Source organism: Clostridium beijerinckii, from assembly GCF_036699995.1.
GTDB classification, from domain to species: domain Bacteria; phylum Bacillota; class Clostridia; order Clostridiales; family Clostridiaceae; genus Clostridium; species Clostridium helianthi.
In genome coordinates this window covers 1,564,384-1,679,726 of the sequence record NZ_CP144906.1, presented here as the reverse complement: position 1 = coordinate 1,679,726, position 115,343 = coordinate 1,564,384, and the positions used below count along the sequence as shown (strand labels likewise).

At 29.5% G+C, this 115,343-nt stretch carries 94 protein-coding genes, 1 other RNA gene, 2 riboswitches and 3 other annotated features (2 of these 100 only partly in view); of the genes, 22 read left to right on the top strand and 73 right to left on the bottom strand.

Translation table 11 applies throughout. The annotated features are described in order from the left end of the window. On the top strand, positions 1 to 1,873 hold the 3' portion of the coding sequence (gene nifJ / locus PZA12_RS07775; protein ID WP_103698903.1) for a pyruvate:ferredoxin (flavodoxin) oxidoreductase. The gene continues 1,652 nt to the left of window position 1, outside the view; the window shows 1,873 of its 3,525 coding nt (coding positions 1,653-3,525); its start codon lies beyond the left edge, outside the window; it ends in the stop codon at positions 1,871 to 1,873. A 380-nt stretch (positions 1,874 to 2,253) separates the two neighbouring features. Here the strand turns inward: nifJ and PZA12_RS07770 are convergent, their stop codons facing one another. The 4 genes from PZA12_RS07770 to PZA12_RS07755 form a co-directional block, all read right to left on the bottom strand. Continuing rightward, entirely contained in the window at positions 2,254 to 2,418 is a 165-nt protein-coding gene (locus tag PZA12_RS07770) for a CDIF630_02480 family spore surface protein (protein ID WP_077840327.1), read from the bottom strand. A gap of 244 nt (positions 2,419 to 2,662) precedes the next feature. Next, on the bottom strand, positions 2,663 to 4,495 hold the full coding sequence (locus PZA12_RS07765) for a S8 family peptidase (protein WP_103698902.1): 1,833 nt from the start codon (positions 4,493 to 4,495) through the stop codon (positions 2,663 to 2,665). 226 nt (positions 4,496 to 4,721) lie between these two features. Next, positions 4,722 to 5,936 (bottom strand): N-acetylmuramoyl-L-alanine amidase family protein, encoded by a 1,215-nt coding sequence (locus PZA12_RS07760; RefSeq protein ID WP_103698901.1) that lies wholly within the window; start codon positions 5,934 to 5,936, stop codon positions 4,722 to 4,724. 180 nt (positions 5,937 to 6,116) lie between these two features. Next, positions 6,117 to 7,940 (bottom strand): S8 family peptidase, encoded by a 1,824-nt coding sequence (locus PZA12_RS07755; protein WP_103698900.1) that lies wholly within the window; start codon positions 7,938 to 7,940, stop codon positions 6,117 to 6,119. Positions 7,941 to 8,215: 275 nt separating this feature from the next. Continuing rightward, a riboswitch (cyclic di-AMP (ydaO/yuaA leader) is annotated at positions 8,216 to 8,350 on the top strand. 193 nt (positions 8,351 to 8,543) lie between these two features. Between PZA12_RS07755 and ablB the strand changes: the two genes are divergently transcribed. Further along, a complete protein-coding gene (gene ablB, locus PZA12_RS07750) occupies positions 8,544 to 9,410 on the top strand; it encodes a putative beta-lysine N-acetyltransferase (protein ID WP_078115046.1) in 867 nt (288 codons plus the stop codon). An 81-nt stretch (positions 9,411 to 9,491) separates the two neighbouring features. On the opposite strand, the gene PZA12_RS07745 is transcribed toward ablB, so the two are convergent. From PZA12_RS07745 to PZA12_RS07685, 13 genes are all read right to left on the bottom strand, one after another. Then, complete coding sequence (locus tag PZA12_RS07745) at positions 9,492 to 9,851, bottom strand: C-GCAxxG-C-C family protein (RefSeq protein WP_078115045.1); 360 nt, start codon at positions 9,849 to 9,851, stop codon at positions 9,492 to 9,494. A gap of 73 nt (positions 9,852 to 9,924) precedes the next feature. Next, on the bottom strand, positions 9,925 to 10,245 hold the full coding sequence (locus tag PZA12_RS07740) for a rhodanese-like domain-containing protein (RefSeq protein ID WP_078115044.1): 321 nt from the start codon (positions 10,243 to 10,245) through the stop codon (positions 9,925 to 9,927). Positions 10,246 to 10,284: 39 nt separating this feature from the next. Then, complete coding sequence (locus PZA12_RS07735) at positions 10,285 to 10,977, bottom strand: Crp/Fnr family transcriptional regulator (protein WP_078115043.1); 693 nt, start codon at positions 10,975 to 10,977, stop codon at positions 10,285 to 10,287. Between the two features lie 125 nt (positions 10,978 to 11,102). Further along, entirely contained in the window at positions 11,103 to 13,532 is a 2,430-nt protein-coding gene (locus tag PZA12_RS07730) for a heavy metal translocating P-type ATPase (protein ID WP_078115042.1), read from the bottom strand. Positions 13,533 to 13,554: 22 nt separating this feature from the next. Continuing rightward, positions 13,555 to 13,920 carry an ArsR/SmtB family transcription factor gene (locus tag PZA12_RS07725; RefSeq protein WP_011968780.1) on the bottom strand — a complete coding sequence of 122 codons (366 nt, stop codon included), beginning with the start codon at positions 13,918 to 13,920 and terminating at the stop codon, positions 13,555 to 13,557. A gap of 233 nt (positions 13,921 to 14,153) precedes the next feature. Beyond that, the gene (locus PZA12_RS07720; RefSeq protein ID WP_103698899.1) at positions 14,154 to 14,360 is read right to left on the bottom strand and encodes an alpha/beta-type small acid-soluble spore protein; all 207 of its coding nucleotides are present in this window, start codon (positions 14,358 to 14,360) and stop codon (positions 14,154 to 14,156) included. Between the two features lie 183 nt (positions 14,361 to 14,543). Continuing rightward, a complete protein-coding gene (nhaA, locus tag PZA12_RS07715) occupies positions 14,544 to 15,746 on the bottom strand; it encodes a Na+/H+ antiporter NhaA (RefSeq protein ID WP_078115041.1) in 1,203 nt (400 codons plus the stop codon). A gap of 130 nt (positions 15,747 to 15,876) precedes the next feature. Continuing rightward, positions 15,877 to 15,934 (bottom strand) — a sequence feature (sodium ion sensor (DUF1646 type); this cis-regulatory element may regulate processes involved in with the transportation of sodium ions). Between the two features lie 131 nt (positions 15,935 to 16,065). Then, positions 16,066 to 16,953 carry a DUF1002 domain-containing protein gene (locus PZA12_RS07710; protein WP_077843597.1) on the bottom strand — a complete coding sequence of 296 codons (888 nt, stop codon included), beginning with the start codon at positions 16,951 to 16,953 and terminating at the stop codon, positions 16,066 to 16,068. A gap of 391 nt (positions 16,954 to 17,344) precedes the next feature. Then, positions 17,345 to 19,009, bottom strand: a complete 1,665-nt coding sequence (locus PZA12_RS07705; protein ID WP_078115040.1) for an alpha-glucosidase — start codon at positions 19,007 to 19,009, stop codon at positions 17,345 to 17,347. 34 nt (positions 19,010 to 19,043) lie between these two features. Then, on the bottom strand, positions 19,044 to 21,416 hold the full coding sequence (locus tag PZA12_RS07700; RefSeq protein WP_078115039.1) for a glycoside hydrolase family 31 protein: 2,373 nt from the start codon (positions 21,414 to 21,416) through the stop codon (positions 19,044 to 19,046). 118 nt (positions 21,417 to 21,534) lie between these two features. Further along, on the bottom strand, positions 21,535 to 22,392 hold the full coding sequence (locus tag PZA12_RS07695) for a carbohydrate ABC transporter permease (protein WP_077838808.1): 858 nt from the start codon (positions 22,390 to 22,392) through the stop codon (positions 21,535 to 21,537). Then, positions 22,392 to 23,432, bottom strand: coding sequence for a carbohydrate ABC transporter permease (locus tag PZA12_RS07690; protein ID WP_078115038.1), 1,041 nt, complete (start codon positions 23,430 to 23,432; stop codon positions 22,392 to 22,394). Before PZA12_RS07690 ends, PZA12_RS07695 begins: the two co-directional genes overlap by 1 nt. A 162-nt stretch (positions 23,433 to 23,594) precedes the next feature. Continuing rightward, complete coding sequence (locus PZA12_RS07685; protein ID WP_078115037.1) at positions 23,595 to 24,887, bottom strand: ABC transporter substrate-binding protein; 1,293 nt, start codon at positions 24,885 to 24,887, stop codon at positions 23,595 to 23,597. Positions 24,888 to 25,333: 446 nt separating this feature from the next. Between PZA12_RS07685 and PZA12_RS07680 the strand changes: the two genes are divergently transcribed. Next, positions 25,334 to 26,368: a LacI family DNA-binding transcriptional regulator gene (locus PZA12_RS07680; protein ID WP_077838811.1), complete on the top strand. Its 1,035-nt coding sequence runs from the start codon at positions 25,334 to 25,336 to the stop codon at positions 26,366 to 26,368. A 242-nt stretch (positions 26,369 to 26,610) separates the two neighbouring features. Here PZA12_RS07680 and PZA12_RS07675 read toward each other — a convergent pair whose 3' ends face one another. The 10 genes from PZA12_RS07675 to PZA12_RS07625 all read right to left on the bottom strand — a co-directional run bounded on the left by PZA12_RS07675 (position 26,611) and on the right by PZA12_RS07625 (position 38,974). Continuing rightward, positions 26,611 to 26,967 carry a hypothetical protein gene (locus tag PZA12_RS07675; protein ID WP_078115036.1) on the bottom strand — a complete coding sequence of 119 codons (357 nt, stop codon included), beginning with the start codon at positions 26,965 to 26,967 and terminating at the stop codon, positions 26,611 to 26,613. Positions 26,968 to 27,040: 73 nt separating this feature from the next. After that, positions 27,041 to 28,270, bottom strand: coding sequence for a cell wall-binding repeat-containing protein (locus PZA12_RS07670; RefSeq protein WP_078115035.1), 1,230 nt, complete (start codon positions 28,268 to 28,270; stop codon positions 27,041 to 27,043). A gap of 73 nt (positions 28,271 to 28,343) precedes the next feature. Next, entirely contained in the window at positions 28,344 to 28,496 is a 153-nt protein-coding gene (locus PZA12_RS07665; protein WP_161222755.1) for a hypothetical protein, read from the bottom strand. 26 nt (positions 28,497 to 28,522) lie between these two features. Next, positions 28,523 to 29,779: a S8 family peptidase gene (locus PZA12_RS07660; RefSeq protein ID WP_078115034.1), complete on the bottom strand. Its 1,257-nt coding sequence runs from the start codon at positions 29,777 to 29,779 to the stop codon at positions 28,523 to 28,525. 349 nt (positions 29,780 to 30,128) lie between these two features. Continuing rightward, positions 30,129 to 31,949 (bottom strand): sulfite exporter TauE/SafE family protein, encoded by a 1,821-nt coding sequence (locus PZA12_RS07655; protein WP_078115033.1) that lies wholly within the window; start codon positions 31,947 to 31,949, stop codon positions 30,129 to 30,131. Between the two features lie 1,201 nt (positions 31,950 to 33,150). Then, positions 33,151 to 34,854 carry a hydroxylamine reductase gene (gene hcp, locus PZA12_RS07645; protein ID WP_078115031.1) on the bottom strand — a complete coding sequence of 568 codons (1,704 nt, stop codon included), beginning with the start codon at positions 34,852 to 34,854 and terminating at the stop codon, positions 33,151 to 33,153. Between the two features lie 375 nt (positions 34,855 to 35,229). Next, positions 35,230 to 35,868: an MBL fold metallo-hydrolase gene (locus PZA12_RS07640; protein WP_078115030.1), complete on the bottom strand. Its 639-nt coding sequence runs from the start codon at positions 35,866 to 35,868 to the stop codon at positions 35,230 to 35,232. Positions 35,869 to 35,908: 40 nt separating this feature from the next. Continuing rightward, positions 35,909 to 36,142 carry a DUF2249 domain-containing protein gene (locus PZA12_RS07635; protein ID WP_011968764.1) on the bottom strand — a complete coding sequence of 78 codons (234 nt, stop codon included), beginning with the start codon at positions 36,140 to 36,142 and terminating at the stop codon, positions 35,909 to 35,911. A 350-nt stretch (positions 36,143 to 36,492) separates the two neighbouring features. Continuing rightward, on the bottom strand, positions 36,493 to 37,770 hold the full coding sequence (serS, locus tag PZA12_RS07630; RefSeq protein WP_023974205.1) for a serine--tRNA ligase: 1,278 nt from the start codon (positions 37,768 to 37,770) through the stop codon (positions 36,493 to 36,495). A gap of 66 nt (positions 37,771 to 37,836) precedes the next feature. Further along, positions 37,837 to 38,043: a binding site (T-box leader), on the bottom strand. A 256-nt stretch (positions 38,044 to 38,299) separates the two neighbouring features. Then, positions 38,300 to 38,974, bottom strand: a complete 675-nt coding sequence (locus tag PZA12_RS07625) for a YczE/YyaS/YitT family protein (RefSeq protein WP_078115029.1) — start codon at positions 38,972 to 38,974, stop codon at positions 38,300 to 38,302. A gap of 549 nt (positions 38,975 to 39,523) precedes the next feature. Between PZA12_RS07625 and PZA12_RS07620 the strand changes: the two genes are divergently transcribed. Together PZA12_RS07620 and PZA12_RS07615 are read left to right on the top strand one after the other, a co-directional pair. After that, positions 39,524 to 41,185: a glutamine--tRNA ligase/YqeY domain fusion protein gene (locus PZA12_RS07620; RefSeq protein WP_078115028.1), complete on the top strand. Its 1,662-nt coding sequence runs from the start codon at positions 39,524 to 39,526 to the stop codon at positions 41,183 to 41,185. A 266-nt stretch (positions 41,186 to 41,451) separates the two neighbouring features. Next, a complete protein-coding gene (locus tag PZA12_RS07615) occupies positions 41,452 to 43,215 on the top strand; it encodes a methyl-accepting chemotaxis protein (protein ID WP_078115027.1) in 1,764 nt (587 codons plus the stop codon). Between the two features lie 82 nt (positions 43,216 to 43,297). Here the strand turns inward: PZA12_RS07615 and gltX are convergent, their stop codons facing one another. From gltX to PZA12_RS07600, 3 genes are all read right to left on the bottom strand, one after another. After that, complete coding sequence (gltX, locus tag PZA12_RS07610) at positions 43,298 to 44,959, bottom strand: glutamate--tRNA ligase (RefSeq protein WP_078115026.1); 1,662 nt, start codon at positions 44,957 to 44,959, stop codon at positions 43,298 to 43,300. Between the two features lie 267 nt (positions 44,960 to 45,226). After that, positions 45,227 to 45,868: a lactate utilization protein gene (locus PZA12_RS07605; protein WP_078115025.1), complete on the bottom strand. Its 642-nt coding sequence runs from the start codon at positions 45,866 to 45,868 to the stop codon at positions 45,227 to 45,229. Positions 45,869 to 46,152: 284 nt separating this feature from the next. After that, positions 46,153 to 46,414: a binding site (T-box leader), on the bottom strand. Between the two features lie 126 nt (positions 46,415 to 46,540). Then, positions 46,541 to 47,038: a DUF6803 family protein gene (locus PZA12_RS07600; RefSeq protein WP_103697718.1), complete on the bottom strand. Its 498-nt coding sequence runs from the start codon at positions 47,036 to 47,038 to the stop codon at positions 46,541 to 46,543. 156 nt (positions 47,039 to 47,194) lie between these two features. Here PZA12_RS07600 and PZA12_RS07595 point away from each other — a divergent pair, with 156 nt between their 5' ends. Continuing rightward, the gene (locus tag PZA12_RS07595) at positions 47,195 to 47,773 is read left to right on the top strand and encodes a serine/threonine protein kinase (protein ID WP_077845035.1); all 579 of its coding nucleotides are present in this window, start codon (positions 47,195 to 47,197) and stop codon (positions 47,771 to 47,773) included. Positions 47,774 to 47,874: 101 nt separating this feature from the next. Here the strand turns inward: PZA12_RS07595 and lgt are convergent, their stop codons facing one another. From lgt to PZA12_RS07570, 5 genes are all read right to left on the bottom strand, one after another. Beyond that, complete coding sequence (gene lgt / locus PZA12_RS07590) at positions 47,875 to 48,639, bottom strand: prolipoprotein diacylglyceryl transferase (RefSeq protein WP_103697717.1); 765 nt, start codon at positions 48,637 to 48,639, stop codon at positions 47,875 to 47,877. A 276-nt stretch (positions 48,640 to 48,915) separates the two neighbouring features. After that, on the bottom strand, positions 48,916 to 49,167 hold the full coding sequence (locus PZA12_RS07585) for a TM1266 family iron-only hydrogenase system putative regulator (protein ID WP_011968754.1): 252 nt from the start codon (positions 49,165 to 49,167) through the stop codon (positions 48,916 to 48,918). A gap of 118 nt (positions 49,168 to 49,285) precedes the next feature. After that, positions 49,286 to 50,326 carry a hypothetical protein gene (locus tag PZA12_RS07580; RefSeq protein WP_103697716.1) on the bottom strand — a complete coding sequence of 347 codons (1,041 nt, stop codon included), beginning with the start codon at positions 50,324 to 50,326 and terminating at the stop codon, positions 49,286 to 49,288. Positions 50,327 to 50,340: 14 nt separating this feature from the next. Next, positions 50,341 to 51,375: a phosphodiester glycosidase family protein gene (locus PZA12_RS07575; RefSeq protein WP_011968752.1), complete on the bottom strand. Its 1,035-nt coding sequence runs from the start codon at positions 51,373 to 51,375 to the stop codon at positions 50,341 to 50,343. A 202-nt stretch (positions 51,376 to 51,577) separates the two neighbouring features. After that, positions 51,578 to 52,945, bottom strand: a complete 1,368-nt coding sequence (locus PZA12_RS07570; protein ID WP_077838828.1) for an MATE family efflux transporter — start codon at positions 52,943 to 52,945, stop codon at positions 51,578 to 51,580. 614 nt (positions 52,946 to 53,559) lie between these two features. Between PZA12_RS07570 and PZA12_RS07565 the strand changes: the two genes are divergently transcribed. Beyond that, on the top strand, positions 53,560 to 54,207 hold the full coding sequence (locus tag PZA12_RS07565) for a hypothetical protein (RefSeq protein ID WP_078115022.1): 648 nt from the start codon (positions 53,560 to 53,562) through the stop codon (positions 54,205 to 54,207). 245 nt (positions 54,208 to 54,452) lie between these two features. After that, complete coding sequence (locus PZA12_RS07560; protein ID WP_077845030.1) at positions 54,453 to 55,097, top strand: macro domain-containing protein; 645 nt, start codon at positions 54,453 to 54,455, stop codon at positions 55,095 to 55,097. 103 nt (positions 55,098 to 55,200) lie between these two features. On the opposite strand, the gene PZA12_RS07555 is transcribed toward PZA12_RS07560, so the two are convergent. After that, positions 55,201 to 55,743 carry an NADH peroxidase gene (locus tag PZA12_RS07555; RefSeq protein WP_011968748.1) on the bottom strand — a complete coding sequence of 181 codons (543 nt, stop codon included), beginning with the start codon at positions 55,741 to 55,743 and terminating at the stop codon, positions 55,201 to 55,203. Positions 55,744 to 56,151: 408 nt separating this feature from the next. Here PZA12_RS07555 and PZA12_RS07550 point away from each other — a divergent pair, with 408 nt between their 5' ends. The 3 genes from PZA12_RS07550 (at position 56,152) to PZA12_RS07540 (ending at position 58,330) form a co-directional block, all read left to right on the top strand. Continuing rightward, positions 56,152 to 57,057, top strand: coding sequence for a DUF5685 family protein (locus PZA12_RS07550; RefSeq protein ID WP_103697715.1), 906 nt, complete (start codon positions 56,152 to 56,154; stop codon positions 57,055 to 57,057). Next, entirely contained in the window at positions 57,057 to 57,662 is a 606-nt protein-coding gene (locus PZA12_RS07545; RefSeq protein ID WP_077845028.1) for a J domain-containing protein, read from the top strand. Before PZA12_RS07550 ends, PZA12_RS07545 begins: the two co-directional genes overlap by 1 nt. Before the next feature lie 173 nt (positions 57,663 to 57,835). After that, on the top strand, positions 57,836 to 58,330 hold the full coding sequence (locus tag PZA12_RS07540) for a hypothetical protein (RefSeq protein ID WP_077839769.1): 495 nt from the start codon (positions 57,836 to 57,838) through the stop codon (positions 58,328 to 58,330). 170 nt (positions 58,331 to 58,500) lie between these two features. On the opposite strand, the gene PZA12_RS07535 is transcribed toward PZA12_RS07540, so the two are convergent. Further along, positions 58,501 to 59,523: a pyruvate kinase gene (locus tag PZA12_RS07535; RefSeq protein ID WP_103697714.1), complete on the bottom strand. Its 1,023-nt coding sequence runs from the start codon at positions 59,521 to 59,523 to the stop codon at positions 58,501 to 58,503. 145 nt (positions 59,524 to 59,668) lie between these two features. On the opposite strand from PZA12_RS07535, the gene PZA12_RS07530 reads away from it, so the two are divergent. Both PZA12_RS07530 and PZA12_RS07525 read left to right on the top strand, forming a co-directional pair. Further along, positions 59,669 to 60,151: a DUF4883 family protein gene (locus tag PZA12_RS07530; protein WP_077845025.1), complete on the top strand. Its 483-nt coding sequence runs from the start codon at positions 59,669 to 59,671 to the stop codon at positions 60,149 to 60,151. Positions 60,152 to 60,402: 251 nt separating this feature from the next. Next, positions 60,403 to 61,242 carry a PHP domain-containing protein gene (locus tag PZA12_RS07525; protein ID WP_078115018.1) on the top strand — a complete coding sequence of 280 codons (840 nt, stop codon included), beginning with the start codon at positions 60,403 to 60,405 and terminating at the stop codon, positions 61,240 to 61,242. Positions 61,243 to 61,328: 86 nt separating this feature from the next. Here PZA12_RS07525 and PZA12_RS07520 read toward each other — a convergent pair whose 3' ends face one another. From PZA12_RS07520 to PZA12_RS07490, 7 genes are all read right to left on the bottom strand, one after another. Continuing rightward, positions 61,329 to 62,726 (bottom strand): aminopeptidase, encoded by a 1,398-nt coding sequence (locus PZA12_RS07520; protein WP_078115017.1) that lies wholly within the window; start codon positions 62,724 to 62,726, stop codon positions 61,329 to 61,331. Positions 62,727 to 62,825: 99 nt separating this feature from the next. Further along, positions 62,826 to 63,734, bottom strand: a complete 909-nt coding sequence (hprK, locus tag PZA12_RS07515; RefSeq protein ID WP_011968740.1) for an HPr(Ser) kinase/phosphatase — start codon at positions 63,732 to 63,734, stop codon at positions 62,826 to 62,828. Positions 63,735 to 63,740: 6 nt separating this feature from the next. Next, the gene (locus PZA12_RS07510; protein ID WP_078115016.1) at positions 63,741 to 63,938 is read right to left on the bottom strand and encodes a DUF896 domain-containing protein; all 198 of its coding nucleotides are present in this window, start codon (positions 63,936 to 63,938) and stop codon (positions 63,741 to 63,743) included. A gap of 703 nt (positions 63,939 to 64,641) precedes the next feature. Continuing rightward, a non-coding RNA gene (gene ssrS, locus PZA12_RS07505) (6S RNA) lies at positions 64,642 to 64,835 on the bottom strand. Positions 64,836 to 64,891: 56 nt separating this feature from the next. Beyond that, the gene (locus PZA12_RS07500) at positions 64,892 to 65,290 is read right to left on the bottom strand and encodes a hypothetical protein (protein WP_077305567.1); all 399 of its coding nucleotides are present in this window, start codon (positions 65,288 to 65,290) and stop codon (positions 64,892 to 64,894) included. A gap of 16 nt (positions 65,291 to 65,306) precedes the next feature. Beyond that, the gene (locus PZA12_RS07495) at positions 65,307 to 65,552 is read right to left on the bottom strand and encodes a DUF1292 domain-containing protein (protein ID WP_011968737.1); all 246 of its coding nucleotides are present in this window, start codon (positions 65,550 to 65,552) and stop codon (positions 65,307 to 65,309) included. 271 nt (positions 65,553 to 65,823) lie between these two features. Further along, on the bottom strand, positions 65,824 to 66,372 hold the full coding sequence (locus tag PZA12_RS07490) for an ECF transporter S component (protein ID WP_103697712.1): 549 nt from the start codon (positions 66,370 to 66,372) through the stop codon (positions 65,824 to 65,826). A 248-nt stretch (positions 66,373 to 66,620) separates the two neighbouring features. Between PZA12_RS07490 and PZA12_RS07485 the strand changes: the two genes are divergently transcribed. Then, positions 66,621 to 67,424 (top strand): MBL fold metallo-hydrolase, encoded by an 804-nt coding sequence (locus tag PZA12_RS07485; protein WP_103697711.1) that lies wholly within the window; start codon positions 66,621 to 66,623, stop codon positions 67,422 to 67,424. Positions 67,425 to 67,535: 111 nt separating this feature from the next. On the opposite strand, the gene PZA12_RS07480 is transcribed toward PZA12_RS07485, so the two are convergent. The 12 genes from PZA12_RS07480 to PZA12_RS07425 form a co-directional block, all read right to left on the bottom strand. Further along, complete coding sequence (locus tag PZA12_RS07480) at positions 67,536 to 69,941, bottom strand: homocysteine S-methyltransferase family protein (protein WP_103697710.1); 2,406 nt, start codon at positions 69,939 to 69,941, stop codon at positions 67,536 to 67,538. After that, complete coding sequence (locus tag PZA12_RS07475) at positions 69,931 to 70,614, bottom strand: vitamin B12 dependent-methionine synthase activation domain-containing protein (RefSeq protein ID WP_103697709.1); 684 nt, start codon at positions 70,612 to 70,614, stop codon at positions 69,931 to 69,933. Before PZA12_RS07475 ends, PZA12_RS07480 begins: the two co-directional genes overlap by 11 nt. A 158-nt stretch (positions 70,615 to 70,772) precedes the next feature. Then, positions 70,773 to 70,881: riboswitch (SAM riboswitch) on the bottom strand. Positions 70,882 to 70,983: 102 nt separating this feature from the next. Next, positions 70,984 to 71,934 (bottom strand): MraY family glycosyltransferase, encoded by a 951-nt coding sequence (locus PZA12_RS07470; protein ID WP_017211490.1) that lies wholly within the window; start codon positions 71,932 to 71,934, stop codon positions 70,984 to 70,986. 163 nt (positions 71,935 to 72,097) lie between these two features. Then, positions 72,098 to 73,561: an MFS transporter gene (locus PZA12_RS07465; RefSeq protein ID WP_103697708.1), complete on the bottom strand. Its 1,464-nt coding sequence runs from the start codon at positions 73,559 to 73,561 to the stop codon at positions 72,098 to 72,100. A gap of 63 nt (positions 73,562 to 73,624) precedes the next feature. Then, the gene (locus PZA12_RS07460) at positions 73,625 to 74,008 is read right to left on the bottom strand and encodes a MerR family transcriptional regulator (protein ID WP_017211492.1); all 384 of its coding nucleotides are present in this window, start codon (positions 74,006 to 74,008) and stop codon (positions 73,625 to 73,627) included. Positions 74,009 to 74,473: 465 nt separating this feature from the next. Continuing rightward, positions 74,474 to 75,787: an acyl-CoA thioester hydrolase/BAAT C-terminal domain-containing protein gene (locus tag PZA12_RS07455; RefSeq protein ID WP_103697707.1), complete on the bottom strand. Its 1,314-nt coding sequence runs from the start codon at positions 75,785 to 75,787 to the stop codon at positions 74,474 to 74,476. A gap of 115 nt (positions 75,788 to 75,902) precedes the next feature. Then, positions 75,903 to 76,985, bottom strand: a complete 1,083-nt coding sequence (locus tag PZA12_RS07450) for a cadherin-like beta sandwich domain-containing protein (protein ID WP_103697706.1) — start codon at positions 76,983 to 76,985, stop codon at positions 75,903 to 75,905. A gap of 321 nt (positions 76,986 to 77,306) precedes the next feature. Continuing rightward, complete coding sequence (locus tag PZA12_RS07445) at positions 77,307 to 78,971, bottom strand: B12-binding domain-containing radical SAM protein (protein ID WP_103697705.1); 1,665 nt, start codon at positions 78,969 to 78,971, stop codon at positions 77,307 to 77,309. Beyond that, positions 78,946 to 79,500, bottom strand: coding sequence for a hypothetical protein (locus tag PZA12_RS07440; protein ID WP_103697704.1), 555 nt, complete (start codon positions 79,498 to 79,500; stop codon positions 78,946 to 78,948). The genes PZA12_RS07445 and PZA12_RS07440 overlap by 26 nt, the downstream gene beginning before the upstream one ends. A gap of 155 nt (positions 79,501 to 79,655) precedes the next feature. After that, complete coding sequence (locus tag PZA12_RS07435) at positions 79,656 to 80,960, bottom strand: hypothetical protein (RefSeq protein ID WP_103697703.1); 1,305 nt, start codon at positions 80,958 to 80,960, stop codon at positions 79,656 to 79,658. 249 nt (positions 80,961 to 81,209) lie between these two features. Further along, positions 81,210 to 82,040, bottom strand: coding sequence for a methyl-accepting chemotaxis protein (locus PZA12_RS07430; protein ID WP_103697702.1), 831 nt, complete (start codon positions 82,038 to 82,040; stop codon positions 81,210 to 81,212). 228 nt (positions 82,041 to 82,268) lie between these two features. Next, positions 82,269 to 83,099 carry a methyl-accepting chemotaxis protein gene (locus tag PZA12_RS07425; protein ID WP_103697701.1) on the bottom strand — a complete coding sequence of 277 codons (831 nt, stop codon included), beginning with the start codon at positions 83,097 to 83,099 and terminating at the stop codon, positions 82,269 to 82,271. 187 nt (positions 83,100 to 83,286) lie between these two features. Between PZA12_RS07425 and spoVB the strand changes: the two genes are divergently transcribed. Next, complete coding sequence (spoVB, locus tag PZA12_RS07420) at positions 83,287 to 84,786, top strand: stage V sporulation protein B (protein ID WP_103697700.1); 1,500 nt, start codon at positions 83,287 to 83,289, stop codon at positions 84,784 to 84,786. A gap of 175 nt (positions 84,787 to 84,961) precedes the next feature. On the opposite strand, the gene PZA12_RS07415 is transcribed toward spoVB, so the two are convergent. The 4 genes from PZA12_RS07415 to PZA12_RS07400 form a co-directional block, all read right to left on the bottom strand. Then, entirely contained in the window at positions 84,962 to 86,578 is a 1,617-nt protein-coding gene (locus PZA12_RS07415) for a putative polysaccharide biosynthesis protein (protein WP_077837930.1), read from the bottom strand. Between the two features lie 9 nt (positions 86,579 to 86,587). After that, the gene (locus tag PZA12_RS07410; protein ID WP_103697699.1) at positions 86,588 to 87,562 is read right to left on the bottom strand and encodes an RluA family pseudouridine synthase; all 975 of its coding nucleotides are present in this window, start codon (positions 87,560 to 87,562) and stop codon (positions 86,588 to 86,590) included. A 93-nt stretch (positions 87,563 to 87,655) separates the two neighbouring features. Beyond that, complete coding sequence (locus PZA12_RS07405) at positions 87,656 to 88,837, bottom strand: M20 metallopeptidase family protein (RefSeq protein WP_103697698.1); 1,182 nt, start codon at positions 88,835 to 88,837, stop codon at positions 87,656 to 87,658. A 153-nt stretch (positions 88,838 to 88,990) separates the two neighbouring features. Then, the gene (locus PZA12_RS07400; protein WP_103697697.1) at positions 88,991 to 91,084 is read right to left on the bottom strand and encodes a cell division protein FtsA; all 2,094 of its coding nucleotides are present in this window, start codon (positions 91,082 to 91,084) and stop codon (positions 88,991 to 88,993) included. Between the two features lie 266 nt (positions 91,085 to 91,350). Here PZA12_RS07400 and PZA12_RS07395 point away from each other — a divergent pair, with 266 nt between their 5' ends. Then, positions 91,351 to 91,980, top strand: coding sequence for a hypothetical protein (locus tag PZA12_RS07395; protein WP_103697696.1), 630 nt, complete (start codon positions 91,351 to 91,353; stop codon positions 91,978 to 91,980). Between the two features lie 500 nt (positions 91,981 to 92,480). On the opposite strand, the gene PZA12_RS07390 is transcribed toward PZA12_RS07395, so the two are convergent. Continuing rightward, positions 92,481 to 94,223 carry a solute:sodium symporter family transporter gene (locus PZA12_RS07390; RefSeq protein ID WP_103697695.1) on the bottom strand — a complete coding sequence of 581 codons (1,743 nt, stop codon included), beginning with the start codon at positions 94,221 to 94,223 and terminating at the stop codon, positions 92,481 to 92,483. Between the two features lie 673 nt (positions 94,224 to 94,896). Here PZA12_RS07390 and PZA12_RS07385 point away from each other — a divergent pair. The 3 genes from PZA12_RS07385 (at position 94,897) to PZA12_RS07375 (ending at position 98,851) form a co-directional block, all read left to right on the top strand. Beyond that, positions 94,897 to 96,015, top strand: a complete 1,119-nt coding sequence (locus PZA12_RS07385) for a sensor histidine kinase (protein ID WP_245159991.1) — start codon at positions 94,897 to 94,899, stop codon at positions 96,013 to 96,015. A gap of 59 nt (positions 96,016 to 96,074) precedes the next feature. Next, a complete protein-coding gene (locus tag PZA12_RS07380; protein ID WP_103697694.1) occupies positions 96,075 to 97,700 on the top strand; it encodes a response regulator transcription factor in 1,626 nt (541 codons plus the stop codon). A gap of 155 nt (positions 97,701 to 97,855) precedes the next feature. Continuing rightward, positions 97,856 to 98,851, top strand: coding sequence for an arabinose ABC transporter substrate-binding protein (locus tag PZA12_RS07375; protein ID WP_103697693.1), 996 nt, complete (start codon positions 97,856 to 97,858; stop codon positions 98,849 to 98,851). Between the two features lie 94 nt (positions 98,852 to 98,945). Here the strand turns inward: PZA12_RS07375 and PZA12_RS07370 are convergent, their stop codons facing one another. Then, on the bottom strand, positions 98,946 to 100,961 hold the full coding sequence (locus PZA12_RS07370; RefSeq protein WP_103697692.1) for an ATP-dependent helicase: 2,016 nt from the start codon (positions 100,959 to 100,961) through the stop codon (positions 98,946 to 98,948). Between the two features lie 300 nt (positions 100,962 to 101,261). Between PZA12_RS07370 and PZA12_RS07365 the strand changes: the two genes are divergently transcribed. Beyond that, positions 101,262 to 102,746 (top strand): nicotinate phosphoribosyltransferase, encoded by a 1,485-nt coding sequence (locus tag PZA12_RS07365; RefSeq protein WP_103697691.1) that lies wholly within the window; start codon positions 101,262 to 101,264, stop codon positions 102,744 to 102,746. Positions 102,747 to 102,888: 142 nt separating this feature from the next. On the opposite strand, the gene PZA12_RS07360 is transcribed toward PZA12_RS07365, so the two are convergent. Both PZA12_RS07360 and PZA12_RS07355 read right to left on the bottom strand, forming a co-directional pair. Beyond that, positions 102,889 to 103,125 (bottom strand): hypothetical protein, encoded by a 237-nt coding sequence (locus PZA12_RS07360; protein WP_236895129.1) that lies wholly within the window; start codon positions 103,123 to 103,125, stop codon positions 102,889 to 102,891. A 142-nt stretch (positions 103,126 to 103,267) separates the two neighbouring features. Further along, positions 103,268 to 103,594, bottom strand: a complete 327-nt coding sequence (locus tag PZA12_RS07355) for a hypothetical protein (RefSeq protein ID WP_011968671.1) — start codon at positions 103,592 to 103,594, stop codon at positions 103,268 to 103,270. A 413-nt stretch (positions 103,595 to 104,007) separates the two neighbouring features. On the opposite strand from PZA12_RS07355, the gene PZA12_RS07350 reads away from it, so the two are divergent. Together PZA12_RS07350 and PZA12_RS07345 are read left to right on the top strand one after the other, a co-directional pair. Further along, a complete protein-coding gene (locus PZA12_RS07350) occupies positions 104,008 to 104,415 on the top strand; it encodes a Fur family transcriptional regulator (protein ID WP_103697690.1) in 408 nt (135 codons plus the stop codon). A 137-nt stretch (positions 104,416 to 104,552) separates the two neighbouring features. Then, a complete protein-coding gene (locus PZA12_RS07345) occupies positions 104,553 to 105,476 on the top strand; it encodes a hypothetical protein (protein WP_103697689.1) in 924 nt (307 codons plus the stop codon). A gap of 291 nt (positions 105,477 to 105,767) precedes the next feature. On the opposite strand, the gene PZA12_RS07340 is transcribed toward PZA12_RS07345, so the two are convergent. The 9 genes from PZA12_RS07340 to tig form a co-directional block, all read right to left on the bottom strand. Continuing rightward, positions 105,768 to 106,292 (bottom strand): hypothetical protein, encoded by a 525-nt coding sequence (locus PZA12_RS07340; protein WP_078114952.1) that lies wholly within the window; start codon positions 106,290 to 106,292, stop codon positions 105,768 to 105,770. A 113-nt stretch (positions 106,293 to 106,405) separates the two neighbouring features. Further along, positions 106,406 to 106,654: a hypothetical protein gene (locus tag PZA12_RS07335; RefSeq protein ID WP_077837945.1), complete on the bottom strand. Its 249-nt coding sequence runs from the start codon at positions 106,652 to 106,654 to the stop codon at positions 106,406 to 106,408. A gap of 31 nt (positions 106,655 to 106,685) precedes the next feature. After that, positions 106,686 to 107,156 (bottom strand): hypothetical protein, encoded by a 471-nt coding sequence (locus PZA12_RS07330; RefSeq protein WP_077843493.1) that lies wholly within the window; start codon positions 107,154 to 107,156, stop codon positions 106,686 to 106,688. A gap of 221 nt (positions 107,157 to 107,377) precedes the next feature. After that, positions 107,378 to 107,974, bottom strand: a complete 597-nt coding sequence (gene yihA / locus PZA12_RS07325) for a ribosome biogenesis GTP-binding protein YihA/YsxC (RefSeq protein WP_077843492.1) — start codon at positions 107,972 to 107,974, stop codon at positions 107,378 to 107,380. Then, entirely contained in the window at positions 107,964 to 110,294 is a 2,331-nt protein-coding gene (lon, locus tag PZA12_RS07320; RefSeq protein ID WP_077843491.1) for an endopeptidase La, read from the bottom strand. Before lon ends, yihA begins: the two co-directional genes overlap by 11 nt. A 307-nt stretch (positions 110,295 to 110,601) precedes the next feature. Beyond that, on the bottom strand, positions 110,602 to 112,278 hold the full coding sequence (gene lonB, locus PZA12_RS07315; protein WP_077837949.1) for an ATP-dependent protease LonB: 1,677 nt from the start codon (positions 112,276 to 112,278) through the stop codon (positions 110,602 to 110,604). Positions 112,279 to 112,525: 247 nt separating this feature from the next. Further along, positions 112,526 to 113,815, bottom strand: coding sequence for an ATP-dependent Clp protease ATP-binding subunit ClpX (gene clpX, locus PZA12_RS07310; RefSeq protein ID WP_011968662.1), 1,290 nt, complete (start codon positions 113,813 to 113,815; stop codon positions 112,526 to 112,528). Between the two features lie 42 nt (positions 113,816 to 113,857). Then, entirely contained in the window at positions 113,858 to 114,457 is a 600-nt protein-coding gene (clpP, locus tag PZA12_RS07305; protein WP_077837950.1) for an ATP-dependent Clp endopeptidase proteolytic subunit ClpP, read from the bottom strand. Between the two features lie 155 nt (positions 114,458 to 114,612). Further along, a protein-coding gene (tig, locus tag PZA12_RS07300; RefSeq protein WP_103697688.1) for a trigger factor crosses the window boundary here: on the bottom strand, positions 114,613 to 115,343 show its 3' portion. The gene runs 553 nt beyond the window's last position; only the last 731 of its 1,284 coding nucleotides appear in the window; its start codon lies beyond the right edge, outside the window; its stop codon occupies positions 114,613 to 114,615.

Genomic DNA, 115,343 nt, shown 5'->3' with positions numbered 1-115,343 from the left:
AGGTCTTGGAAATAGAATAAATATGATAATGCAATCTGCATTCTTTAAACTAGCAAATGTTATTCCTGTAGAAGATGCAGTTAAATATTTAAAGGACTCAATTTCCCACTTGTACGGTAAAAAAGGTGATAAAATAGTTAAAATGAATCATGATGCTGTTGATAGAGGAATAGATTCATTAAACGAAATTACTATTCCTGAATCTTGGGCCAATGTTGAAGATAGTGATAAACCTATTAAAGACGAACCAGACTTTGTTAAAAATATTCAACGTCCTCTAGCAAGACATGAAGGTGATGAATTACCTACAAGTGCATTTGTAGGTATGGAAGATGGTACTTTCCCTCTTGGAACTACAGCCTATGAAAAACGTGGTATAGCTGTTAATGTGCCTGAATGGCAGACTGATAAGTGTATACAATGTGGCCAATGTGCATTTATATGTCCTCATGCAACTATTCGTCAATTCTTAGTTGATGAAAATGAAAAGGAAAATGCTCCAAAAGACTTCATTACAAAGAAAGCTGCCGGAAAAGGTCTAGAAAATTACGGATACAGAATACAAGTTGCTCCACTCGACTGTACAGGATGTGGCAACTGTGCCGATGTATGTCCAGCACCTGGTAAAGCACTTATAATGAAACCATCTGAGGAACAAATATTAGAGCAGGCTGAAAACTGGGAATACGCAATGAGACTTACTCCTAAGGAAGATTTAATTGATAGAAATACTCTAAAGGGTAGCCAATTAGTTAGACCTCTTCTAGAATTTAATGGTGCTTGTCCTGGATGTGGAGAAACTCCATATATAAGACTTTTAACACAGCTTTTCGGAGAAAGAATGATAATTGCAAATGCAACAGGATGTTCATCTATCTGGGGTGCAAGTTCTCCTTCCATTGCTTATACTACTAATGCTGAAGGAAGAGGTCCTGCATGGGCAAATTCATTATTTGAAGACAATGCTGAATTTGGATATGGTATTTTCCTTGGCGTTAAACAAATTAGAGAAAAACTTGCAGATTTGATGAATGAAGGTTTAGAATCACCAGACTTTAACGATGATGTTAAAGATGCATTCCGTGAATGGCTTAACAACTTTAACGATGGGGAAGGTTCAAAATCAGCTTCTGCCAGAGTTTTAGAAGTACTAGGCGGAGATGAAATGGGAAATGGGCTTACAAAAGAAATCTTAGAAAGAAAAGATTATCTTGTTAAGAAATCTCACTGGATAATTGGAGGCGACGGCTGGGCTTACGACATTGGTTATGGTGGAGTTGACCAAGTGCTTGCTATGGGTGATGATGTAAACATATTTGTAATGGATACAGAAATCTATTCTAACACTGGAGGTCAGGCTTCAAAATCAACTCAAACTGCTCAAGTTGCTAAATTTGCTGCTGCTGGTAAAAAGACTAGAAAGAAAGATTTAGGACTTATGGCTATGAGTTATGGTTATGTATATGTTGCTCAAATAGCTATGGGCGCTAACATGAATCATGCGCTTAAAGTAATCGCTGAAGCTGAAAAATATCCAGGACCATCAATTATTATCGCTTATGCGCCATGTATAAGCCATGGTATAAAAGTTGGTATGGGAAACAGTATAAAAGAAGAAAAGAAAGCTGTTGAATCTGGATATTGGCATCTATATAGATATAACCCATTACTAAAAGAAGAAGGTAAAAATCCTTTCTTACTAGAATCTAAAGAACCTTCTGCTCCATATAAAGACTTCTTACATGGAGAAATACGTTACTCATCATTAATGAACGTATTCCCAGAGGTAGCCGATAAATTATTTGATGAAGCAGAAAAGAATGCAAAAGAAAGATATGAAACTTATAAGCGCTTAGCAGATATGCAATATTAATAAGAAAAGTTCCAAATAAAATACATGTAAATAGTAACCAAAATAAAAAATCCCCGATTTTCCGGGGATTTTTCTATAGATAATTTGAAAATCAAAAGTTTTATATTCCACTAGAAATAAGAAGCATGTTTTGTGAAGTGTTTCATTGGAATTTTTATGGTTATGATTCTTAAGTGAAATTCCAAATCTAAGATTTGGTTAATTGAACTTACTCAGTGAACGAAGTGAGTCGAGTTTCCTTTGCATTAGCCTAAATATGCTAGTTCAAACTCGCTTTTGATGCTAGCATTTTGGGCACAACTTCTAATCTTAGAATCATCCATAAAAATTCCTTAGAAACCGCAATAAAACATGTTTCTTATTTCGTGATGGATATATACTTACTTTTGATTTGTATCTACATATTCTTTTGCATTTCTAACTTGTACTTCGCTAGGAATGTTCACATTAGATACAGGTTGCGCGTCTTCCATATTAGCCCATGCTGCTGCATCATGCTTTTCTATTGGCATTGCAACAAATTTTTCTTTAAATTTATTTGTCATGTGTAAACCTCCTTTTACTATCCAAAATTATTTTAATAAATTTAGATCAGTAATAGTATTTACTTAAAAGCGAAAAGTATAACTAGAGTTAATTTACAACATGATAATTATTTAATTACATATTGGGTTAAACTCTAAATAAATTTGTAATACAATCTTCTGAAATAATGAAAGTTCTAATATGAGACTTTATTATTATTATTATTATATATAAAGAAAATTTTCTTAATTAAATCCTCATATTTTATATTTCCATATTTGTTTTCGGAAGTCTTATAAATAGATTTCTTACACTATATTCAATACAGTTTTTCTCCATGATGACTTCATCCTTTTCTTTTAAATCTAAGTTCATTCTATAACTTCGGCTAATAATATTAAATGTACCAAGTAAATCAAAAAATCCATATCCTATTTCTCTATTAGGATATCTATATGTCGTGTTACTTCTATCAGCACCCAAAATCAAATATGCTATAACTTTCGCTGAAAACATGGTTTTGTCATTTCCATTAACAACTCCCCACTGTAACAAAAGTGCGCAAGCCCCAGAAATTATTGCCGCAGCCACCGAGCTGCCAGAAACAGTTGTAGTTCCCCCTCCTACTTTTGTAGTTAATACATCCATCCCTAAAGTTGCTAAATCTGGGTTATTTATATCAATATTAACATTTGGACCTTTTCCAGATGCTGCAACCAAAGCATTATCATTTCCATAATAAGCTATTGTGGCTACTCCTCTAGCTGTAGATGGTATTGTTAGTGTAGTAAATGGATCTGCTTGAAGAAATCTTGTATTCTCTGGCAATGTTTTCTGCGGCGGTAGCCAAATGTGATATCTTCCATCAGTTATATAATCTCCTCGTAGCTGCAATGTCCATATTCCAGCCTTTATGCTATCAAAATTTATGGCTATTGCTTCATGGCCTGTAAAATATTCCGGCACATAATATCTCACAGTCATTCGAGTCCTAAAAAACACAAAATTAACATCTTGTACTTCATTTGCCTTTGCTTTGATAAATTTAGATGATTCTCCATTAGGCGAAATTACATTTATAGATGCTCTATTAGGTTTTATTACCCAAATTGTAAATGAAAAATATTTCATTTCCTTTGATATTCTTAATTCGATAGAAACTATATCCCCTGTTTGCTTTATAATTCCAGAAGCATGGCCTTCCGAAGCTCCTTCATTCCCAACACCTGCAACTGTAATTACCCCTCTAAGCCTCCCCAGAGATGATATATACCTCGAAATTAAGTTATTACCATCATGACTACCTTCTGTTGTTCCAACTCCAATATATATGACCATTGGTCTATTAAGGCTTACCGAAGTATTTTTCAAATAATCTATTGCTGATAAAATCTCTGAATCATTATATACTGGTGTATATGGAATACCATTCGCTATGAGCTCTTCCCTGAATTCCATGGACTCATAAAGCTTTACAATCACAAACTCGCATCCAGAAGCTATCCCTTGAACATCAGCATTATACCCCCTTGCTCCAATGATACCGGCCATTTGAGTTCCATGCCCAACTTCATCTCTTGAAGGTACTATTAAATATGGATCCTGTTTATTTCTATAAGCTTTGACTGCATTAGTAATCTCTTCATTATTAAAAGTTTTTCCTATGTAAACTGAAGTATCTTCAGAATCAGGAATAGTTTGATCCCAAAGGCTTATTATTCTTGAAGTATCATCTTCCCTTATAAATTCTTCATTTAAATAATCTATTCCAGTGTCAACCATGCCTATAAGTACACCTCTACCATCTAAGTCCAAGTAAGGATTGATTTTAATTGCATTTATATTATCTACACTTGACGGAGATATATCTTGTAATACGTACTTACTTCTAGGATCTATGTAAAGAATCGATGGCACATCCCTCATCAATCTAACCAAGTCTTCTGGCGAAGCAGATATAACTGCGATAGTATCAGTAATTGCATCTCCACACGCATATGATACTTTGTCCATTTGACCTCTAAAATCTCCTCTATATTGAACTAAATAATTAGGCAGTTCTCCATAATATAAACTACATTTCTTAAAACTAGGCACAGCAAACTCCTTAGTATTACTTATATTTAATAGTATTTAGCTAAAGCATAAATTATTCATTATGAAAATATAAATATGATTAAATGGCCTTACCCTATTTATAAAAATGCGACCCATACCGATATTTATAAATATGGTATGGGTTATAAATTTATTAAAAATATATATATTGTTTATATATACCAATATTTCTAAATAAAACTTTACATTAAGCATTTTGTGAATTCTATTTAATCCAAGCACCATTAGATCCTAATCTATACCCACCAATAGTGGTATTGTATGCCATAGCTCCATTACTATATAAGTAATAATACTTTCCAGACACATCCTTAATCCATCCTGTTTGCATTCTTCCTTCTGAATCCATATAGTACCAATTACCATTAACTAATTGCCAGCCTGCTTTTTTTGCTCCGTCGCTACCTAAATAATACCATGTACCTCCATAGTTTAACCACCCTGTGGCCATGTTTCCATCTGATTGTAAGTAGTAATTACGTATCCAATTATTCTTTACTGGATTACCTATAGAATCGTTGTATTGCCATCTTCCATTGACCTGTACCCATTGATTTGTTTTAATATTCTTAGTTGGCAATGGTGTATCACTGCTATTAGAGTTATTTCCACTTCCGCCTCTATAAATATTCAATGTGTATGTTCTCTTATCATCATCATTTTTAACAGTTATCTTTATATCATTCTTTCCTTTATTTAAAGATACTGTTTTTCTAAATTTATCGCTTTCATCTACAATACTTCCATCTATTTTTACTTCATAATCATCATACTCATCACTATCACAATCTGGCTTTGCAGTTATTTTAATTTCATCAACAGATCCAGAAACATTTACACTGTAATCAGAAGTATTTTTAGAAAAACTCAAATCCCCTTCACTAAGTGAGATGCTCTTCAAATACACATCTTTATTATCATCTTCATCATCACTAGAAGAACTTGCTGTACACTTCACCCTAATAGTGTACTGACTAGAATATGAATCATCACTGTATTTGACCGTTCCTGGATCATCGTTATATGTTCTTATTGTAAGAACTGTTGTTGATCCTTTAGATAATTCAATAGTGCTACCTGTTTTTACACCTTTAATAGAACTTGTTCTTCCTTTAAAGATTCTAACATTACTTGAGTCAGCACCATTTACACTTAGTTTTATTTTACTAGATGAAGTCTTAGCGTAATACGTTTCATTATTTTTCAACTCACCATTATCAACTTCATTTTTACTTTTATAGTCATCCTCACTATAGGTCTTTATTGTGCTTCCACTTGATGTTTTTAATTTAATACTTGATAAATCACCTGTTGACGCATAAGCTATTGTAGTTAAAGTTAAGCTTGTTGCTGGTACAATTGCACTAAAGGCAGTTGCCGCAATTGTTAATGCAACTATTCTTTTAATATTTCTATTCATATTATATCCCCCTAAATTGTTGTATTAGCACCAAACAATGCTGTCCACTATATAATACAATATTAAGTACCATTTATAGTACCTTTTAGTTGGTAAAATAGAATTTTTTTCTTTATATTACATATTTTTTATTTTAATATACAACCTTAAACAAAAGCATTGTTTTTTTAACATTTATATCTATTTAGGAATTCTTATAAATAATGCTTTTACACTATATTCAATATAATTATCCCCCATTTTCCAGTCTGCCCTTGATCTATTTTCTAGACCTAAATCCATTCTATAGCTTCTACTAATTATATTAAAAGTGCCTAGTAAATCGAAAAAACCATATCCAATTTCTCTAGTTGGATATCTATAAGCTAAATTACTCCTATCTGCACCTAGAACTAAATACGCTATGACTTTTGCTGCAAACATAGTTCTATCATTTCCATTGACAATCCCCCATTGCAATAAAAGTGCACAAGCTCCTGCTATTATAGCAGCTGCTACTGAACTGCCAGAAACAGTAGTAGTCTTGCCTCCTATATTGGTTGCTAATATATCTGCACCCAAAGTAGCTATATCTGGGTTTTGTACATATGTATTGACATTAGGACCCTTTCCAGATGCTGCAACCAAAGCATTGTCATTTCCATAATAGGCTGTTGTGACTACACTTCGAGCAGTAGATGGTATTGTCAATGTAGTAAATGGATCTGCTTGAAGAAATCTCGTATTTTCTGGCAATGTTTTTTGTGGCGGTAACCATATATGATACCTACCATCTGTTATATAATCTCCCCTTAGCTGAAAGGTCCATATTCCTGCTTTTATGCTATCAAAGCTAATTGATATGGCTTCATGGCCAGTGAAATGCTCAGGAACATAATATCTTACAGTCATTTGAGTCTTAAAAAATACAAAATTAACATTTTGTATTTCATTCGCCTTAGCTTTAATAAATTTTGATGATTCTCCATTAGGCGAAATCACATTTATAGATGCTCTATTGGGTTTTATCAACCAAATTGTGAAAGAAAAATATTTCATCTCCCTAGGTACTCTCAATTCAATAGAAACCACATCTCCCGTTTGCTTTATGATTCCAGAAGTATGACCTTCTGACGCTCCTTCATTTCCGACACCAGTAACTGTAACAATACCTCTAAGTTTTCCAATAGAAGTTAAATACCTTGAAAGTAGATTATTACCATCATGACTGCCTTCGGTTGTACCTACACCCATATATATAACCATAGGCCTATTCAGTCTTACTGCAACACTTTGTAAATAATATATTGCTGCTAAAACTTCTGAATCATTATATACTGGTGTATAAGGAATACCATTTGCTTGAAGCTCGTTTCTAAAATTGATGGATTCAAAAAGCTTAACAATTACAAATTCGCATCCTGATGCAACACCTTGAACATCAACATTATAACCTCTTGCGCCAATAATACCAGCCATCTGTGTTCCATGTCCCACTTCATCCCTTGATGGGACAATTAGATATGGATCTTGATTATTTCTATAAGCTTTGATTGCATTAGTAATTTCTGCATTGCTAAATGTTCTTCCAATATAAACTGATGTGTCGGTAGAATCTGGTACCGTCTGATCCCAAAGACTTACTATTCTTGAAGTATCATCCTCTCTTATAAATTCTTCATTTAAATATTCTATTCCACTGTAAACCATACCGATAAGCACGCCTCTTCCGTTTAAGTCTAAGTATGGATTAATTTTGATTGCATTGATATTATCTACACTTGATGGCGAGACTTCTTGTAATACGTATCTGCTTCTAGGATTTACATAAAGAATTGATGGAACATCCTTCATTAAACGGTTTAAATCTTCTGGTGCTATAGAAATTACTGCAATTGTATCAGTAATTTTGTCGCCACAGGCATATGATATATTATCAATTTGTCCCTGAAAATCTCCCCTATATTGCACTAAATAATTAGGAAATCCTGCATAATATAAATTGCATTTTTTAAAACTAGGCACATTAAACTCCTTAGTATTGCTATATCTAATAATATTTCCATAAAATATAATTTATTCATTAGTACACATTAATAAAACACAAGAGAATGCATACAAACATATACTAATTAAATTTATTTCACTTTCACAAATAAAGTAAAAGGGAGAATTTATAATATATACTTGATTAATTAATGCTTATATTTGCATAATAATACACATTGACTTATACATATATTGACTCGAATATTTAAAAATGATATGTTTATATATAAGATATTAATAATTACAAAATGATATATGTAACGCTTAATCACTTTGAACGGGAGAACCATTTTTTGGGGTGAATCTTATTACACGATAATAAGTAGGGTTAATTTTCTTCAATCCGAATCCGTCAGCTAATCTCGTAAGCGTAGAAGAGAAGTTTGGGTATGCTTTGATATTTTTATGTATGCCTATAAATATTATTGCTTTACAAGCTATAGAGACTTCTCTATAGCTTATTATTTTTTTATAATTATAAACTTAGGACAAACTTTTGAGGCTGGAAAAATATCTTATGGTTAAGAAACTTTTCCTAACTTCAAATAATACATTATGATAAAAGGAGAAAGCAATTTAATGAGAGCTAGTAGATGTGAATTAAATAATACTTTTTACGCAAAAATAGATCGGACTAAAATATTAGTAGATTTGCCTAACAAGAGAATAAAAATAATTGACTTTAATACTATATCAACGCAAAACTTAAAAAGAATAATTCACTTTGCATCAAAACAACATTTAAGTAAAATTCTTTGTAATTGTGACACAAAATCCTTTGAAACTTTTATTAATGCTGGATTCAATTCCGAAGGGAAGATTAGTGGATATTTTAAAGGTAACGATGCTTTTTGTATGTCATATTTTATTAACAGCGATAGAAAAGTTTGCAGCAATTTTGCAAGAAAAGAACTCTTAATAAAAGAATGTCAGAATGTTAGAAACACATATGCGCATCAAAAAAACAATTTAGGATACCTTATTCGAAACGCAAATAAAAATGATATAAAAGAAATGATAGATTTGTTTTCCACCGTTTTTTTAACTTATCAATCACCTATTTATGATGAAGAATATTTAAAACAAACAATGAATGATAAAGTTCTATACAAAGTTGCCGTATATAATGGAAAAATAATCAGCATAGCCTCAGCAGATATGAATAAAGAAAATTTGAATGCTGAAATAACTGACTGTGCTACTCATCCATCTTATAGAGGAATAGGCATATTATCAAACATCATTTATTCTTTAGAATCAGACTTAAAGGCTAAGGGTTTTCTCTGTTTATATAGTTTATCTAGATCAATAAATCCTAGCATTAACTTTGTTCTAAGTAAACATAATTATAATTTTGCTGGCAGACTAGTAAACAATTGTAATATATGCGGTACCTTTGAAGACATGAACCTTTGGGTAAAAAACATAAATAGTACAAGCTTTTAAATTAATTTTATTATAGTAAAAAATATTATTTATTTGCATGAAGCAAATAAACAATATTTTTTAATCCCCTCTTTTATTATGCTATTTTGCATATTCATTCAAAATATTATAAGCATATTCTATAATCTCATCACAAGTTACACCCTTCTTCTTAAGCTCAATACACTCAAGAGTACCATATTTCTCTTTAACCTTATTTATAATTTCTTTAGTTAATACTCTTGAATTATTTTTTTCTTCACTGCTATTTCTTCCTTTTAATGCACCTACTGCCATTAAAGTTCCAGTGATTGCTCCACATGTACTTCCAATAGTCATACCTCCGCCAAAAGGACTTGCTATTGCAATTGGAATCTCAGATCCTGTATCTTCATTAAATGCTTTAAGTATAGATTCTGCACAATTATAACCTTCTTTATGAAATTCGATAACTTTATTCATGTTATATCCCCTCAATCTAGTAAAATAATTTTTGTTTGCAAACTGGAAATACTAAAACCTACTGTTATGTAATTTATTTTCTTTTGTTTCCTATATATGAGCCCATTCCACCTGCAACATTTATAACCTTGAAACCCTGATTTCTTAGATTGCTGCACGCTCTTGCACTTCTTCCCCCAGATTGGCACATTATATAATATTCTTTGCTTTTATTTAAGTATTTTTCTGGTTCATCTAAAAGTTCTCCCATAGGAATATTTTTTGCACTTTTTATACTTCCACCTTTATACTCATATTCTTCTCTTATATCAATCAATTCAACTTTTCCTATTAAATCATCAATTTCATTTACATTAATAACTCTTCCATCATCTTTTTTTAAAAATTCAAACACTATAACTTCCTCCTAAAATACTTTCCTAATTTCTCATCTCTAATTGTCTTTTAATATTTTATTTAAATCCTTAAGTATGATTATTTTACCTCTTTCTAATTTTATATACCCAAGCTTTTCTAAATTCTTTAGCTTTCTACTTATAACTTCACGAACCGAATCAATTTCAAAAGCCAATTCACTATGAGTCGCATAAATTATTTTGCTTTTCTTGCTTATTAATAATTTTATAAGCCTTGTTTCAAGAGATTCATGAATAATTTCTTCTTTATTCCCTATGATAGTATTAAACTTATTATACAAGTCTTTATATATATATAATAAGAAGACATTATCATTAATAAAATATTTTTTAACCACTTCAAAAGGAATTATACATATCTTAGAATCTTGAATTGCCTTACCTGTTATATTTAGTGATTCCAAATCTGATAAGCAGCTTAAGGCTTCATGACAAAATTCACCTTGGCTTATATTATAAAGATTAGTTTCTTCACCATTCTTATTAATTTTTTGTATTTTTATTACACCTTTTATAACAAATAATATCCCTTTACATGCTTTCTCTGTAGCTTCTACATATTCATCAGCGTATAAAGTTTTAAAATTGGCTTGTTCGTTTATTACTTCATTATTCTTTTTATTAATCTCATATAGCACCGGATATACCTTATATAGAGATTTTATATCTTCCAACCTATTCACACTTGCTATTTCAATCCTATTATTCACTTCATCCCTCCTTTATTGTATTATATTCTTTTTTTCAATAAATTTGTGTGACTTAGTCACATAAGTAAAAACTTTACATTTAAAAAGTGTAGTCATAGCAATATTATGACTACACTAATTTATAATTATATATTATCTACTTTCATAGCTCTCATAGCATTTAAGACTGCAAGTAATGCAACTCCAACATCACCAAATACTGCTTCCCACATAGTTCCCATACCTACAGCTACAAGCGCCAATATTATCAATTTAATACCTAATGCGAAAACTATATTTTGCATTACTATAGTTCTAGTCTTCTTTGCAATCTTTATAGCCGAAGCTATTTTTGATGGCTCATCTGTCATTATAACTACATCGGCAGCTTCAATTGCTGCATCTGAGCCAACACCACCCATTGCTATACCTATATCAGCTCTAGCTAGAACAGGCGCATCATTTATTCCATCTCCAACAAACACTATCTTGCCTTTAGGTGATTTTTCTTTAAACAATAGCTCTAGCTCTTCTACTTTTTGATCTGGTAATAGTTCGGCATGAACTTCATCCAAACCTAATTCCTTGGCAATTTTACTTCCAACAGTTTTATTATCACCTGTAAGCATTACTGTCTTCTTAATACCTATTTCTTTTAAAGCTTTGATAGCCTTTGATGAATCTTCTTTTACTTCATCTGAAATAACAATATAGCCTGCATATTTCTTTTCTATAGCAATATGGACTACAGTTCCTATTTCATCTACTTTGTTATAAGATATATACTCCTTATCCATTAACTTGTAGTTTCCAGCCAATACCTCTTTTCCATCTAGAACAACTTTTACGCCGTGCCCTGATATTTCTTCATACCCTTTTATCTTATCTATGATTATCTCTTTATCATAAGCTCTTAGTATAGAAGTTGCTATTGGATGATTTGAGTAATTTTCTGCATAAGCCGCACAAGCTATGAGTTCATCTTTTGAAATATTATTTTCTGGCCTTATTTCTGTAACTTTAAATATTCCTTTTGTAAGAGTTCCTGTTTTATCAAACACAACTGTTTCAACATTATTTAACGCTTCAAGGTAATTCCCACCTTTAACGAGTATCCCATTCTTTGATGCTCCACCTATTCCTCCAAAAAATCCAAGAGGTATAGATACAACTAATGCACATGGACAAGATACAACTAAGAATGCTAATGCTCTATAGATCCACTGTGAGAATGTTGCTCCCTCAATAACAATCGGTGGTATTACAGCTAGTGCTAAAGCTGCAAAAACAACAGCAGGAGTATAATATCTAGCAAACTTTGTTATAAAATTTTCTGTCGGAGCCTTTTTTCCACTTGCATTTTGAACTAGATCCAATATCTTAGCAACAGTAGAATCTCCAAATTCTTTTTCTACCTTTATTGTTAAAAGTCCATTTTTATTAATCACTCCACTTAAAATACTGTCTCCTACCCCTACTTCTCTAGGAACAGACTCACCTGTCAACGCAGCAGTATCAACCATAGAGTTTCCTTCAATTATTTCACCATCTAATGGCACTTTTTCACCTGGTTTAACTAATATAATATCTCCAAGCTTAACTTCTTCTGGATCTACTTTTTTGAAATCATCATTTATTTTTAAATTAGCAAAATCCGGTCTTATATCCATGAGTGATGTGATGGATTTTCTAGAACGATTAACAGCCATATCTTGAAACATTTCTCCTATTTGGTAGAAAAGCATAACTGCAACCCCTTCTGGATATTCGCCTATTGCAAAAGCACCAATAGTTGCTATAGTCATCAAGAAATTTTCATCAAATACTTGACCTTTAGCTATATTTTTTAGAGCTCTTAAGACCACTTCTCCACCTATAAGAATATAGCTTATTAGATATAATAATAATTCTATATAATTTGAAAATTTAAAAATAGTAGCAGCTCCAAAAATTATAGCACCAATAGCTAATCTTATAATTTCCCCCTTATCATTGTCCTCTTCAACTTTTTCATTTTTGCTCATAGCTCTTTTATCTATTCCATCAATTTCAACAACATTAACATCTGGTTCTATTCTTTTGACAATGCGTTTAATATTATCAATAATGGCATTTTCTTTTGCTGGGTCTTCCATCTCTATAATAAGCTTTGTTGATATAAAGTCCACTAGTGCAGATTTCACACCATCTATATTATTTGATTCCCTTTCGATTTTTGCAGCACAGTTGCCACAGCATAATCCCTCAAGTAGAATTTCTTTTTTTAAAATTTTCTCCGTTACCTTTTCTACAACTTTAACATGAGATTCAATATTAGTTACAATGTTAGTTACTGCTCCTATCAACTCTTCTAATTTATTAGCTTCATTTATTTCTAATATTAAAGTTTTAGTAAGAAAATTTACATTGGCAAAATTAACTCCATCTAATTCATTTATTTTTCGCTCTATTTTAGCTGCACAATTTGCACATCCAAGCCCTTCTAAAATAAATTCTTTCTTTACTTTTTTTATATTATCTTTCTTAGACAATTTTGCATTAACAGGACCACTAGCTATTTTTATATTGCTTGCCATAATGTTTCCCCCAATCTAAAACTTATTTTTTCTCAGATATATGAATCAACCCTTGATCAAAAATGCTTTTAACATGTTCATCATCTAGTGAATAGTAAACTACCTTACCATTCCTTTTATATTTCACTAATCTTGCTTGTTTTAAAACTCTTAACTGATGTGAAATGGCAGATTGAGTCATACCAAGTAACGCTGCTATATCACAAACACACATTTCAGCTTCAAATAATGCACATAGTACTTTTATTCTTGTTGAATCCCCAAGTACTTTAAATAAATCTGCTAAATCATAAAGTGTTTCTTCTTCTGGTATAGATTCCTTAACTTTATTGATTATATCTTCATGAATTATAGTGCAGTTACAAACTTCAATATTATTATTTTCCATACTCTTCACCTCTTCGTTTGAACATATGAATATCTGTTCATACGTTTATTATATTCGACATTACTTTATTTTGTCAATAGAAATGAGAATAATTTTCAGTATTTCCAATAAAAAAAAACAATAAGCTTAATACTTATTGTTAAATTAAGAATTTTGTTTTTAGTTTAAAATTATACAATCAAAATAACAGATGTACTGAGAATAAACTCAGTACATCTGCTTTTATTTATCTTCTATAGTCCTTGTTCATAGCTTTCTATCATTCTTTTTACCATTTCTCCACCAACGCTACCGTTTTGTCTTGAAGAAAGGTTTCCTTTATCCATGCTTTCATAATTGCTTAATCCAACTTCTGAAGCAACCTCTGTTTTTAATCTGTTTAATCCTTGTTTTGCCTCTGGTACTAATGTTCTGTTTGTTCCACTATTGTTTGAAGCCATATGAATCTACCTCCCTTAATTTTTAATTTTGTTTGGCAGTAATATCTTAACCACTATCACAAAATATAACCTATAAAAATCTTAACAGAACTAGTACAGATAGCTTGTATTACAAAACTTTAACTATTCTTCCTTTGTCTTTGTTTCTAGAAAAATAAGTTCTATTTTTTCCTGGAATTTATACTACACTCGTTCTTCATTTTTAAATTTTATTATTTTAAATATTACAGCTCCAAATGTAGCCGATAGAATAGAAGCGATTATAATACTTATTTTAGCCATAGATAAAATACTTTCCTCTGTAAATGACAAGGATGAAACAAAAAGTGACATAGTAAATCCAATTCCGCCAAGTACACTTGCTCCATATAAATGCCTCTTGGTTACTTTAGAAGGCAATTTTGCAAGTTTTAATTTCACTAAAATATAAGAAGCTCCAAAAATACCTATTTGTTTTCCAATAAATAATCCAAAAATTATACCTAGACTTGCTGGGCTTATTATTGCTGTTGATAAACTATTAATATCTATAGTTATGCCTGAATTCGCTAATGCAAATATTGGCATAATTATAAATGAAGATAACGGCGTTAAGAAATGCTCAAATTTATACAAAATTGATGTTCTAAATTCCTCCATGTTTTTTCCGATAGGTAATCCCATTCCAAGTAATACTCCAGCAATTGTCGCGTGTACTCCGGATTTTAAGAAACAAATCCATAACATAATTCCAAAAACAATATAGAACCATTTATTCTTAATATTGAATTTATTAGCCAAGATAATCGCTAAAAAAATAATCAAACCTAGGATTAATGCAATCCATGAAATTTCACTTGTATAAAATATAGCAATTACTATAATAGCTCCCAAATCATCAACTATCGCTAATGCTGTAAGAAAGATTATTATTCCTTTTGGTGCCTTTTTACCAACCAAAGAAAGTATTCCCAATGCAAACGCAATATCTGTAGCCATTGGAATTCCCCATCCTATTATAGTTGGCTGATTATAATTAAATAGCACATAAATTATAGCTGGCACGACCATTCCACCTATAGCTGCTGATACAGGCAATATAGTTTTCTTAAAAGATTTAAGCTCACCAAAGACTATTTCTCTTTTTATCTCCATTCCAACTACCAAAAAAAATATGGCCATCAACCCATCATTAATCCAATGCAAAATTGACATAGATAAAGAAAAATCCTTATACCCAATAGTTATATAAGTATGAATTATATTATTATACATACTAGAAAAATTTGAATTTGCAATTATTATTGCAGTAATTGCACAAAACAGCAAAACTAATCCACTTGAAGACTCATTCTTAAAGAATTGCAAGAATGGATTTAAAATTTTATTTTGAATTTTGTTTTTCATACTTTACTCTCCTTCACATAATTATTTATTCCCAAAAACTTAGCATAAATAAGAGATTAATTTAATCTTTTATATAATTCTTAATTTATTAAAAATCTATACAAAAAAGAGGTGGGAATACTCAAAAAAGAGTTTCCCACCCCAGAAACTAAAATTGCTTGAAAGCAAATTATAAAATTTGCCCAACCGTACAACTTAATATATTCATTTATTTCTTATTAATAATTATATCATATATTACTATATTACTCAAGAATGGCAACTAAAATTCACATTTTCTTACTTTAACTAAATTATACTAAGATAAACTTTTAATCTGTTACTTAGAAAATGCACCTTTAATTGAACTTAAAAAATCAGAGAACATTTTTTCTAACTTATCAAAAAAACCTTGTGCTTCTTTGCTAGTTAGCTTATCTTTTAATTGATTAGTTACATCGTCCATCTGCGCTTTTAAATTATTATAGTTAAGGTCCAATGAATTTATTTTACTCATTACATCTTTAATTTTAGCTATATCATCATCTGATAAATTGCCTTTATAGTCTTTAACAGCCTTATCTACTATCTTATTTAATTCTTCATCTGTCTTCGGTTTTTCCTTTACTACATCTTTTTTTATATCGTTCATTAAATTACTAGCATCATTTTGCCCTATCTTTTCTGCGATATCTCCTGTAGTAACCAATTCTTCATTTGCTGCTTCTTTTTTATTTTCATCAATCTTTTTTCCTGTGCTGCTGTTTTCAAATCCTTTTAGTATTCCTGTAAGCGCAGCAGTTCCTGATACCTTAAATGGTGCAGATGCTTTTACATTGGCATTTTCTACTCCTGCAGTAATTAATGCATTTTTTATCATGCCGTCATTAACCCAAGTAAGATTGTTTGTAGTAACATTTATTCCTCCTTTTTCTGTCGGTTCTACGTAAGAACATGATATTGCTTTATTACCAAGTTGAGCTTCTGTTGCAACTTTACCTAAATATGAATGTTCTTCCTTTGATGTTACCTCTAATACATTAGCATCACTTTTTGTTACCTCAAAATATTTTAACATTTCTGCCTTCTGAGCATCGCTTAAATCAGCTCCTAACGTAACAGATTTAAACGAATCTGCAAACGCCTGTCCTCCTGTTACTGAAGTAAAAAACACACTCAAAGCTAAAGATGAAATAATTGCTTTTGATATAAATGATTTGAATTTCATATTTTCTATTCTCCTTATATATTATGCTATAAATTATGTCCAAAAATTTAATTTCCTTTATTCCCGTTCATTATAGCATAAAAATAATTAAGTTTTATTTATTATTATATTACTTTTATATTAATATTTTAGTATACAATAGATTAATATACTTCATAAATATCACTTAAAAATAAGGTAAAAGGCAGCTACACCATTCTCCTAGTAATTTTATTTTCCTTGTTTAAATTTTTTTCGTGCACATGCATTACATACTTAAATCTTTATAAAGCCAGATATTTATCTTCTAAAATTCTATAATTTCTCGCAAAATAAAGAATTCTCTCCATGTCTTTTGGAAAGAACTCTATTATATTTCTTAAATATTTATATTATAAATATATTTTCTTTACTAAACTTCAAGAATAACTACTTGATATCCTTGCAATATGATTTTATTCTTATCTTTCTTTATTTCTTCACAATTATTGATTAACACTTTAACATATTGTTTACCTAACTCAATAATCTGCTCTTCCTTTTGATAATTTGCAAGTATCATTAATTTTTTAGATTCTCCTTGCCTATAAAAAGCAAATAAGTTATCATATTCCTCTAACGTCGGTACGAATTCTCCATATACTATGGCATCTTTAAATTCTTCTGATTTTCTTAAATTTATGAGTTTCTTATAAAAATTAAATACAGATTCCTCATCTTTAATTTGTGAATTTGCATTAATCACTTTATAATTTTCATTAACTTTAAGCCAAGGCCTGCCAGTTGTAAAACCTGCATTTTCACTTCCATTCCACTGGAACGGTGTTCTCGCATTGTCTCTGCTAAATATATTTATAATTTTTAGTGCTTCTTCATTACTATATCCTTTTTCAATAGCTACATTATATTGATCTATTGTTGCTATATCATCAAACTCCTTTATCGAATTGAATTTATTATTTGTCATTCCAATTTCTTGTCCCTGATAAATAAACGGTATTCCTCTAAGCATAAGTGATATTGCCCCAAGCATTTTCTTACTTCTATCATTCAAGTCTTGTTCAGGAATATATCTACTTACGCCTCTAGGCTCATCATGATTTTCAATAATATTAGCCTTAAAGCCTATTCCACTTGTCTCTAATTGACTGTCAAAAATAGCTTTTCTTAACTCGTTAATTGAAAAAGGTTTATTATCATACCAACCAAATTCACTTTTTCCTAATACCTCCATTTCAAAATCGAAGATAGAAGAGAAATATCCGTCTTCACCTATAAATTTATCAAGTTCCCCTTCTTTTCTATTGAAAACTTCTCCAACTGTAAATGCATCAAACTTTTCGAAGGTTTTCTCTTTTAACTCATTTAACATGTCGCCTACACCTTCTGCTGCTTCTAGCATTCTATCTATGCTGCAAAGTCCATCCTCTCTATCAGCTGGAAAGTCTTGAAATCTCAAATCTTTTTTTATGTTAATAATGGCATCAATCCTAAAACCTGCTAATCCCTTTTCAAGCCACCAATTTACCATCTTAAATACTTCATTTTTCAATTTCGGATTTTCCCAATTTAAGTCAGGCTGCTCTTTTGCAAATAAGTGCAGATAATATTTATTGGTATTAGGTATCTTTTCCCATACGCTTCCACCAAAGTAAGAACGCCAATTACATGGAGGATTATCACCTTTACCTTCACGAATATAAAAATAATCTGCATATTCACCTTCTGGATCACCCAATGCTTTCTTAAACCACTCATGCTTATCTGAACAATGGTTTACTACTAAATCCATTAATATATACATATTTCTTTTTTTTGCTTGGCTTAGAAGTTCATCCATATCCTCCATAGTTCCAAACCTTGGATCAATATTATAATAATCAGATATATCATAACCTTGATCTACTAAAGGAGAACAATAAATTGGTGATAACCAAATTATATCCACTCCCAGATCTTTTAAATAATCAAGCTTACTAATAATCCCCTTTAAATCACCTATTCCATCTCCATTTGAATCACAAAAACTTTTTGGATATATTTGATATGCTACCTTGTCGTGCCACCATTTCTTCATAACGTAAAACCTCCTAAATTACTATTGAATATATTTATCTTGCTGGATTAGCTATAAACGCCTTGCCATTTATAACTTCCACTGTTTCTCCATTTATGACTAAAGCTTTCTTATTTAAATTGTGAACGATAAATTCTATATTTTCATATTTGTCATCATATCTATAATTTATCAAGTCAATTTTTATTTCAACGCTCTCCTTATTAACTACTTTAATTCTATAATTATTAAATTCTCCTAATTCATATTTAAAGCTTTCTCCATCATCAACATAGTGATTATATTCAGTATCAGAATTATCATTAGATAGATAAACTTCTATAGTTAATGAATTAGATTGTTTTTCACCAATATAATTTTGTACTTGCCCTACTGTAATCAATGTTCCTCCTCTAATAAATATCGGACATAGGTCTAACGGAGTTTTTTTAATTATATATTGTCCACCTTTATATTCTTCTTTTGTCCAATAATCTATCCAAGTTTCCCCTTCTGGAAGATATATGCTTCTAGCTTTTAATCCTTGTTCAACAACTGGTGCAACTAAAATATTATCTCCACAAAGGAACTCATCATTAATTTCATAAGTATTTTTATCACTCTGATAATTAAATAAAAGCGGCCTTATAAGTGGTGCTCCACTCTTACTACACTCCCACATCATGTCGTATATATATGGAATTAGCTTATATCGTAATTTTATATACTTCTTATTAACTTCCTCTGTATCTTTATCAAATGCCCAAGGTTCCTGATCTCTTGTTCCCATAGAAGAATGATTTCTAAAAAGTGGAGTAAATGCTCCGACTTGAACCCATCGACTTAATAATTCCCCAGTACAATCGTATCCAAAGCCTCCTACATCAGTCCCACAAAAAGCCATTCCGCTAAGTCCTAGATTCATAAGCATTGGAATCGACATTCTTAAATGCTCCCATGTACTTTGATTATCTCCTGTCCACACAGTTGAGTATTTCTGAGTTCCCGCATAACACGCTCTTGTTACTATAAAAGGTCTCTTTCCAGTTGCTTTTTTAACTCCATCATAAGTAGCTTTAGCCATCATATGGCCATATACATTATGAGCTTCTTTATGATTAACTGTAATTCCATCATTATTAAACATGACATCATCTGGTAACGGTCCTCTAAAGCTTGCAGGTTCATTCATGTCATTCCAGATTCCACTCACACCTGAATCTATCATTATCTTTTGATTTCCTGACCACCAATCTCTAACCTTTGAATTTAAAAAATCAGGATAAACAGCATCTCCTGGCCAAACTTCATTTACATATGTTATATCTGATTTGTCAGTTGCAAAATACCCTTTTCTGAGCCCTTCGTCATAGATCTTATATCCTTTATCAACTTTAACTCCTGGGTCTATTATAGTTACCACTTTAAATCCCATGCTATTTAATTTTTTAATCATTGCTTCTGGATTCTGAAATTTTTCATTATCCCACGTAAATACCCTATAGCCATCCATATAATCTATATCTAAATATAATGTATCGCAAGGTATATCCTTTTCTCTAAGAGTGCTTGCAATTTCCATGAGTCTTTCTTCTGAGTCATAAGACCATCTGCATTGTTGATAACCAAGAGTCCATATTTGTGGTAAAGGCATATTTCCAGTAATTTCAGTATATCCTTTAATAACATTTTTAACTGATGGACCATAAATAAAATAATAATCTAAATTCCCATCAACTGCAGCGAAATAATAATATTCAGAATTATCTTTTCCCATGTCAAAATGAGTCTCAAAATGGTTGTCAAAAAATATTCCAAACGCATTATCTTTGCTCAATCCGATAAAAAACGGAATTGACTTATAAAGCCTATCAAATGTTTCTCCATGGGGCTTTGGATTATCTGTATTCCAATTTACATAATGATATCCTTTCTTATTTAAATGCCCTGTCTTCTCTCCGAAACCATAGAAATACATTTCTTCTTCCATTTTTTTCGAAACATATACCTTGTAATCAGATTCTTCCCTAAGAGAATGCCCCTCTGATTCTGCAAGCATATAATCACCATATCTTCTTTTAAAAGGTTTACTTTCACCTCTATAATCTGCACACAGCAATGTTCCTCTCTTATCATAAATATCTACTTTAAATTCATCATATATCTTACAAATTAATTTTTCTGTGGTTATCTGAATTCCATTTGTTATATTTTCAACCTGAAAATCATAATAATCATCTTTTAAATTTTCAACTGCTTTAGAATTTCTTTCCTCCCTATGTAAAGGCACAAAGAAATTAATTATATACGAATTCAATACTTTTATAAAAACAGCTTTCTCTTGGAATCTAATATTGATTACGTTATTTTCGATTTTATGGCTTAGCATTTTACCAAATTTCATTTTTTCTTCCTGATATTTTCCCATACACTAGTACCTCCATTATTTCAACATTTTCTGAAAATGCTCTTATTCAAAAAACACTTAAGATTTTTATTAATGATATCTTTTACTTCGACTATCTATTATTTTATAAATTTATTACTTATTTAATTGCACCATCTACTATGCCTTTAATTATCTGCTTTTGAGCAAATAAGAATAAGATGATAATTGGTATCATTGCTAAAAATGCAGCTGAAAGAATTAAATCCCATTGCTTTACGTAAGATCCTACAAAAGCACTTACTGCCACTGGAAGAGTTTTTATCTTACCATTTAACCCCAACATTAATGATGGTAATAGATAATCATTCCATATCCAAATTCCATTTAAAATCAAAATTGTCATTTGAACTGGCTTTAGTAGAGGAAAGATAATTCTAAAGAAAGTCCCTTCTGGGCTGCAACCATCAATCCATGCTGCTTCTTCTAATTCCCGTGGAATTCCTTTTATAAAACCATGAAGGATAAAGACAGACATACTTCCACCAAATCCTAGGTAAGCAAATATGACACCTTGATAACTTTGCAGCATTTGAATTCCCAAAAAATTAGATATATTTCTGAATGTAGAAAGTAAAGGGAGCATAACAACTTGGAATGGTATAACCATAGCTGCCACAAGAAGCATAAAAATAAATCCGGACCATTTTTTCTTATTTCGGCAAAGTACCCACGCTGTCATTGATGAAAATAAAGACAACAAAGTCAATGAAACGACTGTAATAAATAATGAACTAAAAAAGGATTTCCAATAATTAAAGCTGTCATTGTGTATAACATTTTTAAAGTTTGTCAACATCTGCCCCCATTTATTAGGAATAGAAAGAGGGCTGATTACAATATCTGCACTTGTTTTAGCTGAATTTAAAATTACTAAGATAAATGGCGAAAGAATTATAAGGGCAAGTATAATTCCAATAACTTCTCCAATCACATTTCTTGTTTTTATCGACTTCATTATACTTCTACCTCCTTCTTCTTACTTATATATACCTGAGTTAGTGATACAACTGCCAATATAATAAAGAATATAACCGCCTTAGTTTGTCCAAGAGCGTATTGGTTTTTACCGATTGCAGTATTATAAATATTAAGAGCTAAAAATTCTGTTGATTGCACTATATCTCCGTTTAGAATTCTACTAGGAGCACCATTAGTTATTGCTAAATTTAAGTCAAACTGTTTAAATGAATTAACCAATGTTAAAAATATACAAACTGTAAAAGTATTAGCAATCATTGGAATCTTAATTTTAAACAATGTAATCCAGCCACTTGCACCATCTACACTAGATGCCTCAAGAATATCCTGAGGAACATTTTGCAATCCTGTGACATAAATCATCATAATATACCCTGCATATTGCCAAGTGCTAACTATTAAAATTGCCATTAATGCTAAATTAGGATTTGTAAGCATAGAGGCGCTACCATTTATCACTACTGTGAATACCTTATTAAAGATAAACTGCCATACATAACCAAGCACAATTCCACCAATTAAATTTGGTATAAAGAAGGCTGCACGATAAAAATTCTTTCCTTTTACTTTTGATGTGCAAAATAATGCTAATGCAAACGCTGCCGAATTTACAAGAATCATATTAACAACTGTAAAAATAAAAGTTACTATAAATGAATATACGTAGTCCTCAGATTTAAACATACTGATATAATTGCCTAATCCAACAAATTCCGTAAATTTAATCCCATTCCAGTTAGTAAAGGAATAAAAAACACCGCATACAAATGGTATTAACACAGTTACAAAAAATGCAAATAGCAATGGAAATAGAAATAAGACATTAATTATCATTCTATGCTTCTTAGTTGGAAAACTATATAAGCCTAAAATTACTAATAAAGCACCTACAATTAACATAGTTCCACGCATCGTGTTTTTACTACCCATAATATCTAGATATAGTGCAAAAGCCATAGCTAAAATGCCAACCAACATTACTCCGATTGAAAGCAATCTTTTTATATTTGTATTCATGCTTTTTCCTCCTAAACTTGAGTGATTATTATAATCATTGTTGTAATTGCCCATACTTTGCGCTTATGCTTTCCCCCCTTTTAATATTTCACATGTACAAAAATGCAATTAATATAGGTTACTCTATTTGTAAGTAACCTATATTAATTTATACTACAGTTATTATTTTGCCATATAATCTGAAACTGCTTTCTTCATTGCTTTTGTAAATCCATCTTTATCTAATTGGCCTTTAGCATATAATTCAAAAACAGGTCCTGTAGAATTCATTGCAATACCATCTTTCATATGTGTCCAATCCCATGCATAAGTTTGATTATTTTTAATATAATTGCTCTCACTCTTTGCTAGAGGTAAGTCTGGTTCAATAGTGCTTGTCTTAAATGGCGAAACCATTCCACTATCTTTTATCAAACATTTTTGGCCTTCTTCTGTAGAGACAAAAGCTTTAAGAAATTCTTTGCACGCATCTATTTTTTTACTATCTTTATAAATTCCCCAATAAGCTGGTGAATCTGCTAAAATACCTGGTGTATCTTTTGTAGTAAATGCTGGTGGCGCAATTCCGCAATCAAACTTCACATCATATGTTGCTAAAGAAGGATCTATCCAATTTCCTTGAGTAATAAAAGCAGTTTTTCCCTTTGCCCATAATGCTAACTGATCATCGTAAGTACCTGATATTAAAACAGTCTTGTCTGCATAATCAAATAATAATTTTACATAGTCAGCAAATTCCCCAAAACGATCATCGTCTAATTGTCCTTTATTCAACATATCAATATACTTTTTATCTTTTCTATCTAGTCCTTCTGATAAATAAGCACCCATAATATGATTACCAGTTGACCAGTACATCTGTCCTGATTCTGCTGCTACTGATGCAACCGCTTGAATACCTAGTTGCTCTTTCATTCCATCAATTTTTTTGAACGCTTCTTTATAAGCATTGATGTTTGTTAAAGTCTTTGGATCAATTCCAGCCTTCTTCAATATATCTGCATTATAAACTAATCCAATACCTTCAATAGCAAATGGAAATCCATACACCTTACCGTCATCACCCTTAAATGCAAAATCAGTATCTTTTACCCATTCTTGATCACTTAAATCTGTTAAATAATCTTTAAATGAAACATACGAATCTGGTCCAAACGCATATATATCTGGCATATTTCCTGCTGCTAAATAATTCTTTAACTGTCCATTAACATCTACTCCACCTCCAAGAGATTCAATATCTACCTCTTGTCCAGTTTTCTCTTGATATTTTTTTGCAAATTCTTTTAGTGGCTTGTCAATTTCAATTTTCGTATTTACGAAGCGAATTGCTTCACTATTCCCAGTTGATGTTTTAGAATCAGAACCAGCTTGACTCGAGCTACTTCCACAGCCTGATAAAGAACCAATTACCATAGTACTTGCAAGTAATGCTGCTAACACTTTTTTCCTCATATCTTTTCACCTCATATACATTTATTTAGATTAATATGATTTATATTTATATTATTATGCCTATCTTCGAGTCATTATGTTTAACGCTAAACTATATCATAAGATTAACATTGTTTCTTTTTTCTGTCAATCGTTTTCATAAGCATTTTTACCTCAATTATCTACATTTTTTATATTTACTATTATATCTAGCTAATTTAATAACTTAAAAATTCTTAGTACTTTTCTTTTGTTTATTCAAGTATTTAATGTCTAGTAAACCTAGTGATTAAACCTACTCTAAATACTTTACTTTTCTTATACTGAAAGGTCATAAAGTATCTTTTCCATACGTTAATTCTTATGATTAATGCATATGGTCTCATTGCAATAATATGTAATATATATTAATATTATCTATATACACTTATCTTCATAATAGTATATCGGTAAACTAGGAGGCAATTATGGTTACACTAAAAGATATCGCAGCTGAAGCTGGTGTCAGTATCATGACAGTATCAAATGTAATAAATGGAAATCATTCAAAAGTATCAAAAAAGACTATAGAAAAAATAGAAAAGATAATACAAAAATATAATTATGTTCCTAATCTAACTGCACGAAGCTTGACAGCTAAATCCTCTAAAATTATAGGAGTTATAGTTCCCATTAAGGGTTCGTTTAATAATTTGTTTAAAGATCCTTATATTAGTGAATTATTTGGCATTATACAAAATGTAGTTCGTGAAAACGGATACTATTTAATGGTCCGCTCAGTTAAGGATGTTTCAGATATATCTGCATTGCTTAAAAATTGGAATATGGATGGTGCTATATTTTTAATGCCTGACTATGACAATCTTATCTATTCAATATTAAAAGAAAATAAACTTCCAATGGTATTTCTAGATAGTTATTCAAAAATTGATAACATAATAAGTGTAGGTATAAATGATTATAAAGGCGGCTACATAGCTACTCGCTATCTTATAAACAATGGACATAGGAAAATTCTATTTGCAGGGCCATGTCATAAAGATGGTGTTCCAATTCCTCAGATTATAAAAAGACTTGAAGGCTATAAAGATGCTTTATTAGAATCTAATATTGAGTTTAATGAAAGTCTCATAGTCGATGTAGAGCCTAACTACGAAGTTGGTATTAATTTAGGCAGGTCTATATGTAATAAAGAATTTGATGTTACTGCTGTATTTACAACGGCTGATATTATGGGAATTGGTATAATTGAAGGTGCTAAATTAAACGGAAAAATTGTTCCTAACGATTTATCAGTTATTGGTTTTGATAATCTTCTACCATCAGTTTATGTTACGCCAAAACTTACTACTATTTCTCAAGATATAGAGTCAAAAGCAACAAAAGCTGTAAATCTACTCATAGAGTATATAGAAAAGGGTTCTGTATCAAACAACAAAATAACTTTAGATGTAGAACTAGTCGAACGTCAATCTGTTGGACAATTATCTAATTTAAAATAACTAACAAACTTAGAAAACATCAAATAGTTCACGTTAAACTATTTATTTAGCTCATTTTTTAAATAAATCTGATGGTTATAATGATTTTTGAAAATATAGAGATTTGTAGAATCATGCATTATGCTTATTAGTACAAATGGCAATTGTTCTTATTAAACAATTGCCTACAAAATATTATAAATACACTTGTTTCTAACAAGATCATATATTTTATCTATCAGGCTTTTTCTTTAAGTATATCTCTAATAAGGATAGTAAGGGTACGGATAATAAGGATAAGGTACTGGCGGAGCTATATAAGGTAACAAAGCTATTTCCGCCAAAGAAGCAAGTGGGAAATTTCTACGTCTGTAACGTCTAAATCTAGGCTTATAACCGTATCTTCCATATTGCCTTTGCTGATTAGAGTTTCCCTCATCCTCTTTCTCTGTTACATCTTCACCAATCAATACTGAAACATTATCTCCATCTACATTTTCAACAATTCCATCAAATGTACTTCCATCTGTCATTATTAAAGTTGCTCGGTAATACATGTATTTTTTGCAATTATCATATAGGTCTCTTAAATCTCTGTAGTTATCTTTTTCTACATCCATTCTTTAAACCATCTCCTTCCAAATATTATTCTATTCAAGAATAAGAAAGATTGTGATAATTTAAAGAATAAAATTATAGTATTTCATCTGCATTAACTTTTCTATAGCCCAAATTCCTCCATTCAAATATATAATCCTTACCATATATAGAATCATGTTTTATATTTTCATTCATCTCTTGCATTCCATTATTCATCGCCATATTTTCTTTACTAAAATTCATAACATCATCTTTCATTGTCCCCGTCATATCTTCCATATTTTCATTATTCATCATGTGCTGATCAATAGAAAGCATTCCTTCAACTATTTTTTGTGCTTTATAACTTATATTTGAAACATCCCCTAATATAAAACCGTGCATAAATGGAGGCCTTGGCATTCCTTTTGGCTGTATAGGTTTAATTAAATTAATATATCTATTTACCACTTCCGGTATTTTATCTTTTTCGATTAAAAGAAGGGGAGTATGTTTTCCCATATGAGCAAGTACTACACTAGCTATAATTTTCATTGGCTCATTAAGCTGTCCAAATGTAAAAGCATGACCTCCTCTATAATTTCGTCCCCATCCAAAATCAGTTTTCGTATCATTATATCTAGAAAAATTTACTGCTATTTCGTAAGGATTTTCACCACCTATTCTGTCTACCTTTTTAACATTATCTAATCCTGATAAATAGTATTCAACATCTTTTGATATTGTTTTAGTTGAACCAATTATATAAATATTAATATCATTCATTTTCTTGATTATATCAATAGTACAATTAGGAATTCTATTTCTTTGTACAAATAGAATAGGATCTCCATGATGTGCAGACCAATACCCCGCAATAATTCCTTCTGAATAATCTTCCCCTGAAATTATAAGAATATTATTAAATTCTTTTCTTATCCTAGGTATTATGCATGCAGTCTCGTAATAATTACGACCTGATATATGCTTTGTTGTATAACCATGATCGTTTAATGCAAAAGATACATTTTTAGAAATATTACCGACTAAAATTACTTGTACTCCATTATACCCCTTAGGCGATAATCTCTCAATTTCTCCTAAGGTTTTTTCATTTAAACTATTACCATCAGTAAACAAAAGTGATGCATTAATTGGAAAATGGACTAAGGATGTTGCTGCAATTCCATCAAAAACTTCATCTTTATTGACTAAAATGACAGCATTGGGTTTCATATTATTAAAACCAATTTTAGATATTTCTATAGAAGTATCTAATTCATCATCAGCACAAATTCTAGTAGTATTTAGTGTAAAAGGACAACTTTTCAAAGCATCATTCATTGATTTTTCTCCTAAAACTTTTTAATATATAGTATGATTACAATTTATATTTTGTCATGAAACAAAAAAGAAGCTAACCATTATATAAATTATTTATTAACTTCTTTAAATATAATTTCCCTATAAAAGATGTAACCCACTCTATTGTTTTAGGATTATTGTCAACTTCTTCATTTCTTTCACAGCACTTTTCATTTTTACCACCCTTAAACATCATAATCATCATTAATACCCTCATTAACTTCATCTATATTACTTTTCTAATTGTTTGACTTTTTTGATAGCATTATAAGCATCTATAAGTCCATATCCTGATTGCTTATCCTTACCTTTAGACATAATATCCTTAGCAGTACTATCTAAAATATCTTCAATCTGACTTTGAGATAGATTTGGATCCTCTGCTTTAACCATAGCTGCTATTCCTGTTGCTACTGGTGCTGCCATACTTGTTCCATCCCACGCCTCGTACCCCCCTGGAACTGTACTTAATATTTCCACTCCTGGCGCTGAAACCTTTATACAATTACCATAATCAGAAAACGATGCCTTTTTATAATTATAACTCATTGCAGCTACTGTAAAAGCTCCGTCTCCAGCTGGACTGATATTATCACTATCTTCATTATCATTACCAGCCGCAGCTACTACAAATGCGGCTTTACTCTTAGCATAACTTATTGCTTCTGCAATTGATTTACTCTTCTCATTAGCTCCAAAACTCAAATTAATTATATCAGCTCCGTTATCTGCAGCATACTTAATCCCCCTAACTATGTCATTTATCTCACCTTCGCCATTGCTATTTAATACTTTTATCGGAATTATTTTTACGTCTAATGTCCCATCAATTCCTGCTATACCAATATTGTCGTTAGCATTTGCAGCTATTATTCCTGATACATGAGTACCATGACCATTGTCATCCATAGTATCAGAATTATTATCTACAAAATTATATCCCTTGCTCTTTAATACTCTATTTTTTAAATCTGGATGAGTATAATCTACTCCTGTATCTAAAACTGCTACTTTAATTCCTCTTTTTTGTTTTATTAGAGGCCATGCTTTATCTGCCTCTGTGTAGCTTATATCCCACTCATACTTATATCCAGGATCATTTACAGCTTTATTAGTATTTTCATTTATCTCTCCTAATTTAAAATCACTTTTTACTGGAGTCTTCTGTATTGGTTTTATTATTTTTATAATTTTAGGCTCATTGATTATTTTAATCCCTTTTATATCACCAATTTCATCTAAAATGTATTGTTTTAGGTCTCTTGGTGACACTAAGTTATGCTTATTATTATTTTTATCGACACTTATTATATCTTTCACACTACTTAGAAGGCTATCTAAATCACCGCTTCTTAGTGCTCTTACAAAATTGCTTACACTATTACTCGTACTATTCATGCCATTATTTTTAGGTAAGTAATCTGAAATAGAAACTAATGTAAATATTGAAGCTGCAATTATTATAAATTTAACTAATTTACTTCTCATAAAAACCTCCTTAAATCATAGTTACTTACTAATATCTTTAATTATGAACAATAATACCTTTTATAAACTTCATTTACCTAATTGTTAAATAATAATACATCATAATTGTGTCGATTTTGTGAAATTCTTTATTTTTTATTGTATATATGTTACAAAAATAATTCTTCATCATAATTCTAAAAATATTGCAAGAATTTTAGCCGTAGTTGTGAATTGTGAAATGTGCACTGTGAATTGAAATATGCATTATCTGCTTATAATAAATATCTTTAATATTTATCTTAGCTAAACGAAAAAAGACTGATATACATTAATTTGCTATATACCAGCCCTAATTCTCATTTATTCTTTATTCATTTATAAGTTTCTTACGAACTTCATCTAAATTTACAGTTTTTAATGAATCTGTAACTTCTATTCCCATTGCAACTACATTGTCTTTAACAATTAGATATGTTCCACTCTTGTCTATATTAAATTCCACATTTACTACATCTTTTCTACCTGTAAAAGTAGTTACCTCATCTCCACTATTTGCATCATATATTATGAAAACTCCATCAGCCTTATCAAAGGAATTAAGGTCTACAGAAAGCTTAGTCTTTATGCCTTTTTGCAGAACTGCTACAAGTGGTTCAAATTCATAACCAGTTCCCTTTATACTTATATTTTGGGTGTCTCCTGAAATATTAGCTTTTTTAATTAACCTATCAGTAGAAACTTTACTTAAATCATCACCATATATACTTGGAGCTTGAGGAGTATTACTTGCTGAAGTCCCTGTACAGCAACTCATACCATTACTAGGAGCCGGAATTGATGAATCTGCTTTCGATGTATCCACTGAATCAAGATTATCTGTAACTTTAATTATCCCTCTTATCATTCCCATCCAACAGCTAAAGTTTATGTCTCCGTCTTTAGGTGTAAATTCTATAACATTTTCTCCAGATTTTAATGTTTTTTGTATGTTAAGTGATGGTACTACTACTGCATTATTACAAGAATTTATTTGGTTCCCTGTAATTATCCACTTAACTGGCATATCTTTCTGTACGTAAAATGCATTAGGAGTATATCCATTATTATCTGCGGTCATTCTAATTACTTGAACTCCATTTTCTATCGTTGCCTTGCCTATGTTGGCCTGCGCGGCTTGAGCTCCACCTCCGGAAAGATTTTGTGCTAGTGTGCTAGCATTAGGAATTCCAACTCCAGCAAGAGCTAATCCCCTATTCCCCATTATTAATCCAAGTACCACTACTAAAATCCCACTAAATTTTAAAAGTTGTTTCGTATATCCCTTGCTTAATAAACCTGATACAGCACCAAATATAAGCATCAAAGGAACTGTTCCGAGTGAAAATAAAAACATTGATATTGATCCATTTATAGCACTTCCAGTACCTAATGCATAAAGCTGCATTGTCTGAAGTGGACCGCATGGCATTAACCCATTTAACATCCCAACTAAAAACGGAGCCTTAGGTTTATTTTTAATTTTGCAAGATGACCATGGCAGCTTAATATTAAGCTTTCTAAATAAAGAAAAGCCTGTCATATTTAATCCCATTATTACCATAAATAATCCTGCAAATATTTGCAATCCAGCTTTTACATTAAGCGATAACGATAAAACAGAACCTAGCGCACCTACAATACCACCTATAATTGTATATGAGGTTACTCTTCCAGCATTGTATAAAATCGAAGGCTTCAAAGATTTAAATTTATTTTCTTTTTCATTTATAATGCTATTTTTAGATAAACTTTGTGTAAGCATTATTCCACCACACATGCCAACACAATGTATAGATGTAAGCATTCCAACAATAAATAACACTACATAAGATGCATTATTCAACTTAGCACTCATATCAAATCCTGCTGTTGAATTGCCAAGAAGTAAGACTGCTGCTGCTATAACTAAAAAGCCTGCAAATTTTAAGCTAACCGAATTTTTTGTACTATAACCTGCCTTATTAATAGCTTCTTTTAATTGTTCCATACTGCAAAGCTTGCTATCATATTCAACAGTTACTTGCTGTGCACTGTAGCTAGCCATAGCATTTAAAACTCCATCAATTTTCATTAAAGCTCTTTCCACTCTATTTTCGCAAGACGTACATGTCATATCATAAACTTTAATATTCTCCCTCTTAATACTCATAATCTCCTCCTAATAAATCGCTGCTTATTATAAACAGTGATGCATTTTAAATCATAACTCAAATTACATATATAGATTATAATATAAAGTTATGAAGATTTTATGAGGATATAAAAAAAGTACAGAAATTCTTCTGCACACTTTTATAAACATATTTGAATAAACTCCATATGCCTCTCTTTCCAAATATGCCTTCAAAACTTCTGTTACACTTTTCTCATCTCCAATTACTAAACTATTATAAATAATTTTCACCCCATATAATTTCTCACTAATATTACATTATCATATACTTAATAAATTAACATAAACTTATGAACTTTATGTGTAAAAAATAATATACCAGTTGATAAATTTATTAAGATAAATTTCCAATATAACTATTAACTTCATAGTATTAGCTAAATAATTAGGGGCATATTAAGATTATAAAGAAGTTAACAGTTAAGCATTAAATATTCAAGAATGAATATGCCTTCTCAATATAGAGTCAAAAGACTTAACTTGAGAAATAAAAATGCAATCCTATAGTTAGAGTTTTCTATTATTGATTAGTTATTGTAGGGTTACGCGAAAATTGCAATTATGTTAGTCTGTTGCAATGAGGTTTGATTGTTATTTTCTTTATTTAAGGACTGTAGATAAACTTATTGTATGATAGGTTTATCTATGGTTTTTTGTCTTTATGAATATTTAAAAAATAATTTATGATAAGATTCTTAGCATAACACTTAACACTATTTAGGCTCTCAAAATTGCTTTAAATATTAAAAGTTCATTTTACGCAGACACTAAGTAGTTTCTCTACTATTTAGTCTTCTCTACTCTCTTACCCCTGATGTTTCCTATAAATATTTATATATTTTCATATTTATATAGAAAAAAATGTTTATAGGAATATATAAACATATATTTATTTTTATATTTTTTCATATTTTTATATAAAACTATTAATCTATAAATATATAAAAATATGAAAATTTCTCTATTAGTGAAAATAGATCGCTCAATATCTGCATAATCCCTAAAAGGATATTAAAAATTAAAATAAATTCTTTTAAAAACATTATAAAAAAAATCCTAGCAGCAATCATGCTACTAGGATTATATACTTTAAATATATTGTAGATTATTAAATAGGGTGTTTTCTTATTTGATCGAACTTATTTTATTTGCCATTGTAATTTACCACAAATTATTTTTATGCTTCCATAAACATCTTCATGTCATCATCTACATTAGTTATTCCACCAATTCCGAAGTTGTCTACTAATACTTTAGCAACATTTGGTGAAAGGAATGCTGGAAGTGTTGGTCCTAAGTGAATGTTTTTAACTCCTAAGTGTAATAATGATAATAATACTATTACAGCTTTTTGTTCATACCAAGCTATGTTGTATGAAATAGGTAATTCATTTACACTCTTTAATCCAAATACTTCTTGAAGTTTAAGTGCTATAACAACTAATGAATATGAATCATTACATTGCCCTGCATCTAATACTCTTGGAATTCCTCCAATATCACCCAAGTTTAACTTGTTATATTTATACTTAGCACAACCTGCTGTTAATATAACTGTATCCATTGGTAACTTTTGTGCGAATTCTGCATAGTAATCTCTTGATTTAGCTCTACCATCACAGCCTGCCATTACAAAGAATCTCTTTATAGCACCAGATTTAACTGCATCTACAACTTTATCAGCTAAAGCTAAAACTTGGTTATGAGCAAATCCACCAACTATTTGTCCTTTTTCTATTTCAGTAGGAGCTTTACATTTTTTAGCCATTTCTATAACTTTTGAGAAGTCCTTTGTTCCGTCAGCTTTAGGTTCAATATGAGGACATCCTGGCATTCCTGTAGCACCTGTTGTAAATAATCTGTTCTTATATGAATTCTTTGGTATAACTATACAGTTTGTAGTCATAAGGATTGGTCCATTGAATTTTTCGAATTCTTCTTTTTGTTTCCACCATGCATTACCATAGTTTCCTGCAAAGTGAGAATACTTCTTAAACTTAGGATAATATTGTCCTGCAAGCATTTCTCCGTGAGTATATACATCTACTCCAGTACCTTCTGTTTGCTCAAGTAACATTTCTAAATCTTTTAAATCATGTCCTGAAATTAATATTCCTGGATTAGTTCTGACTCCGATATCAACAGTTGTTATTTCTGGATGTCCATAACTTTCAGTATTAGCTTTATCAAGTAATGCCATACCGTCTACACCAAATTTACCTGCTTCTAATGCTAATGCTACATAATCATCAACTGTTAATGTATCATCTATTGTAGCAGCTAATGCTTTTGCCATAAATGCATGAACTTCTTCATTATTATATTTTAAGTTCATAGCATGCTTCATGTAAGCAGATAATCCTTTTAATCCATAAGTGATAAGTTCTCTTAAGCTTCTTATATCTTCATTTTCAGTTGCAAGAACTCCAACTTTTTCTGCTTTTTCATCAAATTCTATTGTATTGTCAGCTGTCCAAGTAGCTGCTTCTGGCATAATCATTTCTGTAGTTTGCATTCCGAATATTTTCTTGAAGAAACCACCAGTTACTTTTACTTCTCCAACTTTACCACCAGAGCTAATTACTTTAGCTTTTAATTCTTCTCTTAATTTTAAAGTTTCTTTAACTCTATCTAAAATAGAATCTCTATCAAAATTAGCGTTTGTAATTGTTGTGAATAAGTTTTCTGTTATATATTTATCAACTTTACTATCTTTAACTCCAACTTTTCTTCCTTCATTACTTACTATAGCTAGTCCTTTAGTTGCATACATTAATAAGTCTTGAGCTTTTGCTACATACTCATCCTTACCGCATACCCCTACTTTAGTACAGCCCTTACATCCAGCTGTTTCTTGACATTGATAACAAAACATTGACATATTATGTCCTCCTATTTCCTATTTTTCTTTTTATATAAATAATTAATAATTTCTTGTTAATCTCTCTTAACTTTGACAATTTAGAGTTTACTATATTGCCAGTATCACTTCTGTAACATACGTTACTAAAATAAAATTAATATTTTTTAATTTCTATATTAGCTCTATGCTACAGATATATATTACTAAAATACTCTGCTTAAATCTGTAACAATGGTTACGTAATTTTAAAAATAGGAAGACAAATAATGTGATTTAAATCAGAATTCAAAATATTAAATTATAATATATTATTTCTTATAATATTCAATATTTAATTCAAAACAAAAAGGTTATATTTAAGAACAAATTTCCTTCTTAAATATAACCTTTATTTTAGTTTAGTTTAAGACATGGCCCATGGCCTGTAGCTATAAAGTCAGGCTTTAACTTTTTTAAAGTCTCTTGTAAATCTTCCAGCTTATTATTGTCTGGTATTTGTTCTTGCTTAATGCTGTTTACTTCTGTATTCCAATCAGATTCTTTTACTGTGCCTATTTCTTTTCCCAACGCAAACATCAAATCACTGCTAAAAAATATCCTACGTTTATTTTCTATAACTAATAATCCATCCCAAAGATGCATTTCAGAAGGATAATTTATAAACTCTAACTCATAATTATCAGTATTTAAAGTTTCCTCTGCTTTCTTAGTAATAATTTCTGCTTTTATTCCAAAACCATTTAACTGACGCGCTGTAACTTCAGAGCAAATTGTTTTAGCTTTAGGAAAATGTTCTAATATTAATGATAATCCCCCACATTCATCCGCCTCAAAATGTGAAATAAAAACATACTTTAGCTCTTTACCACTAAGTACATCTTTTAATTCTGGCAGCAAAGCTTCTGCCTGCATAACGTTCCCTGTATGGATTAATAATGGTTCATCCCCTAATAACAAATACTGATGAAATGTAAGGTTAATTGGTTCAACATAGCTATTAAATTGGTATAAATCTTTATTTATAAATGGCATATTATAAAAACAACTCCTTTTCTCTCTTATTGAATGTGCCTTATTTCTTTGTGATACCTATTCTCCATATTTCAGGTCCCTGCTCTAAATATTTCCACTCAAAGTGCTCTGGAAAGTTAACTATAAACTGCTGATAAAGCGGACGAGGATCATGATCATTTATAAGCTCCATTGTTTCACCCTGTTCAAGCTCTTCAAAAGCTTTAAATATAATCTCCTTTTTATGACCTCTTTCATAAATTCTAACATCTATACTAACAGCAAAACTTGACATAATTAATTCCTCCCTTAATATTATTATCTAAACTTCTTCTTAGATGATAATATTATAACCATTGTGCTGAATTTTTAGCGTGATTTATATCACATTGTCAGTAACTTTTGCTTTTATATGTATATATTTCAATTTCTTTAGAATTTCTGTTTTATACTAAAGTAATATTATGTAAACTGTTCTTATAATTCTTAATCACTACTATGTATAATATCTTAATTAACTACCCAAAATATTATTGAAAATATTTAATAATATTTTACTGTATGAAAAAGACAGCAAATTAATGAGCTTAATACCTCTTTAATTTGTTGTCTTTCTAAATTTATATATATCTGATTTATTTTACTCTATTTAATTACTGTCATACCACCCATATATGGTTGCAATGCAACTGGAATATTTACAGATCCATCCTCATTTAAGTTGTTTTCTAAAAATGCAATAAGCATTCTTGGTGGTGCAACTACTGTATTATTCAATGTATGCGCAAAGTACTTACCATCTTTACCATCTACACGGATTTTTAAACGACGAGCTTGTGCATCCCCTAAATTAGAACAGCTTCCTACTTCGAAGTATTTCTTTTGTCTTGGAGACCATGCTTCTACGTCTACTGATTTTACTTTTAAATCTGCTAAATCACCTGAGCAACATTCTAAAGTCCTCACTGGTATATCTAAAGAACGGAATAGATCTACTGTATCTTTCCACATTTTATCATACCAAGTCATGCTGTCTTCTGGCTTACATACAACAACCATTTCTTGCTTTTCAAATTGATGAATTCTGTATACTCCTCTTTCTTCTATACCATGTGCCCCTTTTTCTTTTCTAAAGCAAGGTGAATAACTAGTCAAAGTTTGAGGAAGTGAAGTTTCTGGTAATATTGTATCTATAAATTTACCAATCATAGAATGTTCACTTGTTCCTATTAAGTATAAATCTTCACCTTCAATTTTGTACATCATAGCATCCATTTCAGCAAAACTCATAACTCCAGTTACAACCTGGCTACGAATCATAAAAGGTGGAATACAATATGTAAATCCTCTATTTATCATAAAGTCTCTTGCATAAGAAATCACAGCTGAGTGAAGTCTAGCTATATTTCCCATTAAGTAATAGAAACCATTACCTGCTACTTTTCTAGCACTATCTAAATCAATACCACTTAATTTTTCCATAATATCTGTATGGTATGGAATTTCGAAATCTGGAACAACTGGTTCCCCAAACTTTTCTACTTCTACATTTTCGCTATCATCTTTACCAATTGGAACACTTGGATCTATTATGTTTGGAATAGTCATCATGATAACTTTAACTTTTTCTTCTAGTTCTTTTTCTTTAACGTCTAACTCAGCCATTCTTTCTGAATCGGCATTAACTTTTTTCTTTATTTCCTCGGCTTCTTCTTTTTTACCTTGAGCCATTAATCCACCAATTTGTTTTGATAACTTATTTCTATCAGCTCTTAAAGCTTCTACTTCTTGCTTAACTTTTCTAAGTTCAATATCTAAAGTTAATACTTCATCTACTAACCCCAACTTATTATCTTGAAACTTATTTTTTATGTTTTGTTTAACAATCTCTGGATTTTCTCTTACGAATTTAATGTCTAACATTTTTTTCCCTCCTGATTAAATATATATATTATTATTTCAAAAAATAAAAAAACCATCCCAATATATAATTGGGACGGAATAATCCGCGTTGCCACCCAAATTGCTGGTTAATATTACAACCAGCCCCTCGACACTAGTATTATATAGGTTACTAACCTTTGCATTTATCACGCACAGCTCCAAAAGTGGAAAGATTTAACCTTTCACCGATTCGCACCACCCATCGGCTCTCTGAAGAAATTTATAAATCGTAGTTTTTATCATCGCTGTTTTTTATAACTATTAATTTGTTGCTATGTATATTATATATATATTTATGTTAATTTTCAAGTATATGTTTATATTTAACTTAATAACTAGTTTTGGAATTATATTGACCAGTTATAATATACTATAAATTTCTTATTAAAGTCTACTAAAAAATTAAGGTGAGGAAATTCACATAAAAATCTTCTCACCTTAAATAAATGTTATAAATATATCTTAAAAATTTTGCGATAACATCTAAATTATACTACCATAAAATTTTTCACTTACTTTGAATTACTGTGCATATGGTTATACATTCATTAACAAACTTTAACCCTTCTTTTATATTCCTATGCTTTAGCTCCTTTATATCAAATCCAAATACTTTATAAATTAACTGTACGCAATATCCGATTCCAATGGCAGTGACTAACGTTCCAATTCCGACAAAACCGCCTAGAATCCATCCAATAATTAGCGCTCCCGCTTCTATAAATAGTCGTATTATTCCAATTGGTTTACCTGTACGCTTAACTAATGCAATCATAAGACCATCTCTAGGACCACATCCCATTTCACATCCAATATACAAATAGCTTCCTAAAGCTGTAACAAATAAGCTTCCAATTAACATTATTATGCCTGTATATATGTTATTACAAACTGGAATAATTTTAGAATGTATGATTAAATCTATAAAACATCCAATCACTATCATATTCGCTATAGTTCCCATCCCAACTTTAAGCCCTAAAATACTTGTAATTGCTACTATTATTATTCCAACTATAATGCTTGCCTGTCCAATAGTTAAACTAGTTACATTTGTTAATCCTTGGTGAAATACATCCCATGGACTTAATCCTAGATTTGAATTAAGAGCCAACACAGTTCCTAATGCGCATAATAAAAATCCGAATGTCATTCTAATTATAAGTGCTAATAATTTCTTCATACTTCTCCTTTAATTTTCAAAATTATTTTTGGAATTATAGGCCAAATTACTTGCAATAATTCCATTAACTTAAATAATAGTTTCACGTGTGCAAAGCTGATTATAAGCTAATCTTTTAACTAATAGTCAGTTTACATCAATTCAATAAAATATTCAATTCATTTTTTAATTTAAATCATAATTATTATTGAAATAAATTCACTAAATACTAATACTGAATACTGCTACAATCTCTTTTGTAAGAAACTATCTCAAAACAAAGCAAATCCTAAACAATGTTATTAAAAATGTTAATATTATAATACACGAATTATCCTACGTTTTATTTTCCATAGTAATATGTATAATAATAAAATTAAAACTAAATTTAAGTTTATTAAAGCTCATGTTTAGCAACTTTAGGCAATTTAAATAATTTTATCTTTATTTTTTCTTTATATTAGATTAAAATTATTATTAAGCAAAAATAACAATATAGTTAAGAGGGAATACTACTTCAAGTAAATATTCTTTTCTTAATTTAAATACACTTATAAGTGAGGTAAGACTATGTCAAACGAAATAAATTCTTCTAATTTTATAAGAAATATCGTTGTAGAAGATCTAGAAAGCGGAAAGCATAAAGAGATAATTACTCGTTTTCCACCAGAACCTAACGGTTACTTACATATAGGCCACGCTAAATCAATTCTTTTAAATTTTGGTTTGGCTGATGAGTTTAAAGGAAAAACTCATTTAAGATTTGATGATACTAACCCTGTTAAAGAAGATACAGAATATGTTGAATCAATTAAAGAAGATGTACAATGGCTTGGTGGTCATTGGGATGAACTTTTCTTTGCATCTAACTATTTTGACGAAATGTACAATAGAGCTGTTCTACTAATAAAAAAAGGTGAAGCTTATGTTTGTGACTTAACAGCTGAAGAAGCTAAAGAATATAAAGGTACACTAACTCAGCCTGGTAAAGACAGCCCTTATAGAAATAGATCCGTTGAAGAAAATTTAGATTTATTTGAAAGAATGAAAAATGGTGAATTTGCTGACGGCGAAAAAGTTCTTAGAGCTAAAATAGACATGGCATCACCAAATATAAATATGAGAGATCCTGTTATATATAGAATATCTCATTCTACTCATCACAATACTGGTGATAAATGGTGCATATACCCAATGTACGATTTTGCTCATCCATTAGAAGATGCTATTGAACATGTTACACACTCTATTTGTACTTTAGAGTTTGAAGATCACAGACCACTTTATGACTGGGTAGTAAGAGAATGTGAAATGGAAGCTACTCCAAGACAAATAGAATTTGCAAGATTAAATATGACTAATACTGTTATGAGTAAGAGAAAATTAAAGCAATTAGTTGATGAAAAAGTTGTTGATGGATGGGATGATCCTAGAATGCCTACTATTTCTGGACTTAGAAGAAAAGGATGTACTCCTGATGCGCTAAGAAATTTCTGCAGCGCTATCGGTGTTGCTAAGGCTAATTCTGTTGTTGATTCCCAAATGCTAGATTATTTTATAAGAGAGGATTTACAACTTAAGGCGCCATTGTCTATGGCTGTGCTAAATCCTTTAAAGCTTGTAATAACTAATTATCCTGAAAATGATACAGAAATGCTTTCAATAGAGAATAATGCAAAAGACGAAACTCAAGGTACAAGACTTGTTCCATTCTCTAGGGAACTATATATTGAAAAAGAAGACTTTATGGAAAATCCACCAAAGAAATACTTCAGATTATTTCCTGGTAATGAAGTTAGACTAAAAGGAGCATACTTTGTTAAATGTAATGAAGTGATCAAGGATGAAAATGGTGAGGTAATAGAAATTCATTGTACTTATGATCCAGAAACAAAGAGTGGTTCTGGCTTTACTGGCAGAAAAGTTAAAGGAACAATCCATTGGGTAGATGCGAAAACTTGTCTTCCTGCTGAATTCAGGTTATATGAACCTTTAATTTTAGATGATGCACCAGAAAATGAAGGAAAACACTTCCTAGAACAAATTAATCCAAACTCATTAGAAATATTACAAGGTTTTATTGAACCAACTGCATTTAAAGATGCTAAACCTCAAGATAAATTCCAAATGGTTAGAAATGGTTTCTTTAATGTAGATACTAAATATACAACTGATGATAAATTAGTATTTAATAGAATAGTACCATTAAAATCATCATTTAAATTAAGCTAATAATAAAAATAAATTAAGGCAGATGAATCTTATATATTAGATTTCTCTGCCTTAATTTATTTTTAACCTCCTAATCCAGATAATTTTATATAAAACTATCTGATCAAAATTTTTTATGCCACTTAAAAATTCTTCATCATTTTCATTATAACTAAACCATAAATTCCACCTAATTTTCTATATTTCGCTAAAAGCCAACATTTACTATTAAGTTGATAAATTACATTTCGATAATAGAGTAAGTTTATATATTAGGGGGAATGCAAATGATTACAAAATCTACAAAAAAGACAAAAGGCTTACCTATAAAAACAAAACTTATTTTAGTAATGATCTTATTGCTGAGTACACCTGTACTTGTACTCGGATTAGTAAGTTATTATGTAGCAAGAGCTGAACTTGAAAATAGCGGGAAGGTTTTATTAAAAAATAGCGTAGAAATGACATTACAAGTTATTGATGCAAATCAAAAGCTTGTAGATCAAGGAAAACTATCTCTTGATGACGCTCAAGAAAGAGTTAGAGAATATATGCTTAGCGAAAAACAAGCGGATGGTACAAGAAAAATCAATCAAAATTTAAGCTTAGGTAAAAGTGGTTATTTGTTAGCTTATACTCAAGATGGAGTTGAAGCAGTTCATCCCAGTTTAGAAGGCAAAAGCGTGCTAGATTATAAAGATAAAAAGACTGGTGCACTATTTGTTAAAGATCAAATTAAAGTAGCCAATGATGGCGGAGGTTATCTAACTTATTGGTGGACACTTCCTAATTCAGATAAGATTTCAGACAAAATAACTTATCAAAAGACTGATCCGCATTGGGGATGGGTAGTTTGTGCCGGTACTTATATGAATGATTTTAATATTGGTTCAAATAATATTCTTATTACTACTTTGATTATATTATTGTCAGTAATTATTTTAGGTTCTGCAGTAATTATGATATTTGCAAAACACATATCTGCTCCAATTAGAGAAATTAGTGACGCTGTAGATACTGTAGCTTCAGGTAACTTGAATATTAAAGCCATCAAAATCAGAAACAGAGATGAAATTGGTAATCTAAATAATTCCTTTAATATAATGGTTAGAAATGTTAACGATTTTATAAGTTCAGTTAAAGATTCAATTAATGTTGTTTTTGATTCTTCTAAATTGTTAGATGAAATTGTCGCTGAAAATACAGCTTCTATTAATGAAGTATCAGATTCTGTTGAAGAGATTGCTAAAAGTTCAAATGAACAGGCTAAAGAAACTGAAAACGGAGTTATAAGAGTTAAGAATTTATCAGAGAAAATAGATTTAGTTACAAAACTAACAATAGAAACTAACGATATTGCAATTAAAACAACTAATATTAGCAACAGAGGTTTAGAAGCAATTGATTTACTTTCAAAAAAATCAATCGAAAATAACAAAGCCACTGAAAAAACTAGCGCTATAATAATGGAAGTAGATAAAACTTCTATTGAAATTGGATCTATCACTGAGGCAATAAGTCAGATTTCAGAACAAACAAATTTATTATCTTTAAATGCTGCTATAGAAGCTGCAAGAGCTGGTGAGCAAGGAAAAGGCTTTGCTGTAGTCGCTGAAGAAGTTAGAAAATTAGCTTCTCAATCTTCAATGTCTGCTTCAAAAGTTAAAGAATTAATCAATGGAATCCAAGATAAATCAAAGGCTGCTGTAAAAGCCATTGAAGACGGAAAGCTAATAGCTAAGGAGCAAAATAATTCTGTAATAGACGCTAAGGATATATTTGTTGAAATATTAAAATCTGTAGAAAAGATTACAAACGATATGAAAAACCTAAAAACTTATAGCCTTGAGATGGAAAACGAGAAAAATGAAATAGTTGAGGTTTTAGAGACTCTTTCTGCTTCAACTGAAGAAAGCTCTGCTGCAACTGAACAAATTTCTGCCACAACTGAGCAGCAACTAGCAAGTGTAAATCAAATAGCTAAACATACTCAAGACTTAAATAAACTTGCAGAAAAGCTTAGAGATGCAGTTAATGCATTTCAAGTTTAAATGAATTAAGTTCAAACTTTCCCATAAAATTAAAAAGGCATAGTGTTTGGAGTACGTCCAACCTATACCTTTTGCTTATGGTTTATATATTTAAAAATTTATCAAATCTGTTTCTTGTATTTTCTTCACCTATGATTTGCATTATAGTATAAATGTCAGGTGAATTAGTTCTATGAGTTAGTGCTGCTCTAACTGCTCCTGCAACATCCGAAATCATACCTTTATATTGATCTGGATTTGCCTTAAATTCTTTTCTATTAGCGCAATAGCCAAGTCTAATTCCTATTTCCTTTAAGTCATCAAACCAAGCTTCTTGACTTTCTACATCAAATTTAAATTCTTTCTTGTAAGTTTCTACTATTTCTTTTGCTGCTTCTAATGTAACTCCCTTTGGAAGTTCAATTTGTTCTGCTGATTCCTTATAGAATAGTTCATCAAAGAAATAGAAAATCTTATCTTTTACTTCATCCCATTTTGCAAAATCTTTTCTTGGTTTTGGACCTTCTTTATCTATATTGAAGATTTCCTTTGCCATAGTTTCATTTTCTGTAACTAATTTATACATTTCTGCATCAAATTCCTTAGCCCATGCTGTATAGTAATCATAAACATCAGAAGCCTTCATAGCAGCTATTCTATCTTTTGATACATCGTTTAATTTAACTAAATCAAATAATGCTCCACTCTTACCCATTTTTTCTAAATGGACTTCAAATTCATGATAATCAGCCTTAGGATTTTCAGCTCTCCATTCTTCATAAGTAGAGTTAACTATGTTAAGTAAATATTCTATTACAGTTACCACTGGGAATCCAACTTCTTTGTAGTAAGAAACAGCAGCTTCTGCATCCTTTCTCTTTGAAAGCTTTCTCTTTGATCCACCATCTTGTTTCATTATTGTTGGAATATGAGCATATCTTGGTGCTTCAAAACCTAATACTTCAAATAATTGAACGTGTATAGGAAGTGATGATAACCATTCTTCTCCTCTTATTACATCTGTTGTTCTCATTAAATAATCATCTATAGCGTGAGCAAAGTGATAAGTTGGAAGCCCATCTCCTTTAATAAGTACCACATCTTGATTATTTTCTGGGAATGATATATCTCCCTTAATTAGATCGTGGAACTCAACTCTTGTTTCAGGATTTCCTGGAGATTTTAATCTTATAATATACTTTTCTCCATTTTCAATTCTCTTTATAGCTTCATCTTCAGTTATATTTCTGAATTTTGCATATTCGCCATAGTAACCTGGAGTTATTTTATTAGCTATTTGTCTTTCTCTAAGTTCAGCTAATTCTTCTGGAGTACAGAAATCTGGATAAGCTAAACCTTTTATAAGTAAATCTTTTGCAAAAGTATTATATATTTCAGCCCTTTGACTTTGTCTGTATGGACCATATTCACCTTTAGAAGTTTCTTCTCCTGTCATACCTTCACTAAAATCCATGCCAAAATTATGCATAGTTGCTATCGTATCTTCTATTGCACCTTGAACTTCTCTCTTTTGATCAGTATCTTCTATTCTTAAATAAAAAACACCTTCACTTTGGCTTGCTAATCTTTCATTTATTAATGCAGCAAAAACTCCACCTATATGTTGGAATCCAGTTGGACTTGGTGCATATCTAGTAACTCTTGCACCTTCTTTAAGATTTCTCTTTGGATATTTTTCAATGTAATATTCAGTTGTATGTTCAACATTTCCAAATATTATATCTGCTAATTTTTCAAAACTCATTATTTGTATCTCTCCTTATCATTCTTCCTTACAAGGTATTATTAGCCCCTTGTCATGGCAATTTATATCAAGTGAAACTTGATTCAGGTGGGGTTGTTTGATCCCCATCTGAATCCTAGTTGAACTTATCCAGGAGCGTGCAGCCGTTATCCCCCGCTTAAAGAAGTGTGGGTATTACGGATGCTAGCTATCGGATAAACCACATAATAAATATGTAGAATAAATTCAAATTATTTAATTATCACAATTTAATAACATTACAAGATATTAATATCCTAATTGTTTTCCTACAATTATTACTTTTATCCTACCTTTAACAAATTGTCCTCTTATAATGGTAAAATCATTACATATTCTATTAGGACTTTTACAATCCACACAATACCCTAATTTAGTGCATGGAGTATCCTTCCCTAATCTTTTTGCATCAATCGGAGCAGTATAATTTCTAACTCTTCTTTCTGCTTCTTCTATATCTTTAACAAGCTTATTTGTTCCAGTCACTAAAATAACCTGCTTAGGACCATAAATCATTGGTGCAACTCTACTTCCATTACCATCAATATTGTATAGTTCTCCACTTTCAGTCAAGGCATTGGTACTACACATAAAAGTATCAGCAGAGAAGTTTTGCATATAAATACTTTTCTTTTCTTCGCTTGTAATACCGTCTCTATACTTATCTAAAAATGTATAATTTTCCTCACGAAGAAAGTCTATAACACCTGTTTCAAACAACGTCATAGAATCACCAACCCCTACAACAGAATTTTCATCTATGAGTTGTTTTAAAAGTTCCTTTAATTCATTATCATCATTTACAAAGAAACCATCCATATTACGTTGCCTTAAATTTTTTATAGTTCTATTAATTTGTTCTTCTTTGTACCATGAAATATTAACATCCATATAAATATTCTCCTTTTTAATATAAATAACATTAAGTTAATATTTTCTATCAATAGTGTGGTAATTACAAACTTTTGATTTCTACATATTTGTGAGAATATTATTCATTAATAAAATTACACTAAATTTGATTTTTCAATAAACTGATTTTCATTTCGAGCCATATTAATCATCTATTTTGATAAATAAGTTTATCACATAATAATTAACACTCACGTAACTTAAATCTTTTATTACAATTTTTCCTGGCTTTAAATACAAAAAAGCCTTTCATCCTAAAATATACTTAGGACGAAAGGCTGACTTCCGCGTTACCACCCAAATTGATTAATTTAAACATATTAATTTTAAATACGTTTGATTTAATCCGCTTAATTATCTTTAAGGGAATAACCCCATAAATATACTACGCTTTAAGGCATAGACCTTATGCTTTCTATTTATTACTCCAAAGCTTCCTTCAATAGTTTTAAATTCTAGGATTACACCCTCCCTAGATCTCTTATAATTAAAATTCTATTTACTCTTCTTTTTCATTGCACTTTTCTATATTTATATTTTATATAGTATTTACAAAATACAAATCAATTATACATTTTGAAAATGCTAATGTAAAGACAATTTATCTTATTATAACAAAAAATGCAATTATCTTAACTTACTACACCCTTTTTACATTCCAGGCATTTGCGACATGTTTGACATATTATTTATTATTTCAGGATTAACCATTCCAAATATCATTGCAATATGTGCAACAACTAGAAATCCTCCAATAAGTATAAAATGAATTTTTGCTTTTTCCCTTGATTTTCTATTCTTAAAGATTAACCCTAGTTCCATTAGAGCAATCGGCAAAAGGAAGATAACGCCGCTTAAATAAAAGCCAACTGCCAATACGTCAACCCAAGTATGCCATCCACCAGTATTTGTTAGAGGGATTACAGCATTTACTAATAGGTAAATGAATATTCCTGTAAAATAAATCCCATCAAATATACCAACAACCTTATTTAAAGTTCTTAACCCACCCTTTTGTACATTGTTAAAAATAATGAAAAATTCAGTAATTGTAAGTGTTTCCGCACAGATAACTGGTATTGCCATAAAAATAATTAAATTCCAAGGTTGATTATCTGCTAATAGTGACATGTAATGTGTCATATTCATAATTATTTCCTCCATATAATTTATCTAATTTTCATAATCTATATTACAAAATTAATATGAAGATTTTATGAAGATATCTAGAACAAATTTATAGAAATGTAGAATTCTAAATAGTCTCAGCATATAATATCTAAAGTAATTAATTAAAGTGATAAGATGAGATACATTTTAGATATTAAAGAGTGCGAATTTTTAGGAAAAGGTAAGGAAGGTGCTGTTTATTTAACTCCAGAAGGGTATGCCTTAAAAATATTTTATAATAAAAAGAAAGCTAAAAACGAAGCTGATCTGCTTGAAAAAGTTAATGGTAGCAGATTCTTTCCGAAAGTATTATTTATTGCTAACAACATGATTTTAAGAGATTATGTTGAAGGTGATAATCTAAGTTCTTATATAAAAAAGAATGGATTATCTTATAATCTATCTATCGAAATAATAAATCTTATAGAAGAGTTTAAAACTTTAAAATTTACGAGACTTGATATAAGAGATGCCCATATATTTGTTAACAAAAATGAGCAAATTCAAGTTATAGATCCAAGAAAGGTTTTTGTAAAAAAGACTCCTTATCCTAAGGAGATTATTAAAGTTTTAGTAAAATCAAATGTTTTTGAGGACTTCTTAAAACATGTTTTAAGTTATAAACCTAAGCTTATTAAATACTGGATTGATGGATATAATTACTTTAGATATACATCTAAAAAAGTGATACGCATTGATATGTTTGCTTCTTAAATTTTAATTTAAATAATCTGTCTAATAGCTCCATTAAGTATATTATAACTCTGAATTTATTCGTTTTATAATATACTTAATTTTAGGCTTAAGTTAAATTCTTAGCTTTTTTTTCTTTTAATGTATAGTACAATCACTATTCCTAATACCATTCCAATAATACTTATCAATTGTGCAATTCTTATATTACCAAGCATTAAGCTGTCTGTTCTTAATCCTTCTATAAATACCCTTCCTAAAGAATATAGCGTTATATAGCTTGCTACTACAACACCATCCTCATTATTTTTCTTTTTATATAGAATTAATAGCAAAATCAAACAAATCACAATGTTCCAAATTGATTCATATAAAAATGTTGGATTGTAGTAACTGCCTTCAATATACATGCCTTTCTGTATAAAGCTTGGAAAATGGCTTATAAATGAATGTGAAACTTCTCCACCATGCGCCTCTCCATTCATAAAATTTCCCCATCTTCCAATTGCTTGGGCCAAAATAATTGATGGTGCTGCTAGATCTAAGTATTTTAGCATATTTAATTTCTTTATTTTAAAGAATATGTAGGTAGCAATAAACCCACCAATTAGTCCTCCATGAATAGCTAATCCACCTTTTCTAATATTAAAAATATCTATCAAATTGTTTTTATAATTTTCAAATTCAAATATTACATAATATGCTCTTGCGCCAATAATTGCAGTAGGAAAGGCAACAAAAAAGCAATCTAATATTATGTCAAAGTCTATTCCTTTCTTTTTACAATTATAGTTTGCTAATATTATAGCTAATATTACTCCAAGAGCTATTAATATACCATACCACCTAATTTCATAGGTTCCAATTTGAAATGCTATCGGATTCATAAAACACCGCCTCTTCCTATAAACTTATGTATTTTCTAAAAATCTGCTTCATAGAAGTTTATCTTAAATCATCAATTAATATTATAATTGAAATAATTTCGTAAAGAATAAATTATATTGATTAGAACTTATATATTATAGCATTTATTTTAAAATATAATTGTAAAATTTATGTTACGGTAAAATTAATGCATACCTACCAGCTTTTAAAGATGTCAGGTATGCATTCTTTATATTTTTAAATACAGACTTTATTTTCAAATATTTCTTTTCCTGCTAGACTTCAATCTTTGCTATTGAAGTTTTCACTGACACACCATCAATACGGTCAAGCTGCTCTGTAAAATCATTTATTGTTTCTTCTGATTCCCCTGTAAGAGCTATAGATATAACTGATAACTCATCAGCAAAAGGTATCCCCATCCTTCCTTTTATGCTTCCTCTAAATGATGCTACTACATCATTAAATTCATCTTGTACTTCCTTTGGATGCTCTAATATTGCACTCACTACTCCTATTTTAGACATTTTCATTCCTCCATTGATTTTATGTAAAAAAACAAGATCTTCCTTTTTATGAAGATCTTCTTTTCATCAATGTATAGTTTATCTATTTTTTTTTAACTTATTCATTATTCATATTATTTTATTCCAACTTATTTTTAATTAATGTATTGCCATCTCTAGAAATTATTCCTTTAGAATATGATTGAACCAATTCCCCTTTATATTTTATGTTTTTATTACTTGTTAATTCTAATACACTATTATCTGATTTACTATTAATATAAACTTTACCCGAATAATCGATTAGTATATCATTTTTATCAACAGGTTTCGCAAGTTTTAATTGATTCCATTTCCTCTGACTATCAGATAACACGCTGTAATATATATTTTTAATTTTGTTGTCTGCTACTTCGCCAAAATACACATTATCATTAACATCAGCTCCTAATATTTTTGCACTTTTAACATTAGGTATTGATACATTTCCTTTTGTATTTAATATAGTTATATTGTTATTTTCCTCCATTATCGCATTAGTGCTAGTTGTTGGTACTACAACATTTCCTATAACTTTTTCACTTTTAACCTTCTTCAACTGATTCATTACGTTTGCGTAATACAAATCACATTTTCCACTACTCTTCTTCACTTCTATATATAAACTATGAGTTAATGTTGAAAATACAACATTATTAATTTCATCCTTTGTACTCTCAAGCTTAATTCTAACCTTTTTTAAATCAAAGTCTGCAAGATCCCTTGCTTCTCCTTTTTTAGCATCAAAAGATATAGGCTCAAAATAGTACGCACCTTTTTCCTTTATCTTTTGAATTATTATCATATTATCTTCACTATTAAGCCATCTATAGAATACAATTTCTGAACCACTATCTGTATCACATACTTTTTCCTTATCATCATTGCTATCTAATGTTTTAAGCTTACTGTCTTCTATATATGATACATATCTTGCATCTGAAGATACTTTAATTTCACTTACTCCCTTTTTTATATTAATCTCTGTTTTCTTATCAGCTACATTATCCTCATCTTTAACTTCTTCAGCTTTTATATTAAGATCAGATGCCAAATATACTTTATCAAAATATAAAAATATGCATTGCTGTAATATTAGAGCAAGCGCACACCATGCTAATCTTCTTTTAATATTTCTCATCACTTATCCTCCTTTTACTGTTCCACATAAAATGCTGTAGCAACGGTTCTTTCACCATCCCAAGCATTAGGAGAATTTATAACATTTCCTTTATAATACATAGTTGAAGAATATCCTCCATCAAGAGCACCTGCATTAACAGCACCTCTTTCCATCATTATCTCTTGAACATCATATAAACTTGCTCCCGGTGACGTTATCTTTCTGCCATCTATAACTAATAGAATTATAGTTCCATCTTGTTTCTGACCAACTGCAGTTCTAGGATTAAGCCCATCTTCCATTTTATTTTTTACTTGTCGGATCCCATTAATTACAATATTAGGTCTTCTAAAACACATAGCTTCCTGTACATTCATCTTTTTTAAATCAGCCAAACTATGATCCCCAACTACTAGTTCTCCACTTTTTGTAAATGCAATTACATTTTCAACTTTTTTCTCATCTGCACCAGACTTCGGATAAATAACATTTCCGCCTGATATTACAAATCCACCAGGTTCAGATCCAGTACCTGCATAAGCAGTTCCATCAGTTGATTTATCAATAAATGATCCACCATTAATAGCTGCAACAGCATTATTATCTTCCGCCATCTGACTTGTCTTTTCACCCATTTTACCTAAAAACTTAGTCATTGCAACCTTCATTTTTAATGGATTTTTCACTTCTAACACATATCCATCAAATCTCTGAGTATGTATATCGTATCGATTTATTTCATTTCCAACTTTATATTTAACATTTATTTTTTTCATATCTTGAAAAACTTCTTGACTATCACTCTCTTCATCTATTCCAAGAAGTTTGTTTAAAGCTGATTGTGGAATTATATCATTTATTAAATAAGCATGCCTTGTTGCTAGGACTGTTGATATAAATGTTTTTCTCGTATTATCATATGGTCCAAAGAATAATACCAATGGCGTTGTTATAGCTAAAAAGATAAACATATCCAATAATCCCTTTAAAAGTACTCTCGAATTAGATTTTCTTTTCTTTCTTTTGTGCGTTTTTTTTCTTGGCTTATGGTTTGTTTGTTTATCCATATATTCCTCCGAAATCTATATTTATTTAATATTTTCATTATCTCCTATTATATAGGAAATAATCCTCTGAGAGGTTACAAAAAAATTAAGAATTCCATATTTATACAATTCATTTTTTATTTTTTAAGTCTTTCCCTTTTAGAATAAACAGGGAGAATTCTAAAAATAGACTTCATCTTCTATTTTAAAATCCTCCCCAATTCTAAACTAAATTTTTAAGCCATATCCTTTGCTTGTATCTTCTAAACCCAAGTATAAATTTGTATACTTCTTCAAATGTGACCATTGCATATACGAAATATATCTGAAGCTCAAGTAGCATTCCACCTAAATAGGCAAACGGTATGCCAACTAACCATACTCCAGTAATATCTAGCATTAATGCTGCTTTAGTGTCTCCACCACTTCTAAGTATACCAACAATATTTACCCAATTAAATATCTTAAATGGTAAATAACATGAAAAAACTATTAAACATCTGCTAATATCTACTGCTACACTTTCAGTTACATTAAACAACGTAATTATTGGGCTTCTAATAAACAAGCATGTTGCAGACATTATTAAAGCAAAAATAAACTGCAGGATTATAAAATACTTTGCATGACTTTCTGCGTCATCCAATTTATTGGCACCTAATTCATTTCCCAATATAACCGCAGTTGCTGCACTTATCCCCTGAAATACAACTGTCATTATTTGTTCAACTGTTTGGGTTATTGTGATTGCTGCAACAGCTCCATCGCCCATTCTCCCATATACTAAAGAATACATTGTTACTCCCAAGCCCCACATAAATTCATTAATTATAACCGGAGATACAGTTGAAGCATATAATTTTGTAAACTTCTTATTAAAAGATATGAGTTCTTTAAATTTTGCAGCTGCTGGTCCTTTTTCATAATATACTATGGCTAAAATACATGTGCATTCAATTGTTCTAGCTATTAGAGTTGCAATAGCTTCTCCTTGCACTCCAAGAGCTGGTACACCAAAATGTCCAAATATTAACGTGTAATTTAGCATTACTTTAATACAAATAGAAAACACTGTTATTACAACAGGAGCTTTCACTTGGTTTACTCCTCTTAAAAGCGCCACATAAACGTTTGTGACTGCAGTTAAAGGGTAACTAATTGCAGCTATAGCCAAATATGATGCACCTATTTTTATTGTATTTTCATTTGGCGTAAAAATACTCATAACTATTTCGGGACATATTAAGCTCGGTATTACAAAAATAATTGATCCAGCTAAACCTATAATCAGAGACATACCTAATACTCTTCTTATATTTTTTATATCATTTTTGCCAAAATATTGAGCAGTTAAAATTGAAGACCCACTAACAATCCCAAATAATAGCAATGTAAAAACAAAGAATACTTTATTTGCAAGGCCAACTGCTGCAATTGAACTTTGACCCAAACTTCCAATCATTACAGTATCCACAAGATTCAAGCTTGTGTTTAACAGAGCTTGCAATGTTATTGGTACTGTAATAGATATAGCTTTGTGTATAAATTTCTTATCTTCCAAAATGTTTTTTAAAGTCTCAGTTATTATCATATTTAGTACCTCATTATCTGCGCTTTCTTAATATCAAATTCTATTTTACTTTAGTTTACTCAGCTGCGTCTACCATATATTTAATATTTTTTAAGATTTTGTGGGTATACACAATGAAATATAATTTAATGATTTTGGTTCGCTTAATAAGTTCCAAATTGTGCTTCGCGCTCTTTTCATATGTGCGCGCTTTTTTAGAGGTGTGTGCTTTTCTATCAGTTGTTCTTATTATATATTAATGAGATTTTTTTTATTGATTATATGTTTTTGGTTTCTCTTTTTTCTAAGGTAAGTGCTTTCTTCTAATTTAAATGATTTTGGTTGCGCTTCACGCTTTTTTATAAGGTGCGTACTTTTTTATCAGTTGTTCTTATTACATATTACTAACACTTTTTTAATTAATAATATGTTTTTGGTTGCGCTTCGCGCTTTTTTTATAGGTGTATATCTTTTATATTTTTAATCTGGTATAATGATGTAATGTTTAAATTAATTATATATGTGTCATAATATATACAAAACCTTGAAAAATAACTTATTTTGTGTTATTTTTCAAATTAGATTGTCATTCACATATATTAATAAACATTAAATCATGAAAGAGGTGCTTAACCATAAATACAAATTATAAAACTCAAGAAAATAAATATACTGAAAAAGGTAATCTTACTGAAATTACTATCTTAAAGAAAGATGGAAGTGAACTAGTTTGCAAGATAGACACATTCGACGCTAAAAAAGTTAAAGAAGCTGGAATTTGGTTTGCTGAATGGCATAAAGATTTTAATAATTATCTTGTTCAAACTTTAGAGACTGCTAAAGTTAATGGAAAAACAGTTTCCACTAAAAAATCAATTCAATCTGTTATTTTAGATGTTAATCCAAAGACTCCAATAAAACACTTAAACGGGAATACTTTAGATAACAGAAAAGAAAATTTAGAATTATATAATAGAAGTTTAAAAAATGATTGTACTAAGATTGATCATGATACAATGGGTATAATTTTAAGAGATAAATTTGGAAATCATAAGGATACTGCTTTAATTTCAATGGAAGATGTAAATAAAGTAGTAAAAGACGGTTACAACTGGGTTCTTTACAAAAAGGGTACTGAAACTATGGTTGTTGCAAATACTTCTGAGGGTAGAATTCGTTTAGACAGATTAATTATGAACCCAGACGAAACAATGAAAGTACATCATATAAATTTAAATCCTTTAGATAATAGAAGAAAAAATTTAGAAAATCAACCTATTTAGTTGATTTACTTTATTTCATTAGTTCTTTTTCTATAATTCAAAAATTATTGTAATTAAACAAAATAATAAAGCATACATTAATGTGTGCTTTATTATTTTATTATTTCTCTCATATGTATAACTATAATTTAATTTTCACATATCTAATTAACATTTTTTTCAAAAAATAGTATTTTTATTTATGTTAATTGGGTGTAAACTATTAAGTGAGAGAATTTTTGTATGACTAATATGAGGTGATTAATTTGACTAACTTTAAAATACTTTTTGATGATATAACAAAAATCAAATTTGATGCTATTGTAAATGCTGCGAATGCATCTCTACTTGGCGGTGGAGGAGTTGATGGTGCTATTCACAAGGCTTGCGGTGAAAAACTATTAGATGAGTGTAGACAGCTAAACGGCTGTTTGACTGGCAGATCAAAATTAACAAGATCTTATAACTTGAGTGATCATGGTGTACATTGGGTAATACATACTGTAGGGCCCATTTACCGAAATAACGGCTCAGAGGAAAAATACTTAAGAAATGCTTATCGTTCTGTTTTTGAAATAGCAGCTAATTATTCTGAATTTTATTCAAAGCAGTGTAACGAAATTTTAAACAAAAATCTTTATCGCTTTAATACTGATAAACAAAGAGACTTTATACTAAAAGAACTCGATGATTATATTAATGATCATCCCATTAAAACTATTGCTTTACCATCTATAAGCACAGGTGCCTATTCCTATCCATTAAATGAAGCCTGCAATATCGCATTAGATGAAATTTTATCATTTATAAATGACTCTCCAGATACCTTTGATGAAATTGCAATGGTTTGTTTAGATGAAAAAACATATAATATGTATAAATCTTTGTATGAAGAAAGATTGCAAAAGTAAAAGAGAAGATAAATTATTATCTTCTCTTTTACTTTGCTTATTAAGCAGAATTATCATTAATTATTCAGTTAAAAATATGTGTATATTATTCTATCCTACGATATTATGCAAAATATCTATCTAATAATCCTTTAAATGCTTTTCCATGTCTAGCTTCATCTTTACACATTTCATGAACTGTATCATGAATTGCATCTAAGTTTAATTTCTTAGCAAGTGTTGCTAAATCTTTTTTACCTTGACATGCACCATGTTCTGCATCAACTCTAGCTTGTAAGTTAGCTTTTGTATCTGCTACTACTACTTCACCAAGTAATTCAGCAAATTTAGCAGCATGTTCTGCTTCTTCAAATGCTATTCTCTTATATGCTTCTGCAACTTCTGGATATCCTTCTCTATCAGCTTGTCTTGACATAGCTAAGTACATTCCAACTTCTGTACATTCTCCAACAAAGTTTGCTTGTAATCCATCAATTACTTCTTTGTCAACACCTTTAGCAACTCCGATTACATGTTCATCAGCAAAAGCTAGATCTCCGCTTTGTTCAACAAATTTTTCTGCTCCTACTCCACACACTGGACATTTTTCTGGAGCTGTTTCTCCTTCATAAATATAACCACACACTGTACAAACGAATTTTTTCATAATCTCTTCCTCCTAAAATTTTAATTTATTTATTTTTTATTTATATCATTTAATTTTATCTTTTGTTTTCTTGCTTTCTACATTTGTTATTATATAATAATAATTATCCGTTGTAAAGACTTTTTTTATAAATATTTCAAATTTTCCTGAAATACTTATTATTTACTGCTTAACTCCTATCACTCCTGTTTTGGCCACGATAACATTATATTGGGATCTACGATAAAAGATTCCTATAAATTAAAATTAAATTCATAAGTGCAAAAATATATAATATGCTCAATATACAGTCATACAAATGTTAATATTATCTGAAAATTTTATTATGTATATATGAACTTTATTGTTTATATACTTAAATTTACTGTATAATTGATTTATATTGAATTTTATAAGGAGTGTTTTTTATTGTTTGGATATGTTATTCCATTAAAAGCAGAAATGAAAGTAAAGGATTTTGCTAGATTTAAATGCTATTATTGTGGATTATGTTGCCATATAAAAAAAGAATTTGGTAATATACCGAGAATGTCTTTAAATTATGATATGACTTTTTTAGGTTTACTATTAGATGCATTAAATCCAGAAGAACTGGAAATTTCTCATCACAGATGTTCTCTTCACCCTACTGAAAAAAAAATAGTAATAGCTAATAATAAGGCGTTATCTTATGCCTCTGCTATGAATATATCCCTATTTTATTATAAACTGTTAGATGATGCTCATGATGATAAAAATTATAAAAGTAAATTTTTATCACTTCTTTTATTCCCTTATAAAAGAAAATTTCCTAGTTCAATCATTAAAATTAATAACAACATAGCGGAATCTTTAAATAAACTTTCCACTTTAGAAAATAGTAAATCATTTAATTCTATAGATGAAATATGTGATCCTTTTAGCGATTTAGTTGGCGGAATTTTACGTGATTATCCTTATAAATTAATCGATGACGGATTGGATTTAAGGAATACTTTATATAGATTAGGATATTCAATAGGAAAATGGATTTATCTAATAGATGCCTTAGATGATTTGAAATCTGATATGGAAAATAAAAAGTTTAATCCAATAAATTTCTTGTATAACAAAAATTCTTTAACATACGATAAATTTATGGAATTCATAAAGCCTAAGATAGAATTTACAATTTTAAATTGTGGATATAGTTGTAAAGAAAACTTAGAAAAATTAAACCTAAAAAGAAATGAGGATATATTATATAATATAATTGAATTAGGTTTAATGGATAAATATATGAACATAATTAAAAATCCAGAAAATACAAATGAGACTAAAAGGAGAGATTTATAATGAATCCATATGAAATATTAGGTGTAAAGCCAGGTGCAAGTCAAGATGAAATAAAAAGTGCTTATAGAAAACTTATTAAGCAATACCATCCTGACCAATATGGTGATAATCCATTAAAAAATTTAGCGCAAGAGAAAATGATCGAAATTAATGAGGCTTATGAGGCATTAACAAAAAATCCTGGAAGTAACAGTTATAATTCCAATAGTACATCTAGTTATAACAATTCATCAAGTAACTCGTATGATTTTCAAGAAATAAGAAGACTTATTCAATCTGGAAATTATGCAGCAGCTGAAAGTCGTTTAAATTCTATAAATAACAAATCTGCTGAATGGCATTATTTATATGGTGCAATAATGCTCAACAAAGGCTGGTTTGATTCAGCCCTTGATCATATGACTACAGCCGTTAATATGGATCCAAATAACTTTGAATATAGGCAAGGCTTAAATTCTTTAAGGCAAAGAGGTAATAATTATTCAAACCCTTACTATAGAACCACAAATTCTAGTAATGCTGACATGTGTAATTGTTGTATAAATCTTTGGTGTCTTGATTCCTTATGCGAATGTGCTGGCGGAGATTTAATTGGCTGCTGCTAATATAAATATGATGAACTCTTTTATTTTATAATATATGTTCTAAACATTATAATTCATTCTTTATAAAATTATCTGACTACTACTACATTAGGCTATACTTTAAGGTAGACTTCTATGAATTAAACATTTTAGAACATATATAAGCTGCATTTATTTAGTGAGGTGAATATCTTATGAAGGCAAAATATATAGCTGAAAATGGAATAACTATAGCATTAACATTAATTATACTTTATGCTGCTTCTATACTTCCAGTAAGCACTTTAACAATATTGACAATAGCTTCTTGCTTAATTCCTATCTCAATAATAAGAACTTCAATAAAAAATACTATACTAGTTTATGTTGCCTCAAGTATTCTTGGTTTATTTTTGATCCCAACTAATATTGCCGTCTATTATGTGTCATTCTTTGGAATTTATGGAATAGTAAAATATTTTTCAGAAAAACTTAGAAATATTCCACTGGAATTGTTTTTTAAATTAATTGCTTTTAATGCATCACTTCTAGTAATTTATTTTATTTTTACTAATCTTTTAGCTGATTTTAACATTGACTATCCTTTATATATGATATGGATTGCTGGACAAATTGTATTTTTAGTTTATGATTACGCGTTGACTATTATCATAAGTTTCTATTTGAAGCGAATACATAATAACATATAGACGAATTAAGAGTATAAGAAATAAATCATATTAATTTCTTATGCTCTTAATATATATTTACATATACTTTCTAATATCCTCATTCTAACTAATATCATTTCAATTACTTTCATGATTAATTAATTTATATTTCTGCTATTTCATAATCGCTTGAACTTTTTTATTACTGCTCATATATTCCTATATTTCATAATCAAATTATTTAGAAATTCTACTGTTCTTATAGGTGCTTTTCCTATGGACGTTTCCCCTGCTAAAAGAAATCCAGTAGCTCCGATTTTTATGAAATTATATATGCTTTCTACTTCTGAAATCGATGGCATTTTTCCATTTTTCATGCTATTAAGGATATGCGTAGCTATAATTATCTCCTTATCTTTATCTCCTAGAACTTCTTTTATTATTCTTTCTTCATAAATAGGAGTATCTTCTATGGATGTTTCTGGAATCAAATCCCCCCTGCCTATAACAATTCCATCTGCTTCACCTAAAATGCTTTTTATATTATTAACTCCATTTAATGTTTCTATTTTAGCCCAAATTTTAGGCTTAAATTGATTTGATTTTCTGCTATTTAGAAATAATTTAACATCATCAATATCTTTCTTTTCCTCAACGAACGATTGGCATATTATATCTACTTTATTGTTAACTCCCCAAACTATTGCATCCTTATCATTTTCATTTAGTGGCAACTCTTTTCTTTCAAGATTCTTTATATTGCAACCCTTCCATTTTCTAATAACTCCTCCCCGAATTGTAATTGCCTTTATTAACCCATCAACTTTATCTATGATATCGAAAGTCATCGTATTATCCTTTATTCCTATTTGTTTATAATCTTTTTCATTCAAAATTTTGTTTTTTATATTTAATGGAATAACTTTAATTTTATTTTTACTATTTTTTACTACTTCACTATATTTGTCTTCTCCACAAAAATAAATTACTTCTCCATTATAAACTTTGAAAATATATTGGAATTTACCAGACACTCTAACCTTAGTTCCTGAAAGATCTAGTATTACTTGGATATCACTCTTTATATCTTTAGCCATTTCTAAAAATTCTAAAAATTCTTCTGCGCTTCCGTGTATAAAGTTAAATCGTAAAGCATTTACTCCACTCTCTATTATCCCCTTAAGTACGGCTCTATCTTTTACATTAGGGCCTACTGTTCCTATTATATACATAAACCAATCTCCCAAATTATCTCTACTTTTTATTCATATTATAGAATCTTCGTAATTATCACTTATTAGCTTAATTGAAAAGTTCTAAAAAATAACTAAAAGAATAAATTTAATAGTATATAACGTATTTCTAGGAGGTATACTTTTGAAAAAATTAACTTTTGCTTTCACAATTTTATTTCTCTGTTTCACTTTGAGCAGCTGCGCTCTTCAAAGTCCTAAATACATAAACTTTTCAGTAAAACCAAGTAATCATTATTATATTGATGAAATTAAAGCTAAAATTTTAAATAATCAAAACTTCACGCTTTATGTATTTGATACTAACCTATATAAGGAAATAGAGGTTCCAAGTGAAGAGAATCCCATAATTGAAGATTTTGTTTCATCCCTAACAACTGTTAATTATTCTGACGAATCAGTTGATACAAAAGAACCTTTCAGAATAAAAATACTTTTTGAAGATAATAGCCAATATCTATTCAAGATTTTTAATGATTCAACTATATCAGTTTCACCTTGGGATGGAAATTACAAGGAAGATATTATATCAATTAAAGATTTACCGCTAAGATACAATCCATTCGATTTTTGTAATCATATAGCTAATAAACCTTTATCAAAATAGATATTTTTATAAACAAATCAAGGCACATTTATTTTAATTTATATACACATAAGTTAGAAAATGTGAATATTAACTTAAGTTATAAATATCCGACACTAAGTTTTATTTTAGTATACTTATATAAGTATCTTATGATATGATTATATTATTAAAATTTGCATAACATATTTTTATATTATTCCAAGTTAATCTACAATAAATTAGATAATTTTATTACTATAAACCTTAAATTAAATTGGAGGTTAAATTATATGCTTAAAGTGGACTTTCACGTTCATACATCTTCTTCAGATGGAACGCTATCCCCTAATGAAGTGGTTAAAAGGGCCCATGATAATAATGTTAAGTACTTAGCTATAACTGATCATGATACCTTAAGTGGTTTAGATGAAGCTATTGAAGAAAGCTTAAAATATGATATCACGCTAATTCCTGGAATTGAATTATCAACTCAACACAATAATGAAAGTGTACATCTTTTAGGATTTTTTAGAGATAATAACTTTAAAAATGATGATCTTATTAGAGAATTAATTAATATTAAGGATCATAGAATAATGAGAGCTAAGCTTATGGTTGATAAGCTAAAAGATGAATTTAACATAGAAGTTAGTTTTGAAAAAATTCTAAAAGAAGCTAATGATACTATTGCAAGACCTCATATTGCTAGAGAAATAGTTAATTGTGGATATCCTTATAACCTAGAGGAAATTTTCAATAAATTTATTGGAAAAGGTTGTAAAGCATATGTCCCAACCTTAAAACTTTCTACTAGTGACGGATTGAAATTACTAAAAAGATATAATGCTCTTGTATTCTTAGCCCACCCTAAATTAGTAAATGATTCTAATATCGATGAATTATTGCTAATGAATTTTGATGGGATTGAATCAATTTATTTTCAAAATACACAAGATGAAACTTCCAGATTCCTATCTTTAGCAGATGAACACAATTTGTTAGTTTCTTGTGGTTCCGATTTTCACGGTGATTTAAAATCAGATGATCGTCATGGGGATATTGGCTGTATGCAATTTCCTAGTAACTATTTATCGAAATTTCTATCCGCTTTAGATCTACCACTATTATGATATTAGGTGATTAAATCAACTATCAATAAAAAAAGATATTATCAGTCCTTAGACTTGATAATATCTTTTTTCTTAATTTATTGAGATTAAGCCTCTATTAAAAAAGCTTTATATCCCTTCATTGTTTCAAATATATCAACTTTACTTGCAACTTCCCAAGGTGCATGCATATTGTGAAGTGCAACTCCACAATCTATTACTTCCATATTATATTGAGCCAATATATATGCAATTGTTCCACCGCCACCAGCATCAACTTTTCCAAGCTCTGCAGTTTGAATTGAAACATTATGCTTTTCCATTATATTTCTAAGCTCTGCCATATACTCAGCACTAGCATCATTAGAACCTGATTTTCCTCTAGCTCCAGTATATTTGTTAAATACCATTCCTTTTCCAAAGAATGCAGAATTCTTCTTTTCCATTACTGATGGGTAATTAGGATCAAAAGCTGCACTAACATCAGATGATAGCATCTTTGAATTAGTAAGACATCTTCTTAATTTAAGATCAGAATATCCTTCAATTCTATCAATGATTTCTGCAACTATATTTTCAAAAAATCTTGAGTGCATTCCAGTTGCTCCGATACTACCAACTTCTTCTTTGTCAACCAATAGGCAGCAGCAAGTTTTATCAGGCTCTTTTATTTCAAACATAGCCATTAGTGAAGTATATGAACACACTCTATCATCGTGCCCATAAGCCATAACCATACTTCTATCTAAACCATAATCTCTAGCCTTTCCAGCTGGTACAATCTCAATTTCAGCAGATAAAAAGTCTTCTTCTTCAAAGTCATATTTTTCCTTTAATAATTTTAATATATTTCCCTTAACAGCATCTTTTTTGCTTCCCTTTAAAGGCATACTTCCAACTAATACATTAAGATCTTCACCTTCTACTACCTTGTCAGCCTTTTTACCCATTTGATCTCCTGCTAAATGAATTAAAAGATCAGACACTCCAACAACAGGATCATTATCATCTTCACCTATGCAAATATCGATTACAGTCCCATCTTTCTTTGCTACCACTCCGTGTAATGCTAGTGGCAATGTAACCCATTGATATTTTTTAATTCCGCCGTAATAATGCGTATCAAGTAAAGCTAACTCACTATCCTCATAAAGTGGATTTTGCTTAAGATCTAATCTTGGTGAATCAATGTGAGCTCCTAATATCTTTAGCCCTTTTTCTATAGATTCACTTCCTACAATAAACAACGCAACAGCTTTTCCTTTGTTATTTGCAAAAACCTTGTCACCTGATTTTAATTGTTTATTATTTTTTATAATTTCCTCTATATCTTCATAGCCTTCAGCTTTAGCTAATCTAAGTACTTCCTTAACACATTCTCTTTCAGTTTTACATTTAGACATAAAATTCTTATATCCTTCACAAAACTCGAATATGCTTTTTACTTCTTTCTCATCATATTTATTCCATGCATTTTTGCTTAAATCTTTTTTTTCATTTTCCATAGTCAATCCTCCTTTTGATGATAAATATATATCTCATATTCTAAGCATTTCAAATCATTTACTTAGACTTGAGTTATGTAAAAATAGTTACATACTATATTAATCATTAAGCTCATTCATTCTATTTTCAATTACATCAACTGGTGTAATTTTAGACATTAATGCGTGTCTATAATTTACTGCTGCTGCTTCTATAATAACCGCGATATTTCTACCTGGTCTAATAGGAACCGTTAATTTCTTCACGTTAATTCCTAGTATATTCATATATTCATTATCTATTCCTAGCCTATCATAATCATTGTCATCTTTCCAATGTTCAAAATGCATAACTAGCCTTATCTCTTTCTCTTGAACTACTGAACTTAATCCATATAGTGTTGTAACATCAATTATGCCAAGGCCTCTGACCTCTAACATTCCAACAGTTATTTTAGGTGATCTTCCTATTAGCTGTCCATCTATGTCCTTTATATCAACTGCATCATCTGTGACAAGCCTATGTCCCCTTTTTATCAACTCTAATGCAGTTTCACTCTTTCCTATTCCACTCTCTCCAGTAATCAATATTCCTATACCAGATACATCTACCAAAACTCCATGCAATCTTGTTTCTGGTGCAAGCTTATCAGCTAGGTATATTGTAGTTTTGCTTATAAATTGTGTAGTAACTAAATTACTTCTAACAAACCATATATTGTGCTTTTTTGCTTCCTTTATGAACTCTGGATGTGGCTCCAATCCTCTAGTTATGATTAAGCAATTTATGTCAAAGCTAAAATATTTTTTAACTCTTTTTTTCCTTAATTCAATTTGCATATAATCTAAGAAACTCCATTCTGCTTTACCTATAACCTGGATTCTCTCTGGAGCAAAATAATTATAAAAACCTGCAAGCTGTAGCCCAGGTCTATTTATATCATTTACTGAAATTTCAACATCTTCTTTTCCTTCTACAAGCACTTCTAAGTTTAAATCATCAATTAACTTTTTAACTAAAACACCCAATTCTCATCATCCCTTTTTCTTATTGTTAAGTTCTATACCTTCTAATTGCGCTCTAAAATTTTTCTTAACATTATCTATATATCTTTTCCTTAATCTACTTTGCAAATCTTTCTCTTCATTACTCAATTCTCTCTCTTGACTAGTCTTATATAATGAATTGATTTTCTCTATAACTTCTTCTATTTTAGCATTTTCAATGTCCATCATATTTTCATCCTTTCTATCCGTATATCAATAATTTTACCATTTAAAATAATATAATCAACCCGAATTTTTTCGACACCATTTATTCTTCTTCGTAATCGTTTGTCGAACGCTTCACCTGTAAAATATATACAATTATGTTCTATGCAGGTATGAATCTACTAGAAAAACAAATTATTAACCGTTTTATTAAACATTTCTGCAAATTATTGTCATTAATTGTATTATGAAATATTTTTACAAATTTTCTTTTCTTGTTTATAATAATCATATAACAAAAACCAAGTCTGATAAAAAGAGGTGTTAGTATGAAAACTTGGGTAATTTTTAAACTAAAATGTAATATTGTACTTAGGAAAACCCTACTTAATTTATTATTATTGTTTTTTTCACCAAGTAAAACATTTATAGTTGATTTATCTCAAAATTTGGACAAGTACATTGTCTTATATCAAAAAGAATTAATGTCAATATATTATAAGCAACATAACTCTAAATCTGTAAAAAACATAGCTGCTTAAAATATAGCAATAAATAAAATATAAAAATAGCTACTTTTATAAGAACTAGAATATTTAATTATAACTTTAGTTTTATGTTAATATAACTGAATACCAAACTAGATATATGTTTGGTATTTTCTTTTTGTTTATATTTTATTGTACATAAAAAAACACCTCTAATAGAGGTGTTGAATTCAATCATAGCTCCCAACATGCCGTTCACCTATATATTCAAGTCCTGCGCCTCGCAGGTGGGTTAAACTCAATTCACTCCTGTCTTCTACTGACACAATCCTGTGATTTTAATGAAGCCTGACATTTATGAATATATTGTAAATCCCGATAATGTAATGTAGGTTGAATATCATAAGCTTTACGCACATCTCAGGAAATCTATGATTTAATTATAACATAAGGAAATATATTTTCAATAGTATTTTAATACCAGTTTTACTCATAGTAATCGTTTAAAATATCTTCCATTTCTATATCTGTTAACTCTTCAGAAAATGCTGCTATAAACTTGAAATATCCACTATTCCCATTTTCCATTCCGAATTCTTTATATTTAGATTCTAATTCAAACTCATCCGTTATTTCTTCCATTATTGAATCTACATTATCTACAGCGATATCTTTTAGGTAAGGAATGTAATATTCATTATACCATTCATCACTTTCTGGTTCAAAATCACTTTCTTCAGTTGAGTATGCCTTTGCAGCACTTATTTCTTCCTTATCGAAATCATAATAAAATTTTATTATCACATAATTGCTTTTGTGTTTTATCTCCTCAACCTCTGCTAAGTCATTGTCTTCCAAAAAATCAATTATTTCTGAACTCTTCATTCAATTTCACTCCTATTTAATACAATAATTTCTTATACTCTTTCTTTATTTCCTCAAATTCCTTATCATCTTCCACAAGGTTTAATTCTTCATTGCCTTCTTCATTAATATCTATTCTAAATGCAAACATATCATCACACTTTTCATCTACTGGTGATAGTAACAAATATCCTTGTTCCTCTAAATATATCTTTGCAATAGCTTCAAAATCAACTTTATTTCCATTTTCATCTTTAAACGACATTATTTCTTTTTCTTCCAAAATATTCACCTCATTGTATTCTAATTTGAAATTGTTTTTCTTAAGATTCTTAGTCAAATAACATTTAACATACTTCTCAATTTTACAACTTTAAATTTATTCTATCCTTATTATATGATATTTAGTATTTTTGTCTATATTTTTTTTATTATTTTCTATAACTTTCCATATAATTTAAACAAACAAAGCTGAATGCATCTAAATATCATGCACTCAGCTTTAAATATGAACATCTCTATTATATTCTATAAATTATAAGTACTAATTATCCTTATCTCTGTAAAGCTCTTTGAGTCTTGAATTCTCCAAAAACATTATAAATATTTTTCTTCCTTGCTTTTGCCATAGCTTTAACTATTGCATATGCTATTATGCTATCTGCTGAATGATGTAATATTGCACCAACAACTGTAACTATCAATGCAGGATAAACAGCAATCGAGAATCCTATAAATGGTATTGTAACTAGAGCTTCTAAGATTCCATGGATTGGAGCTGTTATTGCTATTGCCTTAACATAACTTTTATTTTTCATAATTATCATTGCTCCAACATATCCTACAACTATATGAGTTGCCGCCCTTGCTACTACTGGTGCTGGTGTTCCAGCTATTAAAAATCCAATTGTAGAACCTATTCCAACTACAGCTGCCACAAAAGGCGATATCAACATTGATAACATCATAGGTACATGAGCCGCTAATGTTGCAGTAAAGTATGGTGGAATAACTATTCTTAAAAACCCAAACTGAATAGGAATTATTATTGCTAATGCTGTAAGTAATCCGGCATACACCATTTGTTTTATTTTATTATTCATTATATTTTCTCCTCCTCTTGCATCACATGTATATACACTAGTATATAGCATGTCTAATTATAAGTAAATGCATTTGACAAAATATATTTGTATTTATATATCAGACTTAAGCTAATTTATGTAGCACTATCATAATATTGAATTTATTTCAATTAACTCTTATAATTGTAATTATGTTAAATTTAATATTTAGTGATCTTTACTCATATTATCTTTAAAAATTTTATATTTATACAAGGAGATTTAAGATGGAAAAAATATATATTCTCGGCACTGGTTCAGCAATGGTTACAAAATGCTATAATACATGTTTTACTTTTTCTAATGAAGACGAACACTTCCTTATTGATGCAGGTGGTGGTAATACAATACTATCAAATCTAGAAAAGTTAAATATACCAATTAATAAAATACATAATATGTTTATATCTCATAATCATAATGATCATATACTAGGAAGCATTTGGGTTATCCGTGCTGTAGCACAAAGCATACTAAATGATAAATACTCTGGAAATTTAAATATCTATTGCCATAAAACTTCAATAGATGCTATAAAATCAATTTCTTCGTTTGTGCTTCAAAAAAAATTTTTAAAATTATTTGATGATAGAATATTATTTAATGGAATTGAGGATAACTATACAGCAACTATATTAAATAGAAAAACTACTTTCTTCGATATAAAAAGCACAAAAGATCTACAACATGGATTCACAGCAACATTAAATAATGGTAAATCTCTAACATTTTTAGGTGACGAACCTTATAGAGAAACTGTGAAGAAATATTGTGCTAATGTAGATTATTTATTCCATGAAGCATTTTGCCTTTACTCCCAAAAAGAAATATTTAAACCATATGAAAAACACCATGCTACTGCAAAAGATGCTTGCCAAAATGCACAGGACCTAAATGTTAAAAATGTTATTTTGTATCATACAGAGGATAAAAATCTAGAGAATAGAAAAGAATTGTACATAAATGAAGGTAAAGAAGTATTCAGCGGAAAAATATACATGCCTGATGATTTAGATATAATAGAATTATAATATTTTATAATTTGGCTTCAATATAAATTTCTTGTAAATAAAAAGGTTGTTTCATGCATTTTAAATACATGGGACAACCTTTTAAATATTAGTTTCTGAATTTACTATTTATTATGAAAGTACTCTTCTTGCAATTTCTACTGATTCCTTTGCATCTTTGGCATAGAAGTCTGCACCTATTCTCTCTGCTGTATCTTTTGTGAGTACTGCTCCACCAACAAATATCTTTCCATTATATCCATCTTCTCTTAGGGCTTTTATTGTTTCCTCCATGCTTTTAAGCGTCGTTGTCATAAGAGCACTTAATCCAATTAAAGATGCATTATGTTTTTTTGCTTCCTCTACAACAGTCTTTATAGGTACATCTTTCCCTAAATCTATCATTTCATAGCCATAGTTCTCTAAGATAACTTTTACTATATTTTTACCTATATCATGAATATCTCCTTTTACTGTAGCTACAATTATCTTGCCCTTTGATATAGTTTGAGAATTAGTTCTAGATATTTCTTCCTTCAAGATACTAAATGAATTTTTTACTGTTTCAGCCGCTTGAATTAGCTGCGGTAAAAAAAGTTCTCCTTTTTCATATTTTTCTCCAACCATATCTAATGCTGGAATTAAATACTCATTAACTATTTCAAGTTCCTTCTTTTCTTTTAATAATTCAACTGTAGCTTGCTTTGCCTCTTCTTTTAGTCCTTTAACGACAATATACTTTAAATCATGAACTGTATTTGTATTTGAATTATTCTTTACTAATCCATTACCTTTAATAATAACGTTTGTTGATAATTCTACATTTGCATAACTATTAATATACCTTTCAGCGCCTTTATCATAATTATATAAAACATTGTAAGAATCAATAACTCTAGTCATTCCATTCACATTAGGATTGATTATTGGTAAATCTAGCCCATTGGCAAGAGCCAGAGCCAAGAAAGTTTCATTAATTAATTCTCTATTAGGAAGGCCAAACGATATATTTGAAACTCCAAGTACTGTTTTAACTCCTAATTTCTCTTTAACCATTCTTACAGCTTTTAAAGTTTCTTGGACTTCTTTCTGCTGAGCTGACACAGTTAAAACTAAACAATCTATAAATACATCTTCTTTTCTTATTCCGTATTCCGCTGCTTTACTTATTATTTTTTCTGCAATCTCAAACCTTTCTTCTGCTTTTGCTGGAATACCTCTTTCATCTAATGTTAAACCTACTACACTTGCGCCGTATTTTTTTACTATAGGAAGTATTCTATCTAAAACTTCATCTTCTCCATTTACAGAATTTAATATAGGTTTTCCATTATAATATCTGAGCCCTGTCTCTATTGCTTTATGATCAGAAGAATCTATTTGAAGTGGTGTATCCATGATGCCTTGAATCTCTCTAATTACTTTATGCATCATATCTGCTTCATCAATTTCAGGTAATCCTACATTAACATCTAGAATGTGAGCTCCAACTTCTATTTGGGAAACTGCTTGATTTAATATATAATCTAAATCTCCATTTTTTAAAGCTTCCTTAAATAACTTTTTACCTGTAGGATTAATTCGTTCACCTATTATTCTAACACCATCTATCCTTACTACTTTTGATGGTGTACAAACTGCGGAATAATATTCTTTTTCTATGGACACAAGTTTCTTGTTTCTCGTTATTTTATACAATTCCTCGATATATTCTGGACTTGTTCCACAACATCCACCTATCACTCTTACCCCTAGATCAATAAATCCACATAAAGTATCTGCAAATTCTTCTTTAGTAACATCATATTTTGTTTCATTACCTATTGATAATGTTGGAAGGCCTGCATTAGGCTGAACCATTACTGGGATATGTGATAAGTTGCATATTTCTTCAACAATTGGTTTTAGCTGCTTTGGCCCCAAAGAGCAATTAACTCCAAGTGCATCTACTCCTAATCCTTCTAATACAAGTACCATGGCTTCTGGAGTACATCCGGTGAATGTTCTCAAATTTTCTTCAAAGGTCATTGTACAAAATATTGGCAAACTTGAATTTTCCTTTGCTGCAAGCACTGCGGCCTTAAGCTCGTATAAATCTGTCATTGTTTCAATTAAAATTATATCAACACCAGATTTAACCCCTTGAATTATTTGTCGTTTAAAAATTTCATACGCTCTGTCAAAACTTAGAGTTCCCATAGGCTCTAAGAGTTCCCCTATAGGACCTACATCCAGTGCTATATATGTTTCACTATTTCCTTTAGCTTTTTTGGCAATATTAACTGCCGCATCTATCGCTTCTTCAACCACTAAATCACAAAGTTTTAGCTTAAGTTCATTAGCACCAAAAGTATTAGTAGTTATTACATTAGCACCGCTAGATATATATTCTCTATGAATTTCTTCTATTATATGTGGCTCTTTTAGATTTAAGATTTCAGGATTTTCTCCTAATTTCAGTCCTTTCTTTTGAAGCATTGTTCCCATAGCTCCATCAAATATTAATATGTTATTTTTTATATATTCCCTAAGCCCCACAGATTTCTCCCTCTCTTCTAAAACTGCAATTTTTATAGTTAGCACATTTTTTGCAGCTCTTTATTTTCTTTTTACTTCCACTATCTATTATTCCTATTATTGCTGTAACAGATTTCCTGGGAAATAGTAAATTGTTTTCTGATACAGTAAGTCCAATTTTTTTTTGAGCATCTAATACCCATAAAAAGCTACTTTGAACATCTAACGGCAAATCTCCATAACCTGGACTATACCTAAAAGTTATATCCTTATTATTCAATATAGCTTTTTCCTTAACAATACTTTCTACATAATCGCATATTTCCTCTACTGCCGTTGTAGCACAAGCATCTAATATAAGTGCCTTTGTTAAATTTATTTTTTCATATAATCTCGTTTTTCTTTCTACATCATTTCCCAAAGTTGCTGCCATTAATACGCACTGTTTTGAATCTTTAAGATGCTCATTTATATCTTTTCCATATAAAATTAGTTTTGTATTAACAACCTCTATAGCCTCATCAAGCTGTATTATATCTTTATATTCATACATAAATCTTGGGGTAATTATCTTCTTTATTTCTTCTCTGCATTCCTCAATAAGATTTATAATATTTTCATCTATATCCTGTCCTTTATATCCAAGGTACCTAAGTACTTCATCCTTGTTTATCTGTAGTTTCAAATCTCCCATATATTAATCACCACCTTATTACTAATCTCAAAGCACTACCATGTCCTATAAATTTTCATTGTTACTCTTCACAATCATTTATATAATCTTTCTTTTTGATAATTTATTTTAACAAAAAAAGCCTAAAGGTATTCCTTTAGGCTTAAATGCTTTTTAATACCTTATCTACCAGCTTTTACGCTGCAGGATTTAGCACCAAGTAATTCTATAAAATTTACCGGTTGCTGGGTTTCTTCGGGCCAGTCCCTCCACCACTCTTGATAAGTTCCTATAATTCTTAATTATATATTATAATATCTTGCTTGTAAATCTTTCATCTTTAACTTTAAATACTACACTTAAAATATAAAATGTCTAAATATACTAACTTTATCTTTTAATCAGCAGCAATATTATAGAAATCGCACTAAAAGATAAACTTATTAACATTATGTAATTTACGACTTGTACAGTAGTAAGACCTCTTTTCTCTAATCTAAAATGTATCTGGCTTCTATCTGCTTGATACACTGGTTTCCCTTCCGAGAATCTTTTAATAATGACAAATAAATTATCAAATATAGGTACTGCTAAAGCAAGTATTGGTATAAACAAACTTAAAACAGTTGCCTGCTTAAATGCCCCTTCCAATGCTGTTATACTTAAAATAAATCCTAAAAAATTAGCTCCAGAATCTCCCATAAAAACTTTTGCCGGGAATCTATTATAATACAAAAATCCCAAAATTGTTCCAACTAACATTATAGATACTAATGCAGAATCACTTTGTTCTAATATAATTGCTGCTAAGAAAAATGTTATTGCAGATATGAGGGATAACCCTCCTGCCAATCCATCCATACCATCAGACCAGTTAATTACAGTTGTAACTCCAAATATCCAAGTTATTGTAAGGATAAATTGTATTGTAGTGTTCAACTCTACATAACTGCCTGTAAAAGGATTTGTAAATCCTTGAAAAAAAACACCTGCCTTAAACACTAAGATTGCAGATAATAGCTGAATAACTAATCTTGGAAATATAGCAAATTCTTTTCCTTTAGTCTTATACCAATCATCTATTAAACCAATTATTATTATCATTGTTGCTGCAACAAAAACAGTTAATTGCTGCTTCATATCGTCCCTTGGGAATATAAAATACGAAACAAAAAAACCAAAATATAATGCTAAACCTCCGCATAGTGGTGTTGGCACTTTATGTTGTTTTCTTTTGCTGGGCTTATCCGTGAAATGTAATTTGTTAGCTAGTTTCATAAGAAATGGCATGGTAATTAATGCAGTTATAAGTGAAATTACCATTGCTAATACATAATCCATCTTTCCTACTCCTTAGTTAAATATACAGTAGTAAATTATATCCAAGTATTCCATCTTGGTTTACTTCCTATTTGATTATACTATTAAAGATATCTTATATCAATTACAAAATTATTACGGTATAATTAAAAACTAAGAACATAATTTTTTTCCTTTTAAAATACTACTTCTTTTTCACCTTTAGTTGTATTCCAATATTAAAAACTAACGCAATAGCTAATAAAACTAATGCAACTAACATGATATTATGTAAACCACCGTACATAATCTGCTTCATAAGTGGTAATAAATTTTTGGGTAAATCACCTGCGCTTTGGGAGTCACTCAACTTATTTAATGCTTCAATAGTAACTTCTCCATGAGATTCAGCCACACCTTTGTTTAAAGCGTTATTTAAAATTACTCCATATATTGATGACATAAATGTTTGACTTAAAATACGTAAAAGATATGCAAATGATGTTGCAATTGGAATATCTCGTTTTTCGGCATCCTGTTGTACGCTTATTTGTAATATATTAAAACTTAAACCCAAACCAAATCCCTCAAATGCTCCTGCTATTAATAGACCCCATAATGGTATAGCTATTCCAGCTAATGCCATAATTCCAAAAGAAATTATAAACGCTAATGTTCCTAGAGCAATTGTACGATATTTACCTAATCCTGGCTGCATAGCTGGTCCAACTACTGAGCCCAGAAAATTAGTAATAGAACCTGGAATCTGAGTCACACCTCCAATTAAAGCACTTAATCCCAATAATCCTTGCGCCCACATTGGTATGTATATATTAAAGGCAACAAATGCGCCCCATAAAAGAGAAAATAATACGAAATCAACTACTAATGGCCCATTTCTAAAAAGTCTATTAGGTATTATAGGATCCGCTGCCTTTTCTTCAACTTTAAATAGTACTATCAATAAAATAAGACTTATAATAATTAAACTGCTAACCAAGCTTAATGAAGCTGTCTCTATCATTTGAATACCTGTTAAAAGAGTTACTAAGCTAACTATCATAATTACAGCACCTAAGTAATCAATTTTTTCTACTGTAGAAATCTTTTTGGGCTCTTTAAAGAAAATTTGAACACTTAGTATTGAGATTAATGCGATTGGAACATTGATATAGAATACCCAATGCCAACTAAAAGTATCAACTATCCAGCCGCCTATTAAAGGTCCTATAATTGCTGCTGCACTAAAGCTTGCTGTGGCATATCCAATAACCTTAGCCCTCTTTCTTAAGTTTGTATACAAATCTGCATAAATGATAAATGGGATAGTGTTCATTCCACCTGCCCCTATTCCCATAATGGTTCTTGCAATAAGAAAAAAAATTATATTACTTGATAATGCCTGAAATATTGAACCAATTGCAAATAATAATGTTGCTATTTGATATGTTCTTCTGTTCCCAATACGTTCTCCTAATTTGCTCCAAAGAGGAGTTACTACTGCCATTCCTAATAAAAAAACAGCTACTATCCACCCCATGTATTGAATTCCATGTAAATCACTTATTATTGCTGGTAAGGCTGTGTTTACAATTGTTCCATCTAAACCAGCCATTGCATTTGATAACAATAACGCCAGTGTTACAATCAAAATTCCTTTCTTACTCATCCTCGAAAAATTCCTCCTTAGCTAAACTTATTATATTCAGTAATTCATAAAAGAAACTCTTTATTATGAATCGGCTAAATGCTGTTTTTCCTTTGCCAGCATCCTCTCCTCATATCCATCAATTTTATTATCCAACCGTTCCAAGGTTTGCTGCATTTCTTTAATCTTTTGTGCAAGCTTACTGCGTTGTTCTATCAAAAGTTCCTTTCTAGCATTAATTGTAGAGCTTCCTTTTTGAAACATTGATATATACTCTATTAATACTTCGATAGAAAGCCCTGCTCCACGCATACACTTCATAAAATGAACCCAATTACAATCTTCATCAGTATAATCTCTTATACCACTTGAATTCCTAGACACCGGCGGAATCAAACCGATTCTTTCGTAATATCTCAGTGTATCCGCCGTTATATCGTACTTTTGACTTACTTCAGTAATTGTCATAAAAATCACCTCCTTAATACTTAATGAAATTTTACAATCCAATTCTTCTTGGAAATACATTATTTCTATCTTTATTGTCATATATAACTTATCACTTGAAGTTAACTCCAAGTCAAGATATTTTTTCAGGGCTTCAGTAATTATAAATATAAACAAAAAAACTCTTTACACTTTTTAATTACGAGTCAAGTGTAAAGATGATTGATTGTCATATTATTATATCCTGTCCAGTCATTTAATTCAAAATCAGATTTTCTTAAAATAACAATAGATTTAAATTTAAATATTAACATATGTTTATATTTAAATATTATCAAAGATATGTATATTCAAACATATATAGTTAAATATTTACATACTTTAATATTTAACTATTAAAATATATAAATATTTATAGGAAACATCAGGGGTTTGGACCTATTTCAGTAATTTGGATGCATTTTCTAAGGTAAATCATTCTACTTATTAGATCTTTTGTTTTGACCATTTGTTTAAAAAATTTATAGTCTCATTCCAACAATTTATATTTGCCTTTCCAAAACCATCTATATCCTCTGGATATTTATTTGAAGGATATATGGATTGATACGGTACAGTTAGCATATGTCCAGATTTTTCGTACGTAATATGTTTATATTCATGTTTAAAATGAGCTTTTCTAAGCAATTCCACGATTATTTCACAGTGAGTTTTAGAAGGCCAAATTTTATCTTTTAAAGATGAAGTCATAAGAATTGGTCCATTTATTTTTTCTACTGGAATCATAGCCTCACAAGCATTCCCCTCTTCAATGAGCTTCCTGTACATCCAAGCCATAGATTCTTTATTTCCTATCATCATTTTTACAAGCGTCCGAATCAAAATAGAGAAACTAAATTTTATATATGGTATTTCTCTCCCTTTGTACATCCATGATGAATGTTTAGAAGGAAACTTATTAGCTTTTAAGCCCTCATAAACGTAACAGCTTGGCGTATTAGCAATGACGCAACTTATGTCTTTAAACACAGATGCGGCAAGTAAAACCATTTCTCCACCTTTAGATCTGCCATAAATTCCAATCTTATTTTTTGCCACTGTAGATTGTCTTTTTAACCAGCCTATCGCATTTTCAACACATTCAAGCTCCACACAGCTTAAACTTTTATTTGTTCCTTCAAGGCCAAAATAACATACAGCTAGTGCTGAATATCCGTGCATTACAAATATTTCAGCAATTGCCTGTGCCTTTTCAAGTCTCCCATCGCTTCCACTCAAAACAATAATCGCTGGCTTAGGTATATTTTCCTTTGAAGTAAAATATCTTCCTAAAAGTTTATCTTCTACTACATCTACACTTGAAATAGTTTCATCACAATAAATTCTCTTATGTGTTTTTGACGCAATAACTCTGCCATTACGCTCTACCTGAAATGTCATTGTATGATCTCTGTTTTCTCCAATATCACTTAATCTTTTAGAAATTTTAGTTTTATAGTTTTCTTTTACAGTCATAGAATAGAAAAGCCCCATTTTATCTGCCTCTTTATATGTTCCCTCAATAGGCTTAGCATTTTCTAAATCTATAGTTCCACTTTCATCCGCAACAAAAACCGCATAAGATTCCCACTTTGCTTTGTTCCCTACATCAAATATAGACGCATTTATGCAATAATAATCATTGCTTAAGGCACGAATTAATACTCTTTCATTTTTTAAAAGTCCACTTATTTTTATTGTTACAGGTTCATCAACTTTTGATACTTCTGGCATAATACTTATTGTACAATTATTCTCCATTAACCTCTCCCACATATGTTTATTGTATGATTACACAAAAGAGTAACATTCATATTATTCCTATGTATGTTACTCTTTGCTATATTCAAATAATCCTTTTATTTTATTTAACTAATTAATTTATTCTTGCACCATCATAACCTATTTTATATCCATCAATTGTTGTATTTGTAACCATAGCACCTATAAATTCATTAGAGATTGGGTTTAAGTAATACCATTTTCCACTATATGGGCTCTTAAACCATCCTGTTTGCATAACTCCGCTGTCATTCATATAATACCATTTCCCGCTATATGGACTCTTTAGCCATCCTGTTTGCTTAGATCCATCTGGTCCTATAAAATACCAGATTCCACTTATTTGCTGCCAACCTTCCTTTAATGATGTAGAAAGACTGCTTGTACTACTTGTTGTTGAACTTGTGTTGTCTTTTGCTCTAGTAATATTTAGTGTATATTCTCGTGTATTTCTATCATCATCTTTAATCTTAACTGTAATAGTATTCTCCCCTTCTGATAATGATACTTTCTTTGTCCAGTCATCATCTTCATCTACTGTATCACCATTAACTTTAACAGTATAATCATCCTCTTCTGGATCTGCACATATTTTTACATAACTTACTTTATTTTTTACATTTATATCATATGATGATTTATCTTTATCGAAATCAAAATCAATATCATCATTATCATATGTTAATGATAAGTCATCTAAGTATATGTCATCATCGCTACTGTCTGAGTCTTCCTTTTCTATTTTAAGCGTATAAGTTTGTTTAAGTGTTGTGCCGCTATATGCCTTGATTGTAAGTGTCAGATTGCTCGAAATCTTAACTTCTTCATCTAAGTCTATTTCTGTACTTCCTTTATAAATTTTAACATTATCACAATTAGTTCCAAAATCAACATCTGTGATTTTGATTTTCTTTACACTGCTTGCAACTTGAGCATATAATTTTGTTGGAGCTTCCCCGCTTATTTTACTCAACTTATAATTACTACTGTAATTGTTTTTGGTATAAACATTTACTGTTTTATCTTTATTTGTTTCTACCGATATATTAGTAATATATCCTGAAGAACTTGCTGCATAAACAGCTGTTGTCCCAAAGTTTACAATGTTTGGTATTAGTGCAGGTGCTGAAGTTAGTGCTAAAGTAATTGCTATTATTTTTTTTATATTTTTATTCATTTTTATCTCCCCTTAAATTATTGCATCTTTTTGTTGTATTAAATTAATATATTACAACCTTCTCATTCTATAACTAAGTAATATTATCAGTATATAGTATTTACCTTAATTAACTTATAAGTCCTTAATTACTATATAATACAATTATTTATATCTTTTCAGGTACTATAAATGAACTTTTTATATTTAATTTCTTTATTATCAGCATAATTTTATATAATAAAAATAGGAGAACCTACTCCATCTAGATTAGGTTCTCCTACATTGCTCAATACATTATTCTTTTATTGTCGGTATCATTTTCTATTGAGTATGTATATTTTATATATTCTTCAAATAAACATATTCATTATTATTATTAAACATATAATATGAATCTTCTTCTATTATTTCATTGTTTAAAATATACTTTTCTAAATTGATACTAAATTTTTCTAGATAATATTCTTTAAATGAATATTTTTCTTTAAGTCTTTCTTTTATACTCTTTTCTTCTTCTTTCTCCATATCACTTCTCAAAAATTCTGGGAGACCACGTTTCTTATTAAATATTAAGTAATTAAATCTAATAATCTCTTTTAAATGCTTGTTATCTTCTTGTAATACACTTTCACTATAATCTAAAAATACTTTATAGTATTCAGCATTTCCTATGTTTTTGCTAAAATAACCTTTATCTTCAAAGAACATCCCTAGGCTATAGTAAAAATCAAATGGCAACTCAAATTTTCTCTCAAAATATCTAATTATATGATTAAACTTCTGAGAATTATAATATTTATCTACCATCTCTTCTACCTTTTTTAGTTTTAATAACTCTTCGTATGAGATCTTATCTGTTTTTAATATCTCATATGGTGGATATGGCGAGTATTCCATTCCATATTTCTCTGCATCTTCTCTCATAGAAGATCCCTTTAATAACTTTAAAAACCCAAGTTGTATTTCCTCTGGTTTTATTTCATACATATCATTAAAAGACTTTTTGAAAGATTCATAATCTTCTCCTGGAAGTCCTGCTATTAAATCTAAATGCTGATCTATATTTCTTAATGCTTCAATTTCTAGAACCTTTTCTTTTATATCACTAAAATTAACAAATCTATTTATATTTCTTAAAACCTCATCATTAGTGGTTTGAACTCCAACTTCAAATCTAAACCTTCCTTTTGGGGCCTTTGATAAAAGTTCTATTTCCTGTGGCTTTAATATATCTGCTGATATCTCAAAATGAAATTGAGTATTCGTATCTTGATTTATTAAGAAATCCCATATTGCCATAGCAAATTTAGAATTACAGTTAAATGTACGATCAACAAATTTAACTAATCTAACTTCCTTATTTATAAAATACATTAAATCCTTTAACACTCTATCAATATCTAAAAATCTAACTCCATGACTTGTAGATGAAAGACAGTATTTACAGTTAAAAGGGCATCCTCTTGAAGCCTCATAATATACAATTTTATTAGTCAAATCTTCATTTTCCTCATACGGAAAAACTATTTCATCCATAGACATAAGTGGACGCTTTTCATTGGAATAAACTATATCATTAATTTTATAATGAAGCCCTCTGACATCTTCCAGTTTAATTTTACCTAACTTATACAAAATAAAATCTCTATAAGTTTTTTCTCCTTCACCTTCAATAACATATTCTCCTACATTATTTTTTAAGAAACTTCTTGAGTCAAATGAAACTTCTGGTCCACCATATAAGATTTCTATATTGGAATCCACTCTCTTTATCAAATTCGCTACTCTTGAAATAAGTTCAACATTCCAAATATATGTTGAAAATGCTACAATATCTGGTTTTTCTTTAATTATTTCTTCAAGTATTCTACCTTCCCTATCGTTTATAGTGAATTCTTTTATTTTGCTTTCATAATCCATATCTCTTGTAAAACTTTTTAAATATCTAACTGCTAAATTACTATGAATGAATTTAGAGTCAACTGCTGTGATTAATACCTTCATAATTAATTTTCTCCTCTACTTCAGCTTTAGTCTTCAGTTTCTTTCCTTTTATGAAGAAAACATCTTCCCATGCTTTAGTTTCTTCTATTTCAAAATATTTTTCAAGAATTTTTTTTATTTCTTCAATATTAGAACTTAAAAGTACATTTAAATTTTTAAACGTAAACTCCTTAACCTTTTCATTTTGTAATATTACTTTTATCTTATTATTAAATATTTTTCCCCTTTCTTTATTAATATCCCAAATAAATATTTCACCAGATTCTCTTATATATGAACTTATTTCTCTTATTAATCTTTCTTTTTCTAAACTGGTCCATATTTTATTCAACTCAAAGAAAAATGTACATGCATCATATTTTCTATCTTTTAGCTCTACTTTACTATCGCTAGATACATAGTCTAATGATATCTCATCCTTTGCTTCCTTTGATATATTATATATTATACCAAGATTTTTTTCTCCTACATCTAATATATCACCTTGAAATATAATATTCTCTAGATTAATTACCAATGTTTTTCCCATAACATCTCCTCCATTATCACTAATACCTTTTATTATATTTTAGCATTTATTCCATAAATTTGAATATAAATTATTTTTGTTTATTAGATTACTTAGATAATAAAACTGTCTTAAGTTGATAAAACACCACTTAAGACAGTTCAATTTTCTATTTATTATTTTTTATATCCGCGCTTAGAATAAAATTTAAATATTATTAAGCAAGTTAGTATAAATAAAAATACAAATATAAATATCCAAATTGGTTTTGGAAGATTAAATTTTAACCCAAAATCATTAGATTGTAATTTATATATACAGCCCATTCCACTATCCAATATATAAATATCTCCATCTGAATATTTAATCCCCTGTATTTTGCTCTTATCTTTTAACTTTAGTAAGTCATATACGATACTTTCTGAATTTATTCCAGCTATAAGATTCTCTTTACTATTAAAATATACATTTGCATTCTTCTCTAATATTTTTCCATCTTTATCTATGGCTAAATATCTTATAGCACCAACTTCTGAATATTGATATATAGGTGCTTGAACTGTTTTATTAGGAGGATTAGCAATAAGAGGTGATACTAATTTTTCCCCTTTAAACCTTGGTGAACTTATAGGATCTCCACCACTAAAATCAGGCCAACCATACCATTTTCCTTTATCTAGTTTATACAAATAATCAAAATCTCTATTAATAGGCCTATCCCCTATCTTCTCCATTCCACCAACAATTCCAATTAGGTTTCCTTCACTATCTAGATCCCATCCCTTTACATTCCTTATTCCTGAAGCATATAATGATGTCTTATCGTTATTTAGATTCACTTCAATTATACAAGAGTTTGCTATACTCTGAGCTTTTATTCTTTGCCCTCCTTCACTGGAATTTCCATATGGCATGAAAGCTCCTGTTTTCTTTTCACCATAATTGAATCCATTTAATGTTACATCTATAGAGCTTTTATCGTAAGGTATTTTGTTTTGCGGATACTCGCCATCATTGGATGCTATTCCTGAATTCGTAGCACTTCCTATCGCTAAAAGTAACTTTGAATCCTTTATAATTAAATTCCTATCTAAATATTTCCCTTCACTAGGTATATTCCCTAAAATGCTTTTTAAACTTTTGGATGCTAAATCATATTCATATAAATCTGTTTTAGAAATAAAATACAATTTATTATTATAATAAAGCAAGTTTTCTATTTCTAAGGATTTATCCTCCAATAAAGTTTCTTCCCTACCATCTATTTTAATAACTTTAATATAATTATTGTAAGCTATATAGGTATTTTGGTTTTCATCTTTCTCAAAAGCTACAGAATCTTTACAATTTTTATAAACAACACTCCAGCTAACATTATTTTTTAATGTATTCATCCTATATTCATTAGATAATTTAAATACAGCAAAAGCTAGTACAACTATTATAATTGATATAATCAAAAACTTTAGAAATCTTTTCACTACACTTCCCTCCTTTACCTCTATAATTAAATTCTAAAAATACTTCTTATGTACAAATCATAATATCCATATTAAATTTATATTGTAAATTTAATAAAATAAGACCTCTCTTTAAAAATCTTATTTATTTTACATATTAAAATAGGAGCAATAATTCACATAAAATATATGGATTATTTCTCCTACTAATTTTTATATTCTTTTTAACTATGTAAAGATGTTTATATATGTTAATTAATATTCCATAAATTAAAGATTTTCAGCTAATTCTCCTAATTTCTTAGCTGTTGAGTTTAACTCTGCTATAGATGCTGCTATTTCTTCTAATGCAGCTGATTGGCTTTGTGAAACATCGTTAGATTTAGTTAAACTATCATTTATGCTATTTATTGATGTTGATATATGTTTTATAACTGAATCTATCTGTTTTATTGACTCATTTGAAGAATTAGATAGTTTTCTAATTTCTTGTGCAACGACATTAAACCCTCTACCTGCATCACCAGCTCTAGCCGCTTCAATTGCAGCATTTAATCCTAATAAATTTGTCTGTGATGATACCCCCTGAATAAAAGTCACTATATTATCTGTATCTTTTGTTCTTTCATTAGTTTCTTTAGTTTCTAATAATAGTTCCTCATTCATTGTAGCCAACTCTTGTACACCTTTTGCAACTTCGTTTATGCCTATCGATATTTGTGAAAGAGTTTCCGTTAAATTCCTCGTGATATCTGTAACAGCATTTTTCTTAGATAGACTTTTGGCAACTACAAAAACTCCAACAACCTTACCTTCTTCTTTTATAGGAATTGCAAATGATTTTACCTCAACACCGTATACATGTTTTGGAACAAATTTAACTATATTTTTACCTGTCCTTATTACCTCAACTATAGCACCACCATCAAGTATTAGATCTCCTGCTTTTACACTAGACACTAATTCTTGGCCATATTTTGTATATAAATATTTCTCAGTGTCAGTTAATACTATGGCTATATCTTCATCAAAAAGACTTTCTATAGATGGCACTGCATTATAGAAAAAATTTATCATATCGTTATCTGAAATTTTGTTCATTATATTTCCCCCATTTAATACAATTGTTTTTTTATAGATTTGGTCTAGATAATTATATCTTCTTAACATTTCCTTGTAAATATTTGTCTCATTTTATTTTATTTTGTTTTACATATTAAAATAGGAGCAATAACTCACATAAAATATATGTATTATTACTCCTACTAATTTTTATATTCTTTTTTACTATGTAAAGATGTTTATATATGTTAATTAATATTCCATAAATTAAAGATTTTCAGCTAATTCTCCTAATTTCTTAGCTGTTGAGTTTAACTCTGCTATAGATGCTGCTATTTCTTCTAATGCAGCTGATTGGCTTTGTGAGACATCATTAGATTTAATTAAACCATCATTTATGCTATTTATTGATGTTGATATATGTTTTATAACTGAATCTATCTGTTTTATTGACTCATTTGAAGAATTAGATAGTTTTCTAATTTCTTGTGCAACAACATTAAACCCTCTACCTGCATCACCAGCTCTAGCCGCTTCAATCGCAGCATTTAAACCTAATAAATTTGTCTGTGATGAAATTCCTTGAATAAATGTTACTATATTATCTGTATCTTTGGTCTTTTCATTAGTTCCTTTAGTTTCCAATAATAATTTTTCATTCATTGTCGCTAACTCTTGTACATCTTTTGCAACTTCGTTTATACCTATCGATATTTGCGATAAAGTTTCTGATAAATTTTTAGTTATACTCATCACAGCATTTTTTCTTTCTAAACTTTTTCCTACGACAAAAACACCTACAACTTTACCCTCTTCTTTAATTGGAATTGCAAATGATTTAAAAGCAGTTCCATATACATGCTCTGGCACAACTTTTATCATATTAGTCCCAGTTCTCAACGCTTCAATTATAGCTCCTCCTTCTGGAATTATATCTCCCTTATTTGTGTTTAATTCCAATTTAGGGCTGTACTTTGTATATAAATATTGCTTAGTATCAGTTAATGCCATAGATACATCTTCATCAAAAAGGACTTCTATAGATGGCAATGCATTATAGTAAAAATTTATCATATCATTATCTGAAATTTTGTTCATTATGTTTCCCCCATTTAGTACAATTGTTTTTTATAATTTAGCCACAGATAATTATATCTTTTTAGTACCTCTTTGTAAATATTTGTTTTATTTTATATCATTCTACCTTTATATCTAAAATTTTCAAATTCATATTTAGTTATCATTTTGAATATTATTTAAAGTAATTTAAAGGAGTGAATGAACTTTGGGCAAAGATAATTTTTTAAAAAATTCTTTTTTACTGGTGTCCTCTAATGTGACTACTGGTATACTTGGTTTTATATTTTCCATCTATCTTTCTAAAGTCCTAGGTGCTGAAGGAATGGGACTCTATAATTTAGTTATGCCTATTTACAATTTATTTATATGTCTTATGACTGCAGGGATAGTTGCTTCTATATCTAAAATAACTGCTGTCTATGCACAAAAAGGAGAACATAAAAATATAGAAAAAACAATTAGAGTTGTTTCATTATTTAACATATCTTGGGCGCTCTTGGTAGGTATATTAGTGTTTGTATGTGCTCCACTAATTGGAAAATATGGTGTAAATGATGCTCGTACTATAAATGCAATAAAAGTTATCTGTCCAGCTATGGTATGCATAGCAATTTCAAATATACTTAAAGGATACTTTTACGGAACTTCTAAGATTACAGTGCCAGCTATAATTGATATTTTTGAAAAGGCCATGAGAATTCTAACTGTAAGCATGCTTATATTTTTTACTAAAGCTAATACTTTAGAAAGTATGGTAACCTTAGCTACAGTCGCATTATGCATTGGTGAATTTCAAAGCTTATTTTTCCTCTATATTTACTACAAATACTCTATTAGAAAAATGCCTATTTCTTATGAAAAGACTGAAAGCAGATTTCAACTTCTCTTTGATGTGGTAATTATCGCAATTCCACTTTGTGCAAATGGTTTTTTAACTAATATCCTAGGGACTCTTTCAACACTAATTGTTCCTCGGCGTTTACTAGTAGCTGGCTTCACTTATACTGAAGCTTTAAGTATGATAGGTAAGTATACTGGGATGGCTCTTAGCATAATAACAATACCGTTAATTGTAGTCTCAACAATTAATACATTATTAATTCCAGATCTTTCTCAAAGTCTAGTTCTAGGAAAACAATATGAAGCCTCTGTTCGAATAAGAAAGGTTCTTAAAGTTGCTTTCTTGCTTGGCATAGCAACCACAATAATTTGTAATGTTATTCCTCATAGCCTTGGTGAGATGTTTTATGGGAGAAATGACTTAGGTCTGTATATTAGATTTGCTTCACTTACTGCACCAATATTCTTTCCTGCAGTAACTATGTTTGGAATACTAAATGGACTTAATAGACAGGGAATAATTTTAAGAAACTCGCTAATAGAAGCTGTAATTGAATTGATATGTTTATACATATTTACTGCTATTCATTCAATTAATATATTTGGTTATAGTTTAACTATGCTTGTAGCGTGTACAATTGGATTTATCCTCAATATGTACGAGGTTAACAAACATATTGAACTTAATTTAAACAAGTTTAATATAGTAATATATATATTGCTTGGATTTTTAACTTTCTTAATTATAAACATATTTTCAAAACATATGTTCACGAATTCTTTAGTGGTAAATAACTTTATTATAATGGGTCTTGTTTTCTTAATTTTTACGTACCTTGGTACATTTGGAGAAAATGAATATTAATATATATCTGAGTTATTTATATAGTTTATCTTAACAAGATTTTGTTCTTTCTTAAACCAAATTGGGATTTAACTATAATTTTTGCTAGTGTACATTATATAATTCTATGAAGCCATCTGACCGTAGTAGATATTATAAATACACTGACTAAATGTTTATAGTTAAATCCCATTCTTTACTTTTGAAGTTTTTTTCTCAAAAATCTAGGTAAATAGTTAAATATTCTAGGTGATATACTGTCAATATCATTCTTTTTTATTCCACCTATTAACATCATTGAATATAAATAAACAAAACCAGCTATAGAAATAATTAAAATCGTTGTGATTGCTTTCAAGAAAGTATTTCCATTAGCTAATGTTAATATAACTGATGTTGGTGTCTTGAGAATAAATATTATACCTGACATTATTGCAGAAGCAAAAAGAGGTTTAACCGCACTTCTAAAAAGAGGAATCTTAACTCTAAGTGCCTTTTTTAATGCTCTTTTATTTAAGATCATTGGTATTGCAAACCATAAAAAGTTTCCTGCTACTACTCCTAAAATATTAATTTCTGGTATGCCTACTAATATGTAATTTGCTATTATTTTAGCTACTATCCCTATACTAAATGTTCCAAGCACATAATAAAGCTTATTCATACTTTGAAGTATTATTGTTTGTATTTGCACAACAGCCATGAGAACTAAAACTACTGATCCCATCACCATTAATTCAAACCCTTGATCAGTTCCATAAAGCAATTCAAAAACCTCTTGCCCTAAGCAAGAAAGACCTACAGCTGCTGGTATTGTTATTATTAATGTTATTCTGAAAGCAAAAGTAGTTTTTCTTCTTATTTCCTTCTTATCTTTTAATGCCATAGCTGCTGAAACAGCAGGTAATACGGTTGTCCCAAGGGCAGTAACTATTATCAATGGAACAGATAATAAAGTCTTGTATCTTCCAAGAACTCCATAAAGCACATGAGATTGCTGTAAATTAAATCCCGCAGATGCTAATCTACTATTTACGTTCACCATATCTACTAAGCTACCAAAATTCTGAAGCCCTGAGCTTAATGTTATTGGTAAACCGTATTTAATTAACTTTCTTATGATATGCTTAGTTCTTACTCTTTTAACATTTTGTTGAGCATACACAGAATCTTCTTCAAAATTCTTCTTTCCATAAACATATACCATATATAGACATGCAACGAAAGCACCCACAGAAGTACCTATGGTTCCCCCTGCACTACCATATTCAACACTTATGTGCACTAGGAAATATGCACAAGCTAAACTAATTGCGATATTTATTACTTGTTCTAATACTTGTGATACCGCAATTGCAGTCATGCTATTTCTTCCTTGAAAATATCCTCTATATGATGATAAAAGTGATGTAACAAATATACTTGGTGCAAGCATTAAAATTCCGTAAGAAGCTGCTGGATTTCCAATCATATTTCCAATAGGAAAAGCAAACAGCATTAAAAAAATAGTTAATACCGCACCAACTAATGATAAGAGAGTTCTTGATATTTTAAGAGTTCTTACAGCATCGTTTGGTTTTCCCAATGCTGTAAGCTCTGCAACAACCTTAGCAATAGCTGGTTGAGTACCAAGGTTGGTAACTGCATATACAAATAAAAACACTTCATAACAATTCTGATATATCCCATATCCATCTAATCCAATTATTCTTTGAAGCAGTGGTATATAAAAAACTGATATAACTTTGGTTAAAAGCCCTGCTATTGAAAGAATTAAAAAGCCTCTGCTACTATTGGCTGATTGCTCTTCCATAATTACCTCCTATCTAAGTGAGAACTTAAATACATCTTGCTTTATTTTTTTAAATATTGGAGGTAATGCCAATGCTATAGTCTTGTTTTTTAGATATTCTAATTTTCCGTTAATTTTTCTAAAATTCAACTTATAAGCATATAAATACTGAAAATTTAGACCATATTTACTTTCAAAAAATGAATTTAATTTCTTATCTCCATATTTATTATCTCCAATTATAGGGTTTCCTAAATGTGCTAAATGCGCTCTAATTTGATGACTTCTTCCTGTAATCAAGTGTATTTCTAAAAGTGAATATGCACCATTGCTTTCCACTATACTTATTTCCATTGATATTTTTTTTGAGTTCTTAACCTCAGTATCGTATATCTTAGATGTGTTAGTTTCAGGATTCTTTAATATGTACGCCTCATAAAGTCCAGCTCTTATTTTTCCTTTTGCCAAAGCGTAATAATATTTTCTTATTTCATCTTCTCTAATGGCTTCATTTATGGCCTTTAAACCTTCGAAAGTCTTTCCGAAGATGACCATTCCTGAAGTATTTCTATCTAATCTATTGCATGCTGCTGGTGTAAATGTTATTTCGTTTTCTGGAATATAGTCACCCTTGTCATTTAAATAAGAAAGAACATAATCTGTAAGAGTTGGTTCTTCACTATTATTGCTATCTGAATGAACTAATACATCTGGCCATTTTTCAATTACTACTACATTTTCATCTTCATATGCAATCTTGATTCTTTTAGGATCAACTTTAATAAACTTTTCTTTTTTATCTTCTTTGTTACTTTGTATGTATTTTATTTCTACTACATCGCCTTCTTGTAAGAAGTATTTCTCATTTTCTTTTTTTCCATTAACCCTTATATCTTTTTTTCTTAAAGCTTTAAAAATTGCGCTTAATGGCACATCTTTTAATAATTTTCTTAAAAATTTATCTAATCTCTGACCTGCCTCGTTTGGACCTATTTCTATTTTCAAATATAATCACTCCTAAATTTATTACCCTTAGCATTATCTAGTTTTTTAAACATATTGTCAATTTATTTTACATAAAATTGCAAAATAATACTATTACTTTGTTAAATAATTAAATGCTGCCAAAGCTTGAATAGAAACTCCAATTGGAAGACAATCCTCATCTATATTAAACAAATTACTATGTGCTGGCTCAGTAGTATTCTTTTCTTTATTTCCTGAACCTAAAAAATAAAATGCGCTTGGTCTTTCATTTGCAAAATAAGCAAAACTTTCAACTCCCATTTTAGGCGCTTTTTGTTCTAAAACATTTTCTTTTCCTAAAATTTCATTTGCGCTATCACTTATTAAATCTACAAACTCATCATCATTATATAAGCAAGGATAACTTTCTTCTATTTTTATTTCTGCTTTAGCTCTTGACATAACTGCAATCCCATTTACAATTTCATTTAATCTTTTTATTGCAAATGCTCTATCTTCTTTTGTCATTGTTCTAATCATTCCACTTAAAGTAGCTTCTCCTGGAATAATATTCTGAGCAGTTCCTGCATGTAATGTACCAACAGTTATAACAATCGGATTAACTGGTGATATTTCTCTACTTACTATTGTTTGAAGTGCTACTACAATATGACTAGCAATAACAATAGGATCAACAGTAGTATGAGGTGATGCTCCATGACCTCCTTGACCTGTTATCTTTATACTAAACGGATTTGAGGCTGCATTAACTACACCTTTTTTTATTTTTATAGTGCCACATTTTGTTTCCTCATCAACGTGAAGTCCAATAACGCAATCAACTCTTGGATTATCTAAAACTCCCTCATTTATCATAGGCGTAGCTCCACCAGTAGTTTCTTCAGCAGGTTCAAATAATAACTTTACTGTACCGGAAAACTTATCTTTATTATCATTTAATAATTTTGCTGCTCCCATAAGTATTGTTGTATGAGCATCATGTCCACAGGCATGCATTCTTCCATCAATTTTTGACTTAAATTCGCAAGTTTTCATATCCTTAATAGGAAGTGCATCAATATCTCCTCTTAAGGCTATAGTTTTATTATTTCCTTCTTTCGTACCTTTTATAATTCCGCATACACCTGTTTTTGCTACTTCAATATACTGAATGTTATTAGCTTCTAAAAAATCCTTAATTACTTTAGAAGTTCTAACTTCTTCAAATCCAAGTTCTGGATGTTCATGTAAATCCCTTCTTATTTTTACAAGTTCGTCTTTTATAAGATTAGCTTCTTTCTTGAAATCTATCACTTCTCTAATTCCTCCATATTTAATAATAATTAAATTTTTAAGCATATTTAAAGAAGACAATATGCCAATTGTACAAAATAAATTCGCATATCGGCTTATTTTAATTTTGAATATGCCTAAATTTAAAATATTAGCTTTAAGAAATAATAAGCTTTAATTATCACTCCAAAAAACTTCTATTATATCTCCATCTTTTATATTTGCTGTGTATGGTGCCTTTTCCCCATTTAAATTCAAGTTAATTATTCCTTTTGGAACTGTTAAGTCAAAATCTATATATTCAAATATATCTACTATTAGATATTGAACTTTTCCTTTCAATATTACGCTTTCTCCATTGATATTAACTGTTATATTATTAATTTCATCTTTAGCAATTGCTATTTCAATTTTGTCTGAATCATTATTTTCAGAATCTTCATCGCAGCTTTCTACATTCTGTATTTGTGTCGTCTCTTTATGATTTTCCTTATCATTTAACTGCGCAGCCTCTTCATGTCCTATATATGAATCCATTGCTTTAATTACAATGTGATCACCTTCTGAAATTTCATAATTATCTTCTAAGTATTCTCCACCTTTTAGTAATATTACTTCTTCTTTTAATATATACTTCTTAAATTCATTAACTTTACATGGCAAGAATACTCTTATTTCATCACCATTTTTTATTGTATAATCTAAACTTTCTATTTTCTCATTAACAAGCGTTACAGGTTCTATATTCATAATATTATCATCTAAATAAATAGAAACTGAATTTATGTTTCTTATATTTTCTGATAATTTAGGTGCTGCATCTTTTCCATTCTGTGCGTATTCTAGTATTATATTGTCATTTGCTTTAACTTCTGTTTCAAGAGTTGCTTCTTCTCCATTTATTGTGATCTTTGCATTAGTTCCATATTCACCAAAAACAATTCTTTTACATCCATTATAGTTAAACCTGACACTTTTACCATTTTTGCTTATAAGCAGCGATGGATTTATTCCCGCCTGAAGCAATACATCCATTATATTATGTTTATGGGAGTTAAATAAACTAATTGGGTCATTATTTAAAACAACATCAATAAAATCATTGCCCATACTACGTATCGCTGTTAAAGCTATTCCTAGAACAGTTACACCTGATGATCCCATATCATTATCTGAAACACACTCTATCACTGCCTGCCTATCTTTAATAGCTATTCTTTGAGGTGGTAATTTTAATTTATCAGCAATGGCCTCTAAAATTCCGGGTGTATGAGCTCCACCTCCTACTAAAAATACAGCACTTGGAGCCTTGCCCCCATTTAATTCTAAAATCTTTTTAGATATTTCTTCTCCAGTCTTAATAACAATAGAATCAATTAGTTTGTATACACTTTCTGATGATATTGTATTTTCCATACCCAGAACATCAATATATTTTATTTCTTCTTCTTTTACTATAGATCTTTTTATATTTTCAGCTGTATTAAAGTCTACTAAATATTCTTGAACAATAGTTTCTGTAATCTCATCTCCAGCCATTGGAACCATTCCATATGCAGATATACTTTCTTTAGAACTTATGGCTATATCTGAAGTTCCAGCTCCTATATCTACAAGCGCGATATTAAGCAGTCTTAAATTTTTAGGTATAGCAGCTTCCATAGCAGCTATAGGCTCTAAAGTCAAATTTACAACCTTTAAATTAACCCTATTCATTACTGCATAAAGTGAATCAATTACAGACCTAGGTAAAAAAGTTGCTATAACTTCTGCCCCTATGTTTTCTCCCTTATGCCCTAATAAATTAGATATTAAAAATCCATTTAAGTAGAAATTTCTAACTGAATATCCAACACAATATAGTTTTCCTTCAGTTGTAGAAGCTATCTGCTCCTCTGCTTTTTTTACAGCACTCAATTCAAGACTTCTTATGATTTCTTTATTAACTTCTTCATCATCATTAAGCTCAATATCTGCTCTCACATCAATAGTTCTTAAAAATCTACCTGCCGCCGCAATAGATACTTCATTTAGCTGTATTTCAAGTTCATCTTCGAGATAATTCTTAACTTTTTGAACAACAGACGCCACTAAATTAATATCGTGTATTTGCCCATCCACCATGGCTCTTTCTTCATGCTCTAAATATTTCTCGCATACAACTTGGAACTTCTTATCTTTTACTATTCCTACTGTACCTATAATTGACCTAGTTCCTATATCTAAGGCAAAAATTATATCCTTTTGATTAAATCTTTTTAATTCCATATAAACACAACCAACCTTTATTGTTTTATTTATATTTTTAACTCCTGCATAAATATACTATAAATTATATATTATAAGCCAATTACATACAATGACTTAAAATATTTGTTCACAATTTTGCATTACTTCAACTTATTTACTTATTAACTTCCCTCTGCTAAAATGGTAGAAGGTGTAATTGCCGTGATTTTAATACATCAAAATGATTAACTCTAGAAATAAATGTATACCAAATTAAAATCATTAGTTTTTAAGAGGGGGATAACATGCAAAGTAGACCTAATATATCTTTATTAAAAAATAACTACTTAGAGACCTATCATGCTATACAAGCATGTTTGATGCAACATAACTTTAGCCTTTTATTACCAAGAAATATAGAAAAACAAATTTTTGATATTGTATTTACAGCTCAAAATCAGAAAGTTCCAACAAAAAAATTAGAATGCAACAAGGATCTGGATAAGTTTTGTAATAAGTTAATTTATGAGTATAATTCTTCAGTGTCTGCTATTCAACAAGTACTTGAAGGAATATTTACTTTTTCAATACTAGTTTTTTTCTTTACTTTACTAGATGTTTTATTTGAAAAAGGAGTATTAATGAGCACCTTAATTACTTGTATTCTAATATCTATAGGGTATTTCATCTCAAATACTATTTTAAGACATAAGGAAACATCCAGTGCTAAACTTCGCTCCTTATTAATCTTTGGAATTGTGTTAATTCCATTTATGATTATGTCTTTTCTAAAGACTAAAATTCCTTCTTTAGCTGTCACCTTTCCATTTCTTGATAGTTTAATATTAACATTAGTAACTGGTGTTATTAGCTTTCTTTCATACTCCATACTTTCAAAAAAGTATGATTTGTTTATATTTATAAGACGTAAATAATTTAATATTTTAGAATGTATATATACCTCAATTTAATTTATACATTATTATTTTAATTAGCACTTAGATTATTAGAATTTTAAATGTAAGTTTATTATTGCAACATATATAAAAGCTAGAAAGTATTAAACTTTCTAGCTTTTTGCCTTGATTATAATAAATACAAATCTCCTATAAAGGAGCTAAGTAATGTTAAAAGAAAATAAATATTAAAAGGATGTTAATATTATATGAGAACATTAATCATTTAATGCACATCATTTATTGTTCTAAATAAAGCATTAATCAAAAAGTCTAAAATCTCCCCCTTAAATAAATAAGGTGGGAGATTTTATCTGAAGAGATGTTTGAAATTATATGGGTATAATATATTATGCAGAAACTCCTATAATAGTACTAACTTTATCAACTTACTAAATCATTATTTAAGTATGATTTCTGCTTATACATAATTAGGATTAAATATGTTCACCTATACTAAATCCCCAATGACTTTTTAGTTAAAAATCCAATTTCTCTACTGAATTTCTGTAAACTAACTCTGCATTATCTCCAGCTTTCTTTCTTAGACCTCTTGCCTTGACTACTTTCACTAATCCATACATTACTACTGCAATTACAGCTATAGGTACCAATGTTCTAATTCCTATTCCATTTCCACTGGCAAATCCTAATCCTGAGCAAACAACATACATTGATACCATCAAGAATAATACTACTCCACAAGCTTCATAACGATATTTCCATGGCTTAATATCTACTACTTTATTGTCTTTTAACACATATTCCTTTTCTCTTGGTTTTATTTTACCAATGATTAGCATAATCATACATGTGATTACAAATAAGATTCCTAATTGATGAAGGAAATGCATTTCTGGTTTTATTATTAATTGAAGTGTTCCATAAGTTAATACAAAAAATATTATTGATATTTTTGCTGCTATAGCCGGTACCTTTTTTGTTACATATCCTATAAAAACTATTGTGAATATAGGCACATTGAAGAAACCATTTACTGTTTGCAAGTATTGGAATAATCCTTGTGGTGCATACATTATAAATGGTGCTATAGTCATTGAAATTATAGCTAACACAAGTCCAAATATCTTACCCTTTGATATTATTTCCTTATCAGACTTTCCTGTTCCAAATACAGGACTATATACATTTAATGCAAATAAGGTTGATGCACTATTTAACACTCCATTAAACACACTTAATACTGATCCAAACATAGCTGCTGCAAAGAAACCAATCAAAGGTTTTGGTAATACATCGTTTACTAGTCTTGAATATAATAAGTCTGGATTTTCAACACCTGCTCCATATATATGAAAAGCTACTATTCCTGGTACTATAACTATTAATGGTGTTAATACTTTTAAAAGTCCTGCAAAAATTATTCCCTTTTGCCCTTCTGCCAAATTTTTAGCTGCTAATGCTCTTTGAATGATTGCTTGATCAGTTCCCCAATAATAAAGATTAACTAAAAGCATTCCTGTAAATAAAGTTCCAAAAGGTATAGGATCTTGTGATGTTCCTATAGCATTGAATTTATCTGAATGATTAACTAATATATTTGATAATCCTGTTGAAAAGCTTCCATGACCAAAATATATTATTCCAAATATAGGTACTATTAATCCTCCAATAGCTAGTCCTATACCATTTAATGTGTCTGATACTGCAACTGCTTTTAATCCACCAAGTATAGCATAAATAAATCCTATTATACCGATAATCCAAACCATAATCCAAATGCTAGCTGTATAGCTTATACCAAACATTTCTTGCACGTTAAATATTTGAGCCAATGCAATAGCACCAGAATAAAGAGTTATTGGAAGTAGATTCGAAACATAACCTAATAAAAATAATATTGAAACTATCTTTTTAACACCTGAATCGAAACGTTCTTCAAGAAAATCAGGCACAGTTGTAACCCCTTGTTTTAAATATCTTGGAAGTAAAAATAAAGCTACAATTACAAGAGTAATACCAGAGCCAACTTCCCAGCCCATAACACTCATATTGCTTGAATAAGCTTGAGCACTCATACCTACAAAATTAGATGCACTTAAATTTGTAAGTAATAAAGATGCCCCTATCACACCACCTGTCAAACTACGTCCACCTAAGAAATAAGAATCTTTTGAATTATTTTTTTGCCCCTTTAGCTTACGATACGTAATTGTTGCTACTAATACGATACAAAATAAAAATGAAATAACGGTTAACATGCTTTTTTCCTCCTTTAAAATTACGAACGTTTACATCTCACATAGAATTCCATAATTGATTTTAATAAGTACTCTAAATATAAACTGTTCATATTTCCGTAAACTACAGTATGTTATTGTTTTCTGTAATCGTTAATCACATTATATTGAAATCGTTCCATTATAAAAATCTTATTTATTAACTTTTCTTATAAAATATTAACTTAATTAAAAATAAATTTTATATATCCCTCTTTCATCGTTGGTTTTAAAAAATAATAAACATTTCTTTACTCCGATTTCCATACAGAACTCAATTAAAAATATTCATCATTTTTATTTAAAGATATATTCTACACCACATTTTTAATTTATAATTAGCCAGTACATAAATTTAAATCCACTATTAAGTACATACCTTCACTAGAATTCCTATACTCTTAGTGCTATAATTTCCTATGGTGATGATCAATGAAGGTAAAAAAAATCACAAAGATAAGAAATCGAATAACTATATATTTTTCAATTATAATACTTGGATAAATTTTCTTCTCCTAATACTTTTCCATTTAATTATGAGAATGCCGACTATGAAAAAAGAACAACTATAACTTATTTTTCTAGGTATTTGGATAAAGAAAACTACTCCCTTATCGGCTACCTTATGATCAATATAAAGAAAAAGAATTTATTTATGAATATAGATGATTACTGCCATGGAGTCTTTGACAGCACTTTTATTGTTGATAAAAATGGTAATCTGATTTATAAAATAGGAAATATTGATTATGACAATATAATGCTTGAAAAAGTTAATAATTATACTGTAAATGTTAATAACGTAAAATATATGGAATTTAATAGTGTTATAGAAGCATATCCAGAATGGAGAGTTATTGGATTAATATCTTTGGACTCTTTAACCAGAAACCTCGATTCTATTCGATGGTTAATTTATTGTATTGGTATTTTTAGTATCGCAGTTGTAATTTTTATCAGCCACTTTACTTCAAAGAAAATTACAGATCCTATATATGATATTACAAAAGCAATGAATAAGTTTGAAAATGGAGAATGGCCAGACAAGCTAGAAGCTAAAACCGAAGACGAACTTAAGTATCTAATAATTAGTTTTAATAAAATGATTTACAATATAAAAAATCTAATTGAACAAATCTATAAGGAAGAAGAGGAAAACAAGAAGCTTGAAGTTGAATCTATGAAAACCCAGCTGGATTTACTGCAATCACAAATAAATCCTCATTTTATACATAATACACTAAATACAATAAACTATTTGGCTATAAAAAATAATCAAAATGAAATAAGAGAACTTATTCAATCATTTAATGGTCTGCTAAGACAAAGCATATCAACAAGTAAAAAACTTATAACCTTAAAAGATGAACTTACATGCACTCAAAATTATCTGAAGATACAGAAGTATAGATATGGAGATATAGTTAAACTAGTATGTAATATTCCTGAAGAATTGAATAACTGTTTAGTGCCAAAACTTATTCTTCAGCCACTTATTGAAAATTCTCTTTATCATGGAATAGTGCCTAAAGGTTGTGCGGGGACTATAAAAATAGATATATTTCCACAAAAAGATTTTATAAAAATAAAAATTATCGATGATGGCGTAGGAATTAGTAAGAGAAAATCAACTCACAAAGGCTTTAATGGTATAAGCCTAGATAACATAAGTGAAAGACTCAGACTATATTTTGGAAGCGAATATGACTTAAAAGTATACAGCAAATCAGGAATTGGAACTTGTATAGAATTCAATATTCCATACATTTACTAGAGCACATTCTGAAAATAACAAGTCAATGTGCCTTAATTCTAAAAAAGGAGGCAAACAGCATGTATAAGGTAATGATTGTAGACGACGAAATACCGGCAAGGGAAATTCTCTCGTACATTATAAACTGGCAAGAAACTGATTTTCGAATAGTATATAGCGCTTCAAATGGTAAAGAAGCACTAGACAAATATGCTGATATAAAACCAGATCTTATTATTACAGATATACAAATGCCTATTATAGATGGTTTAGATTTAATAGAAGAAATACAGAAAATAAATAAATCTCAAAAATTTTTAATATTAAGCTGCTATGAGGACTTTACGTATGCGCAAAGAGCTATGAAAATGGGAGTAACAGACTACTTGATAAAAGATTTAATAACACCTAATGATTTATATGGAATATTAGCAAAGACTAAAACTGATCTTGATAATATGACTATAAAAAAAAGTGAAATAAGAAAAGAACATAAACTTTTAAATTTCCTAAAGGAAAATAAGGATATTGCACTAAGAAAGCTTATATTTAATGATATAAGTGAAGATGATTGTTATAACCTTATTGAAAACCTTAACCTTAATCTAAATGGAAAACTTTTTGTGCTGTTCCTCATCCAAATAGATAATTTTTTTAAGTATATAGAAGATGAAGAATTTTATACAAAGACTCTTAATGAAATAATAAAAAATGTTTCTGAAATTATCGAAGAACTCAACATTGGAGAATGCTTTTATAGTGAAAATGGAGAATTTACAGCTATTGTGCGCTTGACACCAACCATTAGTGAAGCAGATATAATAAATGAATGTTATTATTTAGCACAGGAAATAAGGAAAAGGATTTCCCTCATGCACAATATCAGCTTAACAATAAGTGTAAGCTCAACCTTTAAAAAGCCATTTAAAATAAAGAAATACTTTGATGAAGCATTTAAACTTTCTAAAATGAAGGTATTCCTAGGCAATGATACTATAATTTTAAATAATACCTTTGTTAAAAATTTAGACTTAGATACTGATACTTTAACAAAAAGAATTAATGCCATTAATATATCCATTGAACAAAATAATATTGAAAACTTAAAATCAGAATTAACTCATTTATATGATAAAGATATACGAGGGTTTATGCAGTTTAATTATCTAAACTATATTAACTCCTCTCTCCTAGATTTAGTAGTAAGAACTTGTAATAGATATTCTATAGCCTATGAAGATATTTTTTCTACTTCATATATACCTATAGAAATATTATCAACAAAAGAAACCGTTGAAGAAATGAGCGAATGGTTTCTTGAGATCTTCACTAAAATAATAAATATTAATTTTAATAACTCTTTTAAGAATAAATATAGTAAAAAGGTTGCTGATTCCATAGATTACATAACAAAAAATCTCTTTAATCAATCATTAAGCTTAACAGATATAGCAGAAAACATTAATGTCCATAAAGTTTATTTATGCAGAATCTTTAAAGAAGAAACAGGTGAGAATGTTACGCAGTATATTTTAAAAGCTAGAATTGAAAAATCTAAAGAAATAATTTTATCCACTAACTATAAGCTTTATGAAATATCAGACAAACTTGGATTTAATAGTCCTCAACAATTTAGTATCTTATTTAAAAAAGTTACAGGTATCACTCCCAACCAATTTAGAGACTCTTATTTTAAAAATCTATAGTTGGGTGATGGCTTACCGAAATCAGAAATATTTATTAAACATGTTCATCTATAATATCTATACTATATATTACCTATTTCTAATATAGTGATTTAGTTAATTTATAACTACTCCAAATATATATTTTAACAATTGTGAAAGGAATTTATATTTACATGAATAAGAAAATACTTTTAGTTGTAATAATAATTTTATCTAGTTTTGCTTTCTCTTGTGATACTACAACTTCTAAACAGAGCTTAAAAAAATCTGATTTAGTTATTGCTGTTATTTACAAAACTTTAGATGAAGCTTGGTTTCAGGAAGAAAGTGAAGCTGCTAAAAAGAAAGCTTTGGCTATGGGAGCAAAAGATGTAATTACTATAGATGCTAAAATGAATCCTGATGTGTATTTATCTGCTTTGGATAATTTAATTACTCAAAAAGTAGATGGTATATTAATATGCGTTCCTGATCAAAAATTAAGTAAGATCACTATAGATAGATGTAAGAAATCAAACATTGCTGTTATAGCCTGCGATGATCCTCTCACTGATGATGAAGGTAATTATATTGCACCATTTGTTGGAATAGATTCTAATCAAATCGGAAGGGATATGACTAGTCTCATGGTTGATTATTTAGAAAAGAATAATAAATTAAGTGATCCTAATTCTTCAGGACTTCTGCTTATGTCAATGGATTCTGTATCTAGTTGCATACCTAGAACTGAAGGACAATTAGAAACATTTAAAAATAAACTTCCAAGCTTTCCAAGAGAAAATATTTTTCAAGCTGAATATAATGGACAATCAGAAAAAAGTTTTTATTCTGCTGCCTCAACTATAACCTCTAATAAAAATATAAAAAATTGGTTTGTCATGTCTGCAAATGAAGCTGGCACCATTGGTGCAATAAAAGCACTGGATCAATCTGGTCTTGCAGAAAATTCTGTTGCTGTAGGGGTAGGTGGATATGTAGCAAAGGATGAATTTCAAAAAGAAAACTCTCCTCTTATAGCTTCCGCATACATAAGTGCTACAGAAGTTGGAGAAATCGCAGCTCAGGAACTTATGGAGAATCTTTTACTTAATAAAAATATTCCTGATAAATATTTGGTAAAAGATAAAGTGATTACAAAAGATAATTATAAAAATCTTGTGATTAAATAATTTAACAATAAAATAACTCCATTCACATAATAATTTCTCAACTGTTACATGAATGGAGTTCTACCAACTTAAATTTAATTATTATCTTTTTAATTTAACATTTTGATATTAAATTGTTATCAACCAAAATTTTCAAAGAAAAACTTCTAAAAATTCCATCATCAAACTTCAATTTAATCTTATCTTTGTCATTTTCATCAAATCCAGCAATCTCTCCAATACCATACGTTCTATGGGCTACTTTATTTCCAATCTCGTATCCATAAGTATCAACTGGCATATCATTTAATTTTCCTTCGATAATAAACCTCGAAACATCCTTAAATTGGCCTTTCCTGCTTCTCGGAGAAAATAGATAAAGGTTATCTATTGCCCTAGTTATTCCAACATAGAAAAGCCTTCTCTCCTCTTCTATATTATCTTTTATACTATTTGAATGTGGGATTGTTTCTTCTACACAATTTATAACATAGACATTTTTAAACTCCATTCCTTTCACACCGTGTATAGTACTTAAGATAACGCCTTCTCTCTTAGTTTTTCTTTTACTTTCCTCTATACTTTGTTTTACTTCCTCTATATGTTCTAGAAATTCAAATATAGTTTTATATCCTTCTGCTGATAATTTAAATTCTTCTATTATATCTTCTAAATCCTCAAAACTTTGATTAAATTTATTAGCATATTCCTGAAGATAATCTCTATATCCTAAATCCATTACTATATATGCGATTGCTGATGATAAAGATATCTTATTTAAATAGTTTATATCCTTTCTTAGCTCATCGAGTTTTTTCTTTTGAAATGGTGGTGTATCATCTTTGCTAATCATTATAGTGAATGGACTTTCTTCTCTATCATAATTTTTTATATAAAATAAATTTCCCTTACTTATATATCTGAAAGGCCTATTTATTATTTGCAAGAAACTATTTCTATCGAACTCATCTACACTTAATCTTAAGTATGAGATTAAATCTCTACAAATAAAATGCTCAAAAAAATTATATTCTCTATCAAGTAGCGTAAATGGAATCTTTCTTTTAGTTAATACATCAATAATAGACATAGACTCTATATTAGTCCTATACAATACTGCATTTTCTTCATAATTAATTCCTAAAGTTTTATTATTTATAACTATATCAGTCAAACTTTCTGCCTGCATCTTTTCATTATATGGATTAAACCACTTAACAATGCCATCACACTCTTTATTCCATTTTATATCTTTATTATTTCGCTTTTCATTATAGCCTATTACAGCTTTTGATTTATCAACTATATTCATTCTACTTCTATAATTTATAGATAAATAATATTTTTTCCCACCTATAAATATTTTATCAAAGTTAACCATATACTCTGGCTTTGACCCTCTAAAAGAATAAATACATTGATCTTCATCTCCCACTGCAAAAAGATTATTATCTTCCCCCTCATTTATTAACCTTAAGAAATCTATTTGCATTTCATCACAATCTTGAAATTCATCAACTAAAACATACTTGAATAATTTCCTATAAGACAACAACATATTCTTATCATTCTTTAGCAGATCTAATACTTCTATAGCTAGATCATCAAAATCTCTTTTATTATGTTCTCTTTTATACTCTTCATATTTTTCTAATGCTTCTTCAAAAATTTCTTTTGCAATTGATGGCTTAAACTCATTTAGAGGAACTCTTGAAGTTTTATACAAAGAAATGTTATTTATTGCTTCTTTAATCTTATCTTCATTAACTTCATCAAAGTATTTGCCTAAAATATTACTAACTATTTTGTGAACAACGGCTCCATCAATTATATCGATATTTCTTCCACATCTCAAAAGTATCTTATAAAATAATCCATGGAATGTCCCAAAAAATGGTGAACTGTTCGTATTGAATTTAGATACATATCTATTCTTCATATTCTGAGCTGCAGCTTTTGTAAATGTAATTACTATTATATTTCCATTAGCTACTCTTTTATGCTTTACTAGATAATCAACTCTATTTATTATAACCGTAGTTTTTCCAGATCCAGGTGCTGCAACTATCAAGACATTTTTTTCTTCTGCCTTTACTGCATCCATCTGATATTTATCAAGATCGTACCCCACTGTAATGCTCCTTCTTTCATTCCTATTTACATTTCAGCATTTATGAATTTCTTTATATAAGACTTACATATTTTAAATTCTTTCCATAATTACTATATGAATTTCATTTTCCTCTCATAATACTGAATATTTTCTACTTAAATTCAAAAAATTAATATATGTCTGATTTTAAGTTATAAGCAACTATATTGTAATCAAACTCTTATAGATGTACAATAGTTTTATGCATTTTAATTTATAATGGATTAAACGATAATTATAAAATAAAATTATTTACATGTTTTTTTAAAGGAGATTATTATGGATAATAAATCTAGTTTTAATGTTAAGGATGAACGAAATTTAACGATGTTAGTTGATTTTTATGAATTGACTATGGGTAATGGTTATTTCCGTAAAGGACTTAAAGACAAAATAGCATATTTTGACATGTTCTTTAGGCGAATCCCCGATGATGGCGGATACTGTATAATGGCTGGAGTTGAACAATTAATTGATTATTTAAGTACTTTAAAATTTACTGATGACGATATTACTTATCTAAGAAATAAACACGCCTTCTCCGAAGAATTTCTTGACTATCTAAGAGACTTCGATTTTAGTTGCGATGTTTGGGCTGTTCCAGAAGGAAACCCAGTATTTCCAAACGAACCTCTTGTAACTGTTCGTGGTCCCGTAATTCAAGCTCAATTCCTTGAAACAATGATTCTTTTAACAATAAATCATCAGACACTGATTGCCACAAAAGCTAATAGAATTTGTAGAGCAGCGGATGGGCGTCCTGTAATGGAATTTGGTTCAAGAAGAGCTCAAGGTTATGATGGTGCAATTTATGGTGCTAGAGCAGCTATTATAGGCGGATGTAGTTCAACAGCCTGCACTATGTCAGACAGAATGTTTAATATCCCTGCTGTTGGAACTATGGCTCATAGTTGGGTTCAATTATATGATACAGAATATGATGCTTTTAAAGCCTGGGCTGAAATTTATCCAGATGATTGTGTATTACTTATTGATACCTACAATGTCATAAAGTCAGGAATTCCAAATGCAATAAAAGTATTTAATGAAGTTTTAAAACCTCTTGGCAAGAGACCTCGTGGCATAAGAATAGATTCTGGCGATATTACTTATCTAACAAGAAAATGCAGAAAGATGTTAGATGAAGCTGGATATGAAGATTGTGGAATTGTAGTTTCTAACTCTCTTGATGAGCATATTATAAAAGATGTATTAGATCAAGGTGCATGTATAAACTCTTTTGGAGTTGGTGAGCGACTTATAACTGCTAAGTCAGAACCAGTTTTTGGCGGCGTTTATAAATTAGTTGCATTGGAAGGTGATAATGACATTATCCCTAAAATTAAAATAAGCGAAAATGAAGAAAAAATAACAAATCCAGGTTTTAAGAAGATAATAAGAATATTTGATAAAAACTCTCACAAGGCCATTGCGGATTTAATTACTTTAAGAGATGAAAACATTAACGAGAATGAACCATTAATAATATTCGACCCTATTCATACATGGAAGAGAAAAAAAATCAAGAACTATTACACTAAAGAACTTCAATCACCAATATTCAAAAGTGGAAAGTGCGTGTATAAATCTCCTACAGTTTTAGAAATAAAAGATTTTTCAAAACTTGAAACTGATAAGCTGTGGCCTGAAGTACTTAGATTTGAAAATCCTCATACTTATTATGTTGATTTATCACAAAATTTATGGTCTTTAAAACATTCTCTTCTTCATAAATATACAAACTCTTATGAAGCACAAGAGTAAAACTCTACAAAACTAAGTTAATTCGCGAACTTATCTATAAATATTATAATATTTTTATAGATCAAATAAACATATACTTCTTTTATCAATAAAAATATAGATTAGAATATTTTCATATATTCTAATCTATATTTCTTTAGCATTAATAGTTAATATTTGTTCTCTTTTCGTCATCATATATAGGCAAATTTAGAAAACCGTAGTCTTCTTTCATAATTTCCTTAAAATCGATACTGCTTGACTCACTACATTCATTAAAAATGCAAAGCTTATCATCTTGCCCTTTTAATGATTCACTTTTTATAGGGCATTCACTATAACACTCCACTTTCTCTTTTGTTGTTGACCAAAATGGACACCTACTCATAAAACCCGCCATCCTTTTCTCATCCTAATAATTTATAAATCTCATAAATTTATGAATTCATTATATTACAAACGCCCTTAAAAGTAAAGATTTTACAATGGAATTCTATGTAAAATTAAGGAGCATTTTTTATAATGCTCCTTAATTTTTATAATTATATTTGACAAATATTCTTAACAACTGATATATTTATAAGTTCATTTTGGAATGCTCTAAGTAATGCCTTTTCCAAAACTTTTTCTTTATCAAAGTTCTCTATGTCTCTACATTCAGAAAAAACTTTATTTTTCTCGCCTTTAACATTTTTATAAGTTAATGTCACATATGGCTTGTCATATTCTACTTCTAATATTTTTATTCCCCAAGATATTTGTGCGAAGTCTCCATCAACAGTTAATTTTGTTAATTCCTTTAACTTCTCATTATCCTTGCTTGGATCATTTACAATTATTAATTCGTCCCCAACTTTATATTTTCCCACAAAAATACGCCTCCTCATCAATTTCTATTTATATTTTTATCATAGGCTAAATGATTTTGATTAAGTCTGTAATAAAAATTATCATTTTTTTGTAGAAATAGTAATTATAATTACTATAGTATGTTAATTAATTAACACACTCTGCTTAGTTATATTTTAACAGACTTTTCTTTAATGTACAACAAATTTTTGATATTTTCATTCAATTATCAGAAAATTAATTGAAATTGCGTGTTTATTTATAATTAAATGTTCAAATTAAGCAAACTCAATCTTTTTCTTTGCATTTTTATTAACAATATTTCTCTAAATAATAATAATTGTTTAAAAATAGTATTAATTAATTAGTTGACTCCTTCTTTATTTCTATGCTATAATCGATACATAAAACTAATAGAAGTGAGGTTTTTAAAATGGATCAAATAGCTTCAGTTTTCAAAGAAAAAAAGCTAAAATTAACTCCTCAACGACTTGCAGTATATAACTATTTAATTAATACTACTTCTCATCCTTCAGCAGACGTTATTTATTCTGATATTCATATCCAATATCCAACTATGAGTTTAGCTACTGTATATAAAGCATTAAAAACATTAGTTGATGTAGGATTAATTCAAGAAATAAATGTTGGTGAAGGAAACTTTAGATATGATGGTAATTTATTACCTCATCCTCACTTACAATGCTTAAGTTGCGGAAGAGTAGATGATTTTAAAGATCTATCTCTAGATAATCTTAATGCTTTGGCAAAAGAGCATACTGATTATCAGATTGTTTCAAATAAGGTTTATTTTTATGGTTATTGTAGCAACTGCAAATAATTGTTATCTTTTTCATCCTGATCATAACTTAGGCAAGAAATATTTTGCTTGAAGTTATGGTCTTTTTTTATTTTATCGCTTTTATATTATTAATATGCATCACTATATCAACATATAATTTATTGAGGTGATACATAATGAAAATCATAATATTAAAGAAAAGGATTTTAGTAAACTCAGTACTATATATATCAGCATTATTTTTAATTTTAAGTATGGTTTACTTTATTTCTAATAAGTTTAAGTCCTTACAAACTATGTCTCCAATAAACATTACCCAAAATACACAATACGACTTAACAGGTGATGGCAAAAAAGATACTTTTCAATTATTAAGTTCACAAAATAAGGTTGATTTTAATATAAATTGTTTTGATAATGATCATTATCTTTCAAATCAGCTTAGTGACAAAACACTTTTCACAACTAATCTTCATTTTGAGCCTAAAGTTTATTTTCATAATCTTTCTAGAGATAATATTCCTGAAATTATACTTCTTGGCTCTAAAAATAATAAATCTACCTCTTATGTATTTAAGTGGAATAAGAAAAACTTTGATTTGCTTTATTCAAGTAATAATAATATTTTTGGTATATTGGATTGTAAAAATTCTAAGACTCCTCAATGTTATTCAATATCATCATCAGAAGGGCTTTCTTCATTAAATAGCTTTATGCTCATTAATAATGATATTTTAGATACTAGTAAGGATAATACAAATCTTCCATCATTAGATTCTGCAACAAGTTTTATTAATTTAGTTGAACTTCCTTACGTAGTTGATGATCTTCCTGATATCTTCTCTTCTGCAATTGACAAGGAGAATTTATCTTTACTTTGGAGTTTAGACAAAGATAATTATTCGTATACTTTTCAAAATGCCTTTTTCTATGATTATAAGTGGACTGACTCATTAGAGCCGTCAGCTATAAGGTGGAGACTATCTTTTGAAAAAAGCAATCTTAAAGGTACAAATAATAAGAGTGAGTTGATATTATTAATAGATTTTGAAAAGCAAGGTTCTTCTTATAAAATAAATAGTATACAAAAAGCTAAATAAATATAAAAGGCCGCATTAGCGGCCTAAAGGGGGATGAGGGGTTACTTAATGAAGTAAAAAATTTATCCGATAGTTGAACTGCCATTAACACATCAAACTCTTTAAATGTTAACCAAACGGCATTAAACTTCTGGATAAGTTTAACTAGATTTTAGATGGAAATACCTATCTAAATCAAGTCTTACTTAATAATAATCCATTAAGTTTGTAAGAGAATACTTTCTCTATTACATTAATATTATTGACATGATTTCTTTTTGTATACACAATTTAAAAAATAATTTTTATTTTTTACGCTTCTTTGAGTTCTCCATTCTTATAAGCTTCAATGATTCTATCAATAAACTTTATTCTATCCGGATGAGCATAGCTTCTAATTGCCATTAAAAATTCTAAGTTCGCATCCTTATCCTTAATGTTTTTATTGGTTGTAACATTGCTCTTTTTAACACCTTTATCTTCATTTAGATTTTCAGAATTTTTAGGATTCGTATTGCTAGAATATTCTTTAGGATTTGAATACATATTCTTATTATTTACATTACTTTGACTTCCACTCATATTTCCTTGAAATAAGTTATTATCTAAATTTAACCCCATCATTTGAGCTATTGAATTTAAATTTCCCAAATTAAATCCATTTGTATTCATTGAAGCTAACATATTCCCCATATTATTCATATCAAAATTTCCACCTAGTAATCCCATTAACTGCATAGGATCAATTCCAAAAGGTGCATTTCTAGCATTATCATTAATATTAGAACTAGTATCACTTGATGTTTGACCTTGTTCTCTATGTTTATGCTTAGCCATTTTAAAATCCTCTCACTTAAAATTGTCTCTTTTTAATATATGTATATCATTCTAAAAATGTTTATATTTTTATGCATTTTTTTAGAGGGCTTTAAAGCCCTCTATCCACTATCCTAGCAGCAATAACTACCTTGGTTTCCACTTCCTAAAAAGTCAGTGAAACAGCCACCACATAATAAGAATAGTAAAATAATCAAATAAGATTTATTGCAGTTTAATAAACCTGATCCGCATGCTATTAATAGGAATATAATTGGTGTGCAGCCACTTCCTCCGCCTCCAAATAAACCTGAATTATTAGACTCACAGCAGCACTCATGATGTTTCTTTTCACAGCAACATTTATTCTTCTTTCTAGACATATTTATCTCTCCTTCCTAAAAATTCAGAATTTTAGCAGCTAGCACCGCAACCAAAATTGTTATTATATCCTCCGCCTAAGCCAGGATTGAATCCGCCTCCAATTCCACAGCCACCATTAAAGTTATTATTGCAAAGGAATAGTATTACTAATATAAACAAATATGGTGAGCAGTTGCTTAAGAATCCACTACCATAGCTTCCGCTTCCGCTACCGCAGCAACACTCTTTTTTCTCACAGCAGCATTCTTTTTTTTCACAGCAGCAGTCATTTCCTCGTCTATTTCTGCCGCATCCACAGTAAAATAATATTAATAAAATCCAAATCCAGCTACCAAATCCGCAGCCACAAGCATTTCCAAATCCTTGTTGTCCAAAGCCATAACCTGCTCCTGGAAATCCTCCTATACCTGGTCCTCCGAAGTTTGGCCCGCAACTAGAACTGTTATCACAACAATCGTCATCACATGAATTTAAACCATTTAGGATATCATTCATCTCCATATTTATTCCTCCTTGGAAATATTTTTTTCTTTTTTATACTATATATTATTCCTACCTAAAATTTTTGACACTATTTTTTATAACTTATAATTATTTAAATTTTTTATCAACTATTTTAAGAAATAATGTCATTACTTAAATAGAAATAACCTCTTACAAATATTATATCTGTAAGAGGTTATTTGTTTACTATTATGCAAAAATTTATAAAAAGTATTTTACTAATCTAAATCTGTCGCAAATTCTAAGAAAAGATTATCTATTAGTTCATCTTTCCCATCTTTATTTAATGATGAGAAAAAATATAATTTGTCATCTGGATTTAATTTGAGCGTTTCTTTTATAACCTTCTCGTTTTTCTTCAATTCATTCCGTGTAAGTTTATCGCTCTTTGTAGCAACTACTATAACATCATAACCAAAGTGTTTTATCCATTCATGCATCATTATATCGTCACCTGTTGGCTTATGCCTTGAATCTACAAGCAAAACAACTCTTTTTAGCTGTTCTCTTCCAGTCAAATACATTTCAACAGTTTTCCCCCAGCTATCCTTCTCCGCCTTTGAAACTTTTGCATATCCATATCCAGGCAAATCAACTAAATAAAAATCATCATTTATAAGAAAAAAGTTAACTAATCTAGTTTTTCCTGGAGTCTGACTAACCTTTGCAAGTTTTTTTCTATTGGTTAATGAATTTATCAGCGAACTCTTTCCTACATTAGATCTTCCAACAAATGCAACTTCCACTCTATTATCTATAGGATATTGATTCTTCTTTACTGCTGACGTAATAAAATCTGATTTCTTAATTCTCATTAGTATCCTCTCCAATTAGTGCATTTTTCAATACCTCATTAACTTCTTTAGCTGAAATAATATTCAAGCTATTTCTAATCGAATTCGGTATCTTATCTATATCTTTCTCATTTTCTTTAGGAATTATTATAGTATCTACTCCTGCTCTAAATGCTGCTAAAGATTTTTCCTTTAGCCCACCAATCGGAAGCACTCTTCCTGTTAATGTAACTTCACCTGTCATTGCTACATTATGCTTAACCTTCTTACCAGATAGTGCTGATACAAGTGCAGTTACCATAGTCACGCCTGCCGATGGACCATCCTTAGGCACTGCACCTTCTGGTGCGTGAATATGAATATCCTTTTCCTTATAAAAAGTTTCATTTATCCCAAACTTAATCGCATTAGCTCTAACATAACTGTATGCTGTTCTTGCCGACTCTTGCATAACATCTCCAAGCTTACCTGTAAGTTCAAGTTTTCCTGAACCAGTCATAACCATAGCTTCTATTGGAAGCGTATCGCCTCCATATGCAGTCCATGCCATTCCTGTAACTACTCCAACCTTGTCCACTTTGTCTATTTGATCAAAATCAAACGTCTTCTTACCTAATAATTTTTCAACGCTTTCATTATTAATCAAAAATTCTTTTTGTTCTCTTTTTAACATTTCTGCTAATACTTTTCTTATTAAAGAACTTAATTTTCTTTCTAACCCACGAACTCCTGATTCTCTTGTATATCCTTCAATGACCATTTTAATAGAATCATCTTCTATCTCAATTTTATCTTGTGGAATATCAAGTTCTTTAAATATCTTAGGAATAAGATGATTTTTAGCTATATTGAATTTTTCTTCATACGTATATCCAGATACTTCAATAACTTCCATTCTATCTAAAAGCGGCCTTGGTATGGTTTCTAAAGAGTTTGCTGTTGCTATAAACATAACCTTAGACAAATCCATTGGCACTTCTAAATAACTATCTCTAAAATCTTTATTTTGCTCACTATCTAATATTTCTAATAATGCATCAGATGGATCACCTTTATAGCTTGAACTAATTTTATCTATCTCATCAAAAAGCATTAATGGATTCATAGATTTTGCCTCTTTCATTGCATAGACTATTCTACCTGGAATCGCACCAACATATGTCTTTCTATGACCTCTTATTTCAGCTTCATCCTTCATTCCACCTACAGATATTCTTGTATATTTTCTATTAATGGCATTAGCTATAGATTTTGCTATAGATGTCTTTCCTACACCTGGAGGGCCAACCAAACAAAGAATAGGTCCTTTTTGAGACTTACTGAATTGTTTTACTGCCAAATACTCTATAATTCTATCTTTAACGTCTTCCAATCCATAGTGTTCATTATCTAAAACCTCTCTTGCTTTAGCAACATTAATATTTTCCTTTGTATTCTTACCCCAAGGGATATCCAATACCCAGTCTAAATATGCCTTTACAACATTGCCTTCTGATGACGTAGGACTCATATTTTTAAGTCTTGATAACTCGTAATTAACCTTTTCTTTAACTTCACTAGGAAGTTTAGCTTTCTTGATTTTTTCTTCATACTTAGCTATTTCCTTCTTGTCCTCATCATCTTCACCTAATTCTTCTTGAATAGCACGCAACTGCTCTCTTAGATAAAATTCCTTCTGCTCTTTCGCAACTGTATTCTTTACTTTATTAGCAATCTTTTTTTGGATTTTTGCTATAGAAATCTCTATTTTAATTCTTTCTAATACTTTCTCTACTCTCTTCGTTATATCTACTATTTCCAAAATTTCTTGCTTAAGCTTTTCATCAGTTATTGCATAAGAAGCTACCATGTCTACAAACTGACTTGGTTTTTCCAGTGAATCTATTGATTTAACTGCTTCTCCAAAATTATCTTCACTTAACTTAAGTAGTTTCATAAATTCTTTATCCAAGAATTTAATATAGGCGTCTAATTCCTCATTCTTAACCACTTTATCATCTAATTTTTTTACTGAAACTTTTATATAACTTTCTTCTTCCTCTATATATTTAACTATTTTACCTCTTTCTTGGCCTTCCACAAGAACTCTAATAGTATTATCAGACATCTTTAAGATTTGCTTTATTTTACATATGGTTCCAATCGAATATATTTCATCTTGATTAGGTTCTTCTATCATTGAATCTTTTTGGCCTACAAGAAAAACTTCTTGTTCATCTAACATAGCTTGTTCAATAGCTGCTATGGATTTTTCTCTTCCCACATCAAAATGTACAACCACACTAGGAAAAACAGTCAATCCTCTTAAAGGAATTAGCGGAATCGTATATAGCTTTTTCATAGTACTATTTCCCCCCATATCTTAATTACATTATTTATTTTGACTTATCTAGTATACACATAATAAATATTTTTTTCAATGATTCTAAAAATAAAAAACTCATTATATATTGTATAGTTTACAAAACAAATATACCTAGTCACTTGCTTTGTAAACTTACAATAATTTTGTTTAATAAAACAGCATATACATTACTATAAATACTATTTAGTTTATCTATTATAACATAATATATTAATTTTAAAAGAAAAAGTGTAAAAATATTAAGATTTATTCATATTTTACTGTACTAATTAAAAATATAACTTTACAAGTTATTCAAAATGTTATTGCCTTCAGCTGATAATATTTCTCGCTCGCTTTCATTAATTATATCTTCTTCTATAGCCAACTTAATTACCTCTTTAAAATTTGTTACAGGAATTATTTCTATTTCACATATTTCATGTAGTGATTCATCATAATTTTCTTGTGGAATTATAACTTTTTTTGCACCAGCTTTAAATGCTGCAGATATTTTGGCCTTAACTCCTCCTATAGCTTTTACAGATCCTAATATGCTTATTTCTCCAGTCATAGCAACAAACCTATTTATTTTCTGTTTAGTTATAGCGCTATAGATAGCTGTTGCAATACTTATACCAGCTGATGGGCCATCAACTGGTATTCCTCCTGATATATTTACATGTATATCATATCTATCAGTTGATAAATCGAATAAATTATCTAATACTGTAAGCACATTTTGAACAGATGCAAAAGCAGTGCTTTTCATTTTTATTTTTTTATTGTTATTAGTTATCTCTTCCTCTTCAACTATTCCAGTTATTTTAAGTTCGCCTCTTCTACCTGTAACTTTCTTACAACTAACTTCAAGAGGCATTAACATTCCAATGTTTGCTCCATATACTGCTAATCCATTAACAACCCCAACTCTAGATTGAGATGGTATCTTATTTGAAATTATTTTATTATACTGTCCATTCTCTAATACCCACTTAATATCATCTAATGTAATCTCACTTCTATCTTCATTAATAGCAATTCCAGATGCCAGCTGAATCAAATTTATTACTTCTCTGCCATTTGTGCAATATTTACTTACTTCTTCAACACCATCTTTTGAAATTTGCAATCCAACTTTATTAACACAATTTTCAGCTATTTTCTCTATTTCTTCAGGCAATAATGCTCTAAAAAAGATTTCAACACATCTTGATCTTATAGCTGGTATGATTTCATGTGGCGCTCTTGTTGTTGCTCCTATTAATCGAAAATCTGCAGGAAGCCCATTCTCAAATACTTCCTTTATGTACTTAGGCATATTAGCATCTTCTGAACTATAATATGAACTATCTAAAAACACTTTTCTATCTTCTAATACCTTTAATAACTTATTTAACTCAATTGGATGAAGCTCTCCAATCTCATCTAAAAATAATACACCTCCATGAGCTTTTGTAACAGCTCCTGCCTTTGGTTGCGGAATTCCAGCTATACCTAAAGAACCAGCTCCTTGATAAATCGGATCATGCACTGAACCTATTAGCGGATCTGCTATTCCTCTCTCATCAAATCTCAATGTGGTTGCATCTAACTCAACAAATTTTGACTTTTCTGTAAATGGCGATAGTTTAGATTTTCTAGCTTCCTCCAACACCAATCTAGCTGCCGCCGTCTTTCCAACCCCTGGTGGTCCGTAAATTATAACATGTTGAGGATTCGGTCCGCAAAGAGCAGCCTTTAATGCTTTAATACCTTTTTCTTGCCCTATTACCTCATCAAAACTAGATGGTCTACTTTTTTCAGTAAGTGGCTTAGATAAACTTATTTGTCTTAATCTATTTAGATTATTTAATTCCTTAGTATTTTCCCTATCAATTATTATCTCCCTATTTTTTTGTGGTTTACTTATTGCATTACACATAACATAAACCATGAGAATTAGAACTATAATTTGCAAAATCATTAATATATTTGTCATAATCTTTAAATATACTTACCTTTACTAATATATACATTTTATTTCCTTATTATTACTAAAGTAAATATACTTTGCCTCCTTCAATTTTTATTATTAGTATTATTTGCTTATTATTGCAAATATATTCTTGATTTTGAAATATAAATAAAAATAATCCAATATTTAAAATACTAAAAACTTGTAAAAAACGCTAAATAAGTCAGTATATATTAAAAAATATATACTGACTTATTATTCTCGCTAATAATTAAGCTGATTCAATATCTTTCTTAGTTCTAGCTTTTACTAAAGTAGGTCTAATCTTTCCTTCTTCTACTCTTTCAATTCTAGGCTGCTTTTTCTCTTTAATAGCCTCTTCAGTTATTATAACATTAGTTATTCTATTATCAGAAGGTATCTCATACATTATTTCATTCATTATATCTTCAATAATAGCTCTTAAACCTCTAGCACCTGTCTGTCTGCTAATCGCTTCTTCTGCTATTGCGATTAATGACTTTTCGTCAAACTCTAACTTAACATCATCTAGCTCGAATAATTTCTTATATTGCTTTACAAGAGCATTTTTAGGTTTAGTTAAAATTTGAATTAAAGCTTCTTTATCTAAAGACTCTAACGTAACTAGTATTGGAAGTCTTCCAACAAATTCAGGAATTAGCCCAAACTTTAATAAGTCTGCTGGCATAATTTCTTTAAGTAAGCTTCCAACATCCTTTTCATGTTTAGCTTGAATTTGTGCTCCAAATCCCATAGAACTCTTTCTTGTTCTATTTTCTATTATCTTATCAACACCATCAAAAGCTCCACCACAAATAAATAATATATTAGAAGTATTTATTTGGATAAACTCTTGATGAGGATGTTTTCTTCCACCTTGTGGAGGAACAGATGCAACAGTTCCTTCTAGTATCTTTAACAATGCTTGTTGAACACCTTCACCTGATACATCACGAGTAATAGATGGATTTTCTGATTTTCTAGCAATTTTATCTATTTCATCTATATAAATAATGCCTCTTTCAGCTTTTTCTACATCATAATCTGCATTCTGTATTAGTTTAAGAAGAATGTTTTCTACATCCTCTCCAACATATCCAGCTTCTGTTAATGTTGTAGCATCAGCAATTGCAAAAGGTACATTTAAAAATCTTGCTAATGTTTGAGCAAGTAGTGTTTTACCTGAACCAGTTGGCCCTAGTAGTAAAATGTTACTTTTTGATAATTCAACATCAATATCTTCTTTATTAGTATTAATTCTTTTATAATGATTATAAACTGCTACTGCTAAAGATTTTTTTGCTCTTTCTTGCCCAATGACATAAGAATCTAAGTATTCTTTAATCTCATTTGGCTTTGGTACACTTTTAGGGTCAAAATCAACAGTTTCTTGGAATTCATCTGCTATAATTTCAGAACATAAATCAATACATTCATCACAAATATATACTCCCGGACCTGCAATTAATCTTTTTACTTGTTCTTGAGTTTTGCCGCAGAAAGAACACTTTAACTGCTTCTTTTCATCATATTTAGCCATACATTCACCTCACTTAAAAACGTATAAATTGAAAATTCAATCTTATTTATCTTTTCCTATTTTATGCGTAGTTATTACTTCATCAACTAACCCATAAGCTTTAGCTTCTTCTGCAGACATGAAGTTATCTCTTTCTACATCTGCTTTAATTGTTTCTAAAGGCTTACCAGTATTTTCACTTAAAATTCTATTTAAAGTTTCTTTCATCTTTAATATTCTTTTAGCATGTATTTCAAAATCTGTTGCTTGACCTTGAAAACCGCCTAGTGGTTGATGTATCATAACTTCAGCGTTTGGAAGTGCAAATCTCTTTCCTTTTGTTCCAGAAGAAAGTAAAAATGCTCCCATTGAAGCTGCCATTCCTATACATATTGTTGATACGTCACACTTAATATATTGCATAGTATCATATATAGCATTTCCAGCTGTTATTGATCCTCCTGGACTATTTATATATAGATATATATCTTTATCTGGATCTTCACTTTCTAAAAATAATAATTGTGCTACTATTAAATTAGCACTATCATCATTTACTTCTCCACTTAACATGATTATTCTTTCTTTTAATAATCTTGAAAATATATCATAGGAACGTTCTCCTCTACTTGTTTGTTCTACAACCATAGGTACTAAAGCCATATAAATCCTCCTTTTACTATTATACTTTTTCTAATTCTAATTATATATTTTTTTTATTACTTTGTTAATTATTATTTGAATAAATTGCCAGAAAAAAATTTTTTTCTGGCAATTTATAATTGGCATTCTTATTTTATATTATATATTAAAATAAATTATTTGCAATTTTCTTTTAAGAATTTTAAAGTATTTTCTAATATTATGTCTTTTTCAATCATGTTTCTTTGAGACTTAACTAAGATTTTAGCCATTTTTTCTGGGTCTTTTGGTCCATAAATCTTTCCTAATTCTAAAGCTCTTGCATTTAATTCTTCTTCAGTTGCTTTAATTTCTTCTGTTTTTGCAATAGCTTCAAGAACTAAATCAGCTTTAACTTTTCTTTCTGCATTTTCTTTCATAAAGTCTCTCATTTTTTCAGTTGTATTTCCTGTGAATTCCATATATTGTTCTAAGCTTAAACCTTGATATTTTAATCTTCCTTCAAGATCTTGCATCATGGCATCAATTTCTTTATTTATCATAACTTCTGGAATATCCATTTTTGAGTTTTCAATTACTGCAGTTATAACAGCTTCTTCGAATTCTCTTTCTGCTTTTTCATCGTTATTTTTTTCTAATGTCTTTTTAAGATTTTCTTTTAATTCTGCAAATGTGTCAACTGCTGATACATCTTTAGCAAATTCATCATCTAATTCTGGCAATTCTTTAACTTTAATTGACTTAATTTCAACTTCAAACATTGCTGGTTTTCCGTTTAATTCTTCTTTTCCGTAAGCTTCTGGGAAAGTAACATTTACTTCTTTTTTGTCCCCAACTGCTAAACCGATTAATTGTTCTTCAAAATTATCAATGAAAGTACCAGAACCTATTTCTAAAGAATAATCAG

Bases quoted from the DNA above. Each gene is read 5' to 3' on its own strand.
- PZA12_RS07660 (WP_078115034.1), bottom strand. From the start codon at position 29,779: ATGAGAAGTAAATTAGTTAAATTTATAATAATTGCAGCTTCAATATTT.
- PZA12_RS07555 (WP_011968748.1), bottom strand. From the start codon at position 55,743: ATGAAAAAATTCGTTTGTACAGTGTGTGGTTATATTTATGAAGGAGAA.
- clpX (WP_011968662.1), bottom strand. From the start codon at position 113,815: ATGGCTAAATATGATGAAAAGAAGCAGTTAAAGTGTTCTTTCTGCGGC.
- PZA12_RS07475 (WP_103697709.1), bottom strand. From the start codon at position 70,614: ATGGGAGATTTGAAACTACAGATAAACAAGGATGAAGTACTTAGGTAC.
- PZA12_RS07665 (WP_161222755.1), bottom strand. From the start codon at position 28,496: ATGATGATTATGATGTTTAAGGGTGGTAAAAATGAAAAGTGCTGTGAA.
- PZA12_RS07400 (WP_103697697.1), bottom strand. From the start codon at position 91,084: ATGGAATTAAAAAGATTTAATCAAAAGGATATAATTTTTGCCTTAGAT.
- PZA12_RS07615 (WP_078115027.1), top strand. From the start codon at position 41,452: ATGATTACAAAATCTACAAAAAAGACAAAAGGCTTACCTATAAAAACA.
- PZA12_RS07575 (WP_011968752.1), bottom strand. From the start codon at position 51,375: ATGGATAAACAAACAAACCATAAGCCAAGAAAAAAAACGCACAAAAGA.
- PZA12_RS07595 (WP_077845035.1), top strand. From the start codon at position 47,195: ATGAGATACATTTTAGATATTAAAGAGTGCGAATTTTTAGGAAAAGGT.
- PZA12_RS07430 (WP_103697702.1), bottom strand. From the start codon at position 82,040: ATGAACAAAATTTCAGATAACGATATGATAAATTTTTTCTATAATGCA.
- PZA12_RS07375 (WP_103697693.1), top strand. From the start codon at position 97,856: ATGAATAAGAAAATACTTTTAGTTGTAATAATAATTTTATCTAGTTTT.
- PZA12_RS07670 (WP_078115035.1), bottom strand. From the start codon at position 28,270: ATGAATGATGCTTTGAAAAGTTGTCCTTTTACACTAAATACTACTAGA.
- PZA12_RS07760 (WP_103698901.1), bottom strand. From the start codon at position 5,936: ATGAATAGAAATATTAAAAGAATAGTTGCATTAACAATTGCGGCAACT.
- PZA12_RS07770 (WP_077840327.1), bottom strand. From the start codon at position 2,418: ATGACAAATAAATTTAAAGAAAAATTTGTTGCAATGCCAATAGAAAAG.
- lgt (WP_103697717.1), bottom strand. From the start codon at position 48,639: ATGAATCCGATAGCATTTCAAATTGGAACCTATGAAATTAGGTGGTAT.
- clpP (WP_077837950.1), bottom strand. From the start codon at position 114,457: ATGGCTTTAGTACCTATGGTTGTAGAACAAACAAGTAGAGGAGAACGT.
- PZA12_RS07490 (WP_103697712.1), bottom strand. From the start codon at position 66,372: ATGAATAATAAAATAAAACAAATGGTGTATGCCGGATTACTTACAGCA.
- PZA12_RS07450 (WP_103697706.1), bottom strand. From the start codon at position 76,985: ATGAATAAAAATATAAAAAAAATAATAGCAATTACTTTAGCACTAACT.
- PZA12_RS07345 (WP_103697689.1), top strand. From the start codon at position 104,553: ATGAAAATCATAATATTAAAGAAAAGGATTTTAGTAAACTCAGTACTA.
- gltX (WP_078115026.1), bottom strand. From the start codon at position 44,959: ATGAGTTTTGAAAAATTAGCAGATATAATATTTGGAAATGTTGAACAT.
- nhaA (WP_078115041.1), bottom strand. From the start codon at position 15,746: ATGAAAAACAAAATTCAAAATAAAATTTTAAATCCATTCTTGCAATTC.
- ablB (WP_078115046.1), top strand. From the start codon at position 8,544: ATGAGAGCTAGTAGATGTGAATTAAATAATACTTTTTACGCAAAAATA.
- PZA12_RS07705 (WP_078115040.1), bottom strand. From the start codon at position 19,009: ATGAAGAAATGGTGGCACGACAAGGTAGCATATCAAATATATCCAAAA.
- yihA (WP_077843492.1), bottom strand. From the start codon at position 107,974: ATGAGAATTAAGAAATCAGATTTTATTACGTCAGCAGTAAAGAAGAAT.
- PZA12_RS07600 (WP_103697718.1), bottom strand. From the start codon at position 47,038: ATGAATATGACACATTACATGTCACTATTAGCAGATAATCAACCTTGG.
- PZA12_RS07520 (WP_078115017.1), bottom strand. From the start codon at position 62,726: ATGGAAAATGAAAAAAAAGATTTAAGCAAAAATGCATGGAATAAATAT.
- PZA12_RS07745 (WP_078115045.1), bottom strand. From the start codon at position 9,851: ATGAATAAAGTTATCGAATTTCATAAAGAAGGTTATAATTGTGCAGAA.
- PZA12_RS07725 (WP_011968780.1), bottom strand. From the start codon at position 13,920: ATGGAAAATAATAATATTGAAGTTTGTAACTGCACTATAATTCATGAA.
- PZA12_RS07415 (WP_077837930.1), bottom strand. From the start codon at position 86,578: ATGGAAGAGCAATCAGCCAATAGTAGCAGAGGCTTTTTAATTCTTTCA.
- PZA12_RS07730 (WP_078115042.1), bottom strand. From the start codon at position 13,532: ATGGCAAGCAATATAAAAATAGCTAGTGGTCCTGTTAATGCAAAATTG.
- PZA12_RS07640 (WP_078115030.1), bottom strand. From the start codon at position 35,868: ATGCCATTTATAAATAAAGATTTATACCAATTTAATAGCTATGTTGAA.
- PZA12_RS07540 (WP_077839769.1), top strand. From the start codon at position 57,836: ATGAAGGCAAAATATATAGCTGAAAATGGAATAACTATAGCATTAACA.
- PZA12_RS07390 (WP_103697695.1), bottom strand. From the start codon at position 94,223: ATGTTAACCGTTATTTCATTTTTATTTTGTATCGTATTAGTAGCAACA.
- PZA12_RS07485 (WP_103697711.1), top strand. From the start codon at position 66,621: ATGGAAAAAATATATATTCTCGGCACTGGTTCAGCAATGGTTACAAAA.
- serS (WP_023974205.1), bottom strand. From the start codon at position 37,770: ATGTTAGACATTAAATTCGTAAGAGAAAATCCAGAGATTGTTAAACAA.
- PZA12_RS07685 (WP_078115037.1), bottom strand. From the start codon at position 24,887: ATGAGGAAAAAAGTGTTAGCAGCATTACTTGCAAGTACTATGGTAATT.
- PZA12_RS07625 (WP_078115029.1), bottom strand. From the start codon at position 38,974: ATGAAGAAATTATTAGCACTTATAATTAGAATGACATTCGGATTTTTA.
- PZA12_RS07330 (WP_077843493.1), bottom strand. From the start codon at position 107,156: ATGGAGATGAATGATATCCTAAATGGTTTAAATTCATGTGATGACGAT.
- PZA12_RS07695 (WP_077838808.1), bottom strand. From the start codon at position 22,392: ATGAAGTCGATAAAAACAAGAAATGTGATTGGAGAAGTTATTGGAATT.
- PZA12_RS07720 (WP_103698899.1), bottom strand. From the start codon at position 14,360: ATGGCTTCAAACAATAGTGGAACAAACAGAACATTAGTACCAGAGGCA.
- PZA12_RS07440 (WP_103697704.1), bottom strand. From the start codon at position 79,500: ATGGGAAAAACATTGGTAATTAATCTAGAGAATATTATATTTCAAGGT.
- PZA12_RS07500 (WP_077305567.1), bottom strand. From the start codon at position 65,290: ATGAAGAGTTCAGAAATAATTGATTTTTTGGAAGACAATGACTTAGCA.
- PZA12_RS07620 (WP_078115028.1), top strand. From the start codon at position 39,524: ATGTCAAACGAAATAAATTCTTCTAATTTTATAAGAAATATCGTTGTA.
- PZA12_RS07585 (WP_011968754.1), bottom strand. From the start codon at position 49,167: ATGTCTAAAATAGGAGTAGTGAGTGCAATATTAGAGCATCCAAAGGAA.
- PZA12_RS07690 (WP_078115038.1), bottom strand. From the start codon at position 23,432: ATGAATACAAATATAAAAAGATTGCTTTCAATCGGAGTAATGTTGGTT.
- lon (WP_077843491.1), bottom strand. From the start codon at position 110,294: ATGAAAAAGCTATATACGATTCCGCTAATTCCTTTAAGAGGATTGACT.
- PZA12_RS07365 (WP_103697691.1), top strand. From the start codon at position 101,262: ATGGATAATAAATCTAGTTTTAATGTTAAGGATGAACGAAATTTAACG.
- PZA12_RS07380 (WP_103697694.1), top strand. From the start codon at position 96,075: ATGTATAAGGTAATGATTGTAGACGACGAAATACCGGCAAGGGAAATT.
- PZA12_RS07340 (WP_078114952.1), bottom strand. From the start codon at position 106,292: ATGGCTAAGCATAAACATAGAGAACAAGGTCAAACATCAAGTGATACT.
- hcp (WP_078115031.1), bottom strand. From the start codon at position 34,854: ATGTCAATGTTTTGTTATCAATGTCAAGAAACAGCTGGATGTAAGGGC.
- PZA12_RS07350 (WP_103697690.1), top strand. From the start codon at position 104,008: ATGGATCAAATAGCTTCAGTTTTCAAAGAAAAAAAGCTAAAATTAACT.
- PZA12_RS07635 (WP_011968764.1), bottom strand. From the start codon at position 36,142: ATGTCAAGTTTTGCTGTTAGTATAGATGTTAGAATTTATGAAAGAGGT.
- PZA12_RS07655 (WP_078115033.1), bottom strand. From the start codon at position 31,949: ATGAGTATTAAGAGGGAGAATATTAAAGTTTATGATATGACATGTACG.
- PZA12_RS07510 (WP_078115016.1), bottom strand. From the start codon at position 63,938: ATGGACATTGAAAATGCTAAAATAGAAGAAGTTATAGAGAAAATCAAT.
- PZA12_RS07535 (WP_103697714.1), bottom strand. From the start codon at position 59,523: ATGTATATAATAGGAACAGTAGGCCCTAATGTAAAAGATAGAGCCGTA.
- PZA12_RS07675 (WP_078115036.1), bottom strand. From the start codon at position 26,967: ATGGATGTAGAAAAAGATAACTACAGAGATTTAAGAGACCTATATGAT.
- PZA12_RS07525 (WP_078115018.1), top strand. From the start codon at position 60,403: ATGCTTAAAGTGGACTTTCACGTTCATACATCTTCTTCAGATGGAACG.
- PZA12_RS07460 (WP_017211492.1), bottom strand. From the start codon at position 74,008: ATGACAATTACTGAAGTAAGTCAAAAGTACGATATAACGGCGGATACA.
- PZA12_RS07470 (WP_017211490.1), bottom strand. From the start codon at position 71,934: ATGGATTATGTATTAGCAATGGTAATTTCACTTATAACTGCATTAATT.
- PZA12_RS07580 (WP_103697716.1), bottom strand. From the start codon at position 50,326: ATGAGAAATATTAAAAGAAGATTAGCATGGTGTGCGCTTGCTCTAATA.
- PZA12_RS07605 (WP_078115025.1), bottom strand. From the start codon at position 45,868: ATGGATGTTAATATTTCATGGTACAAAGAAGAACAAATTAATAGAACT.
- PZA12_RS07385 (WP_245159991.1), top strand. From the start codon at position 94,897: ATGAATATAGATGATTACTGCCATGGAGTCTTTGACAGCACTTTTATT.
- PZA12_RS07680 (WP_077838811.1), top strand. From the start codon at position 25,334: ATGGTTACACTAAAAGATATCGCAGCTGAAGCTGGTGTCAGTATCATG.
- PZA12_RS07465 (WP_103697708.1), bottom strand. From the start codon at position 73,561: ATGAGTAAGAAAGGAATTTTGATTGTAACACTGGCGTTATTGTTATCA.
- PZA12_RS07700 (WP_078115039.1), bottom strand. From the start codon at position 21,416: ATGGGAAAATATCAGGAAGAAAAAATGAAATTTGGTAAAATGCTAAGC.
- PZA12_RS07425 (WP_103697701.1), bottom strand. From the start codon at position 83,099: ATGAACAAAATTTCAGATAATGATATGATAAATTTTTACTATAATGCA.
- PZA12_RS07360 (WP_236895129.1), bottom strand. From the start codon at position 103,125: ATGGCGGGTTTTATGAGTAGGTGTCCATTTTGGTCAACAACAAAAGAG.
- PZA12_RS07455 (WP_103697707.1), bottom strand. From the start codon at position 75,787: ATGGAGAATAATTGTACAATAAGTATTATGCCAGAAGTATCAAAAGTT.
- PZA12_RS07570 (WP_077838828.1), bottom strand. From the start codon at position 52,945: ATGATAATAACTGAGACTTTAAAAAACATTTTGGAAGATAAGAAATTT.
- PZA12_RS07395 (WP_103697696.1), top strand. From the start codon at position 91,351: ATGCAAAGTAGACCTAATATATCTTTATTAAAAAATAACTACTTAGAG.
- PZA12_RS07710 (WP_077843597.1), bottom strand. From the start codon at position 16,953: ATGAAATTCAAATCATTTATATCAAAAGCAATTATTTCATCTTTAGCT.
- lonB (WP_077837949.1), bottom strand. From the start codon at position 112,278: ATGACAAATATATTAATGATTTTGCAAATTATAGTTCTAATTCTCATG.
- PZA12_RS07445 (WP_103697705.1), bottom strand. From the start codon at position 78,971: ATGAAGGTATTAATCACAGCAGTTGACTCTAAATTCATTCATAGTAAT.
- PZA12_RS07545 (WP_077845028.1), top strand. From the start codon at position 57,057: ATGAATCCATATGAAATATTAGGTGTAAAGCCAGGTGCAAGTCAAGAT.
- PZA12_RS07335 (WP_077837945.1), bottom strand. From the start codon at position 106,654: ATGTCTAGAAAGAAGAATAAATGTTGCTGTGAAAAGAAACATCATGAG.